Source organism: Acholeplasma equirhinis (assembly GCF_017052655.1).
Lineage (GTDB): Bacteria > Bacillota_I > Bacilli_A > Acholeplasmatales > Acholeplasmataceae > Acholeplasma > Acholeplasma equirhinis.
In genome coordinates this window covers 576,717-692,059 of the sequence record NZ_JAFIDC010000001.1, presented here as the reverse complement: position 1 = coordinate 692,059, position 115,343 = coordinate 576,717, and the positions used below count along the sequence as shown (strand labels likewise).

At 31.4% G+C, this 115,343-nt stretch carries 109 protein-coding genes, 2 other RNA genes, 1 pseudogene and 4 riboswitches (2 of these 116 cut by a window edge); of the genes and pseudogenes, 83 read left to right on the top strand and 29 right to left on the bottom strand.

Translation table 11 applies throughout. From position 1 onward, the window contains the following. The 12 genes from JV173_RS03195 to JV173_RS03140 all read left to right on the top strand — a co-directional run. Window positions 1-1,211: the 3' portion of an aminopeptidase P family protein gene (locus tag JV173_RS03195; RefSeq protein ID WP_205734848.1), read on the top strand. The gene continues 40 nt to the left of window position 1, outside the view; the window shows 1,211 of its 1,251 coding nt (coding positions 41-1,251); its start codon lies beyond the left edge, outside the window; its stop codon occupies window positions 1,209-1,211. 106 nt (window positions 1,212-1,317) lie between these two features. Next, entirely contained in the window at window positions 1,318-1,938 is a 621-nt protein-coding gene (locus JV173_RS03190; protein ID WP_205734847.1) for a hypothetical protein, read from the top strand. Then, entirely contained in the window at window positions 1,935-2,681 is a 747-nt protein-coding gene (locus JV173_RS03185) for a hypothetical protein (protein ID WP_205734846.1), read from the top strand. Before JV173_RS03190 ends, JV173_RS03185 begins: the two co-directional genes overlap by 4 nt. A gap of 33 nt (window positions 2,682-2,714) precedes the next feature. Beyond that, the gene (locus JV173_RS03180) at window positions 2,715-4,442 is read left to right on the top strand and encodes an ABC transporter ATP-binding protein (RefSeq protein ID WP_205734845.1); all 1,728 of its coding nucleotides are present in this window, start codon (window positions 2,715-2,717) and stop codon (window positions 4,440-4,442) included. Beyond that, complete coding sequence (locus JV173_RS03175) at window positions 4,439-6,232, top strand: ABC transporter ATP-binding protein (RefSeq protein WP_240453006.1); 1,794 nt, start codon at window positions 4,439-4,441, stop codon at window positions 6,230-6,232. Before JV173_RS03180 ends, JV173_RS03175 begins: the two co-directional genes overlap by 4 nt. 255 nt (window positions 6,233-6,487) lie before the next feature. Continuing rightward, on the top strand, window positions 6,488-7,027 hold the full coding sequence (gene infC, locus JV173_RS03170) for a translation initiation factor IF-3 (RefSeq protein ID WP_205735438.1): 540 nt from the start codon (window positions 6,488-6,490) through the stop codon (window positions 7,025-7,027). Window positions 7,028-7,043: 16 nt separating this feature from the next. Beyond that, complete coding sequence (gene rpmI, locus JV173_RS03165) at window positions 7,044-7,244, top strand: 50S ribosomal protein L35 (protein ID WP_205734844.1); 201 nt, start codon at window positions 7,044-7,046, stop codon at window positions 7,242-7,244. A gap of 14 nt (window positions 7,245-7,258) precedes the next feature. Continuing rightward, window positions 7,259-7,849, top strand: coding sequence for a 50S ribosomal protein L20 (rplT, locus tag JV173_RS07035; RefSeq protein ID WP_205734843.1), 591 nt, complete (start codon window positions 7,259-7,261; stop codon window positions 7,847-7,849). A 96-nt stretch (window positions 7,850-7,945) separates the two neighbouring features. Further along, the gene (locus JV173_RS03155) at window positions 7,946-9,427 is read left to right on the top strand and encodes a hypothetical protein (protein ID WP_205734842.1); all 1,482 of its coding nucleotides are present in this window, start codon (window positions 7,946-7,948) and stop codon (window positions 9,425-9,427) included. Next, complete coding sequence (locus tag JV173_RS03150) at window positions 9,420-10,286, top strand: UTP--glucose-1-phosphate uridylyltransferase (protein WP_205734841.1); 867 nt, start codon at window positions 9,420-9,422, stop codon at window positions 10,284-10,286. Before JV173_RS03155 ends, JV173_RS03150 begins: the two co-directional genes overlap by 8 nt. Before the next feature lie 234 nt (window positions 10,287-10,520). After that, on the top strand, window positions 10,521-11,129 hold the full coding sequence (locus JV173_RS03145) for a hypothetical protein (protein WP_205734840.1): 609 nt from the start codon (window positions 10,521-10,523) through the stop codon (window positions 11,127-11,129). Next, window positions 11,107-12,147 (top strand): M42 family metallopeptidase, encoded by a 1,041-nt coding sequence (locus JV173_RS03140; RefSeq protein ID WP_205734839.1) that lies wholly within the window; start codon window positions 11,107-11,109, stop codon window positions 12,145-12,147. The genes JV173_RS03145 and JV173_RS03140 overlap by 23 nt, the downstream gene beginning before the upstream one ends. Window positions 12,148-12,261: 114 nt before the next feature. Here the strand turns inward: JV173_RS03140 and JV173_RS03135 are convergent. From JV173_RS03135 to JV173_RS03120, 4 genes and pseudogenes are all read right to left on the bottom strand, one after another. Beyond that, window positions 12,262-13,068, bottom strand: a pseudogene (locus JV173_RS03135) (IS30 family transposase); the annotation flags it as partial. A 139-nt stretch (window positions 13,069-13,207) separates the two neighbouring features. Continuing rightward, on the bottom strand, window positions 13,208-14,134 hold the full coding sequence (locus JV173_RS03130; protein WP_205734837.1) for an SPFH domain-containing protein: 927 nt from the start codon (window positions 14,132-14,134) through the stop codon (window positions 13,208-13,210). A gap of 23 nt (window positions 14,135-14,157) precedes the next feature. Then, a complete protein-coding gene (locus tag JV173_RS03125; protein WP_205734836.1) occupies window positions 14,158-14,592 on the bottom strand; it encodes an NfeD family protein in 435 nt (144 codons plus the stop codon). 4 nt (window positions 14,593-14,596) lie between these two features. Next, the gene (locus JV173_RS03120) at window positions 14,597-14,971 is read right to left on the bottom strand and encodes a hypothetical protein (RefSeq protein ID WP_205734835.1); all 375 of its coding nucleotides are present in this window, start codon (window positions 14,969-14,971) and stop codon (window positions 14,597-14,599) included. A gap of 136 nt (window positions 14,972-15,107) precedes the next feature. Next, a riboswitch (TPP riboswitch) is annotated at window positions 15,108-15,214 on the top strand. A 49-nt stretch (window positions 15,215-15,263) separates the two neighbouring features. On the opposite strand from JV173_RS03120, the gene JV173_RS03115 reads away from it, so the two are divergent. Further along, the gene (locus tag JV173_RS03115) at window positions 15,264-15,824 is read left to right on the top strand and encodes an energy-coupled thiamine transporter ThiT (protein WP_205734834.1); all 561 of its coding nucleotides are present in this window, start codon (window positions 15,264-15,266) and stop codon (window positions 15,822-15,824) included. Here JV173_RS03115 and recU read toward each other — a convergent pair. Then, window positions 15,813-16,382 (bottom strand): Holliday junction resolvase RecU, encoded by a 570-nt coding sequence (gene recU / locus JV173_RS03110; protein WP_205734833.1) that lies wholly within the window; start codon window positions 16,380-16,382, stop codon window positions 15,813-15,815. The genes JV173_RS03115 and recU overlap by 12 nt on opposite strands. A 140-nt stretch (window positions 16,383-16,522) precedes the next feature. Here recU and JV173_RS03105 point away from each other — a divergent pair, with 140 nt between their 5' ends. Further along, window positions 16,523-18,205 carry a ribonuclease J gene (locus tag JV173_RS03105; RefSeq protein WP_205734832.1) on the top strand — a complete coding sequence of 561 codons (1,683 nt, stop codon included), beginning with the start codon at window positions 16,523-16,525 and terminating at the stop codon, window positions 18,203-18,205. Window positions 18,206-18,234: 29 nt separating this feature from the next. Here the strand turns inward: JV173_RS03105 and JV173_RS03100 are convergent, their stop codons facing one another. Together JV173_RS03100 and JV173_RS03095 are read right to left on the bottom strand one after the other, a co-directional pair. Then, window positions 18,235-18,759, bottom strand: coding sequence for a type 1 glutamine amidotransferase domain-containing protein (locus JV173_RS03100; RefSeq protein WP_205734831.1), 525 nt, complete (start codon window positions 18,757-18,759; stop codon window positions 18,235-18,237). 8 nt (window positions 18,760-18,767) lie between these two features. Then, window positions 18,768-19,994, bottom strand: a complete 1,227-nt coding sequence (locus JV173_RS03095; protein ID WP_205734830.1) for a replication-associated recombination protein A — start codon at window positions 19,992-19,994, stop codon at window positions 18,768-18,770. A 120-nt stretch (window positions 19,995-20,114) separates the two neighbouring features. Here JV173_RS03095 and JV173_RS03090 point away from each other — a divergent pair, with 120 nt between their 5' ends. The 13 genes from JV173_RS03090 (at window position 20,115) to JV173_RS03030 (ending at window position 31,793) form a co-directional block, all read left to right on the top strand. Continuing rightward, window positions 20,115-20,627 (top strand): adenine phosphoribosyltransferase, encoded by a 513-nt coding sequence (locus JV173_RS03090; RefSeq protein WP_205734829.1) that lies wholly within the window; start codon window positions 20,115-20,117, stop codon window positions 20,625-20,627. A 33-nt stretch (window positions 20,628-20,660) separates the two neighbouring features. Next, on the top strand, window positions 20,661-22,835 hold the full coding sequence (locus JV173_RS03085) for a RelA/SpoT family protein (RefSeq protein ID WP_240453004.1): 2,175 nt from the start codon (window positions 20,661-20,663) through the stop codon (window positions 22,833-22,835). Then, the gene (gene dtd, locus JV173_RS03080) at window positions 22,832-23,275 is read left to right on the top strand and encodes a D-aminoacyl-tRNA deacylase (RefSeq protein WP_205734828.1); all 444 of its coding nucleotides are present in this window, start codon (window positions 22,832-22,834) and stop codon (window positions 23,273-23,275) included. The genes JV173_RS03085 and dtd overlap by 4 nt, the downstream gene beginning before the upstream one ends. Before the next feature lies 1 nt (window position 23,276). Then, window positions 23,277-24,350 carry an AI-2E family transporter gene (locus tag JV173_RS03075; protein ID WP_205734827.1) on the top strand — a complete coding sequence of 358 codons (1,074 nt, stop codon included), beginning with the start codon at window positions 23,277-23,279 and terminating at the stop codon, window positions 24,348-24,350. A gap of 260 nt (window positions 24,351-24,610) precedes the next feature. Further along, window positions 24,611-25,156 carry a GNAT family N-acetyltransferase gene (locus JV173_RS03070; protein ID WP_205734826.1) on the top strand — a complete coding sequence of 182 codons (546 nt, stop codon included), beginning with the start codon at window positions 24,611-24,613 and terminating at the stop codon, window positions 25,154-25,156. Continuing rightward, entirely contained in the window at window positions 25,153-26,424 is a 1,272-nt protein-coding gene (gene hisS, locus JV173_RS03065; protein ID WP_205734825.1) for a histidine--tRNA ligase, read from the top strand. Before JV173_RS03070 ends, hisS begins: the two co-directional genes overlap by 4 nt. Continuing rightward, the gene (gene aspS, locus JV173_RS03060) at window positions 26,417-28,120 is read left to right on the top strand and encodes an aspartate--tRNA ligase (RefSeq protein ID WP_240453003.1); all 1,704 of its coding nucleotides are present in this window, start codon (window positions 26,417-26,419) and stop codon (window positions 28,118-28,120) included. Before hisS ends, aspS begins: the two co-directional genes overlap by 8 nt. Then, complete coding sequence (msrA, locus tag JV173_RS03055; RefSeq protein WP_205734824.1) at window positions 28,120-28,611, top strand: peptide-methionine (S)-S-oxide reductase MsrA; 492 nt, start codon at window positions 28,120-28,122, stop codon at window positions 28,609-28,611. Before aspS ends, msrA begins: the two co-directional genes overlap by 1 nt. Before the next feature lie 3 nt (window positions 28,612-28,614). Continuing rightward, on the top strand, window positions 28,615-29,094 hold the full coding sequence (locus JV173_RS03050) for a deoxycytidylate deaminase (RefSeq protein ID WP_205734823.1): 480 nt from the start codon (window positions 28,615-28,617) through the stop codon (window positions 29,092-29,094). Next, a complete protein-coding gene (locus JV173_RS03045; protein ID WP_205734822.1) occupies window positions 29,075-30,049 on the top strand; it encodes a S16 family serine protease in 975 nt (324 codons plus the stop codon). The genes JV173_RS03050 and JV173_RS03045 overlap by 20 nt, the downstream gene beginning before the upstream one ends. Further along, window positions 30,033-30,416 (top strand): hypothetical protein, encoded by a 384-nt coding sequence (locus tag JV173_RS03040; protein WP_205734821.1) that lies wholly within the window; start codon window positions 30,033-30,035, stop codon window positions 30,414-30,416. The genes JV173_RS03045 and JV173_RS03040 overlap by 17 nt, the downstream gene beginning before the upstream one ends. Window positions 30,417-30,418: 2 nt before the next feature. Beyond that, window positions 30,419-30,922, top strand: coding sequence for a signal peptidase II (lspA, locus tag JV173_RS03035; protein WP_205734820.1), 504 nt, complete (start codon window positions 30,419-30,421; stop codon window positions 30,920-30,922). After that, entirely contained in the window at window positions 30,903-31,793 is an 891-nt protein-coding gene (locus JV173_RS03030; RefSeq protein WP_205734819.1) for an RluA family pseudouridine synthase, read from the top strand. The genes lspA and JV173_RS03030 overlap by 20 nt, the downstream gene beginning before the upstream one ends. On the opposite strand, the gene rnhC is transcribed toward JV173_RS03030, so the two are convergent. Beyond that, window positions 31,785-32,642, bottom strand: coding sequence for a ribonuclease HIII (gene rnhC, locus JV173_RS03025; protein ID WP_205734818.1), 858 nt, complete (start codon window positions 32,640-32,642; stop codon window positions 31,785-31,787). The genes JV173_RS03030 and rnhC overlap by 9 nt on opposite strands. A gap of 89 nt (window positions 32,643-32,731) precedes the next feature. Between rnhC and JV173_RS03020 the strand changes: the two genes are divergently transcribed. The 8 genes from JV173_RS03020 to rnpB all read left to right on the top strand — a co-directional run bounded on the left by JV173_RS03020 (window position 32,732) and on the right by rnpB (window position 40,681). Next, window positions 32,732-35,008 (top strand): endonuclease MutS2, encoded by a 2,277-nt coding sequence (locus tag JV173_RS03020; protein WP_205734817.1) that lies wholly within the window; start codon window positions 32,732-32,734, stop codon window positions 35,006-35,008. A 74-nt stretch (window positions 35,009-35,082) separates the two neighbouring features. Continuing rightward, window positions 35,083-35,391: a thioredoxin gene (trxA, locus tag JV173_RS03015; RefSeq protein WP_205734816.1), complete on the top strand. Its 309-nt coding sequence runs from the start codon at window positions 35,083-35,085 to the stop codon at window positions 35,389-35,391. 67 nt (window positions 35,392-35,458) lie between these two features. Next, window positions 35,459-36,313 (top strand): tRNA pseudouridine(55) synthase TruB, encoded by an 855-nt coding sequence (gene truB / locus JV173_RS03010; protein ID WP_205734815.1) that lies wholly within the window; start codon window positions 35,459-35,461, stop codon window positions 36,311-36,313. Further along, window positions 36,310-37,206, top strand: a complete 897-nt coding sequence (locus tag JV173_RS03005) for a bifunctional riboflavin kinase/FAD synthetase (RefSeq protein WP_205734814.1) — start codon at window positions 36,310-36,312, stop codon at window positions 37,204-37,206. The genes truB and JV173_RS03005 overlap by 4 nt, the downstream gene beginning before the upstream one ends. Window positions 37,207-37,246: 40 nt before the next feature. After that, window positions 37,247-37,573, top strand: coding sequence for a cyclic-di-AMP receptor (locus JV173_RS03000; protein ID WP_205734813.1), 327 nt, complete (start codon window positions 37,247-37,249; stop codon window positions 37,571-37,573). Between the two features lie 153 nt (window positions 37,574-37,726). Next, window positions 37,727-37,996, top strand: coding sequence for a 30S ribosomal protein S15 (gene rpsO, locus JV173_RS02995; protein WP_205734812.1), 270 nt, complete (start codon window positions 37,727-37,729; stop codon window positions 37,994-37,996). Window positions 37,997-38,143: 147 nt separating this feature from the next. Further along, entirely contained in the window at window positions 38,144-40,294 is a 2,151-nt protein-coding gene (locus tag JV173_RS02990; protein WP_205734811.1) for a polyribonucleotide nucleotidyltransferase, read from the top strand. Window positions 40,295-40,338: 44 nt separating this feature from the next. Continuing rightward, window positions 40,339-40,681: RNase P RNA component class B (gene rnpB / locus JV173_RS02985), an RNA gene on the top strand. A gap of 63 nt (window positions 40,682-40,744) precedes the next feature. Here the strand turns inward: rnpB and JV173_RS02980 are convergent. The 8 genes from JV173_RS02980 to JV173_RS02945 form a co-directional block, all read right to left on the bottom strand. Continuing rightward, window positions 40,745-43,447 carry a cation-translocating P-type ATPase gene (locus JV173_RS02980; RefSeq protein WP_205734810.1) on the bottom strand — a complete coding sequence of 901 codons (2,703 nt, stop codon included), beginning with the start codon at window positions 43,445-43,447 and terminating at the stop codon, window positions 40,745-40,747. A gap of 188 nt (window positions 43,448-43,635) precedes the next feature. After that, window positions 43,636-44,220, bottom strand: a complete 585-nt coding sequence (locus tag JV173_RS02975) for a hypothetical protein (RefSeq protein ID WP_205734809.1) — start codon at window positions 44,218-44,220, stop codon at window positions 43,636-43,638. A gap of 21 nt (window positions 44,221-44,241) precedes the next feature. Next, window positions 44,242-44,769: a hypothetical protein gene (locus JV173_RS02970; RefSeq protein ID WP_205734808.1), complete on the bottom strand. Its 528-nt coding sequence runs from the start codon at window positions 44,767-44,769 to the stop codon at window positions 44,242-44,244. Between the two features lie 118 nt (window positions 44,770-44,887). After that, entirely contained in the window at window positions 44,888-45,487 is a 600-nt protein-coding gene (locus JV173_RS02965; RefSeq protein ID WP_205734807.1) for a hypothetical protein, read from the bottom strand. Between the two features lie 29 nt (window positions 45,488-45,516). Continuing rightward, window positions 45,517-46,032, bottom strand: a complete 516-nt coding sequence (locus JV173_RS02960) for a hypothetical protein (protein ID WP_205734806.1) — start codon at window positions 46,030-46,032, stop codon at window positions 45,517-45,519. A 58-nt stretch (window positions 46,033-46,090) separates the two neighbouring features. Continuing rightward, a riboswitch (cyclic di-GMP riboswitch) is annotated at window positions 46,091-46,171 on the bottom strand. Window positions 46,172-46,258: 87 nt separating this feature from the next. Beyond that, a complete protein-coding gene (locus tag JV173_RS02955) occupies window positions 46,259-47,173 on the bottom strand; it encodes a pseudouridine-5'-phosphate glycosidase (RefSeq protein ID WP_205734805.1) in 915 nt (304 codons plus the stop codon). 1 nt (window position 47,174) lies between these two features. Then, on the bottom strand, window positions 47,175-48,053 hold the full coding sequence (locus tag JV173_RS02950) for a PfkB family carbohydrate kinase (protein WP_205734804.1): 879 nt from the start codon (window positions 48,051-48,053) through the stop codon (window positions 47,175-47,177). Then, window positions 48,050-48,553 carry a peptidylprolyl isomerase gene (locus tag JV173_RS02945; RefSeq protein ID WP_205734803.1) on the bottom strand — a complete coding sequence of 168 codons (504 nt, stop codon included), beginning with the start codon at window positions 48,551-48,553 and terminating at the stop codon, window positions 48,050-48,052. Before JV173_RS02945 ends, JV173_RS02950 begins: the two co-directional genes overlap by 4 nt. A gap of 78 nt (window positions 48,554-48,631) precedes the next feature. Here JV173_RS02945 and mvk point away from each other — a divergent pair, with 78 nt between their 5' ends. Genes mvk through fni form a run of 4 tightly spaced genes read left to right on the top strand, consistent with a single transcriptional unit; the run spans window position 48,632 to window position 52,520 of the window. Beyond that, a complete protein-coding gene (gene mvk / locus JV173_RS02940; protein ID WP_205734802.1) occupies window positions 48,632-49,585 on the top strand; it encodes a mevalonate kinase in 954 nt (317 codons plus the stop codon). Then, window positions 49,569-50,516: a diphosphomevalonate decarboxylase gene (gene mvaD, locus JV173_RS02935; RefSeq protein ID WP_205734801.1), complete on the top strand. Its 948-nt coding sequence runs from the start codon at window positions 49,569-49,571 to the stop codon at window positions 50,514-50,516. Before mvk ends, mvaD begins: the two co-directional genes overlap by 17 nt. Continuing rightward, complete coding sequence (locus JV173_RS02930) at window positions 50,513-51,559, top strand: phosphomevalonate kinase (RefSeq protein WP_205734800.1); 1,047 nt, start codon at window positions 50,513-50,515, stop codon at window positions 51,557-51,559. Before mvaD ends, JV173_RS02930 begins: the two co-directional genes overlap by 4 nt. Beyond that, on the top strand, window positions 51,546-52,520 hold the full coding sequence (gene fni / locus JV173_RS02925) for a type 2 isopentenyl-diphosphate Delta-isomerase (protein ID WP_205734799.1): 975 nt from the start codon (window positions 51,546-51,548) through the stop codon (window positions 52,518-52,520). The genes JV173_RS02930 and fni overlap by 14 nt, the downstream gene beginning before the upstream one ends. A 44-nt stretch (window positions 52,521-52,564) precedes the next feature. Here fni and JV173_RS02920 read toward each other — a convergent pair whose 3' ends face one another. Beyond that, on the bottom strand, window positions 52,565-53,257 hold the full coding sequence (locus tag JV173_RS02920; protein WP_205734798.1) for a hypothetical protein: 693 nt from the start codon (window positions 53,255-53,257) through the stop codon (window positions 52,565-52,567). 125 nt (window positions 53,258-53,382) lie between these two features. Then, the gene (locus JV173_RS02915; protein WP_205734797.1) at window positions 53,383-53,754 is read right to left on the bottom strand and encodes a hypothetical protein; all 372 of its coding nucleotides are present in this window, start codon (window positions 53,752-53,754) and stop codon (window positions 53,383-53,385) included. 107 nt (window positions 53,755-53,861) lie between these two features. On the opposite strand from JV173_RS02915, the gene JV173_RS02910 reads away from it, so the two are divergent. After that, window positions 53,862-54,572, top strand: a complete 711-nt coding sequence (locus JV173_RS02910) for an acyl-[acyl-carrier-protein] thioesterase (protein WP_205734796.1) — start codon at window positions 53,862-53,864, stop codon at window positions 54,570-54,572. A 74-nt stretch (window positions 54,573-54,646) separates the two neighbouring features. Next, entirely contained in the window at window positions 54,647-55,624 is a 978-nt protein-coding gene (gene guaC / locus JV173_RS02905) for a GMP reductase (RefSeq protein ID WP_205734795.1), read from the top strand. A gap of 54 nt (window positions 55,625-55,678) precedes the next feature. On the opposite strand, the gene JV173_RS02900 is transcribed toward guaC, so the two are convergent. Both JV173_RS02900 and JV173_RS02895 read right to left on the bottom strand, forming a co-directional pair. Further along, window positions 55,679-57,571: a hypothetical protein gene (locus tag JV173_RS02900; protein ID WP_205734794.1), complete on the bottom strand. Its 1,893-nt coding sequence runs from the start codon at window positions 57,569-57,571 to the stop codon at window positions 55,679-55,681. A gap of 12 nt (window positions 57,572-57,583) precedes the next feature. After that, window positions 57,584-58,174, bottom strand: a complete 591-nt coding sequence (locus JV173_RS02895; RefSeq protein ID WP_205734793.1) for a hypothetical protein — start codon at window positions 58,172-58,174, stop codon at window positions 57,584-57,586. 43 nt (window positions 58,175-58,217) lie between these two features. Continuing rightward, a riboswitch (cyclic di-GMP riboswitch) is annotated at window positions 58,218-58,295 on the bottom strand. Window positions 58,296-58,468: 173 nt separating this feature from the next. Here JV173_RS02895 and JV173_RS02890 point away from each other — a divergent pair. Together JV173_RS02890 and JV173_RS02885 are read left to right on the top strand one after the other, a co-directional pair. Further along, complete coding sequence (locus tag JV173_RS02890) at window positions 58,469-59,986, top strand: sensor domain-containing diguanylate cyclase (protein ID WP_205734792.1); 1,518 nt, start codon at window positions 58,469-58,471, stop codon at window positions 59,984-59,986. 54 nt (window positions 59,987-60,040) lie between these two features. Then, on the top strand, window positions 60,041-61,777 hold the full coding sequence (locus tag JV173_RS02885; protein ID WP_205734791.1) for a bifunctional metallophosphatase/5'-nucleotidase: 1,737 nt from the start codon (window positions 60,041-60,043) through the stop codon (window positions 61,775-61,777). A 25-nt stretch (window positions 61,778-61,802) separates the two neighbouring features. Here JV173_RS02885 and JV173_RS02880 read toward each other — a convergent pair whose 3' ends face one another. Together JV173_RS02880 and JV173_RS02875 are read right to left on the bottom strand one after the other, a co-directional pair. Further along, window positions 61,803-62,627 carry a hypothetical protein gene (locus JV173_RS02880; protein WP_205734790.1) on the bottom strand — a complete coding sequence of 275 codons (825 nt, stop codon included), beginning with the start codon at window positions 62,625-62,627 and terminating at the stop codon, window positions 61,803-61,805. Between the two features lie 6 nt (window positions 62,628-62,633). Next, entirely contained in the window at window positions 62,634-63,206 is a 573-nt protein-coding gene (locus JV173_RS02875) for a LemA family protein (protein WP_205734789.1), read from the bottom strand. A 138-nt stretch (window positions 63,207-63,344) separates the two neighbouring features. After that, window positions 63,345-63,495, top strand: a riboswitch (Lysine riboswitch). Between the two features lie 68 nt (window positions 63,496-63,563). On the opposite strand from JV173_RS02875, the gene lysA reads away from it, so the two are divergent. Genes lysA through JV173_RS02835 form a run of 8 tightly spaced genes read left to right on the top strand, consistent with a single transcriptional unit; the run spans window position 63,564 to window position 71,245 of the window. Beyond that, window positions 63,564-64,826, top strand: coding sequence for a diaminopimelate decarboxylase (lysA, locus tag JV173_RS02870; RefSeq protein ID WP_205734788.1), 1,263 nt, complete (start codon window positions 63,564-63,566; stop codon window positions 64,824-64,826). Continuing rightward, window positions 64,823-66,028, top strand: coding sequence for an aspartate kinase (locus JV173_RS02865; protein ID WP_205734787.1), 1,206 nt, complete (start codon window positions 64,823-64,825; stop codon window positions 66,026-66,028). Before lysA ends, JV173_RS02865 begins: the two co-directional genes overlap by 4 nt. Before the next feature lie 9 nt (window positions 66,029-66,037). Further along, window positions 66,038-66,826 (top strand): diaminopimelate epimerase, encoded by a 789-nt coding sequence (gene dapF, locus JV173_RS02860; protein WP_205734786.1) that lies wholly within the window; start codon window positions 66,038-66,040, stop codon window positions 66,824-66,826. Beyond that, window positions 66,823-67,809 (top strand): aspartate-semialdehyde dehydrogenase, encoded by a 987-nt coding sequence (locus JV173_RS02855; RefSeq protein ID WP_205734785.1) that lies wholly within the window; start codon window positions 66,823-66,825, stop codon window positions 67,807-67,809. The genes dapF and JV173_RS02855 overlap by 4 nt, the downstream gene beginning before the upstream one ends. Continuing rightward, a complete protein-coding gene (gene dapA / locus JV173_RS02850; protein WP_205734784.1) occupies window positions 67,806-68,684 on the top strand; it encodes a 4-hydroxy-tetrahydrodipicolinate synthase in 879 nt (292 codons plus the stop codon). Before JV173_RS02855 ends, dapA begins: the two co-directional genes overlap by 4 nt. After that, complete coding sequence (gene dapB / locus JV173_RS02845; RefSeq protein ID WP_205734783.1) at window positions 68,677-69,402, top strand: 4-hydroxy-tetrahydrodipicolinate reductase; 726 nt, start codon at window positions 68,677-68,679, stop codon at window positions 69,400-69,402. Before dapA ends, dapB begins: the two co-directional genes overlap by 8 nt. Further along, window positions 69,402-70,112 (top strand): 2,3,4,5-tetrahydropyridine-2,6-dicarboxylate N-acetyltransferase, encoded by a 711-nt coding sequence (dapD, locus tag JV173_RS02840; protein ID WP_240453002.1) that lies wholly within the window; start codon window positions 69,402-69,404, stop codon window positions 70,110-70,112. The genes dapB and dapD overlap by 1 nt, the downstream gene beginning before the upstream one ends. Before the next feature lie 5 nt (window positions 70,113-70,117). Continuing rightward, a complete protein-coding gene (locus JV173_RS02835; protein ID WP_205734782.1) occupies window positions 70,118-71,245 on the top strand; it encodes a M20 metallopeptidase family protein in 1,128 nt (375 codons plus the stop codon). 19 nt (window positions 71,246-71,264) lie between these two features. Here JV173_RS02835 and JV173_RS02830 read toward each other — a convergent pair whose 3' ends face one another. Beyond that, entirely contained in the window at window positions 71,265-71,732 is a 468-nt protein-coding gene (locus JV173_RS02830) for a hypothetical protein (RefSeq protein ID WP_205734781.1), read from the bottom strand. Between the two features lie 135 nt (window positions 71,733-71,867). Between JV173_RS02830 and JV173_RS02825 the strand changes: the two genes are divergently transcribed. The 9 genes from JV173_RS02825 (at window position 71,868) to JV173_RS02785 (ending at window position 80,276) form a co-directional block, all read left to right on the top strand. Next, window positions 71,868-72,299 (top strand): hypothetical protein, encoded by a 432-nt coding sequence (locus JV173_RS02825; protein WP_205734780.1) that lies wholly within the window; start codon window positions 71,868-71,870, stop codon window positions 72,297-72,299. Window positions 72,300-72,365: 66 nt separating this feature from the next. After that, on the top strand, window positions 72,366-73,139 hold the full coding sequence (locus JV173_RS02820; protein WP_205734779.1) for a hypothetical protein: 774 nt from the start codon (window positions 72,366-72,368) through the stop codon (window positions 73,137-73,139). A 68-nt stretch (window positions 73,140-73,207) separates the two neighbouring features. Then, window positions 73,208-73,555: a transfer-messenger RNA gene (gene ssrA / locus JV173_RS02815) on the top strand. A gap of 144 nt (window positions 73,556-73,699) precedes the next feature. Then, a complete protein-coding gene (locus JV173_RS02810; RefSeq protein WP_205734778.1) occupies window positions 73,700-74,686 on the top strand; it encodes a ring-cleaving dioxygenase in 987 nt (328 codons plus the stop codon). Between the two features lie 92 nt (window positions 74,687-74,778). Continuing rightward, window positions 74,779-75,813 (top strand): M42 family metallopeptidase, encoded by a 1,035-nt coding sequence (locus tag JV173_RS02805; RefSeq protein ID WP_205734777.1) that lies wholly within the window; start codon window positions 74,779-74,781, stop codon window positions 75,811-75,813. A gap of 218 nt (window positions 75,814-76,031) precedes the next feature. Further along, entirely contained in the window at window positions 76,032-77,618 is a 1,587-nt protein-coding gene (locus tag JV173_RS02800; protein WP_205734776.1) for a GGDEF domain-containing protein, read from the top strand. 219 nt (window positions 77,619-77,837) lie between these two features. After that, on the top strand, window positions 77,838-78,314 hold the full coding sequence (locus JV173_RS02795) for a GyrI-like domain-containing protein (RefSeq protein WP_205734775.1): 477 nt from the start codon (window positions 77,838-77,840) through the stop codon (window positions 78,312-78,314). Between the two features lie 159 nt (window positions 78,315-78,473). Further along, entirely contained in the window at window positions 78,474-79,556 is a 1,083-nt protein-coding gene (locus tag JV173_RS02790; protein WP_205734774.1) for a GGDEF domain-containing protein, read from the top strand. 126 nt (window positions 79,557-79,682) lie between these two features. Next, on the top strand, window positions 79,683-80,276 hold the full coding sequence (locus JV173_RS02785; protein WP_205734773.1) for a hypothetical protein: 594 nt from the start codon (window positions 79,683-79,685) through the stop codon (window positions 80,274-80,276). Window positions 80,277-80,321: 45 nt separating this feature from the next. Here the strand turns inward: JV173_RS02785 and JV173_RS02780 are convergent, their stop codons facing one another. From JV173_RS02780 to JV173_RS02765, 4 genes are all read right to left on the bottom strand, one after another. After that, entirely contained in the window at window positions 80,322-82,925 is a 2,604-nt protein-coding gene (locus JV173_RS02780; RefSeq protein ID WP_205734772.1) for a glycoside hydrolase family 10-like protein, read from the bottom strand. Then, a complete protein-coding gene (locus JV173_RS02775) occupies window positions 82,922-84,025 on the bottom strand; it encodes a S26 family signal peptidase (protein WP_205734771.1) in 1,104 nt (367 codons plus the stop codon). The genes JV173_RS02780 and JV173_RS02775 overlap by 4 nt, the downstream gene beginning before the upstream one ends. 67 nt (window positions 84,026-84,092) lie before the next feature. Further along, on the bottom strand, window positions 84,093-86,102 hold the full coding sequence (locus JV173_RS02770) for an InlB B-repeat-containing protein (RefSeq protein WP_205734770.1): 2,010 nt from the start codon (window positions 86,100-86,102) through the stop codon (window positions 84,093-84,095). A gap of 306 nt (window positions 86,103-86,408) precedes the next feature. Continuing rightward, the gene (locus JV173_RS02765; protein WP_205734769.1) at window positions 86,409-87,191 is read right to left on the bottom strand and encodes a hypothetical protein; all 783 of its coding nucleotides are present in this window, start codon (window positions 87,189-87,191) and stop codon (window positions 86,409-86,411) included. Between the two features lie 139 nt (window positions 87,192-87,330). Here JV173_RS02765 and JV173_RS02760 point away from each other — a divergent pair, with 139 nt between their 5' ends. The 8 genes from JV173_RS02760 (at window position 87,331) to JV173_RS02725 (ending at window position 93,473) form a co-directional block, all read left to right on the top strand. Continuing rightward, window positions 87,331-88,014, top strand: a complete 684-nt coding sequence (locus JV173_RS02760; protein ID WP_205734768.1) for an MBL fold metallo-hydrolase — start codon at window positions 87,331-87,333, stop codon at window positions 88,012-88,014. An 81-nt stretch (window positions 88,015-88,095) separates the two neighbouring features. Next, on the top strand, window positions 88,096-88,740 hold the full coding sequence (locus JV173_RS02755) for an HAD family hydrolase (protein ID WP_205734767.1): 645 nt from the start codon (window positions 88,096-88,098) through the stop codon (window positions 88,738-88,740). A gap of 72 nt (window positions 88,741-88,812) precedes the next feature. Then, on the top strand, window positions 88,813-89,316 hold the full coding sequence (locus JV173_RS02750) for an LURP-one-related/scramblase family protein (RefSeq protein WP_205734766.1): 504 nt from the start codon (window positions 88,813-88,815) through the stop codon (window positions 89,314-89,316). A 224-nt stretch (window positions 89,317-89,540) separates the two neighbouring features. Continuing rightward, entirely contained in the window at window positions 89,541-90,542 is a 1,002-nt protein-coding gene (locus JV173_RS02745) for an ABC transporter ATP-binding protein (protein ID WP_205734765.1), read from the top strand. Beyond that, window positions 90,523-91,347: an ABC transporter permease gene (locus JV173_RS02740; RefSeq protein ID WP_205734764.1), complete on the top strand. Its 825-nt coding sequence runs from the start codon at window positions 90,523-90,525 to the stop codon at window positions 91,345-91,347. Before JV173_RS02745 ends, JV173_RS02740 begins: the two co-directional genes overlap by 20 nt. Before the next feature lies 1 nt (window position 91,348). After that, window positions 91,349-92,140, top strand: a complete 792-nt coding sequence (locus tag JV173_RS02735) for an ABC transporter permease (RefSeq protein WP_205734763.1) — start codon at window positions 91,349-91,351, stop codon at window positions 92,138-92,140. Window positions 92,141-92,268: 128 nt separating this feature from the next. After that, window positions 92,269-92,619: a transposase gene (locus tag JV173_RS02730; protein ID WP_205734762.1), complete on the top strand. Its 351-nt coding sequence runs from the start codon at window positions 92,269-92,271 to the stop codon at window positions 92,617-92,619. Then, the gene (locus tag JV173_RS02725; RefSeq protein ID WP_205735434.1) at window positions 92,616-93,473 is read left to right on the top strand and encodes an IS3 family transposase; all 858 of its coding nucleotides are present in this window, start codon (window positions 92,616-92,618) and stop codon (window positions 93,471-93,473) included. The genes JV173_RS02730 and JV173_RS02725 overlap by 4 nt, the downstream gene beginning before the upstream one ends. 44 nt (window positions 93,474-93,517) lie before the next feature. On the opposite strand, the gene JV173_RS02720 is transcribed toward JV173_RS02725, so the two are convergent. Further along, on the bottom strand, window positions 93,518-94,171 hold the full coding sequence (locus JV173_RS02720; protein ID WP_205734761.1) for a hypothetical protein: 654 nt from the start codon (window positions 94,169-94,171) through the stop codon (window positions 93,518-93,520). Window positions 94,172-94,294: 123 nt separating this feature from the next. After that, the gene (locus JV173_RS02715; protein WP_205734760.1) at window positions 94,295-95,476 is read right to left on the bottom strand and encodes a class I SAM-dependent rRNA methyltransferase; all 1,182 of its coding nucleotides are present in this window, start codon (window positions 95,474-95,476) and stop codon (window positions 94,295-94,297) included. Window positions 95,477-95,748: 272 nt separating this feature from the next. On the opposite strand from JV173_RS02715, the gene ribA reads away from it, so the two are divergent. From ribA to JV173_RS02640, 15 genes are all read left to right on the top strand, one after another. Further along, a complete protein-coding gene (gene ribA / locus JV173_RS02710; protein WP_205734759.1) occupies window positions 95,749-96,921 on the top strand; it encodes a GTP cyclohydrolase II in 1,173 nt (390 codons plus the stop codon). Window positions 96,922-97,042: 121 nt separating this feature from the next. After that, complete coding sequence (locus JV173_RS02705) at window positions 97,043-99,043, top strand: HD domain-containing phosphohydrolase (protein WP_205734758.1); 2,001 nt, start codon at window positions 97,043-97,045, stop codon at window positions 99,041-99,043. 68 nt (window positions 99,044-99,111) lie between these two features. Next, complete coding sequence (pepF, locus tag JV173_RS02700) at window positions 99,112-100,917, top strand: oligoendopeptidase F (protein ID WP_205734757.1); 1,806 nt, start codon at window positions 99,112-99,114, stop codon at window positions 100,915-100,917. Window positions 100,918-100,995: 78 nt separating this feature from the next. Next, on the top strand, window positions 100,996-101,466 hold the full coding sequence (locus JV173_RS02695) for a hypothetical protein (RefSeq protein WP_205734756.1): 471 nt from the start codon (window positions 100,996-100,998) through the stop codon (window positions 101,464-101,466). A gap of 67 nt (window positions 101,467-101,533) precedes the next feature. Beyond that, a complete protein-coding gene (locus JV173_RS02690; protein ID WP_205734755.1) occupies window positions 101,534-101,746 on the top strand; it encodes a hypothetical protein in 213 nt (70 codons plus the stop codon). A 106-nt stretch (window positions 101,747-101,852) separates the two neighbouring features. Continuing rightward, a complete protein-coding gene (locus tag JV173_RS02685) occupies window positions 101,853-103,346 on the top strand; it encodes a DUF1538 domain-containing protein (RefSeq protein WP_205734754.1) in 1,494 nt (497 codons plus the stop codon). After that, entirely contained in the window at window positions 103,343-103,672 is a 330-nt protein-coding gene (locus JV173_RS02680) for a hypothetical protein (RefSeq protein WP_205734753.1), read from the top strand. The genes JV173_RS02685 and JV173_RS02680 overlap by 4 nt, the downstream gene beginning before the upstream one ends. A gap of 2 nt (window positions 103,673-103,674) precedes the next feature. Beyond that, complete coding sequence (locus tag JV173_RS02675) at window positions 103,675-104,019, top strand: hypothetical protein (protein WP_205734752.1); 345 nt, start codon at window positions 103,675-103,677, stop codon at window positions 104,017-104,019. Window positions 104,020-104,072: 53 nt separating this feature from the next. Further along, entirely contained in the window at window positions 104,073-104,804 is a 732-nt protein-coding gene (locus JV173_RS02670; RefSeq protein ID WP_205734751.1) for a hypothetical protein, read from the top strand. Between the two features lie 110 nt (window positions 104,805-104,914). After that, on the top strand, window positions 104,915-107,989 hold the full coding sequence (locus tag JV173_RS02665; protein WP_205734750.1) for a glycoside hydrolase family 3 protein: 3,075 nt from the start codon (window positions 104,915-104,917) through the stop codon (window positions 107,987-107,989). Between the two features lie 7 nt (window positions 107,990-107,996). After that, the gene (locus JV173_RS02660; RefSeq protein ID WP_205734749.1) at window positions 107,997-110,483 is read left to right on the top strand and encodes a GH36-type glycosyl hydrolase domain-containing protein; all 2,487 of its coding nucleotides are present in this window, start codon (window positions 107,997-107,999) and stop codon (window positions 110,481-110,483) included. Beyond that, entirely contained in the window at window positions 110,473-110,886 is a 414-nt protein-coding gene (locus JV173_RS02655; RefSeq protein ID WP_205734748.1) for a cupin domain-containing protein, read from the top strand. The genes JV173_RS02660 and JV173_RS02655 overlap by 11 nt, the downstream gene beginning before the upstream one ends. After that, complete coding sequence (locus JV173_RS02650; protein ID WP_205734747.1) at window positions 110,867-111,580, top strand: glycoside hydrolase family 16 protein; 714 nt, start codon at window positions 110,867-110,869, stop codon at window positions 111,578-111,580. Before JV173_RS02655 ends, JV173_RS02650 begins: the two co-directional genes overlap by 20 nt. A 12-nt stretch (window positions 111,581-111,592) precedes the next feature. Next, window positions 111,593-112,612 (top strand): LacI family DNA-binding transcriptional regulator, encoded by a 1,020-nt coding sequence (locus JV173_RS02645; protein ID WP_205734746.1) that lies wholly within the window; start codon window positions 111,593-111,595, stop codon window positions 112,610-112,612. Window positions 112,613-112,786: 174 nt separating this feature from the next. Further along, window positions 112,787-115,343, top strand: the 5' portion of a protein-coding gene (locus JV173_RS02640; RefSeq protein ID WP_205734745.1) for a hypothetical protein. Its footprint extends 491 nt past the window's final position; the window shows 2,557 of its 3,048 coding nt (coding positions 1-2,557); the start codon lies at window positions 112,787-112,789; its stop codon lies beyond the right edge, outside the window.

Below are 115,343 nucleotides of genomic sequence, written 5' to 3'. Positions count from 1 at the left end.
AAGCACAAAGTATTTCTCTATTCTATTCTGGTCGTGCACCACATTTATCTGCTGATGCTTATTACACATTTACTGTCAATAAAAACTTTTGGTACTTATCAGGAATTGATCAAGAAAACGCGGTTTTAGTGATGGTTAAATCACAAAAAACAACAGACACTTATCTTTTTATTAAAGCAATCGACCCAGTTGAAGCATTATGGGTAGGCGAATCATTAAGTTTTGAAAAAGCAGCTCAAATGGCTGAACTTCCAGTTGAAAATGTTAAAGACATTCAAACTTTAAATACATTTTTATCAGGATTACTTTCAGCTACACGTCGTGCAATTTTTGGTACATTAACGACTGTTTATTTTGATATGGAACGTATGAGTATGGACGATGAACCATTAATGGGTGAACGTCAAGCAAAATTATTTATGGAAAAATATCCATTCATGAAATTACTTAACTCACATGGTTTCTTAACAGATTTACGTGGTTCAAAAGACAAATATGAATTAGAAGCAATTAAAGGTGCAATTGCTGTATCAGTAAAAGCACATAGTCATTTATTAGATTCACTTAAAAAAGTTGAAACTGAATATGAACTTGAAGCAGAATTTAACTACATTCTAAATAGAAATCACAGTAAACCAGCATTTGGTTCAATTGTAGCTGGTGGTAAGAATGCAACGATTCTTCACTATGAACACAACAACATGCCACTTCAAAAAGGTGACCTTGTCTTACTTGATTTAGGTGCAAGAAAAGATTACTATGCATCAGATATTACAAGAACATATCCAATCAATGGTAAATTTACAAAACGTCAAAGAGAAATCTATCAAGCTGTTTTAAATGTTAATAAAGCAATTATTTCATGGGCCAAAGCGGGAATCACACAAATGGAATACAACCAAAAAGGGAAAGAATTACTCGCACTTGAAGCTAAAAAAATTGGTTTAATTAAAGATGACAGTGAATTAGGTAAATATTATTACCACAGCTTAGGACATGCACTTGGTCTAGATGTTCATGATGTCACAGATCCTCAAGTCGCATTTAAAGTTGGTCAAGTCATTACGGTTGAACCAGGACTTTATGTTGCAGAAGAAGGTATTGGTGTCAGAATAGAAGACAATATCGTTTTAACTGAAACAGGAGCAATCAATTTATCAGCTGAAATCATTAAAGAAGTTGATGAAATTGAAAAATACATGGCTAAATAATATACAAATTAAATTCCAATTAAGAACTTAACGAAAGTTAGGTTCTTTTTTATTTGTATAAAAAGTAAAATGATTACTTTCAATCTACTATAGATTGGAGGTTAAAATGAGAAAAATATTATTTATAAATTTATTTATCTTGATGTTAGTTTGTATAAATCCAAAATCATATGCATATTCAACTTTTGAATATACAGAAAAAGTGAACTATGGAAAATATTTGTCAGAGTTTACAGATGCTGACTATGATCGATATTACGACAAAATAGCTGATAGAAGGTTTTATGGTTGGAACTATTATATTGTCAATGACGAATTAAAAATTAAGTTCATAGGTGAAACAATGTATCGTTACTACAATAATGGTAAATCACCAATCACATATAACTATAAATCAGCGAAGAAGACAATAGATGAGTACACATTAAAATCAACAGGTGGTATTAAAGTCCAAACTCAAAAAACAACAAAAATATTTGGTGATGGACTGCAAGCTTCACTCAACTATGAGTTTAAAACCGATCATAGTGTTGAAACGAATGAAACAGTTGAGGTTAAAGTATCTGTTGAACCAGGTACACAACTTAAGGTTTATATGTATGGTGAAGGATTTATTATGAATGGGGTTGCTAAAAGCTATCTATTCTATCATGAGGTTAAACGTGGTGGATTTGAAGTCTTTACTTTAACAACTTATTATCTTAATGTGGAGGTTACACCAATTTGAAAAAAGCAATCATAGGATTTATTAGCGTTACAATTATATTTGGAATATTTATGTATTTTATCAATACATATAAAAAGCAAGAAGATACTTATGTCTATGTAATTACAGAATCACATTTTGTTTTAACAGATTTAACAAGTAAGATGGCATTTACTTACTTTACAAATAATAAAAATTTCAGTTTCATTGATGAAAATACATATGGCATTATGATCAATGAGGATGATACAATTCGTTTTCCAATTGATAGTTTTGAAGTTGAAGATACCCATGATGAGTATTTAAATGGTGAATTGCTCTATGGATTTAAAATTTGGTTCCAATTACCAGAGATTACAACAAGTTATTACTTTAAAGAGTTTTATCTTAAATTCATAAGTATAGATAAAAAGGTACAAATTTATTTAGGGGATCTTTATGTCGAATATGAAGAAACTTCTAATCAATTTTTTAAATGGAATAAACTAAATGCAACAAAAAAAGATACACCACAAATTTCACAAATCTTAGTTGGTGTACCTTATGAACAAGCAATCGAAGAAATTTATATTGGACCACATAGTGTTGATTATTTTTATGCAGATAAACAATTAGTCATTAAAGTACCAGATGATGTTTTTGTCTTCCTAAATACATATGTTAAACTTGTTACAGAAGAAGGTATCACATATTTACCACAAATGCCTTACATTATTAATTATGAATTATTGAGTAAGGGCTTATACCATAAATATATGTACTAAAATATGATAGAATATCATATAGAGGTTTTTAATATGATATTTATCTTTAAAAAGATGGGGAAATACTTATATCAAGTTATTTTCTCATTATTTGTTAAATCACTTGGTACAGTAGCAGATTTAGTGCTACCGTTTTTACTTGCATATATGATTGATGAGGTGTTATTAGTCGTCACACCAGATGATCATTTAATGCTTTATTATGTCGGTATTTTAATGCTGATTGTTGCTCTTGCGGGGTGGATATTTAACATCGTAGCAAATAGAAGTGCTGAAAAAGTAGCAAGTCAGACAGTTGCTGATATTCGAAGTGAATTATTTTATAAAATTGAGCATTTAAATGCAAGTCAAGTCGATCAAATTACGACTACTTCTTTAATCTCAAGAATTACCACCGATACCTATAACATGTATTCTATGATTGGTAGTTTACAGCGTCTAGGTATCCGTGCACCACTTTTATTAATTGGTGGCATTATCATGGCTTTCTTTATGGATGTTCAACTTACTTTAGTTATGGTTGCACTCCTACCTTTTATTGTTGTCATTGTTTGGTTTTATACAAGAAAAGGGCAACCACTTTATGCGGATATTCAGGTTCAAGTCGATCATTTAATTCGTACACTGAGAGAAAATATTACTGGTGTTAGAGTGATTCGTGCACTCTCAATGACTGAACATGAAAATAACAGGTTCAGTGAAGAAAATGCTGCGACAGTTAAAAAGGAAGTTAAAGCTGTCATCACCATGAATAAAATTCGTCCATTAATTGATATTTTAATGAATGTTGGATTAGTTGCAGTTTTAGTGTTTGGTGCATTTAGAATTTCAAATGGTGAAACTAAAGTTGGTGAAATTCTAGCTTTAATTACGTACTTTACATTAATTCTGAATGCAATGACATCAATCACACGAATTTTTATTCAGATTTCACGTGCAAGTGCTTCAAGTGCTAGAATTCAAGAAGTACTTAATATGCAAGACGATATGCAAGATGGAAATCAAGAAATTGTACCAAATAATGATGTTCATATTGATTTTGATCATGTATATTTTTCATATCATAGTGGTAGTGATAACCATTTAGAGGATATTGATTTTAAAATCAAACAAGGACAAACTTTGGGTATTATTGGATCAACTGGTTCAGGTAAAACGACCATTATTAATTTACTCATGCGTTTTTATGATGTTACAGATGGTGAAATTAAACTATACGGTGAAAACATTAAAAACTTAAAACGTGATGAATTAAGACGACACATTGGTTTGGTCCTTCAAAATGATTTGGTATTTTCAGATACAATTGCAGAAAATATTGCTTTCTCTCGTCGTGAGGTTGATGAAGATAGCATTGAATTTGCAAAAGATATCGCACAAGCAAAATTTATTGACACAATGCCTGATCGACTTCATTATAAAGTTGCTCAAAGAGGTACCAATATTTCAGGTGGTCAACGTCAAAGAGTGTTAATTGCAAGAGCTGTTGCTGGAAAACCAAAACTACTTATTTTAGATGATGCATCCAGTGCACTTGACTATAGAACGGATAGAAATTTAAGAAGTGCTATTAAAAAGCACTTAAAAGATACAACTAAAATTATTGTTGCACAAAGAATTGCCTCGATTAAAGATGCAGATTTAATTCTTTTAGTAGAAGATGGAAAGATTGTTGCAAAAGGTAAACATGATACCTTGAAGAAAGAAAATCTCCATTATCAAACACTTGTGCGTCACCAGTTAGGAGATGATGCACTATGAACCAACCAAAACCTATGCATCAAAGAAATGATGGTTCTCAAGTTGCTAAAAATAAAAAAGCAACCTTAAAACGTCTTTGGTATTATCTATCTTTCTATAAATATCGATTAGTCATCGGTATGGTCTTAACGATTGTTGCCAACGCACTATCACTCATTGGACCTTATCTGACAGGTTTAATGATTAATGAAATGGTCATCAGTGATGAACATCCTTCCATTGATTTTAATCAAATCTTTTTACTTGCAGGATTAATGATTTCATTTTATTTAGTTTCTGCAATCATGAATTATTTCCTATCGATTGCACTTGTGAAGATGGCGCAAAGTGTAGTCTTTAAATTAAGAACAGACCTTTTTAATAAAATGACTAAAGTATCAGTCAAGTATTTTGATACAAATCAAACTGGTGATATCATCTCTCGTATGAGTTATGATATTGATACAATCTCAACATCTTTATCAGCTGATGTCTTAAATTTAATCACATCCGCTATTACACTTGTTGTATCGTTTGTTATGATGATAATTGTTTCGCCACTTTTACTTTTAATCTACTTTATAACAATTCCACTTTCATTCTTTATTACAACCAGTCTATCAAAAATCATTAAGAAAAAACTACGTGCTAGAAATACACAACTTGGACTTATGAATGGATATGCTGAAGAAATGATTTCAGCTCAGAAGACAATTCAATCGTATGTTCAAGAAGAAAACATTTATCAAAAATTTGAAGCACATAATAGAGATGCTGAGAAGAAGAGTTATGATTCAGGTTATTATTCAACGATGGTTGGTCCTTCAGTTAACTTTATTAATAATTTTGGGACAGCACTTGTTGCAACGGCCGGTGCGATACTGGTTGTCCTTGGAAAAATCTTAGTTGGTGATTTATCAAGTTTTATGTTATATTCAAAACGTTTTTCAGGTCCAATTAACCAAATGTCAAACTTGGTTGCAGATATTCAATCAGCACTTGCTGCTGCTGAAAGAATATTTTATGTCCTTGATCAAGATGATGAAAAAGCAGATATTCTTGATGCTAAAACTGAAGGTATTAATGAAGGTTTAATTGAGTTTAAAGATGTAAATTTTGGATATAATCCAAATGAACTCATTTTAAAGAATGTAAATTTCACTGCTAAACCAGGACAAACGGTTGCAATCGTTGGTGAAACTGGTGCGGGTAAAACGACACTTGTCAACTTACTCATGCGATATTATGAAATTAACAGTGGGTTAATTACATTAGATGATGTTCCGATTGATCAATATCAAAGAGCATACTATAGAAAAGCATATTCTATGGTCTTACAAGATACATGGATATTTAAAGGTACCGTCTATGAAAATATTAAATATGGTAATGGTGATGTTTCACTTGATGAAGTGATTGAAGCTGCTAAAAAAGCAAGAATTCATCACTATATTTCTCATTTACCTGAAGGTTATAACACAGTGCTTTCAGATGATGGTATCAATATTTCAAAAGGACAAAAACAATTGATTGTTATTGCAAGGGCAATCCTTTCTAAATCACAAATCTTAATTTTGGATGAAGCAACTTCAAATGTAGATACATACACTGAAATCAATATCCAAAGTGCTATGCAAGAATTGATGAAAGGAAAGACAAGTTTTGTTATTGCACATAGATTATCAACCATTCGTCATGCAGATTTAATTCTTTTAATGCATCAAGGTAATATTGTTGAACAAGGTACACACGAAGAACTGATGGCTAAAGAAGGTATGTATTATCAACTCTTTATGTCACAATTCTCTTAATAATTGTGTGAGTGATTTCAAATTTCATTATATTTATATAAATGTAACATAGTAGTTGACAAAGATAGGTAACTCCTATATAATAACTACGGTAATTGTGAAAAGAAGAGATACCTACTCTCACCTGATGGTACATCCTTGGGTAAACAGCACAGCATAAAATTCATTTTCTTTTGATATTAGTGCTAAGTGGGTATATTCAATACCCACTTTTTCTTTCTTTTACCAAAATAAAATTGAAAGGAGTGGTTACATATAAAACCACAAACTAAGGGACCAACTAGACCCGCTAATACTGATCTAGTAAACGAATTAATTCCAAATGGCCAATTCTTGGTCATTGATGAGAATGGTACTAAATTAGGTACATTTGATCGTAATCAAGCATTAGCAATTGCTAATGATAGAGGCGTTGATATCTTTGTCGTTTCTGCCGATGCAAAACCAATGGTAGCTAAACTGTTAGATTATTCGAAATATCGCTTTGATCAACAAAAGAAGCTTAAAGAAATGCGCAAGAATCAACATATCGTTAAGATTAAAGAAATCAAATTATCACCAACAATTGATAAACATGACTTTGATACTAAATTAAAGGCAGCTCAAAAGTTTATTAATGGTGGTGACAAGGTTAAGGTAACACTACGTTTTAGAGGACGTATGATTACACACTCAGACCTTGGCATGCAACAAGTTGTCAAGTTTATGAATGCTCTAGAAGGTGGCGTTGTCGAAGCACAACCAAAATTAGAAGGCAACACATTAATTGGTGTTGTCGCTCCAGCGAAAAACTAAGAAAGAGGTAAACAACATGCCAAAACAAAAAACACACAGTGGTTTAAAGAAACGCATCAAAGTTACTGGTACTGGTAAATTAATGCGTCATAAAGCATATTCAAACCACTTAGCAGCATCAAAAACAACAAAACAAAATAGACAAATAGCGGGTGAAACGTCAGTTCATGCATCAGATGCAAAAAGAATTAAACGTTTAATCGCTAACATGAAGTAAGGAGGGTACAGAACATGGCAAGAGTTAAAGGCGGCCCACAAACCCGTAGAAGAAGAAAAAAGATTTTAAAATTAGCTAAAGGTTATTTTGGTTCAAAACATACTTTATACAGAACAGCTCACGAACAAGTAATGCACTCATTACAATTCGCATTCCGCGATCGTCGTGCAACTAAGAGAAACTTTAGAAGACTTTGGATTGCTCGTATTAATGCAGCAGCTGCACAAAACGGATTCAAATATTCTAAGTTAATCCACGGTTTAAGCTTAGCAAACGTAGCATTAAATAGAAAAGTATTAGCTGATATCGCAATTACAGAACCAGCAGTATTCACATCATATGTTGAATTAGCTAAAGATGCAATTGCTAACCCAAGCAAATATGCTCAAAAAACTGCAGTTAAAGCTGAAGCTCCAAAAGCAGCTAAAGTAGAAGCTCCTAAAGCAGTTAAGGCAGAAGCTCCAAAAGCTGAAGTTAAAGCAGCAATCAACTATGCAGACTTAAAAGTTGCTGAATTAAGAGAAATCGCTAAAGAAAAAGGCGTTGAAGGATTCTCATCTTTAAAGAAAGCTGAATTAGTTGAAGCTTTAGAAAAATTAAACTAATTAGTTAAATACTATAGACATAAAAGTGGTGATTAAACCACTTTTTTTGTGCTATAATTATTATAATTAGAAGTCTTAAAAAGTAGGGTTTAAGAAATGAAAAGAAGGTTACTAATAAGTACAATTCTTACGAGTGTACTTTTAATTTCATTCAGCATCGTTATTCCGCTGATGGATCCAAATCACTCCATTATTTATGGTGTCTTTTCAGTGATCGTCATCGTACTTGCTATGATTTATTTGTTTTCAGGACTTCCTAAATTTTTAGTAACCTCAATATATTCTGCAGTGATTTGTGCATTACTCTTTTTACTGCCTGATTATCAAGTCGCGATTATCGCTATCGGAACATTAACAATTGTTTTAAATCCACTTGCAAATTTTGAAGAATTTTTAGATAAGAAATTCAATGATGAAGATACTTTACCGCTTCGTATATCATTCCGTGGTAATTACTGGCCATTTTATAGTTATCGTCAAGAAATGAAAAACTATGTTCGATTACCACAGACGAGAAAATTATATACAAAAGTTTGGTATCTAAGAATCAGACAAATTACTACACTAGTTTTACTGGCTTGTGGTATCTTTTTATTTATTAATGAATTAAAGAATATCTATATTGATTTAACACTCTATAATCCTATCCAAATCTTTACTTTCTATGGTGTAATCACTTTATTTTTACTTACCTTTGTATTATACAAAAATGGCTTTACTGCGATGTTTAGAGCGTCGATTATGTTCATTTTTGTTCCAATGATTTTCTTTTTATGGATTGTACAAGGTATACCACTTTCGCTCCAAATTACATTCACAATTTTAATTGTTTTACTCGCAACAGTTGATATTGTATATGAGAAAATTGCAAGTCTAAATCGAGTTGCCTATAGAGCGTATAAATATTATGATGCTGCAGATAATAGATTCGTTTACGCAAATGAATTTTATGAACCATTTGTATATAATGAAACATACAATCTAGTCGGTATGTATAAGTTTAAATCAACAGTAGAGCAATTTGAAAAGAATCTTCATGATATTTTAGTCTATGCAAATAGAAAACATTTTATGATTACAGCTTATACTTTTGATGGATCCAACATCATGGTTTATACAGAGTTTTATCATAAACATGCAAAACGCACAGAAAAGTTTAGTGTGTTTTTAGAATCCATCTTCCATACAAAAGTTTATAGTCAAATTATCTTTGATAAGCATAAACAAATTTATGAAACACAATTTTTCCATAAGACAGAATATATAGTTGCAAGAGCACTGTCTTTAGCAGAACTCTTAAATGAGCTTGAAATGGAAAATAAAGAGATTATTATTTCAGTCATTTTCTCATTTAGAAATTTAGAAGATATTGAAGCAATCTCGAAATTATATTATATATCTAGAATGGAAGATCTAGATGATGAAGATTATTATGCGGCAAGAGTGTCCGTTAAAACAACTAATTCAAAGTTTGCTATAGAGCAAAAGGTTAGAGATATCTTATTAAATGCGATGATCTATCGCGCAACTTATGTTAGAATACTTGTCTATTATGAAGGGGGCAATAAATATGATTAAAAAAGCAGTTATTCCTGCAGCTGGTTGGGGAACTAGATTTTTACCAATTACTAAAGCAGTACCTAAAGAAATGTTACCGATTATTGATAAACCTGCGTTATCTTACATTGTAGAAGAAGCAGTGAATTCTGGTATAGAAGAAATTTTAATAATTATTTCAACAAATAAAGGTGCGATCTCATCTTATTTTGAAAGAAATTCTGATTTAGAAGCATTTCTTGCTGAAAAAAATAAATTAAACGACATTGAACTGATTAAACATACATCATATGGAGCTAAGATTTTTTATACCATTCAGGAAGAACAATTAGGTCTTGGACACGCTGTTTTACAAGCTGAAAAGTTTGTAGGTAATGAGCCTTTTGCAGTTTTACTTGGTGATGATGTGTATGTTTCTAAAACTGAACCAGCATTAAAACAATTAATCAATGCATATAATGAAAAGAAATCTACAATTTTAGGTACTTTGGAAGTACCAGATAGTGATACTAAATTATATGGTATATGTATTCCAAAAGATAATACTTCAAAACCAATTGTTGAACTAAAAGGTGTTGTTGAGAAACCTCAAGGTAAGGCACCATCAAATTCAGCAATCTCTGGTCGTTATGTCTTAACACCACGAATTTTTGAACTTTTAAAGAATCAAACAAGAGGTGCTGGTGGTGAGATTCAACTCACAGATTCAATCTTAAGATTAATGGATTCAGAAAAAGTATATTCAATGGATATGCAAGGTAAACGTTATGATATTGGTTCTAAAATTGGTTACATTGAAGCTATCATTGATTTTGCATTAGAACGTGAAGATTTAAGCCAGGATTTAACCAATTTATTAATAAATAAATTGAAGGACTAAGACATTTAGATTGACAAAAAAAGTAATTAGATGTAAATTAAAGGTACCTAGGAAGCACCCGTGGAACCCAAATAGATCCGTTAGGGAATTTGAACCATACTGGAGTTGAACGCCATTTAATTGGAATCCCAAAGTATGAGACAAGGAAGTTCCCACTTAAACATAACAGATTCTCACCGCTTCTTAGGCTTTTTTATTGGAAAAAGGTTATAATTTAAGCGAGGTGTTATATTTATGAAAGAAAAACAAGTTATCGCTCCAAAAGCAATTTTATTATTTGTTGCTGCTTTTTTATTGCTTGGTGTTGGCGTATTATTCGCAACACCAATTACAGAAGATTTATTTGGTTTAAATTTTGATCAATTAATAATTGGATTTTTATTATTAATTGGTGGTTCAATCTTTTTACTTAAAGATTTTAAATCGATGAAAAAAGATTTAAAGTATTTAACAATCATTGAATTAGTATTTGTTGTAATTATCTCACTTTATGGATTTATACTTCCTGAATTTGTAGACGATCTTAAAGCACTTAACTTATCTGTTAATGTGTATCTAGGATTCCTTGTTATTTTCCATGGCATTTCTACTCTAGTTGTTGAAAGATTCAATGAAACTAAAATGCCTCTTTGGAAATTAGTTGCATTTGGTCTATTGGTTGCAGCTGGTGGATTGATTTTAGATTCAAGAACTCTACAAGTTGGTATCATCATTAAAGTGTTTGTTGTAGGTTTATGTTTATTACTTGCAACAATCGTTTTACTCAAAGCACTAAAACTACCTAAAGTTACTAAACAAGTTAAAGATAAAGCAGAAGAAAGTGAAGAATCAAAAAATGCATAAATTGTATCAAGACTTAAAAACATTAACTGAATTAAATGGTATTGTGTCAAATGAAAAAGAAGTTTCATCATTCCTTCAACAAACTATTCAACTTGAGGCTAAAAAAGATTATCTTGGTTCTTTAGTTTATAGTTATGGTAAAGGAATGAAGGTAATGTTATCAGCACATATTGATGAAGTTGGTATGATGGTAACGCAAATTACACCAGAGGGTTTCTTAAAGTTTCAAACTATTGGTAAACTTTCAGGTTTTAACCTCGTCAATCAAAAATTCTTAGTTACCACTAAAACAAACAAATTATTAGGTGTTTTAAATGCAAATCCAAATCATTTTAATGATAAGGATTTAAATCAAAAGAATTTATATTTAGACTTAGGATTTAAATCACTTAAGGATGCACAAGCGGCAGGTATTTCGGTTGGTGATATGATTACACCATTTGAACCACTCCAACCATTAGGTGAATCAAAAGTCTTTGGTAAGGCACTTGATAATCGTCTAGGTGTATTAGCATTAAAAGAAATTTTAAATAAAAAGTTAGATTTAAAAGTGAACTTGAATGTTGCATTTACTGTTCAAGGTGAAGTTGGCATTAAAGGTGCTAAAACAACTGCATACATGGTTGAACCTGATCTTGCGATTTCTCTAGAAGCAATCCCTGCTAATGATACACCAGGTGGCGATAAAACAGGTAATCAACTCGGAATGGGTCCACAAATTGTATTTTATGATTCAGGTTTAATTGCTCATCATGGTCTAAGAAACTATGTTATTGATATTGCAAAGAAACATCAAATTCCATATCAAGAAACATCTATTCAACATGAAGCATCTGATGCTGCGCAAATGTCACTATCTAAAAGTGGTGCAGCAAGTTTAGTGATTGGAATACCTGTACGTTATACACATTCACATACATCTGTTGCAGATCTTAATGACTTAGAAAATACGATGCTTTTACTTGAAAAAGTGCTAGAATCTTTAGATGATCAAAAAGTAACTGAAATTATATATTGATATAAGGACTATGATTAGTCCTTTTTTTTACAGATGATTTGTCAATTCAAGTGCCACACTTTATAAAAAATTAAAAATCATTCATCACTTCTAATGGTGTTTTAAAGCCTAAACATTTTCGTTGCTGCCTTTTTGCCAAGCACAGTACGGATCTGCGAAGTATACATCACATCCTAATTGATTCTCTATTTCCTTATAACCAGAAAATTCTTTGCCTCTGTCGCACGTTATCGTTTTAACGTAATCTTTTGGATACTGCGATAATATTTCGATAATAGCTCTTGTAACGTTCTCTTGTGTGCGATCAGGAAGTAACTTAGCTATATAAATACGCGATTTTCGTTCAATTAATGTAACGAAACAGTATTTACTCTTTCGTGTATGACCAACTCTTCCTGATTCTACTGTATCGGCTTCCCGGTGCCCTATCACTTTTCGTTTGTGGACATCTTTGGGTCTCTTTTTGATGGTTTTGCCAATATTAAATCTACCCCTAGTCTCTTGGGGACGCTTGAACTTACCCTTTCTTCGTAGCTTTGTCATATCGCCCTTTAAAATCATGCACTCATGAATCCATCTGTAAATAGTAGAAAACGATGGACATCCCTCGATACGATCTTTCTCTCGCTTTGATATTTGCTCAGGTGACCATCTTTCATTTAGTTTCGATTCTATATAGTTTTTGATTTCCTCTGTGATTATTTTTGGTCTATGACACTTTTTTCGTCTCAATTCGTATTTGTTTTGTGCCCCTACTGGATGATATCTTTTTTGGTTTTGATAGCTGTTTCTTTTAAGTTCCCTAGATATCGTCGATGGTTCTCTTTTTAATGCTCTTGCGATTTCACGTATTTTCATCCCCATTTGCTTGAATTGAAATATACACGCTCGCTCTTCTATGGTAAGATGTTGATAGTTCATAGTTTCTCCTTATTTTGTTTGTTTGGTCACTTACATTATAAGAGATTCTATGAACCTTTATTTTTTATTTGTGTGTTGCACTTGTTATACTAATCTATCTGCATAAAAAAAGGGTCAAGTTTATTGACCCTTTGAGAAATTATTCAGCTTTTTTCTTTGCTGCTTTTTCGTTTCCCGGTAATGCAGTATCTGCAAGTGCAGTTACAACACCAGCAAGTTCAGCAAGATTTGATGGAACAACAATCTTAGTTGATTGACCTTCAGCAAGTTTAGCAAGTGCTTCAAATGCTTTAATCTTAAGAACTGCTTCATCAGCTCCAGCCTCTTTAATTAATTGAATACCAAGTGCTTCAGCTCTCTTTAATTTTTCAATTTGTTCAGCTTCAGCTTCAGCTTGTAAGATAACTTGACGTTTTTCAGCTTCAGCTCTTAAAATTACTGATTCTGAATGACCTTCAGCTTCTAAGATCTTAGCGCGTTTTTCCCCTTCAGCGATAAGGATTGTTTGACGTTTTTCACGTTCTGCACGCATTTGCTTTTCCATTGATTCACGAATATCTTTAGGAGGCATAATGTTTTTAACTTCTACACGGTTAACTTTAATACCCCATTTATCAGTTGCTTCGTCTAAAGTATCACGCATTTTAGTGTTGATTATATCACGAGACGTTAATGTTGCATCTAAATCAAGTTCACCAATGATATTACGTAAAGTAGTAGCAGATAATGCTTCAATCGCGTTTACTGGATTATCAACTCCATAAGCGTAAAGTTTAGGGTCAGTTACTTGATAGAAGACGATTGTATCGATTTGCATTGTAACGTTATCTTTAGTGATCACGGCTTGTGGGTCAAAGTCTTTGACTTGTTCCTTTAAGTTAACGATTGCAACAACTCTATCAATGAATGGAATTAAGAAGTGAATACCTACACCCCAAGTTGCATGATACGCACCTAAACGTTGAACAATATACTTATTGGTTTGGTTAACCACTCTAAAACCCGATACTAGGATTAATGCAGCAATGACTAATAAGACTGCAAGAACAATTAATAATGTTTCCATTTAAAATCTCCTTTATATTATTTTTAATTATCGATTTTTGTAACGATCAATTTATTACCTTCGATAGCAAGTATTCTTACTTTCGCACCAGCTTCGATGGATTCATTTGACATTGCTGTCCATTCTGTGCCTTCAAATTTAACAGATCCATATTGTACATCAGAAATAGGTTTAACTACTATTGCAACTTTACCAATATAAGCATCAACATTCGTATCGACGACATTTCTTCTAAAGTATTTAACGACAAGCGGTCTAGTTAAAGCCATTAACACAAAGCCAACGGTGAAGAAGACGATCACCTCTAGCCAAAGACTACCTGGTGCAAAGATTGCAATAAGTAAAGATGGAATTGCAGCAATTGCAAACCAAATGCTTACAAATTCAGTTGTAGCAAATTCAAAACCAACAGCAATCACAAATACTGCAAGCCAGAACCAAATCATATATTCATTCATATGGCTATAGGACCTCCTTTAATGAAACTTCTAACATACTCATGTTGGCAATCCATTGGGCTTTAAATTTAGATCCTTTTTCAGTTAGATTCAAATTGAATAAATTTGAAATCCTATTGATAAAAGCTTTATTCGTAATACGTCCATAGGATGCGTTGATACTTATATTATACCTAGTATGCTCAGGGATATCACCCCTTAATACCTCACTCTTGCTGAGTGGCTTGATAAACAATAGTTGCTTTCCTTCATCATAACCCAGCATGACTTGGTTTGCAGTTTCAAAAAACTGTGTCCCTGGTTTGTTGATGGTTAGATGAATTGGAGTTAATGTGACGACGATTTCTTTCGGCTCACCATTAAACCATGTAATGTTCATGTTTCATCACCTCGTATGCTTTTATTATATATCTGATTACATGCGTTGTCAATAAAATTATAGAAAATTATTTTTAATATTTTTAAAGTGAAAAAGCATATAATTTTGGGGTATTTTTTTATGTGTTATAATACGTATGATCACTTCGGGGAGTCATTAGAATGACTGAGAGGATTAAATTCAAAATCGACCCGTGTACCTGATCTGGGTTATACCAGCGTAGGAAAAGTTATCTAGAAAACTTTTTCTTTGGTAATCCCGAAGAATTTTTTATTTTTCAGGAGGAAAAAGAATGAATAAAGAATTAAAGAAGTTAGTATTGACAGCAGTACTAGCTGCCCTTGCGATTGCGTTAGGGTTCGTGATTAAAATCACACCAGGATTAAATCTTGAGATGCCTCAAGGTGGTAATGTATTTGGTATCAATATGTTACCACTGATATTAATTGGTATTGTTATCGGTTGGCAATACGGATTACTTGGTGGTGCGGTATATGGTGTCATCTCACTCATTATGGATGGTTACACATTCCATTGGGGTAGTTTCTTACTTGATTACATCATTCCGTTTGCAGGTATTGCTGCAGTTGGTGGTTTCTTTGGTAAAGATGTATTAAAGGGATGGAAGAAGTTAGCATTAGTTTTCTTGTGTGCATTTATCTTACGATGGATTTCACATGGATTATCCGGAGTATTAATTTTTGCGGATTATGCACCTGTTGGAACAAATGCTTGGTTCTATTCGTTTATTCTTTATAATTTACCTTATTTAGCAACCACATTTACAATAAGTTTTGTGATTGCATTAGGTATAAAAAAACAGCTGATCTTACTAACGGAATCATTTCAGTAATTGATCAACTGCTTTTAAATAATCAAGTCTAGGTTGATAGGAGAAAGGGATTTTTATCCCTTTTTCTTTAAAAAAACTATAAGGAATAGATTTTCTGCCATCTTTTTTTGATGCTTCCCAAAGCGGTTCTAATTCTTTATAAGGTAATAAGTAATATTCATTATATACTTTCCAGCCTACGATAAAGAAAGCAATACCACCATGATGTTCAACATCTTTTAAATGTCTCATTTGGTGTTCATGGATGTTTGCAAGTGGCATCGATGTTTTAGAATTTGTTTCCTTAGCATCAAAATCAATATATTTACCCTTATATAAACCATTAAAATCTGTTGTGGATGGTGTTCTATAATAAGCCTCAGTAATTTTAGCTTTATTTCTAGCAGGATAAGATACATTTACAACTTGTATGGGTGTTGGTTTTTTATGTATGACAGCAATATTATGAGTTAAATAATATTGATTTGTTTCTTCAATGTCACTTTCAAGGGTCATCCCAAGATTTGCATAGTTATTAACTTTTTGAATTGGCTTTTTCTTATTAGGATAATTTAACATGTTAACCCTCACATATATACATTATAAGTTATTTTGTTAAAAATAAAAATATTAAGTGAGTATGTAATTTCAAGTTTTAATCACATTTTGTGTTATAATAGTAACAACCAAACAACCGTTTCAGAAAGGAAAGATGTTAATTGAGTGAAATACGCTTTTTCGCGTTAGGTGGACTAGGTGAAAATGGGAAAAATATGTATGTCGTTGATGTCGACAGACAATATTTTATATTGGATGCTGGTTTAAAGTATCCAACCCAAGAATTATACGGAGTTGATGAAATTATTCCAAATTACCGTATGTTAATCAATATCAAAGATAGAATTAAAGGGATTTTCTTAACACATGCCCATGAAGATCATATTGGTGCGCTTCCGCATATTTTACAAGACTTAAATGTACCTGTATATGCAACACCATTTACCATGGAAGTCATTAAAGATTCCTTAAAAGAAAAAAACTTTGACCTAGACAAACTAACCTTACATACAATTGATCGTAATACAATAATTCGAAGTGGTAATGTTAAACTTACCTTCTTTTCAACGACGCACTCAATTCCTGAATCAGTCGGTGTTGCAATCCACACTATTGACGGTGTAATTGTCTATACATCAGACTTTACTTTCGTACAAAACGGTGATCCAAAATATCAAACAGATTTTTCAAAAATTAATGAACTTGCACAAAAGAACGTCATTGCCTTATTAACGGAATCGCTTGGATCTACATTAGTTCAAGATGGAGGTATAGGTGATACTTTAACGCATAAGATAAATTCTGTATATGCAAATGCAGAAGGTAGAATTATTGTTTCACTATTCTCATCCGATCTTCAAAAAATTCAAAGAATTATCGATATCTCATTAATACATCATAAGAAGATTGCGATTATCGGAAGAAGAGCACAAAGAATTGTTGATATCGCAATCGAAAAAGGTTATTTAAATATTCCTAAAGATGCACTAACAAATCTTCGATTCATTGATGAAAAGAACCAAAATACTCAAAACAATCTTGTTTGTTTAGTAACTGGTAATCGTCATGAACCATTCTTTATGTTACAAAGAATGTGCAAAAAACAAGATAGATTAATCCATATCAATGAAAATGACACAATCTTATTAATGACAGCACCAGTGCCTGGTACTGAAAAGATGGCAGCAAGAACTTTAGACGTACTTTACAGGTCAGATGCACAAATTAAAGTTATGGATAAACGTTTATTATCATCAGCCCATGCAACAGCAGAAGAAATTAAAATGATGATCAATTTATTAAGACCAAAATATGTCATTCCGACAATCGGTGAATTCCGACATCAATACGGTGTTAAAAAGTTAGCACTTGAACTCGGTTATACAGATGATAATATTTTCTTACTTGATAATGGTGATTCAGTTAACTTTAATGATGGTAAAGATGCATATGTTGCTAAAGGTGAAATTAAAACTGGTGATATTTTAATCGATGGTACTGCAATTGGTGATGTCAATGACTATGTCATGAGAGATAGAGAACTTTTAGCTGCAGATGGTGTGATGTTAGTTATTGCAAATGTTGATCCAAAAGCTAAAAAAGTTTTAAGTGATGTTGAAGTGATCACTAAAGGATTTGTTCATTATGACGACTCTGAAAAATCAATTTTAGATGATGTTAAACTCATTTTCACGAAAGTTGCTGACAAACATTTACAAGGCAAATATGTTAACTGGAATGAATTTAAAATAGAAGCAAGAGATGAAGTTTCTAAGTTTATTTATAATGAAACTAAACGACGTCCAATTACAATTCCAGTAATCATATCAACAGAAAGAAATTAATGAAAAAATGGAGCCAATTGATGGCTCCATTATTTTTTAGCAATTGCTTTAATAAGTTCAGGTAAATATAGTGGTAAATCTGGTGGTCTTCTTGCAGTGATAATGTGACCTGAAATAACAACTGGTTCATCTACCCAAGTAGCGCCAGCATACATCATATCATCTTTAATTCCAGGCGTTGATGTCATTTTCACACCTTTTAAGATATGTGCAGAAGATAATACCCAACCTGCATGACAAATTGCACCAATCACCTTTTTGTTTTCGTGCATATAGCGAACAAAGTTTAATACTTCGTCAAAACGACGGAGTAAATCAGGTGCCCATCCACCAGGAATAACAATGGCATCAAATTTGGTAATATCAACATCACCAAATGCAACATCACTCACAGTAGATAAGCCATATTTGCCTTTATATGTTTCTTTTGCTTTAAGTGCTGCAACAACAACTTCAGCACCAGCCTCTTTTAGTCTGATCAATGGATAATGAAATTCCAAGTCATCATAATCGTTAGAAACGATTGTTATTACACGTTTACCTTTTAATTCCATGAGTCCTCCTAATATCCTTTAATTTTATCGATTAATTTTTTACGTTCTTTTAATGCTTTTTCATAAGGATTGTCATCCTTAGGTTCGTAGTATTTGACTTTAATAATTTTCTCAGGTAAATACTTTTCACTGTTTAAAGCATTCGGATCATTATGTGGATAATGATATGCCTCAGGATGAACCTTTAAATATTTATTATCAATGTGTTTTGGTATTTCACCTGTATTTCCACTTTGGAAATCTGCTAGTGCTTTATCGAGTGCTGAATAAGCTGTATTAGATTTAGGTGAAATTGCCATATCAACCACAACATTTGCAAGTGGTATTCTAGCCTCAGGGAATCCTAACATTTTTGCAGTTTGACAAGCTGTTAATACTTTTTGAGGTATGGTAGGATTCGCAAGACCAATATCTTCATAAGCAATTACGAGTAATCTTCTGATAATCACTTCTAAATCACCTAATGTAATGAGTCTAGCAAGATAATGAAGTGAAGCATCCACATCACTACCACGTATGGATTTTTGAAGTGCACTTAACATTTCGAAGTAGTGGTCTTCACCATCATCTAGTGATAGTTGTGGTTTACCAGCTAAACGTCTGACTGTATTTGATGATAATACTTCTCCATCCTTTAAGACTAAAGATGCACTTTCAAGTAAATTTAATGCAGAACGAATTTCATGATTTGAAAAACGAATAATTGCCTTTATCGCATCTTCACTTAATTTAATGTCAGCATCTAGCATAGGTAGTGCATTAAATAGTGCTTTTTTTATATCTTCATCTTCAAGTTGTTTAATTTCATAAAGATGACAACGTGATCTGATTGCGATATTGATGCTTTGATATGGATTTAAAGTTGTTAATCCAATCATAATCGCCTTACCTGTTTCTAGAAACGGAAGTAGATAATCTTGGATATCAGTTTTCATACGATGAATTTCATCAACAATGATTAAAACATCGTGGTAAGCAGTCATATCTAAAATATCTTTTAGTTTTTGTTTATTATCTGTTGAAGCATTGAAAAAATAGGTATCAAGTCCCGATTCCTTAGAAAATAAACCTGCAATGGTTGTTTTACCTGTTCCCGGAGGACCAAATAAAATGAAACTTAACCATTTTTTCTTATTCAACATTTGTGTTAATACACCTGAATCACCTAAAAGATGGTCTTGACCATAAACATCTTTGAGTGATTTTGGTCGCATTCTTGAAGCGAGTGGTTCCATGTCATCACATCCTAAAGTTATTATAACATTTTATTTTATTGTAAGTTTGAGGTAAATATTATAAAATATTTATATTAAGCCAAGACATGGCTATTTTTTTCCACGAAGAGAGGTAACATCATGGATCTTAAAAAATATATTGCTGCAGTACCAAACTTCCCAAAAGATGGGATTTTATTTAGAGATATCACACCACTTATGTTAGATGGTGAAGCATACAAATATGCTGCAGATAAGTTTACTGAATTTGCAAAACAAAAAGGTGCAACTGTAATTGTTGGACCTGAAGCAAGAGGTTTTATTTTTGGGTGCCCAGTTGCAGTAAATATGGGTATTGGTTTTGTTCCAGTAAGAAAACCAGGTAAATTACCAAGAGAAGCCGTCACAGTGACTTATGATTTAGAATATGGATCCAATGCATTATCCATTCATAGTGATGCAATTAAAAAAGGTGATAAAGTTCTTATCATTGATGATTTACTTGCAACTGGTGGAACTGTACAAGCAACTGTCCAACTTGTTGAAAAATTAGGTGGTGAAGTTGTTGGTGCAGCGTTCTTAATCGAACTTGATGATTTAAATGGCAGAAGTTTATTAAAAGATTATGATATATTATCTTTAATTCATTATTAATTTTATAACTTTTTTGAAAGGGAGGGGACTGGTTTGGAAAGCGATGCATTATATCAAGCACTGATGAATGATATAGCTCACTATATCACAAAACCTGAGAGCATCAATTTAATCACAAAAGCTTACCAACTTGCTAAAGAAAAGCATCTAGGGCAAATGCGTAAAAGTGGCGAACCATACATTACCCATCCTGTTGCTGTAACAAGAATATTAGCTGAACTTGAAGCCGGACCTAATACCTTAGTTGCGGCTCTTTTACATGATACTGTCGAAGATACTGATTTAACACTTGTAGATATTGAAAAAATATTTGGTAAAGACATCTCACAACTTGTAGATGCTGTTACAAAATTAAACAAATTAATTTTCCAAGATATTGTACAAGCAGATAACCAACAAAAAATGTTACTTGCTATGGCAAAAGATATTCGAGTTGTGTTAATTAAACTTGCGGATAGAATGCATAATATGCGTACACTAGATTCTATGGCACCTGAAAAGCAATTGCGTATTGCTAAAGAAACTTTAGATATCTATGCACCTATTGCACACAGACTCGGTCTTTTCCGTTGGAAAGCTGAACTTGAAGATCGATCACTTCGTTTTGTTGACCCAGCGATGTATTATAAAGTTTCTAACATGGTTAAAGCAAAAAAAGATGAACGTGAAAGTTCAATTTCTCATGTTATCAACTATATTAAAGAATTATTTGCAGAATCTGGAATTAAAGATTTTGATATAAAAGGTCGTATTAAAAATATTTACTCCATCTATAAAAAGATGGTAAATGGTGGACGTGCTTTTGAAGATATCTATGATTTATTAGCAGTTAGAATTATTGTTGATAAAGTTGAAACTTGTTATCAATCACTTGGTATCATCCATGCGCATTTTACTCCAATTCCAAAACGTTTTAAGGATTATATTGCAGTTCCAAAACCGAACATGTATCAGTCACTCCATACAACTGTGCTTCATAGTGATGGGACTTTATTCGAAGTTCAAATTAGAACGCATGAGATGGATAAGGTCGCAGAAGACGGGATTGCTGCTCATTGGGCATATAAAGAATCTAAAGTATACTCTAAAGAAAAAGAACAATTTGAAATTGCATCTAAACTTAAATGGTATGCAGATTTACTTAAATTAACAGAAGATACTGACGATAAACAAGAATCAAGTCAGGAATTCGTAGACACCATTAAAACGGATATCTTATCAGCAAATGTTTATGTCTTCACACCAAAAGGTGAAGTCATCGAACTTCCAGCAGGTTCGACACCGATTGACTTTGCATATAGAATCCATACCGATGTCGGACATCGTATGGTTGGAGCAATTGTAAATAATAGAATTGTTACACTTGATCACACTTTACAAACAGGCGATGTCATCTCAATTAAAACGAATAAAAATTCATCTGGTCCAAGTGAAGACTGGTTGAAAATTGCAAAATCACCACATGCAAGACATAAAATCAAGATTTTCTTGAATAAAGAAAATCAAGATTTAATAATTGCACAAGGTAAAGAAGCACTTGAAAAAGAATTTGTTCTCAATAAGAAAGATTTTGAATTATCTGATCAATGGGTAAAAGAAAATTTTGAAAAGAACAATGTAGAAACTGTTGAAGACCTTTATAAAGAAATAGGTAAAGGTATCATATCTGCTAAAGCAGTTATGAATAAATTAATGCCTGAAGCAACAAAGGAAACATTACTTCAAAGACAACTAGAAAGAACAAGTAGACAACTAGTTGCAACTTCTGATACAGGTGTGATTGTTGAAGGATTAACAACACCACAAATTAAGCTTGCTAACTGTTGTACACCAGTTCCTGGTGATGAGATCGTTGGATTTGTTACGAAAGGTTCAGGGATTGTTATTCATGGTATGCATTGTACAAATATCAAAGAATATGATCAAAATAGATTATTACCAGCACTTTGGGGTATCAATATTACTAGAAAATACCCTACATGGTTAAAAATTAAAGGAACAACACGTGCAACTCTATTAACTGATGTCATCCAAGCAGTTAACTCAAGCGGTGTAAATATTGCTGAAATTTCAGCAATTTCAAATAGCCAGTTTGAAAGTATTATTAAACTTAAAGTTTCACTTTCTAACGTAAATGAATTAAACAGTTTAATAACTAATATTAACAAAGTACCTCAGGTTTATTATGTAGAGCGTGATATCCGATGAGAATGCTAGTTACAAAAGTTAAATATGCAAAATTATTTGTTGATTCTAAATTAATATCAGAAATTGATGAAGGTTATGTTGTCTATCTTGGTGTTAAAACAACTGATAATGAGAGCATAGTTCAAAAATGTGTGGATAAGCTTTTAAAATTAAGAATATTTCACGATGAGAACGACAAACTAAATTTAAAAATTGATCCATCCAAACATCATATTTTAGTTGTTTCACAATTCACATTGTATGGTGATGCATCTAATAACAACAGACCAAGTTTTACACATGCTGCAAGACCTGAACTTGCAAAACCACTCTATCAGTTTTTTGTCGAATTAATTAGAAAACAAGGTTTTAAAGTAGAGACTGGAGTCTTTGGTGCACATATGGAAATTGAAGCCCTATACAATGGGCCGTTCAATTTAATGTACGAACTGGAGGATTAAGATGAAAATAAATTTTAGGCTGTTAAACATTCTAATATTGTTATTAATCGTAGGTGGATTAATTCTAATTTATCCCTTTATTGCAAGTGTTTTAGACACAGCTTTATATGCACTCCTACCTTTAATCATAGCATTTACGTTGGCATACATATTAAATCCATTAATCAATTTAATGCAGAAATATAAAATACCACGATGGTTAGGTATCTTCATTGTTTATTCACTGTCGGTATTGTTTATTTTCTACCTAATCTATGGTGTGATTAAACCAGCACTTGATGAAATTGGTAGTTTAACTGTCGGTGTTGAAAATATTCTTCATGAAATTGGTGTGATTTTAAATGTTGATACATCAGATGTAACAGCTTATGTGAACTCAATCGTTTCAGATACGATTGTTCAAATTACCAATTACTTTACAGCATCAGGTGGTACAGTAGATGCTGTATGGACCACAATTATTGGTGGTGCAGTTGTTGTAGTAGTCGGTATTATTTTCTTACTTAATTTCCCTAGAATGAGACTTGGTATAAGAAACTATTTAGCAGATACGCTTAAACCAAAGACATTTGATTTTGTTAAAACAATTGATAAGGAACTTACGAATTATCTTTGGGCAGAAGTGATTATTGCAGGTATTCAAGCTGTAGAATATGGTGGATTAATGCTCATTATGGCAATATTCTTCCCAGAGTTTTGGATTTTCGTACCATTGGTTGCATTTATTGCTGCAGTGCTATCATTAATTCCATATTTTGGTGGATATTTCTCAATTTTATTCACAGCAATTATCATAATGACAGTACCACATGCAGCTTATGGCATGATTGGTCTTGGTGTATTCACATTGATCTTTCCACAGCTTGACGCATACGTTATTAACCCTAAAATCTATCAAACACAACTTAAACTTAATCCAATCTCAACGATTGCATTTGTCCTCCTAGGACAAGCATTCTTCGGTATTATTGGAGCGATACTTTCTGTCCCTGTTCAAGTTGTATTTGAAATTACAATGAATTTCTATAAAGAAAATATTAAATCTGGGCTTAAAAAGTTTAATGATACACTCTAAGTCATTGACTTAACCCAGTATAAAATGTTATGATTAATTATAAATTAAATCGGTTGAAGATGAAGAAGAAACTATGATGTAATCTATAAAAAGCGAACAGTAGAATGGTGAAAGACTGGATAAATAGAAATAGTGGGACAACTTCGGAAACCTAAGTAACTTTGAGGGCCAGGTAACTGGAACTAAGGTGGCACCGCGAATTTTAATTTTCGTCCTTAGAATTTTTAAGGGCGAATTTTTATTTAGAAAGGAAGTTTTTCATGAAACAACCCGTACTTTATTTTGATCATTACATGTTAAGAGATATTGAATTATCAGATGCGAAAGATATGTTTGAGTATGGCTCAGACATGGAAGTCGTTAAATATTTAAGTTGGGGACCCTACTTAGATTTAACAGAAGCAGTTGGTTCAATTAGAAAAGTTTTTCAAAAACGACCAGAAAGAGGATTACCTGTTGGTTATGCAATTGTTGATTTACAAAATAATAAAATGATCGGAACCATCGACTTTCATACTAAATATGCAGACGGTTCAGTCGAGGTTGGTTATTGTTTAAACCGACATTATTGGAATAAAGGTGTTATGACTAAAGCTTTAAGAAAAATTCTTGAAGTTGGTTTCTGGTATTTTGGTTATGAGAAAATTATCATTGGACATTCAAATGAAAATATTGGATCAAAACGTGTCATTGAAAAGAATAACTTTATCTTTGACCGCATTGATCATGAAAAATACTACAACAGATTTACAGGGCAAAAAGAACCATCAAGTTGGTATTATCTTACAAAGGAGCAATTTAAATGAGTTTAGTAAAAGTTAAAGGTACATATGATGTTTTATCAAGTGAAGCACGTCGTTGGCAAGCACTTGAAACATATGTCAAAGCAGTTTTTAAAAAATTTAATTATCAAGAAATCAGAACACCAATTATGGAATATTCAAATGTCTTTCATAGAGAAGATGAAAATTCAGATATGGTGACTAAAGAAACATATAACTTTGAAGATAAAGGTGGTAGAATGTTAACTCTTCGTCCTGAAGGTACTGCCGGTATTATTAGAAGTTATATCGAAAATAAACTTTATGCAACAAATGATTTAGTCAAACTTTGGTACATGGGACCTAATTTTAGATATGAGCGTCCTCAAAAAGGTCGTTTCCGTCAATTCTCACAATTTGGTGTTGAAGTTGTCGGTGCGATGGATCCGTATTTAGATGCAGAAGTTATTCAACTTGCATATGAAATCATTAAAGGTCTGAGCTTAAAAGGTGTTTCAGTTAAGATTAACTCATTAGGTGATAAAGCATCTAAACAAAACTATATGAAAGTTCTAAAAGCATTCTTAGAACCTAAAAAAGATCAACTTTCACCAGATTCACAAGCAAGATTAGATAAGAATCCATTACGTATCCTAGATTCTAAAGATCCTGTGGATAAAGAATTATTAAAAGATGCACCTCTACCGCTTGATCATTTAAGCGATGAAGCTAAGCTTAACTTTGAAAAAATCCAAGAAGCATTAGCACTTGCAGGTGTTGAATATAAAATTGACAAACGTTTAGTACGTGGTCTTGATTATTATTCATTTGTAGTATTTGAAATCCAAGCAGATATTGAAGGGTTTGGGTCTCAAAATGCACTTGGTGGTGGTGGACGTTACAATGAACTTGTAGAGTCACTCGGTGGACCTTCAAAACCTGGTGTAGGGTTTGCATTTGGAATGGAACGTTTACTTGATGCTTTAGAGCTTGAAGGTATCAAAATGGTTGATGAACCAAAACTTGATGCATACTTTATTACATTTGATGAAACTTCTAAAAAAGAAGCAATGAAACTTCAAAGTTTATTAAGAAAAGAAAACATTTCAGTTGATTTAAACTACTCTGGTAAAGCTTTCAAAGGACAACTTAAAGAAGCTTTAGCTCAAAATGCGAAGTTCCTCTTAATCTTAGGAGAAAATGAACTAAACATGGGCAAAATCAACGTAAAAAATACAAAAACAGAATTTCAAGAATTAATTGATATTAAAGATTTAGTGATAAATCTTAAGGAGATGTTACATCATGTATAAATACACACATCATAATAATGAATTAACAATTAAAAATGTAAATGAAATTGTCAGTCTCAAAGGATGGGTAAATAAAAAAAGAAATCTTGGAGGTTTAATTTTTATTGACCTTAGAGACAGAAAAGGTATTACTCAACTTGTTGTTAGACCTGAATCCTCACAATATGAAATTGCAAACTCAGTTAAAAATGAATATGTGATTGAAGTTACTGGTAAAGTTTTAGAACGTGAGTCAAAAAATAAAGACTTAAAAACCGGTGAAATTGAAATTGAAGTTGAGGCATTAAATATTATTAATACAGCTGAAACAACACCAATTACAATTGCTGAATTTGATAATGTATCTGAAGAAGTTAGACTTAAATATCGTTATTTAGACTTAAGAAAGCCAAGTCAACAAAGATATTTAATGACACGTAATGAAATTACACAGTCAATAAGAAAAACATTACTTAATGAAGAATATACTGAACTTGAAACACCTTATCTTGTTAAATCAACACCAGAAGGTGCGAAAGAGTTTTTAGTGCCTTCACGTTTATATCATGGTGAAGCGTATGCACTTGCACAATCACCACAAATCTTTAAACAACTTTATATGATTGCAGGTTATGAAAAGTACTTCCAATTTGCAAGATGTTTTAGAGATGAAGATGGACGCGCTGACCGTCAACTTGAATTTACTCAAGTCGACATCGAAGCATCATTTGTTGATCAAGATGATGTCATGGAATTAACTGAAAAAGTTATGGCAAACATGTTTAAAGATGTTTTAAAGAAAGAATTACCTTTACCAATTCCAAGAATGACCTATGCTGAAGCATTTGATAAATATGGTTCAGACAAACCAGATACACGTTTTGAACTTTTAATTGAAAACTTTACCGAAAGTTTTAAAGATTATTCAATACCAATCTTTGCAGAAGGCGATGTTATTCGTGGTCTTCGTTTAAAAAATGATGCGATGTTTACCAGAAAATACTTTGATAAGTTAACAGAAATTGTTAAGAAGAATCATGGTAAGGCACTCGCATATCTTAAAAATGAAGCTGGTCTTTTAGCAGGTTCAATCGCGAAGTTTGTTGAAGGTTACCTGTTAAATGAAGGCGAACTTTTAATTTTAGTTCCTGGTGCTTACGAAGATTCAACAAATGCACTTGGTGCAATTCGTAAAGTGATTGCTAAAGATTTAAACATGATTGATGAGTCATTAGACAATGTATTATGGGTCTATGATTTCCCATTACTCGAATTCAATGCTGAAGAACAAAGATTCTATGCAAAACACCATCCATTCACATCACCTAAAGATGTTGAAGAATTAAGAAACAATCCAAAAGAAGCACTTGCTAAAGCATATGACATTGTTTGGAATGGTTATGAAGTTGGTGGTGGATCGATTAGAATTTACTTAAATGAAGTTCAAAACTTAATGTTTGAAACATTAGGATTCTCAGAAGCAGAAAAATTAAACAAATTCGGATTCTTCCTAGATGCATTAAAATACGGAACACCTCCACATGGTGGACTAGCACTTGGGCTAGACCGTCTTGTGATGCTTGCAACGAAGACAGATAATATTAAAGATGTTATTGCATTCCCTAAAACACAATCAGCAAAAGACTTAATGATGCAATCACCTTCACCTGCTGATTCAAAACAATGGGATGATTTAGGATTAAAGGTGATTAAATAATGAAAAAGATCGTCGTAGCTGGTGGATGTTTTTGGGGTGTTGAAGCCTATTTTAAACAAATTGAAGGGGTAGTGGATACTACCGTTGGTTATGCTAATGGTAATAAAGATAATCCGACTTACCAAGAAGTTTGCAATGGTATTGCTACACATGCAGAAGCAGTCTTAATTGAATACGATGAGACTAAAACAACAACAGAAAAAATATTGAAGCATTTTTTCCACATCATTGACCCGACATCTTTAAATCGTCAAGGTCATGATGTGGGCATCCAATATCGTTCTGGTATTTATTATGACGATTTAGATACTAAAGAAGTTTCTGAAAAAATAATTGATGCAATGAGACCAAATTATCATAAACCAATCGTTGTTTCAGTTGAACCATTAAAAAACTTCTATAATGCAGAAAACTATCATCAAGATTATCTAGATAAAAATCCTGGTGGTTATTGTCATGTCGATTTAACAGATATTCTAAAGGTGGACTAAATAATGAAAAGGGATAATTACATTTCTTGGGATACTTATTTTATGGGGGTAGCAAAGCTATCCGCATTACGTTCAAAAGATCCAGCAACACAAGTTGGTGCTTGTATCATCAATTCAGATAAAAGGATCATTGGTATTGGCTACAATGGACTTCCAAACGGAATTAAAGACGAAGAGTTTTCTTGGGAAAAAGAAGGGGACTTTCTTAAAACAAAATATCCATATGTTGTACATGCAGAAGCGAATGCTATTTTAAATGCAACAACAAATTTAAAAGGGTCATCGCTTTATGTGACACTTTTCCCGTGTAATGAATGTATGAAATTAATTGTACAATCAGGTATTAAAGAAATCGTTTATATGTCAAATAAAGATCACGGTAAAGACTTTAATCAAGCTTCAACCTATATGATGGAAAAAGCAGGTATTAAGGCACGTCAAATTACAATGGAGACGATTGTTCTTGAAAAAGACAACATTTAAAACACTTTTTCATTCACTCATATTTGCATATCTTTTACTCATGATTTCACTCGTAGTTCCAACAGAATACGCAGTGATTACACCTTATAAAACACGTCCAACAAATACTATGATAGAAATTGAAGGTCATTTAGAACCAAATAAATTACATAGTGTTTCTGTGATCAGTCTAGAGCGTATTACTGGTTTTCAAAGGATGATCTATGAAATGAGTGATATTTTTGATGTGTATAAAATGTCACCATATGAATCTCAAATTAATTTATTTGAAGATATCGAACGTAGTCAACTTCAAAAACGTGCATCTTTTGAACAGGCTATTGTTACTGCATACTCACTTTCATCTGCAACAAATCCAGAAGTTGAGATTGAGTATGAACTTACAGGTCTTGTTGTCGATTATAGAGAAGCTAAATTTAATCAATTAAATATTGGTGATATCATCCTTGAAATTAATAATCAAACATTTAATGATTATGAAACCATGGGTTTATTCTTTCTTGATTATCAAGGTGAAATTACACTAAAGGTAGACAGAAAAGGTGACATAAGAACAATCGCTTTAGTAAAAACTAAAGATGATATTTTTAGATTCTATCCAAAATATAATATCAAATCAGCATCACCTAAATATTATTTACCAGGTGAAAACATTTTATCTGGTGGACCATCTGCAGGCATGATGTATACTTTAACAATCTATTTTTCACTTGAAGGTTCACTGTTTATGAAGGAAAATATTGTTGGGACTGGAACCATTCGATACAATAATCAAATTGGAACAATTGGTGGACTTAGACAAAAAGTATATGCAGCAATTAATGAAGGTATGAAACATTTCATGTTACCTGCTTCTCAGTATCAAGAAGTCGCAGATCTTTCAAATCAAATTAATCTATATCCAGTTTCGAATATTTTAGAAGCTATTGAGGTGGTTTATGAAATTAATCAGTAATTTCTTTAAAAGCTATCTAAATGAGAAAAGAAAATTTGATGCTACATTTACCTTCAAAAAAGCACTTAAAGCACATGGTTTTTCATTTGGATTAGTACTTTTAGTTTTAATACCTATGATGTTAATTCTTTATACATTTTATGCTTATGTGCATATTCAATTATTTTTATCGTATTTAGCATTAATTTTATTAATTGTTAGTGTATTTTTATATTTAATTTTACTTTATAAAATTTATCAAACTTGGGAACCAAGTTTAAAAGAAGTTTCTTTGAAGAAACTTATCTTATTTGATGGCATATTAATTGGAGTTTTGATCCTAATCATAGGTTCAATTATTATTTCATCAATATTTGCGAGGTTATAACTATGCTTATTTCATACATCATCATTGGTCTCTTGATACTTGCTGACTATGGACTTAAAATGTTATTTTCAAGTCTATATCAACCAGGTCAAGTTGAAACAATCCTGCCAAACATATTAAAATTTGGTCACTACCAAAATACCGGAGCATCTTTTGGTATGCTTGAAGGTGAGCAATTCTTATTTTTCTTAATTACGATTTTTGCTCTTATATTTTTTGGTTATTTATTTAGTAAATCAGATTTTAAAACAAAAAAGGTTTATACGATAGCAACGATTTTTTTAATTGCAGGTACACTTGGTAATGCAATTGATCGCGTGATGTATGGTTATGTCATTGACTATATTCAAATTCCATTCTTACCATTTGTTGGTCATACATATTTTAATTTAGCAGATGCACTACTTAACTTTGGTGTTGCATTCCTAATTATTGATATTGTTATTTTAGATGAGATAAGAAAACGTAAAGAAAAGAGCATTCAAAATGAAACAAATCAAGATTGATACGGATTTAAACCAAAGACTAGATCATTATTTAGTTGACGAACTTGGTTTAAATCGTAGTTTTATTACCAAATTAATTAAAGAAGATAAAGTGCTGGTTAATGGGAAATCTGTTAAACCAGGTTTTAATCTTAAAAATGGCGACGTGATTGATGTCTTTGAAGCAGAAGTTAAAGAACTTGATTTAAAACCAGAAAATTTAAATTTAGATATTGTTTATGAAGACGAGGATTTGCTTGTTGTAAATAAGCCAAAAGGCTTAGTCGTACATCCTGCAAAGTCTCACAAGGATACCACACTTGTTCATGGTCTTTTATATCAAATGGATAGTCTATCCAATATTAATGGGGTTTTTAGACCAGGAATCATTCATCGAATTGATAAAGATACATCAGGTCTTTTAATGGTTGCAAAGACAAATCGTGCACATCAAGTACTTGCAAAAGATCTTGCAAATCATGATATCAAAAGAAGTTATATCGCACTCGTACATGGTACATTTGAAGAATCTAATGGGACGATTAATGCACCAATTGGCAGACATCCTAAATTAAGAATTAAAAATGCTGTTATTAAAGACGGCAAACATGCTGTCACACATTTTAAAGTATTAGAAACATTTAAACATATGAGTCTTTTACAATGTGACTTAGAAACCGGTAGAACACATCAAATTAGAGTGCATTTATCATTTATTAATCATCCGATTGTTGGTGACCCTTTATATGGATTAAAAAGTGACCCTTTAAAAGATGGTCAAATGTTACATGCATACAAATTAGAATTTGTTCATCCAATTACAAAAAAAGCAATGACCTTTGAAGTGCCATTGCCCGAATCATTTAGAGATTATCTAAAAAAATTATCTTAAGTTCATCTTAGTGATGTTCTTATAATTCATTTTTGCGATTTTTGGTAAGATTGCTGTACCTTTTTCTGAAACAATTTCTTTTAATTGTTCATCAACTTCTTTACCAGCACCAAGTTTTAATGAAATACCAAGTTCTTTAGATAATGTATGCATCTTTGCAAGGAATGCATATCTTGCAATAATGGATGCAGCTGCTACTGAAAGGTGAATAGATTCCGCTTTAGTGTGGAATTCAATATCACGATATACTAACTTTTCATCTTTAAGATAGTTAAAGTAGTGATTTGGTAAACAGAACTGGTCTAGGATTACTGGAACAGTTTCATTAACTTTAGAAGTGGTCTTAATGATCATATGGTTATGTAATAATGCTTTAATTTTATTTAAGTTATAACCATCTTTGAATGTTTCATTGTATTTCTCTGGTGAGAGAATAACTAATGAATGTGTTAATCGTTTAGCAATAATTGGTCCTAATCGAATAATGTCTTTGTTCTTAATTGTTTTAGAGTCTCTTACATTAAGACTTTCTAAAAAGTCTAAGTCGTCAACGGATGTATAAACTGTACATACAACGACTGGTCCAAAGACATCTCCGGTTCCGACTTCGTCACTTCCGATAGCAGAATAATTCTTAATGTTTAAGTAAGATTTAATGGTTACTAATTCCGAGTTGATTTCTTCACCTTGAAGTACAACTTTTCCTGAAGTAAAGGCATTGATTCTAACATCATTATGTACTGCAACGAAACTTAAATAAGGTTGATTAACCTTCTGTTGATAATTGTGATAAAATTGTTTGAGTTCTTCTAATTGTTCATTAGTTAAACTTAATGTATAGCTTTTCAAGATATTGAATCTCCCTTACTAATATAATTATAACATTAAACTCAATAAAGGCGGTGATTGTGTTGTCTTTCTCAAAATCAGTTTTAGAAATGCATATCATTTTACAAACAGTAAGCACCTACACTTTCTCAAAATCAGCGAGTGAAGCGATTATAGAACTTACACCACAAAAAGACTACAAAACTGTATATGATCAACTAAATACCACAGATGACTGTCTTCAGATGATTTACCAATATGGTAAATTACCTTTTTTTGAACATTATGATATTCATAACGTTTTACAAAAATTAAGAGTATCAAGTCAATTATCTATTGATGAATTTTTGGGTATTAGAAAATTAATTTCAATGGAAATTGCATTTGATCGATATCAACAACAATTTGAATCAAAGCTCATGAAAATTAAAGAGCTTATTTTAAGTTTAGAAAATCATAAAGAAGTATTGACTAAAATTAACCAAATCATTGATCATGAAGGTTTAGTTTATGATCATGCATCGACTAAGTTATCAGAAATTAGAAGACAAATTAAAATAAAAAGAACTCTTCTTGATAAACTGTTAGGTCAAGTTTTAACCAAATATGCAGATTATTTAAATGAAAGTTTAATTGTCAAAAGAAATGATCGTTATGTTATTCCAGTTAAAGACACATACAAAAACAAAATTAAAGGTGTCATTCATGATATCTCTGCATCTGGTCAAACAATTTATATTGAACCAGATGATATAAGACAAGTGACACAAGATTTAGAGTTTTTAAATCGTGGTGAACTAGCAGAAATTGAAATCATATTAAGAGATTTAACAAATCGTATTTCTCCATATCAAGAAACATTAGTCAAAAATTTAAATATTTTTATTGAACTTGATATGGTACATGCTAAAGCCTGTTATGCACAAACAGTTCAAGCAATTAAACCAAGAATCAATAAAGAAGGTAAAATTTCTTTGAAAGACGCGAGACATCCACTCCTAGATAAAGAGAAAGTCGTTCCTATTGATGTTAAATTGAGTCCAGAACAGCCGATTATGTTGATAACTGGTCCAAATACGGGTGGTAAGACTGTAGCCCTTAAAACGATTGGTTTATTCACTTTAATGATGCAAGTTGGTTTACTAATTCCTGCCAATGAGCAAAGCGAACTTGCAATCTTTGACCACATATTTGCAGATATTGGTGATGAACAATCAATTCAACAATCGTTATCAACATTCTCATCACATTTGACAAAAATTAAAAACATGTTTGATCAAATGAGTGGTCAATCCTTAATTCTTTTAGATGAATTAGGTTCAGGTACTGACCCAGTTGAAGGTGTATCACTTGCGATTGCAATCATTGATGAAATTAGAAAAAACAAACAAAATCGATTGATTGTGACCACACATTATAGTGAATTAAAACTTTATGCATTTGAACAAGATGATATTTTAAATGCGTCTGTCGCATTTGATCAAGAAAGTTTAAAGCCACTCTATAAATTACAACTAGGTATTGCCGGTAGTTCACATGCACTAAAAATCGCTAAAAGATTAGGACTTAAAAAGGATGTCATCCTACATGCAGAAAATCTTTTAGAAGGTAGAAAATCAAATCTTGCTAAATCAATTGAAAAATTAAACTTCGAACAACAAGCAGTTGAAAACTTAAGAGAAGAATTAAAGAAAAAAGAATTAGAGTTACAAAAACAAATTCAATCATACAAAGATAAGACTGCTTATTTAGAAAAAGAAAAAAATCAACTTCTTGATCAAATTAAACAAAAGGAACTCAAACGTTATGAAAAATTAAAACAAGAAGCAATTGATTTAATTGAAGAATTATCAAACAAACAATCACTTTCTAAACCTGAACAAGCAGATTTAAAAGGTAAACTCAATAAACAAGAATCCGTGAACACTAAACTTACTAAAGAAAAGTTAAATGTTGGTGATTATGTCTATATTGAAACATACCAACAAGAAGGTGAAATCATTGGTATTAAAAAGGATAAGTTTATCGTAGCATTTGGTCAATTTGAACTTGAATTTTCTGAATCACAATTAAGAAAGACAGATAAACCAAAAACGACAGTAAATAAACCGAAGAAGGTTGCTGTAGTGAATACACCATCTAAAAAAGGTTCATATGAACTCGATTTACGTGGTGTGAGATTTGAAGATGTGAAACATCTTATGGATAAAGCAATCGATGATGCATTGCTATCAAATATTCCTTCAATCCGTGTTATTCACGGGTTTGGAACTGGTGCTGTGAGAAAAGCAGTTTACGATTATATTAAACAATCAAGTTACATAAAATCCCATAGATACGGAGGCGAAGGTGAAGGTTTAAATGGTGTAACCATTATTAGCCTTTAGTAACAGCCATTTCCTTTGCTTAAAGTTGCTTCAAGGGTTATAATAGGAATAAAGATATATAGTGGAGGCAGATTATGCAACAATATAAAGGTGAAGACTTTAACTCAGTGGTCGACAAACCAGGACTCGTATTATTAGATTTCTTCGCTACTTGGTGTGGACCATGTAATATGTTAATGCCAGTTTTAGAACAAATCAGTTCAGAAACTCCTGATACAAAATTCGTAAAAATTGACATTGATGAATACAGAAAAGAAGCTATCGAAAATGGTATCAGAGCAGTTCCTACACTCGTTTTATTCAAAAACGGTAAGGAAGTAGCAAGAGCTTCAGGTTATCAACCTAAAGAAAAGCTATTAAGCTGGTTAGAAGAACATAAATAATAATGAAAAAGGCTTTCGCTAAAGCCTTTTTTATTGTGATATAATTGACTTACAGAAGGTGCGCAAGATGGACGGAATTTTATTAATTCATAAAGAGGCTGGGTTAACTAGCCATGATGTTGTTTACAGAGTGAAAAGAAAGTTAAAATTAGATAAAGTGGGGCATACAGGGACACTTGATCCTTTTGCTACGGGTCTTTTAATTTTACTGATTGGTAAAGCAACTAAACTTGCGTTTTTATTTGATGATTTAAGTAAAACTTATGAAGGTAGTATTGTTTTTGGTAAAGCATATGATACAGATGATGTGACTGGTGAGGTTTTAGAAACCTCAAATGTTATACCGAGTTTAAATCAAATTGAAAGCGAAATTAAAAACTTTCTACCAAGGTATGAACAAATACCACCTCAGTATTCTGCAATTAAGAAAAACGGAAGAAAAGCCTACGATATTGCAAGAAGTGGTGAGAAAGTTGAATTTGATACAAGAAAAGTTGAAATCTATAGTTTTGATATCATAAACTATGGTGAAGCATTAGAGTTTAAAACGCATGTTTCAAAAGGAACTTATATTCGAAGTATTGCAAGAGATTTAGGATTGAAATTAAATACTTTTGGTGCTTTATCAAGACTCAAACGCATGATGATTGGTGCTTATGATTTAAGTCAAGCTAAGACAATTGATGAAGTTGAGTTAACAGATTTAATTCCTGATACAAAATTGTTCGAAAGCGAAAGATATATAGTATTGAATGATTTTGTGGTTAAATTAGTAAAAAATGGGCAGTACTTAGATTCTCGTCATATTAAAGGTGATGAACCAGTTGTGATATTGGATCAAAATAAGACGCCGATTGCATTTTATGTGAAAGAAAATGAAGTATTTGTTCCAAAATATTTCTTTAGAGGTAGTGAACTATGATTGTATTTGACACAACATATGATAAAGTAGAAAACCATGAACCGTTAACTTTAGCGATTGGTAATTTTGATGGTTTCCATATTGGTCATCAAAACATTGTTAGTAAGACAAAATCTTACAAAGATACCAAAAGTGCAGTAATGACTTTTTCACCGCATCCTGTATCTGTGATTACTAAAACAACTTTACCGACTTTAATGGATAATCATGATAAAACGGAATTTTTATCTAAGACAGGATTAGATTTCTTTTTCATTATTCATTTCACTCCAGATTTCTCTAAACTTTCAGCATATGATTTTATTCACTTTTTAAAAAGGATTAATGTAAAAAGAATAGTTATCGGTCGTGACTTTAAGTTTGGTTATAGAGGACTTGGTACAGTTCATGATTTAGAAAAGTATTTTGAGGTCGAACTTGTTCAGGATTTACTATATAAAAACGTTAGAGTCTCATCAACTTATGTGAAATCATTACTTGATCAAGGTAATATTCGTCTTGTTAAATCACTACTTGGAAGAAGTTATCAAATTCATGGTGAGGTTGTGCACGGTGATAAAGTTGGTTCACTGATTGGTTATCCTACAGCAAACATTAACTATAAGAATTACTATATGCCGAAGGTTGGTATCTATGTTGTTAACGTTAGAATCGGTGATAAGAATTATTTAGGGTGTGCTAACTTAGGTCATAATCCGACTTTAAATTATTCAACAACGAAGCGTCTTGAAGTATTTATTATTGATTATAACGGTGATTTATACGATCAAGAAATTACAGTTTCATTTGAATATTATTTAAGAGATGAAATTAAATTCAATACCGTAGAAGAACTCTTAAAACAAATTGATAAAGATGTCAAAGAGACAATTAAATTAACGAGAAAAGTATAACAAATATGTTAAAATAGAGGTATAGTTGGAGGTAGCAAATATGAAACTTATAATCGCAGTTATTTCAAATGAAGATGCAAACAAAGTACAAAAAGGTTTAATCAACGAGAACTTCTTCGCTACTAGATTATCTACAAAAGGTGGATTCTTAAGAGAAGGTAATGCGACATTCTTAATTGGGGTTAATGATGAAAAAGTACCTGAAGCTTTAGATATTATTGAAAAGTATTCTAAACGCAGAAATAAGATCGTTCCAAATGCGATTGTTAATGAATTCGGTGCATTTTCTGCGCATCTTCCAATTGAAGTATCTGTTGGTGGAGCCACCGTATTTATTGTGAATGTTGACCAATTTGTTAAGGTTTAATGTATATTTTTCGACAATTCACAACAATTTAATGAAAATTTTCAGTAACATGTTGCATTTTGTTCTTAATTATGGTATTATTTCTACGGTCGGTAGCGAGGACAGCGTTAGCCAAGCACTTTCTTCAGCTATTAGAGACATTAGGAGGACAAAATGGCACTATCAAAAGATAACAAAAAAGCATTAGTAGAAAAATTTGCAAGATTTGCTGGAGACACTGGTTCACCAGAAGTACAAATCGCAATTTTAACTGCTGAAATCAATGAACTTAACGAACACCTTCAAGTTCACACACATGATTTCCACTCAAAACGTGGTTTATTCATGAAGATTGGACGCAGAAGAAACTTACTTAAGTATCTAAAAAATACAGATGCTTCTCGTTATGCTGCATTGATCAACGAACTCGGATTAAGACGATAATAAAAAAACTCTTCGGAGTTTTTTTTATGTTTTTTTCTACTTTTTTTGTTTCACTGACTGAATATTCAACACATTTATTTAAATAAATGTTATAATAGACAAGGCTATAAAAGTATAGAAATAAATATAAAATGAAGGAGATTTTATATGTCAAAACAAGTGTTTGAGACCGTATTAGCTGGCAAGCCTTTACGTGTCGAAATCGGAGAAGTAGCTAAACAAGCTCACGGCTCTGTTATGGTTTATTATGGAGATACAGTTGTTTTATCAACAGTTGTTGGTAAAGAAACATCTGCAGAAACAGACTTTTTCCCATTGATGGTTATCTATCAAGAAAAATTATATGCAGCAGGTAAGATTCCTGGTGGATTCTTAAGAAGAGAAGGACGACCTTCTGAACATGAAACACTCGTTTCAAGATTAATCGATAGACCGATTAGACCTTTATTTGATGAAGGTTATAGAAATGAAGTTCAAATCGTAAATACTGTATTATCAAGCGATCCAGAAGTTCCAAGTGAAGTTGCAGCTATGTTAGGCTCATCAATCGCACTTGAAATTTCACCGATCCCATTCCTTGGACCTATTGCAGGTGTGAATGTTGGTCGTGTAAATGGTGAATATGTATTAAACCCAACACCAGCTCAAATGGAACAATCAGATATTGATTTAACTCTTGCTGGTACAAAGGTAGCAATTAACATGGTTGAAGCTGGTGCTAAACAAGTATCTGAAGAAGCAATGTTAGGTGCTTTAATGTTTGGTCATGAAGCAATTAAAACTTTATGTGATTTTCAATTAGAAATTAAAGCAGCTGTCGGTCAAGAAAAATTAATTCCTGAACTTAACAAGATTGATGAAGCAATTGATAAGATGGTTAGAGCTTATGCTGAAGCTGATCTTATTAAGGCTGTATCAATTGTTGAAAAAGCTGAACGATATGCAAAAATTGATGAGATTAAAGAAAATACTTTAGAACATTTTTCAGCAAACTACTTCTGGAAAGAAGTTGAAGGCGTTAAAGTGTTAGATGAAAAAGAACAAGCTAAATTCTTAAAACAAGTTGGCAGAGTTGTCGATGAAATCGTAAGAATGGAAGTTCGTAGATTAATTACTGTTGATAAAGTACGTCCTGATGGACGTAAAGTGGATGAAATTCGTCCATTATCATCAAGAGTAGACATTTTACCTAGAACTCACGGTTCAGCATTATTTACACGTGGTCAAACACAAGCGTTAGGTGTTGTAACTTTAGGTTCATTAGGTGAAAACCAAATTATTGATGGTCTTGAAGAAGCCGAAGTATCTAAACGCTTTATGTTACATTATAACTTCCCTCCATTCTCAGTAGGGGAAACAGGACGTTATGGTGCACCAGGTCGTCGTGAAGTTGGTCATGGTGCTTTAGGAGAAAGAGCATTATTACAAGTTTTACCTTCAGAAGATGAATTCCCTTATTCAATTCGTGTTGTATCAGAAATTTTAGAATCAAATGGTTCTTCATCACAAGCAACAATTTGTGTCGGTTCAATGGCATTAATGGCTGCTGGTGTGCCTATTAAAGCTCCAGTTGCAGGTATTGCAATGGGTTTAATTAAAGAAGGTGATCACTATACCATTCTTTCAGACATTCAAGGTATGGAAGACCATGAAGGTGATATGGACTTTAAAGTAGCTGGTACTAAAGATGGTATTACAGCACTTCAAATGGATATCAAAATATCAGGTATTACAAGAGAAATCTTTGAAGAAGCACTTGCTCAAGCAAAACTTGGAAGACTTCATATCCTAGAACATATGTCTGCAACAATTAATGATGTTAGACCAGAACTTTCTGCGTATGCTCCAAAAGTTAAGATGATTCGTATCAACCCTGAAAAGATTCGTGATGTGATTGGTTCAGGTGGTAAAATCATTACTCAAATCATTGAAGATCATAACAATGTTAAGATTGATATTGAACAAGATGGTAGAGTATTTATTATGCATACTGATTCATCATGGATTAACAAAGCAGCTGAGTATATTGCAAACTTAGTGAGAGAAGCTAAAGTTGGCGAATTATACGAAGCTAAAGTAACTCGCCTTCTGATGGATAAAGAAGGTAAGAAAATTCAAGGTGTATTTGCCGAAATCTTCCCAGGAACTGAAGGTTTAGTTCATATCTCTAAATGGAGCAAAGAACGTACTGAAAGTCTAGAAGGACTAGTTAAAGTTGGCGATCAAATCTTAGTTAAAGTTATTAAGATTGATGAAAAAGGTCGCGTAGACTTATCACGCAAAGACGCTTTACAATAATTGACATTTTAAAGTATTACATATAAAATGAATACGATTTAGAATTGGGAAGGTGACTGAGCAAGGCTACATGTAGTCCTTGTTAGGAAAGTCCATGCTAGCACAGACCCTAGTGGTCTGTAGTGTTTGTGCCAAAGAAAAAAATAACTTTGGGTATGAGAAATCATAACGGCGAACCAAAAATCTAAGGGAAACTATGATCAAGGTTCAGAACGTGCCACAGAAACGAGTTTATTGGGAAACCAGTAAAATGAAACGCGGTAAACCCCTCAAGCTAGCAACCCAAATTTGGTAGGGGCATGAGAATCTCAGCAATGGGAAACTTACGAGTCTATCTCGAGATAAATAGTCACAAGAATTGAATTCTACAGAACATGGCTTATGCACCAATTCTTAAATCAAAAGAAAACCACCTAACAACAGGTGGTTTTTTTTAATGGTTCTAATGATTTATTTTGATGATTTTTTAAATATTTTTGTTATTTCAACAATGATAACAGGAATAATTGATAATCCTAGAACAATTAACCAATCGGTTAAATCCCAATGATAAACTGAATCAATATCAAATACATTTTCTGCAATAAATGGCACAAATACCGTTAATAATTGAAGTAAGAAACAACCAATAAAGGCAAATATCAAGAATTTATTTTTACCTAGATTAAATGCTGATTTCATTTCTGATCTTACATTAAATGCATGGAATAACTGTGTAATCGCGAGTACCATAAAGGTAAGTGTTTGAGCGTGTCTAATACCATTCATTTGATAACCAATATAGAATGCGAGGAAAGTTATTGAACCGATTAAAATGCCTTGCCATGCAATTTTGAAACCTAAACCACCAGAGAAGATGCTCTTTTTAGAATCTCTTGGAGATTCATCCATGATGTTATCTTCTTTAGGTTCAAGACCTAAACCGATTGCCATTAATGAGTCAGTGACTAAGTTTACCCATAAGATTTGTGAAGCTGAAAGAATTTGTAGAAATGGTTCGTTAGGGAATAAAACAAGTCCTAATGTGACACCTAAGAATATTGTAATGATTTCACCGATATTACATGAAAGTAAGAAGTGAATTGCTTTTTTAATGTTAGCAAAGATGGCACGACCTTCACCAACTGCCGTAACAATCGTAGCAAAGTTATCATCAGTTAAAATCATATCAGATGCACCTTTAGCAACTTCAGTTCCTGTAATACCCATTGCAATACCAATATCAGCCTTTTTAATTGAAGGTGCATCATTGACACCATCACCGGTCATTGCAACAACAAGACCGGTTTGTTTCCAAGCTTCAACAATTCTGACCTTATTTTCTGGTGATACTCTTGCATAAACTCTAATGTCTTTAAGTTTTGCAAAGTATTCTTCATCACTCATTTTATCTAATTCTTTGCCAGTGATTGCAAGGTTATCATCTATTAAAATACCAAGTTCTTTTGCGATCGCAACAGCAGTATTTTTATGGTCACCTGTAATCATGATTGTTGTAATACCTGCACGTTTAGTTTCTTTAATGGCATCTTTAACCTCAGGTCTTGCTGGATCAATCATACCAACAAGTCCAAGTAATGTTAAATTGTTTTCTAAAGTTGCAGCAACATTTTTATCAAATACGGTTTCTTCTGGATAGAGTTTAAATGCTATTGCAAGTACTCTTAATGCTTGGTCTGTAAAGAATGTATTTTGTTGGTTGAACATAAGATAGGTAGATTCATCAAATGGTTTAACTGTTTCATCATGATAGTAACTTGATGATTTACCAAAGATGACATCTGGTGCACCTTTTGTGATAGAAACATATTGATCATCTATTTTATGCACGGTTGTCATCATTTTACGGTCAGAGTCAAAAGGTAATTCAAAGACTCTTGGATATTTTTCTAATATAGCAATTGGATTAATTTCACATTGAATTGATAAATCAGTCAATGCAATTTCAGTAGGGTCTCCAATTTTTAAGTATTGATTATCTTGATATTTAACAATCGTGTCATTACAAAGTACACTATAATCAATAAGCATTTCAAGCTCTGAGGTTGGTTTTTTAATTTCAGAAACTTTGAGTGTTTGACCATTTACATATAAATCTGTAACAGTCATAATATTTTGAGTTAATGTTCCAGTTTTATCTGAACAGATAATAGATGTAGATCCAAGGGTTTCAACTGCAGGTAGTGTACGCATGATTGCTTTTTTCTTAACTAAGTTTTGCATACCTATCGATAAAACAATCGTAATAATTGCAGGTAACCCCTCTGGAATTGCAGCAACAGCTAAAGCAATTGCTGACATAAATGATTCTAGAATATGAAGTTCACCATTAATTAATCCTCTTGTTATTTGAATGGCAAAGATAATACCTACAATAATTAACGCAAGAAGTGCTAAAGTTTTACCTAGTTGAGCAATGCTCTTTTGAAGTGGTGTTTCTGATTTTTCACTCTGATTTAACATAGATGCAATTTTACCAATTTCGGTTTGCATACCACTCGAAATTACAACACCAGCACCACGACCATAAGTTACAACTGTACCCATATATGCAAGATTAATTCGATCACCAAGTGGAACATCGTTATTTTGAATAACGATATTATCTTTTTCAACTGGGACTGCTTCACCAGTTAAAGGTGATTCATCACATTTTAGATTGACTACCTCAATAAGTCTTAAATCAGCCGGAACAAAATCACCTGCTTGAAGAATGACAATATCACCAGGCACTAAATCCTTAACATCAATTTTAATTTCTACACCATCTCTTAGAACTGTTGCATGTGGACTTGACATTTTCTTTATGGATTCTAAAGCTTCATCCGCTTTAGCTTCTTGAACAACCCCAATAATCGCATTAATCAAAACAATACCGACAATGAGTAAACCTTCAGTTAATTCTTCAGGCTTTTGTTCAAGTATTGCAGCGACAAAAGCTATACCTGCAGCAATCAGCAAAACGATGACCATAAAGTCTTTAAATTGATCTAAAAACTTTAAAAATATAGGTCTTTTCTTTTCAGCGATAAGTTCATTCTTACCAAATCTTTCGATCCTTAGTTGAACTTCATTACTAGATAATCCATTTTTTGTTGTTTGCAGTGTTGCAAATGTTTCATCAACTGTTTGTTGATATGTATTTTTTTCCATTTCTTTTCCTCCGGTAAAAAATAAATAAAGACCTTCAAAACCATTTTTTCAGGTCTTGAAGGTCTCGTTACAAGTTGCATACTTGAATATTAACCGGGTTAACGTAACCGACTTGACGATTAATACTTGGGAAACTACTCCCCTTCTAAAAGTATTTTATCATATTTTTTAATTTAAATATAAAAATATTAAAGTTTCACAAAATCTTCCAATTTGTAATTTTTTGTTGCCGAATTATTTTGGTCATCATGACCAGAGTCTCTAAATTTACGATAACCATGGATTGTCCATAAACTTAAAAAGATTGTAAGTGATATAGCAGCACCGACATTTAAAAAGAATATCCAAGGATCTGTAGAAATAAAGAGAAGTTGTTCAAGTAGATTAGAATCTCCAATATAGTTACCACTTATTTCATCATACCTCATCTCATATGTGCCAAGGAGATCATTAACTGAAAGTGTGATTGTTTCATTATTAGTATCAATAGATATCACACGATGAACCCACATGTAGTCTAAATTGATATTATTATGTGCAACAACATAATCTCCAGGTTCTAAATCATCAACATTAAAAGGTACCATTTTACCGATACCGACTTGAACTGTATTATTAACGATGGGTTGGTTGAATGGAACTGCTTGAATATGATTATACGAGTAGAAGAGATATTCATTCTGTGGTCCTAATAAAATCATAACAACCAAGAATATTTCAACCATAAAAAATAGCACAGAAAATACTAAAAGTAGTGCTCTAATGGATTTCATTCTTAGCCCCTATTAAAAAAATTATTTTGATTGTGGTTTTAATTTTTTAACCAAGATGACAGCTGTTGTTATTAATATGACATTAATAAGAATCACAGTTACACCAATTGGACTTCTTAAGAATCCAATAATATAACCTAATGCAGGTAATTTAGATTTAACAGTACCTAAATACATATCTTCAGTAATATCCCATTGATAGGATATTGCAGAACCTGAACTATGTACACGATAAGTTTTTTCTGTAGCTACAACTTCAGTCATGATCTTATAGACTTTAAGACCATCTGCACTACCGTAACCATCGAGTTCAAAAACAATTAGTTTAGTATTATCTAAAGTTTCAAAATCATCGAGTGTAACAATTAATGCATCACCTCTATCTAAAGAAGCATCTACACCACTGAATCCACCATATATTGCAAATCCGAATAAATTCATTGTTACAAATGGGAAATATAAGACGAAGACAATGAATAAACCTAAAAGACCTATAATGCTGTATAGGATGATACTTATTAATTTATTTGAATCTAACTTTTCCGCCATGTAAATACCCCTATTTATAATGGTAAAGTATATCTTTATCATTATTTTAGCATAATTTTATATTTTTATATGAATTGAAAAAGTGGTCTAGAGACCACTTTATTCAAATTCTCTTTAATTAGTCTTCAATAACTGTAAATAATACTGTGAATGTAATTTCTGAACCGAATAATGCTTTAGCATAATCTTCAGCATTTTCTTTAGTAACTCCTGGTAAATTTTCCATAGGTTCTAATAGAACAACTTTAACCCAAACAGTAACTGCACCACCGTTTCCTTCGATAGCATAATCACCATCACCGTTAAATGTACCATCATCATGTGTACCACCAATTTGGTAAGAAAGTGATACGTAATCAACTAAGATTGAACTGAGAGGATGATCAATTTCAAGATCGTCAAAAGCAACAGTTACAACACCAGTTTTTTCTGAATCTGCATCATTTGATTCCCAAACAACTTGGAATTTAAACATTACATATTCAACAGCATCATCTTCTAATGAATTAGCTGCTTGACCAGCAGGTACTAATACACCGTCAGTTTGACCAAGAGCAGAAGCACTAACTTCTGAAATACGACCAGTACCGATTGTAACAACATTACCATCAACATCTGCTTCTAATTCAATTGAAGCCCAATATGCATAAGAAATCCCTAAGGATACAACTGCTAGTAAGAATAAGACTGCTAGCATTAATTTTTGATTCTTTTTCATTATATACTCTCCCTTTTTTATTCTTAAAATTAAGAAACAACCCTAAAGTGCAAATCAAAGGTGATATTTTTACCCATGATTGCAGTAGCAATCTCACTTGTCGCTGGTTCAAGAAGTCTAACCTTGACAACTACTACGAGAACTTCATTCGAGATTAAGAGATTGCCGTTATTTGGAAGTTCAATAACAACTAAGTAGTTATATTGATCAGTTCCATCTAACAAAACATTTATGGCTGTGATGGTTAATCCAAGCTCAACACCTGGTAGTAATTCATCACCGGTTAAGTCAAGTTCGAAGATGAAGTGTATTTCATCAACTTCATCTGAATTTTTTACAAAACCTTGAGGGACAAGTTTTTTATTAAAATTTGATTCATCTTCTTTAAGATTTACAGATAATTCTGCTTCATGTAATGTATCAATTGATATATATACATTTGCATAATGGTCTAGCGCAGCCCAATATGAAAATGAAACAGATACTGTATATATGATTGCGATAACAAGTACAATGAGTAATGTTATACTCAATCTTTTATTCATACCTATGCCCCCATAGCCGTTACGAAAGAAAAAGCAGCCCTTGAAATCAAAAGTTTTGATTTGCAACTGGCTGCCACTGTAAAATCAGGACCCTATAGCTTTGCGTCCTTAGGTTACCCTAAGTTTGCCGATAAGATATGCTTAAATTCATAATTGCTAATATTATAATAAAAAATACTTTGATATGCAAACAAAATGCTAAATGCTGTTTATAAAATGATTCTAATTAGTATAATTTAGAAAGTTCAATTGCAATATCTGCAGCAAGTTTGGCATTGTTATAGACAAGTTGTATATTTGAATCTAAGGAAATACCTTTGGTTGATTGTTCAATTTTACTTAGTAGATAAGGTGTAATTTGTTTACCCTTTATATCATCACGTTCTGCTGAGAGAAGTGCTTTTTCAATTTCATTATTTATGAATTCTGGATCGAGTGAGTAGATATCTGGAATTGGGTTTGCAATTAAGACACCACCTGGTAGTGGAAGTGACCATTTAGTTTTTAATAGTGTTGCAATTTCATCTGCTGAATCTAATTGATATTCAAGTCTAAATCCACTTTTTTTTGTATAAAATGCTGGGAACTCATCTGATTTATAACCTACTACAGGAACACCTTTGGTTTCTAAATATTCTAATGTTAATCCGATGTCTAAAATAGATTTACACCCAGCGGAAACAACACAAACATTTTCATTTGCAAGTTCCTCTAAATCGCGTGAAATATCAAATGTTTCTTGACCTTTTCTATGAACACCACCAATACCACCTGTTGCAAACACTTTGATACCTGCCATAGCTGCAACTAAAATGGTAGCAGATACCGTAGTTGCGCCATTATAACCCTTTGCAATACAATAAGGAATGTCTCTTTTTGAAACCTTCATTACATTTTTAAGTTGACTTAATTTAGTGAGTTCAGTTGGTGTTAATCCAACTTTAATTCTGCCATCTAAAATAGCGATTGTTGCAGGTGTAGCACCTTGGTTTTTAATGATTTTTTCAAGCGTCATTCCGACTTCAACATTTCTTGGATATGGCATACCATGCGAAATTATTGTTGATTCTAATGCGACAACTGGTTTACCAAGTTTAAGTGCATCTAATACCTCAGGTGCAAAATCTATATATTGATTCATTTTATTTCTCCTTTACAAGTGAAATCACTTGATTTGGTTTAAGTTTTTTATAGACTGAATCTCTAGATTGTAGCGTAAAATGTGACATAATTGTTCCAGTTTTTAGTGGATCTAATTTATTGATCTCTGCATAGATTACTCCAGAAAAAAATGCATCACCACATCCTGTATCATTAATCATTCTACCCTCGTATGATTTATGATAGAAGTTTGTTACTTCATCACTAAAATGGTAAGCACCGAGTTTGCCCATTGTTAAATAAACATTCTTTATACCTTTATTGATTAAAATTTGACCAATTTGAATAGGATCTTCAAACATCGTTATTTTTTTTCCTTCAATGATATTTATTTTAATTGTATGAATTTTATTTAAATAAGGGATAAACTTGTGTGCTTTAGCACTACTTACTAAATCTACATAAAATGGTTTTTGATAAGCAGTCATAATATAGTCTAAAGTTTTTTCTGGAATATTTGCATCAAGAACTACAATGTCAGCTGCGTATATAATGTCATGATGCTTTTTGATCAGTTGTGGGGTCAATTTTGAGAGTTGTTCCATAGAAGAAACAGCAGTGACTAAACTTCCAGTTTCATCATGTATCGCAATATAACTTGCAGTTTGAGGTACATTTTGATATAAAACTTTTAAATTTATGTCACGTGACATATTTAAAAAATCTCTTGAATCTTCACCTAATACAGTAATCAATGTAGGATTTAAGTCAAGTCTTGCTAGATTTTCTGCAATATTTCTTGCAACACCACCCCAAGACTTATAAATAAATCCAGGATTAGAATCATACATCGTATGCGATTGATGCATATTGGCAAGAAAATCAATCGTGGTTGCACCGATAACTACAATTTGCTTCATACGTATTGAACAGGTTGAAGTGTATATGTATTTTCTAAAATTTCAAATTTTTCGATGACAACAGGTGAAATTGGTGAATCAAAATGATTCGTTTGTACTGTAGCAATCTTATCAATGACATCTAAGCCTTCAATAACTTTTCCGAATCCAGCATAACTACCATCTAAGTGTGGTGCAGATTTATGCATGATAAAGAATTGTGAAGTTGCAGAATTTGGATCTTGTGTTCTTGCCATAGAGATGACACCTTTTTCATGCTTTAATTCATTTTTAAATCCATTTCTAGAAAATTCACCTTTAATTGGTTGTTTTTCATCCATTGAACCTCCACCTTGGATCATAAATCCTTTAATGATGCGATGGAAGATTTTTCCGTCATAAAAACCTTGTTTAACATATGAAACAAAATTAGAAACTGTATTTGGAGCAATTTCTGGATACAGTTCAATTTTCATTGTTCCAAAGTCTTTGACAGATAGTTGTAATAATAGTTTTGACATGATAAATACCTTTCCTTTATTGGATATTTTCATTGTATCATATTATGATATAATGATTATAGAAAGCGAGCGAAATTTATGGTGGATTTTGGACAAGGGGTTGCAAGCGGGAAGATCATTTTGATGGGAGAACATTCAGTTGTTTATGGTAAACCGGCAATCGCTTTACCATTTACGCAAGTACAAATCACTTCTAAAATTTATAAAACTGATAAACCTATCACCATTGATTGTATTTATTTTCAAGGTTTTTTAGAAGATGCACCAGACAATTTATTCGGTATTAAAGAACTTATTAAACTTGTACTCGATTATTTAAAACAACCACTAAATGGATTTCATATTAAAATAGATTCAAATTTGCCTTCTCAAAGGGGATTAGGTTCTTCAGCAGCTGTTTCGATTGCAGTTGTAAGAAGTTTATTTGATGCATTTGAGGTTGATTTGACAATAGATCAATTAAATCATTTTGTTGATTTAGCAGAACAAATTTATCATGTGAATCCAAGCGGATTAGATGCTTCAACAATTACAACAGGTAAAGCTGTTTTTTACCAAAAGGATTTAGGTAAAAGTATTATTCCTTTACAAATGGATGCTGTTATTGTTGTAGCAGATACAGGTAAAGAGGGTTTAACAAAAGAAGCTGTGACAGAGGTTAGAAAACTTTGGAATGAAAATCCTACCGTTGTTAACCCAATAATTGATCGATTAGAAGAATTAACAAAAGAAGTTAAAACTTATTTAGAGAATAACGAAGTGATACGTTTAGGTTTAGCTATGACCGAAGCACATCAACTTTTAAGAAGTATCCATGTCTCAGATGAAAAGTTAGAAGAATTAGTTGATGTTGCAATTAAATCTGGTGCATTAGGAGCTAAACTAACTGGTGGTGGAAAGGGGGGTTGTATGATTGCTCTTGCCAAAAATACAGAACAAGCTGTTATCATTTCAGAAGCGTTAAAAGCAAGTGGTGCAGTGACAACTTGGTTCTATGATTTAAAGGAAATTATTCATGAAGAAAACAGCTAAAGCACATGTAAATATTGCTTTAATTAAATATTGGGGAAAAAAAGATAAAAAATGGAACTTACCATTAACTTCATCTTTAAGTTTTACTGTGGATAAATTTTATACAAAAACTTCAGTTGAATATAAACCTTTATTAACAGAAGATCATCTTTATATTGATGATAAATTTATTACTGGTCCTGAACTTGAGCGTGTAAAAACTTTTATGGATATGGTAAGACATCTATACAATATCCCTTATTTTGCTGAAATTATTTCTTACAATTATGTACCTAAAAAAGCTGGTATTGCATCAAGCTCATCAGCTTTTGCAGCACTTGCGCTTGCTGCAACGGAAAGTTATGACATTCACTTAGAACCTAAAGCACTATCTGCACTTGCAAGATTTGGTTCAGGTTCAGCTGCTCGTTCCATTTATGATGGATTTTCAATTTGGCATGAAGGTTATGATCATATAACAAGTTTTGCTGAACCTATCAAAGGTTTTTCAGATATGGCTATGTTAATTTGTATGGTCGATCAAAGAGAGAAAAAGATTGATTCACGATCTGCAATGAATGTATTAGAAGAATTTCCTGAATTAAAATCAGATTGGATTTCAAAAACTAATATGTTACTAAATGACATGGTATTTGCAATTAATCAAGTTGATTTTGAAGCAATGGGGAAAACTGCTGAACTTCATGCAACTTTGATGCATGAACTGATTTCTAAAACTGGTGTGAAGTATTTAAATGAAACAAGTCATGAAATTTTAGATTTGACTAAATGGTTACGTAGTCAAGGACACAAAGTTTATGCTACCATGGATGCAGGTCCAAATGTGAAAATTATCGTTAAAAAAGAAAATATCAAAGACGTTATAAGTTATTATGAAAAGATTTGCCATGTCGTTGTTTGTTATGAAGGTAAAGGAGTGCATCTTTTATGATTTCTCTTAAAGTACCGGGAAAACTATATATTATTGGTGAATATTCTGTACTTAAACCTGGTAATGAAGCGGTTTTAGTTGCAGTTGATAAGTTTATTAATGTCACAGTTGATGCATCAAAAACTTATGAATTTTCTTCTGAACTAGGTCATTTTAAATGGATGTTATCAGATAAACTTCCAGTATTTGTATATGATACATTAACACATGCAAAAGCTGCAGTTTATGTTGCTCATTTATATTTAAATTATAAACAAGTGGAACCTAAAGTCTATTCAATTAATTTATCATCTGAATTAACAACAGAAGAAAATCAAAAATATGGTTTGGGTTCATCAGGTGCAGTTGTTGTATCTGTAATTAAAGGTATTTTAGATTATCACAACGTTAAAATAAAAAAATTAGACTTATTTAAATTAGCAGTACTTGCTCAAATTGAAATTAATGATATTTCATCAGGTGGAGAACTTGCAGCATCAATCTTTGGTGGGTGGGTACACTATACACGTTATGATTTGATTTGGGTGATGAATCATAAGGGGAAATTAGATGAGGTTATGACTTTAACTTGGCCATTCTTAAAAATTACTCGATTACCTAAACCACCGTTTGAACTCGCAATTTGTTACAGTGGAATATCTCAATCAACTTCACAGATGGTTGGCAAGATGCAAACAATTAATCAATCACCTTGGTATGCAACATTCTTAAACAAAACTAAACTCATTGTTACACAGTTTAAAGAAGCACTAGTAAGAAATGATTATTTCACGACTAAATATATGCTTGAAATGTATCGAGACCAATTACTTGATTTACAATCTAAAAGTGGTATTATCATAGAATCAAGCCCATTTAAAAAGATGATGCAAATTGCATCAGATTATGGTTTACCTGCAAAAACATCTGGAGCAGGATTTGGTGATTGTGGATTCGCGATTGCACAAAATAAAAATCAAAGAATATTAGTTCAAGATGCTTGGTTTAAAGCTGGTTTAACACCACTTGAATTAAATGTTTGGGAGTATAATGAGCAAAAATAGAAAAGACGAACATATTGAACTTGCTTTAAAACAGGAAGTTAAGAAAAATGCATTCGATAAAATAAGATTAGAAGCATTAGACCTTCCTGATTTATCCATGGATCAAATTGAATTAAATACCGAGTTCCTTGGATATAAAGTGCCTTATCCAATTTATATTAATGCAATGACAGGTGGTTCAGCAAATGGACATCGTATTAATGAATTTTTATCACGTCTAGCAAATCACTTTAATTTACCAATGGTAACTGGTAGTCAATCAATCATTTTCAAAGATGAAGCATCTAAACCTTCATTTGAAATTATTAGAAAAAATCATCAAGGTATTGTTGTTTCAAATTTAAATGCAAATGCTTCAGTTTCACAAGCACTTGAAGCAATCAACTTAATTTCTGCAAATGCACTTTCTATACACTTAAATGTGATTCAAGAACTTGTGATGCCAGAAGGTGATAGAGATTTTTCTGATTGGACTGAGAATATTAAAAAAATTAAAGATGTTATTGATGTACCTTTAATTGTTAAAGAAGTTGGTATGGGTTTATCTTTATCAACTATTTCAAAACTTAAGAGATTAGGCATTAAACACATTGATGTTGCTGGCAGTGGTGGCACATCTTTTCTTAAGATTGAAGAAGCAAGAAGTGGTAAATCATATGATTATCTAAATGAATTTAATTTAGATACTGCAGAAATTCTTATGAAACTAGAAAAAGATGATGATGTATCAATTTATGCATCAGGTGGTGTAAGAAATCCACTCGATGTCATTAAGGCATTGATACTTGGTGCGAAAGCTGTTGGACTTTCTAGATGCTTTTTAGATTTAACGTTCTTAGAATTTGATGAAGCTATCAAACGCGTAGAAGAATTCGTTAACGATTTAAAGAAGATTATGATCATAATTGGAGCAAAATCTATCAAAGACTTACCAAAAGTTAAATATGAACTTATCGATTAAAAAAACCACCTTTTGACAGGTGGTTTCTTTTTATTTTGAAATAATTAAGCTTCTTGGTTTTGAATAGCTTTCATTAAAGGCATCACTAAGAATATCAGTGCTACAATAAATAAAGCTAATAATAAGTAATTTGAAAGCATAGTAGCATCTACCATGATTGCATTTACATAACCTAAGGTTGAACCAAGTGCAGTAGCTGCTGCAAATAAGAATGCAACAACTCTTGAACCAAGTAGAAGTGCAATGACAACAGGAATTAATGAAAGTAAGACTAATGACCAACCTGCACTAAAGTAAACTGCTGCAGCGAAAATCGCAAGAGGTAATAAATCTTCCTTTTGAATTTTAGCAGCTGTTGTTTTACCGAGCATTAATTCAGCAAGTACGACTAAACCTGTATATAAGAATGATACAAGTGATAGTAATAGTTGTAAATCAAATGCCGCACCAAAGTTCAAACCAATTAATGCAACTACAAAATTTCTTAAAGCATCAGCAAATAATAATGCTAAAAGTAAATGCGATAGAAGTACTTTACCCTTCCATTGTGCCCAAATAATTGCAAATCCAACGACAAGTGTTGATAACCAACCACCTAATACCGAGACATTAAATGTGAAATTCATTGTAAGTAATGCGTTAAACAATGAAAGTTGGATCACAGCCATCACGATAACAACTACAAGCCCTAATTGGGATTCTGCGAAACTTTTAAGCGTAGACAAAAGACTTTTCAAAATAATAAACCTCCCCTTTTTGATTTATTTGAAAGTTATTGCTCTTTAACTTAATTATAAACCATTTGAATATCAAAATAAATTAAAGTGCTTTAATAAAGAAAAACTGAACACGTTATGTTCAGTTATTTTTTCTTCTTTTTATCTTTGGGTTTATCCGATTTTGTAAACCATTTCCATGGGATAATATTCGCAAGTGCAAGTGCTAATCCATAGTAGTACCATGCAACCATTGTTGGATTTTCTATTGTTGTACCATCTGGTAAATTATCCGTTGGAACTAAGTGAATATTAGAACCATCATAAGAAATGTATACATATATTTTAGCTGCTCCAAGTTCAACTTCATAATATTCAGTTGCTGCAACTTCTGGTTGATTTAAAGAATAATATCTTAAAGGACTGATTGTTAAGAACTTAAAATCAAGTGCAAATAAAAAGATAATTAATATCGATAGTATAAAACGATTTAAAATTAACTTAAGTAAAAAATTCATTATATTCACCTTGCCTATAAATATCGTATCATAAAATGATAAAACTTAAATACCCTTTATTTGAGAAAATCAAATATTTTAACTATAATGAAAACATAGGTGATATTATGACAATAGAAAAAAGAACGATTCAAACATCTGAAATTGGATATAACTTTAAAATCAGACCAAGCGATTTAATTAATCTTATTCAAGATGTTGAAGGGAAAGATATTGAAAAAGTAACTAAAACAGATTTTGCTACTGAAAAAGCAGATTATTCAATTGTACTTAATTTTAGATATGTTGAAATTAAAAGATGGCCAAAATATAAAGACCAATTAGAGATTCATTCGTTTCCAACGGAAACTAATGCATTTTATGGTTACAGAAATACAATTATATATGATGAATATGGTAAGCCATTGATCGAATCGTATAGTTTAGGATCTTTTATAAATCTTGATACATTAAAACCTTATAGAATGTCAGAAGAACAATTAAAAGGTATTGGTGAACATCACAAATACGAAATGAATTTTGTTGGAAGAAAAATTGATTTGAATCGTGAGTTTGAATTTGTAAAAGAAGTAAAAATTACAGTTCAACCATCTCATATAGATTATTTTCAACATTTAAACAATGCTTTTTATATAGAGTTTGCAGTAAATCAACTTCCACTTGAGTTTGAATTTAATAGACTTTTTGCAGAACACAAACTTCCTTTTGTCATGTTTGATGAGATGACATTAGTGACACAAAAAACTCCTGATTCATATGTTGTTTTATTTTTAAATAAAGAACGAAAAATTTATGCAGTTTTTGAATTCAAAAAATAAGCATTACTTTTTCTTTGTAATCTCTTCTTACATAAGATATAATGATTTTGTTGTTAGGTAAAGGAGAGGTTGATATGCAAGTATTTGATTATGAAGATATACAGTTAATTCCTTCTAAATGTATCGTGAAATCAAGAAGTGAATGTGACACATCGATTCAGTTTGGAAAGGTTACTTTTAAATTACCCGTAGTACCTGCCAATATGGGAACCATTATTGATGAAAATCTCGCAAAATGGTTAGCTCGTAACGGATATTTTTACATCATGCATCGTTTTGAAGAGGAGAAACGTATTCCATTCATGCAAGAGATGATTAAAGAAGGATTATATACTTCAATCTCTGTAGGTGTTAAACCAAAAGAGTATGATTTTGTTTTAGAACTTAAACGTTTAAACCTAATACCTGATTATATTACTATTGATGTTGCGCATGGGCATGCGGAAACTGTCATTGAAATGATTCATTTTATAAAAGAACATTTACCAGAAAGTTTCTTAATTGCTGGTAATGTTGCAACACCAGAAGCAGTACGTGAGCTTGAAAATGCTGGTGCAGATGCGACTAAAATCGGTGTTGGACCTGGTAAAGTATGTATTACAAAAGTTAAAACAGGTTTTGGTACAGGTGGTTGGCAATTAGCTGCACTATCAAGATGTTCAAAAGCTGCTAGAAAACCATTAATTGCTGATGGTGGTATTAGAACCCATGGTGATATTGCAAAATCCATTCGATTTGGTGCATCGATGATCATGATTGGATTCTTATTTGCAGGTCATGAAGAATCACCAGGAAGAACCCTTGAAATTAATGGTGAAAAGATGAAAGAATACTTTGGTTCTGCATCTGAGTATCAAAAGGGTGAAAGAATCAATGTTGAAGGTAAAAAGATTTTAATACCATATAAAGGTAAGATTGAAGATACCCTAAAGGAAATGAGAGAAGATTTACAATCATCGATATCTTATGCCGGTGGTAAAGATATCGAAGCAATCAGAAAAGTTGATTATGTCGTTGTTAAGAATTCAATTTTTAATGGTGATTGGATCTAATTAAAGTTAACTTAAATAAAAGAACCCTAGTTCGACTTGAACTAGGGTTTTATATTATTGTTGGTTTGCAGGAATATAGTGTTTCCAATAAGTTGCACCATTTAGTGCATCTGGCTCAATACCTTGAGAACCTAAGATTGCTTCATAGGCAATATTTTTATAAACAATAATATTACCAGGCGAATACACATTGAATGTCTTATAAGCATAAGTACCAACTTCATTCCAAGCATTTGGAATAGAACCAGGTATCGTTTGTTGCGCGTTTGCTACATTTTGTACTCTAAATACACGAGCATTATAAACAACATGGTCATTCGCAACATAAACATTAAACCAACGCCATTCATTGGTATTGATTTGATTCCATGCGTTATATGCTGTGCCAGGTACGAACTGATTAGCTCTTGCTGCATCTTGTACTCTGTAAAGATTATTTTCATAATAAACAAAGTCACCTGCTAGATAAACATTTGTTGGATTATATTCATAAGTACCAACTTCATTCCAAGCATTATACATTTCACCTGGTGCTGACATATTGGCATTTGTTTCATTTACGACTTTATAGTATCTACCTTCGTAGATTGCATAGTTACCAACTTGATATGTTTTGAATGGATCATATTGATCTGAACCAACCATAACCCATGAATCAGGTTGTGTACCCGGTTCATACTGATTAGCTCTAGCTACATTTTGAGGTTTATAGTATGTGCCATTATGGTAAACAATATTTGTTGAAGTATATACATTTGTAGGTGAATAATCATTCGTATCGATTAAGTTCCAAGCATTGTACATTTCACCCGGAGCTGATATGTTTGCATTATCAGCGTTAACAACTTGGTAATATTTACCATTATATGTTACAAATTGATTTAGAGTGTATGTTGTATTTGGATTATAAGGTTGAATATTAACAACTTCCCAAGCAGCATTCGATGGATTTTGATTATTATTCCACTTTGCACGGTAAACTTGCCCATTGTATTTAACATATGAATTGATATCGTATTGAGAGCCTGCTTGATATTCAGGGAAATATACATTTTTACGTTGCCAGTTAATATTTCCAGCAGGACTTGCAGATTTATAATAAAAATCCATTACTTCATATATATAACCTTGATAATTAACTAGTGTACCCTCCGGATAGTTCTTATTTAAAACGTATTCAGAAATTGGTTTATTAAATGTATCCCAACCATTGAGTGTTGCTGGATTGTTTGCACTTGCATTTGTTGCATTTGTTACATAATAAAGACTTCCATTATAAACAACAACATCATTAACTGTGTATTTAATTGAGTTATCATAAGATCTTATACCAAAGTTATAACGTTCCCAACCCTTTAATGTTGTAGGGTTTGCTGCATCTTTTGCATCACCAACGTTGACAACTTTGTAGATAATATCATCATAAAATACATAATGATTTAATGAGTATTCAAAAGTTGGATTATATTCTAGAATGGCAAAGTTAAAAATTGTCCACCCTTTGCCGATAATTGGTGCTCTATCGTTTGCGATACCACCATTTGTCACTTGATAGAAGTTACCTTGATATGCAACAACTTCACCAGAATCATATGTATTTGTAGGTAAGTAAAACATTGAAATATCTTTAAATGCACCATAAGGTTGACCAGGAGGTGTCGTTTGATGATAACCACCATGTCTAATAACATAAATGACACCAGTATACCAAACAAGGTCACCTTCTTGATACACACCATTTGGGTTATATTCTGGTACACCTTCAGGTGGAACATCAATTAAATAGTTCCAAGAAGGAATTGAAATGTTATTATTGGTTGCAACATTTTGATCACCATTAATGACATTAACCCAATAAGCAAAAGAAACAGACGTCGTTAAAATACATGCCGATATGACAAGTGCTGTTACAAGAGATTTTAATTTATCAAATCTCAATTTATCCATCAAACTCTCCCCTTAAGATGGTTCTGAAACTGTAAAGATAACATCAAAAATAATAATTTCACCAACAATTTGATCGTAATCACTAATTGATTCTGGATTAGTTAGAGTAACTAAAACATAGACCATTACTGCATCACCATTGATAACTATTGTCCCCTGTAAGTTATCAAGAACAGACTCACCGGTTAAACCGATCGGTTCTGATCCCCCAACCTGATAACTTATATTCAACAGTGATGCAAGTAACTGATTGTTCGGTGTGACATTGTCAATTTGAACAATTAAATCAAACGAGGTTCCTTCAGGAATGATGGCTGAATCTTCATCATTCGTCCAATTAATTTCATAAGATAATAAAACATATTCAACTGCTCCAGGTTCTGCATCTTGTGCACGACCAAAAGGGACTAATTTATAATTAGCAGAACCTAAATATGAAAAATCTACAGTTGTTGTTGCATCTTTAGCTGTACCTACAGTTACACGGTTATTCTCAATTGAATAACCTTCATTTAAGTTTGTATACGTCCAAAATGCAAATGAAGTTCCCCCAACTAATATACAAAGCAAGATTAAAATAATGATTGGTAATCTAACTCTCATGTCACTTTTCCCCAAAAAAAGACAGCAGTTTTAACTTACTAGAAGTTGCAACTGGCTGTCTTAAATTAAAGACCCTATAGCTTTGCGTCCTTAGGTTGCCCTAAGTTTGCCGATTGATGTTTTTATTAAATAATTTTATCATAAACTATTAAAAGTAAAGCAAAATACACATTATAGCAATCATATACCCTATAAACAAGAACAGAGTTCTTTTTTTATAGTATCTAAATCATTGAAATTAGAAATATTTTGCTATAATCAATTTAACACATTTAAATCATGTAAGGGAGATATATGATTTTTACATCAATCATTGCAACCTGTCTGTTAATAGCAATAGCGACTTGTTTATTGTTAGTTCAATCGTATATTAAAGTCGGTAAAAAATACTCAGGGATAAAAAGTTGGATCACAGGTGTATTTTTACATACACTTGGTATCATTATTTCAATATTTTCAGATGCTAATTTAAAAGACTTCACTGTACCTATCAGTGGGATTTTAGTCTTAGGTGGTTTATTCTCAATATTAGTTGGAATTAATCGATTCTTTGATAAATTTACAAACTACTATGAAGAATCAATTTTAATGTTACTAGCAGCTATTTCTATTATTTATTTCAATTCGTTTAATATAAATATTACATTCTCGTTAATTGCATTAAATGTAGCATATTTAGCAATCTCATTAAAAGGTGCATTTTTCTTGTTAAAAAGTCGTAAGAAAGAAACTAATCATAGCATTATTATGACAGCTTCATTTATGTTTGCACTTGCATTTATTGCGTTAAGTAGAATTATTAATGCATTTTTTGCAGATAGTAACTCGACATATCATTTGGCAAATAGTACCGATTATAACATTATCCTTATTTATTACATTATCTTTACAATCATGATTATTAATTTAAATTTACTTATTAACGATAAATCATTCCAACAAATGGCTTATGAACAAAATAAATTTAAAACGATTTTCAGTCAATCACCACTTTCAATGATGATGATGGATTTAGAAACTGATATTGTACTTGATGTAAATGAAACACTTATCAGAGAGTTAGGATATTCGAAAAAAGATTTAATTGGAAAGCATTATTCACAAATTCGAATGTTTGATTTGGTGAAAGATCGACCGAATACTCGACAATTTGATGCAAATCCTCATGATGTTTTTAATAAAGAAGTTCCAGTGCTTAGATACGATGGAGAAATACTACATTCATTATTATCCATATCCATCGTTCAACAATTAGAAGAGACACTTAAAATCATTTCACTTACAGATATAACAGAGATTTATGAGTTAAAAGAAAAACTTGATAGATATGCATATTATGACTCATTAACTGAACTACCAAACAGAAGATTATTTATTAAACACTTTAATTCTAAAGTGGAAAATAGAGAAAGTTTTGCAATTGTTACGATTGATTTAGATGACTTTAAACAATTTAATGATCTATACGGTCATGATACTGGGGATGAAATCTTAAAAGAAATAGGAACAAGATTAAATACACTTGTTTCTGGAAGTAATTTTGCAGCCAGGTATGGTGGAGATGAATTTGTATTATTACTGCACTATCGAGGATATCAAGAAGAATTGACCTCTGAAATTCAAAAAGTTGCAAGCGTTTTAAGAAAAGAATTAAAAATTCAAAAACAAAGCATTCAAATTACAGCATCGATTGGTACTGCAATATTCCCACTTCACGGTCAAAATTTACGAGATTTAATGCATAAAGCAGATATTGCAATGTATCAAGTAAAGCACTTAACTAAAGATGATATGAAGATTTTTGAAGAATAGAGAAGTAATTCTCTATTTTTTTATAGTATAATAGTGGAGGAAAGTTGGTACATAATGAAAAAAATCATACTTATTTTATGTGCACTCATTATTGGTATTACAATAACTGCATGTAATGAAGAAATTACACCTGGTGTATATTTTGAACATCCAGATGAGATTATTCACTATATTGGTGATAATAAACCGATTTATAAAGATCTTGTATCTGTAACATATCAACCTGGTGATATCAATTTAAAATCACTTTTAATGTATAGTGATGCAAAAGTTCAATATACAACTGTTGGAAGTTATGAAATTACATTTACTGTCACTTATCAATCAGTTAAATACGAATCTACTGCAAGTGTTAAAGTTGAATTAAAAGATTCTGGCGAAGATGAAGAAGTCATTGATTTTGAATTTTATTATATTAATGACTTGCATGGTGCGATTTTAGAAGATGGTGATTCCATTGGATTATCTAAAATTAGTAACGTCGTTTTAGAAGCTAAAACATTAAGACCAAATAAAACAATCTTTTTATCTGGTGGTGATATTGTTCAAGGACAAATTTTATCTAACTGGTATGATGGTGCAAGCACAATTGACATTCTAAATCATATGCAACTTGATGCGTATGTTGTTGGTAATCATGAATTTGACTGGGGTTTTAATGTTGTTACACAATATTTCAATGGTGAAAATGTACTACAAGCAAACTTCCCACTTTTAGGTGCCAATGTCTATGAAAAAACTACAAATGAGCGTCATGTTGATGTTGAACCGTATACAATTATTGAAAAAGCTGGTGTTAAAATTGCAGTAATTGGTACGATTGGTTATGGACTAGAAAGTTCAATTTCATATCCAAGAATACAAGATTATTATTTTACTGATCCAGTTGAATTAACTGGTTACTGGGCTGAATATGTAAGATTAGAAGAAGGTGCTGATATTGTAGTTGCAATTAATCACCAAGACGCATCTTTTTATAACAATCAAGTCGCAGCTTTTACAGGTAATAAACGTATTGATGCAATCTTCAATGGACATACACATTATGCTTATGTAAGGGATACAAATACTTCACATGGTGTTGTTCATACCATTCAATCTGGAGCCAATGGTACAAATTTGGGTAAAGTTACATTAACTTATGATAGAAATTTAGGTGTAATTAATTCTGATGCAGTTAATCTAAATCGATATAATGAACCTAAACTCAATCAAGAAAATCAATCAATTAAAAATTTAGTGAATTCATATGTAGAAGAAATTGAAGATTTATATGTTCCAATTTTAAATTCAGGAGATTATTATTCTCAAAATGATTTAACATATTATTTAGCTAAAATGATGCAAATTTATACAAATAGTGATATTGGTATTCATAACTTTGGTGGTACAAGAACAAGCATTTCATATGGCGAGGGACTAAGTTATGCTAAACTATTCCAAATTTCACCTTTTGATAATACAATTGTGACCGTTAAAGTTAAAGGTAGTGTAATTAACCAATTAAGTGGTGTTGGTGTCGTTTATAGATCGGGTTTAGGATCGATTAATCCTAATACATACTATAAAGTTGCAACAAATGACTACATATTTGGTAATAATGAGTCATTTAAAAATGGTGAGGAGATTGTCTTTACAGGTGAAACACTTTTAGATGTTATGGCAGAAGTCATAAGAAATCAAAAGGATAATGGAGCAACTGTTTGGACCACAAATCTTGAAATAATTTTTGATAGTAATTTAAAAACATTTAGTTCAGTTTATTTGCCAAGAAAAGAGTATTTTATATAATAAAAAAGGAGCAAGTTTGCTCCTTTTACTTTCTAAACCAATAACCTCTTGATTGACCTCCACCACCTCTATTATTAGAGCCAAAGCCTAACATAGAAAAGACAATTGGGAAAAAGAATCTACCACCAACACCTAGTATGACAACTAATCCAATCATAATTAATATGACTTGCCATAAATCTAATTGGAATCCCCAAATTGAATCTTCACTTGGAAGTGGTTTTGTGAAAGAATATTTTTCTTCAAAATAGTCATAAATGTGATAGTAATTATATGAAACATAACTATAACTCCAACCATATAGTTTATTTGAAGTAACATAAATCAGTTCGAAGTATAAATTTATGATTGCCTCATCAACATCTTCAATAATTGGATCGTTATAAAAATAGTCATCAATAATTGATGAAGCTTCAAATGCAGATAGATATTCCATCATTTTAATACCAATTTCAAAAACAAGTTCTTTAAAGACCAGATTACCATCAACTTCATCATAAAATAGGAATATCATAATTCCTAAATTATTTTTACCTACACCAAAATCATTAAAGATTTTTGTTGTATTAATTGAACCTACTTCACCAATATGTGTAGCAACTACAATTTGAACACCTTCTAGATCATTAGTTATCGTAGAATCATTCAATGTACTTTCGTAGTATGTTTCACCATTCACATAGATATACCATTTGGTAGATTGAAGTAGTGCATCCGCAGCATCGTTTATATAAAATTCTTGTGTCGGTTGATCAAGCGATCGATATGGAGTTGCACATGCAACTAAGGTTAAAAGCATGCTAAATAGCATACTTGAAAATAAAACCTTAGTTAATTTAGCTATTATCATTTAATTTTATGAAGGAATAACTGTTGAAAGGCTTGGAATTTGATAAAATTCAACATGTGTATAAGATCCTAAAAACCATCTATTAGGAATAACTTCTATATGATTATGATAATCAGTGACTGCTTCATTATATGTTTCAATTGCATTGGTAATCATATTTGTAGATGCAGAGAATTCTTGAATGAAATCTTCAGTTATACCAAGAGTCGTCCAGTTAGATGGATTTTGTTCCATATAAGAAACGAGTGAAATAAAAGTATTTTCTATTACTTCAATTTGATCGTCTGCTTGTTCAAAGTTTAAATTATTATTTGCTTGTGCAAATGCAACTCTTGCTTCAGTTAATAATGTAATTTGTGAAAGAATTTGTTGGTCTGCTGAATTAATTGCATCAGTATAAAATTGAACTTTATCATAGCGACCTAAATAAGCTGTATAAATTGATTGCTTTCGTAACAAGACTTCATTACGTTTAGTAACTGCTCCTGTATCTGCACCAATCCAGACACCTGCGAATATAACTACAAAAATCAGTAAAACTGCTCCTACGATGAGTAAAATACGGTTATTATTATTCAATTCAAATCTCCCCCTTTTGATTAATAAATGTACCTTTGTTACTAAAATTATAAATCAAATCTGTGAAATTTAAGATTTATTGCTTATTTATAGTTGTAAATATCATTTACATGTTATAATGTTTTTAAATTAAATCATCTCATTTAATGAGGCTGCGGTTAACAAATAGTAAGTGATGAAAGGTGTAACCGCCGAAGCAAATATTTTTATTTGCTGGGGATGCATTGAACAAATGCATCACTGTTTCATATAACAAGCCTAATGTTATATGAAGTGCGCATTCTATGGGGCTAGGCAAGAGTTTAGTTGTTCGATCACTGGCTTTTGCCGTGATTTTTCTTTTTTAAAGGAGATATTATGACAAAAATTGGTGGCGTCACGCTAGAACAACTTAAAAATACTTATCAAACACCGCTTTATATTTTTGATGAAGATAAAATCAGAGAACAATGCCAAACATTTAAAAAACATTTCAAACATCCTGAGTTAAAGACGGATGTTATTTATGCATCTAAAGCTTTTTTAACAATTGGAATGGCAGAATTAATTCATTCAGAAGGGCTTTGGTTAGATTGTGTATCTCAAGGTGAAGTATATACTGCATTAAAAGCTGGTTTTCCAAGTGAACATATTGCCTTACATGGAAACAATAAAACAAAAGAAGAATTAGATGTAGCACTTCAATTCAAAATAGGTGTTATTGTACTGGATAATCCATATGAAGCTGATATGTTAATGGAATTAGTGAATGAAAAACATATTCCAAAGGTAATGTTAAGAATTAATCCGGGTATTGATGCACATACCCATGATTACATTAAAACATCTTTACTTGATTCTAAATTTGGTTTATCTATTCAAGATCCAAGTGTAATTTCAATGATTGAGAAATTAGTTAAACATCCATTTGTTAATTTTTTAGGAACACATTCACATATCGGTTCACAAATTTTAGAAGAAAATTCATTTTATGATCATGTGCGAACAGTGTTAGAATTTTACGCATCTATTAAAGAAAAAACTGGAATCAATTTAACAGAAGTAAATTTTGGTGGTGGATTTGGAATTAAGTATTTAGAATCTGATGCAAGATTAGATTTGAAGAATGTGCTTCCAAAAATGCTTGAAGAAGTTTATCAAATAAAGACAAGATTAAATTTAGCAGTTGAAAAAGTATATATTGAACCTGGTAGATCAATTGTTGGTGAAGCAGGGTATACACTTTATACAATTAATCAAGTAAAAACAACAATTAATGGTAAAAACTATATGTTTATTGATGGTTCTATGAATGATCATATTAGAACAGCACTTTATCAAGCTAAATATGACGCTTTAGTTTTTGGCAAAGAAGATTTAAAAAAGAACAGATTATATACAGTAGCAGGTAAAGCATGTGAAAGTGGGGATATCATCATTCATGATATTTTACTGCCCGAAGTTAAACCTAATGATTTATTACTTGTTAAATCTACTGGAGCGTATCATTATTCAATGGCATCGCATTACAACCGTTTAACGATACCTGCAGTGGTATTTGTTAAAGATGGTAAATCAAAAGTGATTGTTAAAAGAGAAAGTTTCATGGATTTATTAAGCCATGATGAGCATTTAGTATGAGTAGAGCGGTTTTGAAATTTGGTGGTTCAAGTTTAGCAACGATTGAACTGATGGAAAAAGTTGCACAAAGGGTCATTAGAAAAAAAGAACAATATGATGAATTAGTTGTTGTCGTTTCCGCAATGGGCAAAACAACTAATTCACTTCTATCACTTGCAAAATCTGTTTCTAAATATCCGAATAAACGTGAAGTTGATTTATTAATTTCAACAGGTGAAATGGTTTCTGCAGCATTGCTAGCTATGATGTTGCAAGAAAAAGGACATCATGCAATCGCATTAACTGGTTTCCAAGCGGGTATTTCAACTAAAGGTGTACATACAAAAAATAAAATAGCAGATATTAATGTATCAAATATTGAATCAAAACTTAAAGAAGGTAACATTATCATCGTAGCTGGTTTTCAAGGGCTTAATCAAGATGGTGAAATTACAACACTTGGTCGTGGTGGGTCTGATACAACTGCAGTTGCAATTGGTGCTAAATTAAAATGTATTGCAGAAATATATACAGATGTAACAGGTATTTATGGGGTTGATCCACGTATTTATCCAAATGCAAAACAACTTCTTGAAATTGATTATGAAGAAATGAAAGAAATGGCTTTCTTAGGTGCTAAAGTCATGGAACCTAGATCAATTGATATCGCACAAAATTTTGGTGTAACAGTATATGTTGCATCTGCACATACCGATGAAATCGGTACTTATATTAAGGAGAAAGATTCAAAGATGGAAGAGAAAAAAGTTACTGGTATTGCAGTTTCAGACAAAGTTGTGATGGTAACAATTAGAAAAATACCTTATCAATCAAAAACTACTGCAGATTTATTTAGAGAACTTGCTAAAAATGAAATCAACGTTGATATTATTAACCAAAACCCTTCAGTGAATGGCACAATGAATATTGCATTTACAGCACACGTTGATGACTTAGATGCAATTAATGAAGTACTTGATAACTTTAAAAAATTATATCCGAAAGCAACGATTGAACAAGCAAGTGGCTTAGTGAAAATTTCACTGATTGGTTCTGCAATGCGTACACAATCAGGGATTGCTGCTGAAGCATTCGAACTTTTAGCGGAACACGGATTAGAATTTAGATTGGTTACAACATCTGAAATTTCAATTTCATATACTTTTGATAAAACATACAAAACCAAAGTTGTTCAATTATTTGCCGAACACTTTAATGTGTAGGAGGTAGCAATGTATATTGAAAAATATCAAGCAACTGGTAATGACTTCATAATGTTTAAAGAAGAACTCAAAAACCCGAGTGAGATTGCAGCGAAAGTATGTGATCGTCATTTTGGCATTGGCGCAGATGGTATTCTATATCCTTCTAAATCACAAATAGCTGATATCAAAATGAACTATTACAATTCAGATGGAAGCATTGCTAAAATGTGTGGGAATGGTATTCGTGCATTTGCTAGGTTTGTTTTTGATCATGGCTTTATTAAAAATACAAGTTTTTCAGTTGAAACATTAGCCGGTATAAAATACGTAGAAATTAAAGATGGTTTAGTAAGAGTAGATATAGGTCCAGCAGAACTAAACTTAGGACTCGATGATTTGACAAAAATTAACAATGCTTTAGAACCGTATAACTTTCAAAAAGTTAATGGATATGTTCTAAAAGTTGGAACAATGCATACTGTTGTATATCTCGATGAAGAAAGTATGACAAGCGAAGATCTTGGATTAATGATACAAAGAGATCCACTCTTTAGAGATGAAACAAATGTTAATTTTGTTGAAGTGATTGATGAATCTACATTAAAAATAACAACTTTTGAACGTGGTGCAGGATGGACTTTAAGTTGTGGAACTGGTGTTTCAGCATCTGCATTTCATGCATATATCACAAAGCGAGTGTCATCAAATCAGTTAGATATCGTTGTACCTGGTGGTTTGTTAAAGGTGGAAATTCAAGATGAAAAACTTTATTTAATTGGACCAGCAGAAAAAATAGTTAAAGGAGAATGGCAATGAAAAAATATAATGTTGCAATTCTAGGTGCTACTGGACTTGTTGGTCAAACAATGATTAAAGTATTAGAAGAATCTTCAATTGATGTAGAAAATCTTTATGTTTTTGCATCAAGTCGTTCAGTTGGACTAAATGTAACTTTTAGAGACAAAACATATCCTATTATTGAACTTAAAGAAGAAGCATTTAATATGGAATTAGATTTTGCATTCTTTGCAATTGATAGTGAATTATCTAAACAATATGGACCATTTTTAGCAAGTAAAGGTGTTTATGTTATTGATAACTCTAGTCAATGGCGAATGGATCCTACCGTACCATTAATTGTTCCAGAAATCAATGGACATATCTTAAACAAGGACAATCACTTAATCGCAAATCCAAACTGTTCAACAATTCAAAGTGTTGTTCCACTTAAAGTGATTGATAAATTATTTAATGTGAAGGCAGTATCCTATAGTTCATATCAAGCAGTTTCAGGTTCTGGAACGCCTGGTTTGAATGATTTAAAACGTGGGGAACAAGGATTTCCACCAGAATTTTATCCAAAACAAATTTATAGTAATGTCATTCCTCAAATTGATTCATTTTTAGAGAGTGGTTACACTAAAGAAGAAATGAAGATGGTTAATGAATCTCAAAAGATTTTGAATAAACAAATGGAAATAAATGCAACTTGTGTGAGAGTCCCAGTTTTTAATGGTCACAGTGTTTCAATGGTTGTTGAAACGGAAAAAGAAGTTGACTTGGAAAGATTAAAATCTGTATTTATGAAACATGATACAATCATTTATTTTAATCATTCAGTATATCCGACACCACTGGATGCATCAGGTCAAGATAAGGTGATGGTTGGGCGATTAAGACTTGATTTAAATCATAAAAACAAAGTACTACTTTGGTCGGTTGCTGATAATATTAGAAAAGGTGCAGCATCCAATGCAATTCAAATTGCAGAATATTTAATTAAGGAGGGTATCGTATGAATTTCACAGGTGTTGGTGTCGCACTTGTTACACCGTTTATTAAAAATAAAGTTAACTATGATGTATTGAAAGAACTCCTTGATTTCCATATGCAAAATGGTACAGATTATGTTGTTTTACTTGGTTCTACTGCAGAAGCTGCCACAATGAGTTTAAAAGAAAAGAAAGCTTTAATTGAATTTGCAGTAAGTTATGTAAATAAAAGAATTCCACTTGTGGTTGGAACTGGTACGAATGATACGAAAGCATCCATTTCATTTTCTAAACTTACACAAAAATTAGGTGCTGATGGCTTACTTGTTGTTACACCTTATTACAATAAACCAAGTCAAAAGGGATTAGTTGCACACTTTAAGAAAATAGCACAATCTGTTTCAATACCAGTCATTTTATATAATGTACCTTCAAGAACTGGTATCAATATGGAAGCAAAAACTGTTTTCGAACTTTCAAAAGTTTCTAACATTATTGGTATCAAAGAAGCAAGTGGCAATTTGAATCAAGTAGCAGAAATTATTAAACTATGTGGCCCTAATTTTGTTGTACTTTCAGGTAATGATGATCAAACACTTGATGTCTTAAAAATGGGTGGACATGGAACGATATCTGTTACTGCAAACATCATTCCTGCGATTTTATCATCACTTGTTAGACTTTATAAAGTTGGTAACAATGTAGATAAAGAATTTTTAGAACTTAACGACTTAAATCAAATATTATTTATTGAAACAAATCCAGTTCCAGTCAAAGCCGCATTAAATCATATGGGCTTTAACTGTGGAAAACCAAGATTACCACTCTTACCGATTGAAAAGAAAAATGATAAGATGTTAGTAGAAGTACTAAAAAAATATCAGTTGGTGAACCATGGTTAAAATAATTATTTCAGGTATTCTAGGTAAGATGGGTCAAAATGTTTATGAAGCAGTTATGGCAGATGAAACATTAGAATTTGTAGGTGGACTTGATTTACAAGAAACTAAAATCAGTAAATCAAGCATCCAAGAACTTGAAAAAGCAGATGTTTTAGTTGATTTTTCTCATCCATCTAATTTAGATCAAATATTAAAGTATGCTAAACAAACAAAATTAGCACTTGTTCTTGCAACAACTGGTTACTCTAAAAGTGATTATAAGAAAATTGTTGAAGCAAGTTTAGAAATTCCTATTTTTTATTCAACAAATTATTCAGTAGGTGTTTATTTAGTTAACCAAGCATTAAAAATGATTGCATCTAAAATCGATGATAACTATGACATCGAACTTGTTGAAAAACACCATCGTTTTAAAAAGGATGCACCAAGTGGCACAGCTTTAACAATGGCAGAAAATATTTCTAAAAATTTATCTTATGAAACACCAATTATTCATGGTGATAGTAGTGAAAAGGGTATTCATATGCATGCATTGCGTTTAGGAAATTATGTAGGTGAACACGAAGTCATTTTTTCAAACCTTTCTGAAACAATTGAAATAAAGCATATTGCACACGACAAAAGAGTGTTTGCAATTGGTGCATTAAAAGCAGCTAAGTTTATACAAAATAAAGAAAAGGGATTATTCGGTATGGATGATCTATTAGGAGATATATAATGAGTGATTTTATGAAAGATCCTTATGAACTTGCGAAGTTTATTAAGGAGTCAACTAAAAAAACACCAGTAAAAGTTTATATTAAAGGTGATTTATCAAAACTTGATTTAAGTTCATTAAGATATTTTGGTGACAAGCATTCAGGTGTAATTTTTGGTGAAGCAAAAGATGTTTTACCGTTTATAGAAAATAATAAATCAGAAATTGTTGATTATGTTATTGAAAATGACCGTAGAAATTCAGCAATTCCAATGATTGATCTGACAAAGATAAATGCAAGAATTGAACCAGGTGTTTGGATTCGTGAACATGCAGTTATCAAAGATGAAGCAGTGATTATGATGGGTTCTGTCATTAACATTGGTGCAGTTGTTGGTAAAAGAACAATGATTGATATGAATGTTGTCTTAGGAGCTAGAGTTGAAGTTGGCGATAACTGTCATATCGGTGCTGGTTCTGTTTTAGCTGGTGTATTAGAACCACCAAGTGCAACTCCAGTCATTATTGAAGATAATGTACTAATTGGTGCGAATGCTGTCGTATTAGAAGGTGTTAGAATTGGCCGCGGTGCAGTTGTTGCAGCTGGAGCAGTTGTTACACAAGATGTCCCTGAAAATGCCGTTGTTGCTGGTACACCTGCAAGAATTATTAAATATAAAGACGAAAAAACGATTGATAAAACTAAAATCCTAGATGATTTAAGGAAGTGATTTTCATGTTAGAAAAATTAACACAATACAGACGTGAATTACATCAGATACCAGAACTAGAATTCGATTTATTTGAAACTTTTAATTATGTAAAAACTAAACTTGAATCTTGGGGGTATGAACCTAAAGTATACGCAAAAACTGGTTTAGTTGCTGTTAAAAAAGGTAAATCAAAAAAAGCGATTGCTTTTCGTTCAGACATGGATGCACTACCTGTATTTGAAGCAACAAATGTTGACTTTAAATCTAAATACGATGGTAAAATGCATGCTTGTGGTCATGATGGTCACATGTCAGTGTTATTAGGTCTAGCAGAATTCCTATCAACTCAAAGCGAACCTGAAAAGAGTATTGTATTACTCTTCCAGCCTGCAGAAGAAGGTCCAGGTGGTGCTAAGGTTATGATTGAAGAAGGTGCATTATCTGATTTTAATGTTGAAATGATATTTGGTATCCATCTTTTCCCAGGACTACCTGAAGGTAAAGTCGGAATTAAAGCAGGACCACTATTAGCACGTAATGCTGAATTTGATTTTGAAGTTTTAGGAACATCTGCGCATGGTGCGATGCCTCAAGAAGGTAAAGATGCTATTATTGCTGCTAGTCAACTTGTAACATCTTTAAATGAAATCATTTCAAGATACACAGATCCACTTGAATCCGGTGTCATTACAATTGGTACCATTCATGGTGGAGAAGCTAGAAATATTATTGCGAATAAAGTTACCTTATCTGGTACAATGCGTGGATTTGATGATCATACTTTTGAAACAATGAAAGCACGTATGGTTTCTATGGCAGAAGGTATATCTAATATGTATGGTGTTGAAATTAAAACAAATATTGTAGATTATTATCCAGCGGTTAATAATGCACCAGAACTTTATGAGATTGTAAAAAAATCATTGTCAAAAGATGAAATTGTCGAAACTAAACCTTATATGTTCTCAGAAGACTTTGCATATTACCAAAAAGCAGTACCAGGGTTCTTTGCATTAATAGGTTCAAGAAATGAAAAAAGAGGATATATTCATCCTCTGCATTCAAATTTCTTTAATTTTGATGAAATTGTTTTATTGAATGGTCTAAATTACTACAAAGGTATTTTGAAAACTTTAAATCTAATTAAATAAAAAAGGCTTTCGCCTTTTTTTATTCAACAACTAAAGCAGTCATTACAGAAGTTAATGCTGTAAGAATTGAAAAGACACCTGATAAGATTGCTCCAAATCCATAATTTGCAGTATAAAGATTAGCTGCATTATCAATGAAAACTTGACCAGTTAATGCTTGGAATAAAGCAGGTGATGAGAAGAATAAGATACCACCAACTACGAATAAAGTAACTGAAATGTATTGGAATAATAATTTCTTAGGATGATTCTTTGTGAAAAAATGAATTAAACCTGCGATAATAGGTAATAAGAATGCAAGTAATAATACAAAATTCATTTGAAACTTAAATTCAGTTGAGTTAGATCCAAAAGCCACGAACATCCCTAAGAATTCGTAATCACCAGTTGTAGTTCTAATTGATATTGTCGGCAAAAAGAGACATAATAGAACTAAGATCCCGGCACCAAGGGAGATTTGAGGCATATATTTTTTAAACATTTCCATTTCTTGCAATTCACCTCGTTTTTTACATTATATAATAATTCCTTTATCATTGTAACATTTTTAACATAATTTATCAATTAATTGTATAAGTAAATGCGTATATATAGCGACTTTAGAGGGTTTAGGAGAGTAAAATTGAAGATTAATCCATTTAATAAACAACTAAATATTGGTAATGAGATTAAAAATATCTTATTAAAAGTTACAGATCATGAATTATTTCAGTGGCAACTTCAATGTCTTTATTCATTAGGGTTAGATATAAATTATCCAGAAATTGAAATGACTAAGGGTAAAATTGATGCATATCTTAGTAATCAAATCTCCATTAATGATTTAACGATTATTTTTGAAAAAACAAATAAGAGAGCTTATCAAATCATTCAAAATGCACTTGAACAAATGATGTTATGTTTTAAAGATCGATCACATGTCATAAAGTATTTAGATTTTTTATCGAATTTTGTTTTTTATTCCACTAAATCTAATGATCAAATGATTGCATTAAGACTGAAACATTATCAACTTTTATTTGATATTTTTGAAGCAAATTCCAAAACCTCATAATATTCATTATGGTATAATTATTTCATACTTATGGGACCCAAAGTGGCCTAAAAAGGAGAATAAGAAGTGAAAAGAAACGAAACTTTTGAACTAGTGCTGACATCATTTTTTGTCGCACTTATATTTTTAATGGGGTTCATACCGGGGCTTGGATTCATCACTTTAATGCCAGGTAATGAAACTACAATACTTCATATACCAGTATTAATTGCAGCTGTATTATTTAGAAGAAAATATGCCTTTATACCTGCACTAGCATTTGGTGTTGTAAGTTTAATTCAAGGATCATTGAATCAAGTGGGATTCACTGGTGCATTTATAAATCCAATGATTTCAATCATTCCTAGACTTTTATTTGCAGTAGCAGTACATTATTTATTTAAACATACAAGAAAATTAGTCGATAATTCTAGAGCTTATGCAATCTTACTCGTTGTTATTGGGCTTGTAACATCAGTTACAATTTTCTTTGGTGCAAATTTCATCTTTAGTTCACTCGATCAAATTTGGAGATATTTAATTGCAGTTGTAATTATACTTGCAATTGGTGCTTTATATTATCATTTGTATAGAAAACATAGTTATAAAGCTTTATTAATTCCTTCAATCTTTATCTTAGGAACTTTAATTCATACGATCTTAGTATTATCATTTGCTGCAGTATTTGCATACGATATTTTAGAAGCATTAATACCAGATGCAAATGTCATTGAAACAATCTTTATGATTACTTATTTCAATGGTATTTTAGAAGCAGTGGCAGCAGCATTTATTGGTACACCAATTTACTTAGTTTTATCTAAACTTCCAATTGTTGAACTAAGACTTTTAAATGATTAATAATTAATGACCGCAAGGTCATTTTTTATTTGCATAAATTATATATATGTTATATAATGACTACGCCTGGGACCGTTTATGGATTCGCCGGGGTTACGAAGTTATCATATGCATGTACTGGTAGCGCAGTTTAAAACGCGAGGTTAAAATAACCGGAAATCAAACTCAAACTTTAGCTTTCGCATAATAGTCGATTAAGCTGGCAACCTTAAGTATACTTGCGACTTAAGCTAGCCTTAGATAGCAAGTTAGTTCATTCCTATATGCCTAGGTAGGATGAATGAAATAACACTCGGCTCGTACTTGCTAATTTTGTCAGTTTACTAAGCGGTATTAAATCATCAAATTGACTAAACATGTAGACTATGATAGTGGACCAATCTCGTACACGGGTTCAAATCCCGTCGGTTCCACCAAAATGATAACGATTAAGTTTGGTACTTTTGTATCAAACTTTTTTATTACTAATTCACATAATTCAAGTTATAAAGCAAATTCTAATTAATTATTTCGAATTCGAAATATAATGAAAGTAAGATACAAGAAAGGATGTAATCCATATGACAACAATACACGGTATTCATCATATCACTGCAATAACTTCATCTGCAGAAAAGATTTATGATTTCTTCACCTTTATATTAGGTATGAGACTTGTTAAAAAAACTGTAAACCAAGATGACATTCAAACATATCACTTGTTTTTTGCTGATGATGAAGGCAATGCAGGAACTGATATGACCTTCTTTGATTTCAAAGGTATTTCGAAAGCAGTTCATGGAACTAATGAAATTTCTAGAAGTGGATTTAGAGTTTCAAACAATAAAGCTTTAGAATATTGGATTAAGCGTTTTGACAAATATCAAGTTAAACATACTGATATCAAAGAAATGTTCGGTAGAAAGTATATTTTCTTTTATGATTTTGATGATCAACCATATGCACTTTTTTCTGATGAGAATTTAAATGGTGTTAAACCAGGTAAACCATGGAAAAAAGGTCCAGTTCCAGATGAATATTCAATTATCGGATTAGGTCCTGTATTTTTAACAGTAAATCGTCTTGATTATATGCAAAAAGTATTAGTTGATGTTATGGGATTTGAAAAAGTTTCTAAAGAAGGGCAATATCATTTATTTGAAGTTGGATTAGGAGGTAATGGTGGTTCTATTATTGTTGAAGAAAATATCATACTACCACCACATAGACAAGGCTTTGGTGGTGTTCATCACCTAGCATTTAGAGTAACTTCAACTGAAGATATTCATGAATGGGAAAATTATTTATTCAATTTAGGATTCCAAACATCAGGTTATGTCGATCGATATTATTTTGAGTCACTATATTCAAGACTCTATCCTGGTATCTTGTTTGAATTTGCAACTGATGGTCCAGGATTTATCGATCATGAAGAAACTTATGAAACGCTTGGAGAAACATTAGCACTACCTCCAAAATATATGAATAATAGAGCTTATGTCGAAAGTGTCGTTAGACAATTTGATACAAAGCGAAGCGATAAAACTTTTAAAAAAGAATATTTATAATTTAATTTATCAATTTTTAAAAAAGGTCTGAAATATCAGACTTTTTTCTTTTTAAATTGATATAATATTTAAGTATATAAGGAGAAATGATTATGATTGAATTTAATAAAACATATTTCAAGAAAACAGCAGAGGATATATTTACGTGCGATTCTCCAACTGGATACACAGAAAACATTATTAACAAAGTTAAAGCATACATCGATTCATTTGGTTATGAATCTAAAATTTTAAACACTGGTGCTTTAGAAGTATCAATCAAAGGTTTAGACTCATCTAAAGTTGTTGCAACATCTGCACACACAGATACACTTGGTTTAATGGTTAGATCAATTAAACCAAATGGTAAATTAGCATTAACTTTACTTGGAGGTCCTTCAACACCGACACTTGATGGTGAATATTGTACAATTTACACCAGAGATGGTAGAAAATATACAGGTACCATATTATCTACATCACCTGCAGTTCATGTCTTTAAAGATGCAAACACTAAGTCAAGAGATATTGATGAATTAGAAGTTAGATTAGATGAAGAAGTATTCACTAAAGCTGATGTTGAAAAACTTGGTATTCAAAATGGTGATATTGTTGCTTATGATACAAAGTTTACAATTACAGATTCAGGATTCTTAAAGACACGATTTGTTGATGACAAAGCATCTGTTGTCATCCTATTAAATCTATTAAAATATACATCTGAAAACAATATTCAATTTAAATATGATACAAAAATTTATTTTGTAACATATGAAGAAGTTGGACATGGTGCAGCAGTTATTGATTCTAGTATTAGTGAATTTGTCACACTTGATATGGGATGTATTGGACTTGATTTAGCAGGCTCTGAATATGCAGTGTCAATTTGTGCGAAAGATTCTGGTGGTCCATATGATTATGAACTCACAACCAGATTAATCAATATGGCTAAGGAAAATAATTTAACATTTACAGTTGATATCTTCCCATATTATGGTAGTGATGTTGGTGCTGCAAGACGTTCAGGCCGTGATATTAAAGGTGCATTAATTGGAAGTGGTGTTTCTGCTTCACATGGTATGGAACGTACCCATTTAAAAGGTATTGAAAATACTTTAAAATTAATTTATACATACTTAATTAAGTAAATTTTTAACCAGAGCATTCAAGTTCTGGTTTTATTTTCATTTTAAACGTAGAATAATGAAAACTCACGCATTTACTTTCATAAATAAATGGTATAATTTTATTATAAGAAATGTAAACGATACATCTATCCATTCTTGGGAGAGAAGACTTAGATAGTATAATGTTTAGCATAGGAGAGGGGGGGAATCCTATCAAAGCATATAAACCGTATTTTATCTTGCTAGCAGTTATAGCAGTTTTTTTAAGTTTATTTTTTATTGGATTCGATCAATTGAAAATTAACATTGATACCCCAAATGGAATGGATGAAGGTTGGGTTTATAATAATCAGCCAATCACGCTTCCTATCAATCTAAACGTAGAAAAACATACACCATATGAAATTACACATGAACTCAGTGTGGATTTTAATGATCAACAATTTATTTTATTTAGAACATCCCTTCAAGATATAAAAGTATATTTAGAAGATGTATTAATCTATGAAAAAACTTATGGTCATAATCAATTAGAACCTTACGCTTCAACATGGCATACAATACCTGTATCAAATCAATCTGAAGGTAAGATATTAAAAATTATATTAGTGTCACCTTATAGCTCAATGTCTGGAACAGTTAATGAAATGTTTTATGGCAGTGAGATTATGATTTATAAGTATTTAATGAATACATATATGCCTAGATTAGCTCTAGGTGTCATAGTGCTTACAATTGGTTTAATTGTCATGATCTCTAATTTCTTCATGAGTTATGCAAGAGATAAAGGTTATGTCTACATGGGACTATTTGCAGTCACTTTATCTTTTTGGATTATCGCTGAATCTAAAATGTTGCAGTTTTTTACCGGTAGTCAATTACTCATTGGTACGCTAGCATATATTTCTATTCCAATTTTCCCAATACCTATGATTATCTATCTAACTGAGTATGTACTTAAAGATTATAAGAAAATGTTGATTTGGTTAAAGTATCTATTTGTTGCACATTTTATTGCAATTACAGTACTTCATTTTACTGGCATTCAAGATTATTTTGAGACTGTGATTTATTCACAACTTTGGATTGTAGTAGGTATTATTCTTGCAACTGTTTCACTCATCTTAGATTATAAAAATCATAAGAATCTGGAATCGATTAAAATCTTTAAATCCTTAATTATTATTATCATATTTGGTGTATTTGAATTTATTAACTTCATTCTTGGTGGATTTGAATATACATCACTGTATTTATCGATTGGTATCGTGGTTATTATGGCGTATATTTTAATTAATTACATTAATTATATTGTTTCAAGATTAAAGAAGAGCTATGAAACTGAAGTTTATCAAAAGTTAGCTTATATGGATCACGTTATACAAGGTAAGAATAGACTTGCGTTTGAAATAGACTTAGATCTTATCTATGCAGATGATAAGAAACTTAAAGATTTAAGACTGATTTTGTTTGATTTAGATAATTTAAAGAAAATTAATGATACATTTGGTCATGTTGCAGGTGATGAAGCGATTAAGAAAGCTTATGATATCATGCAAGAAGTATTTAAAGATTATGGTGTGTGCTACCGTATTGGTGGAGATGAATTTGCATGTATCTATTTAAACCCAAATCCATCAATATATGAAGAAAAATTAGTGATATTGGAAGGTTTAGTCAAAGCAGTTAATAAGACTACACCTTATGAATTTGGTATATCAGTTGGTTCAGCCATTCATAGAGAAGTTACAGTTGATCAAACTGAACTCTTTAATCTTGCTGATACCATGATGTATCAATATCGTAAAATTAAACAACAACAATAAGGTTTGATAATTTATTATCAGACCTTTTTATTTTGGTAGATTAAGTTAAATTGTTTGAGAGTGTGTAAAATTATCTAAAGTATACGTTATACCTCGAATCATAAAAGCTATTATGATACACTAAAGTTATAAAGTTCAAGTTATTTTTTAAGATGATATGAAAGATAAAAATACTTATTTATAAAATAAGTGATTTTCTATCTAGAAAGAGAGTATGATATGGAAATCAATGCCATAAAGTTACCTGAGATTGCGATTATTGGAAAAGCAGGTTTATGTACGAAAGAACGTAATATTGTGATGGAACTTTGGGAAGAAGCTAATTCACACTTTGAAGAGGTTGCAGCACTTGCAATGAAGGAAGTAGATGGTTCATTTATAGGCTTTTGGGGTGCTATGAGTGACGAATCCATGTCATTTATGCCTTGGTCAGATAATTTTTCTCGAGGATATTATTTAGCAGGTATTGAAGTTTCTAAAGATGTTGAAGCACCGATGGGTTGGACTAAATGGATTTTACCCGAAAGAACATATTTGAAAGTGTTGGTTGAGTCTGGTGAATACACAGAATTATTTGATGAGATCATAAATAAAATTATTCCAGATAGAAATTTGAGACTTAGTGGTGCTATTTGTGACTATACTGAACCAAAAACGTCAAAGAATTATTTGCTTTGTCCTGTTGAAAATATATAGAAAATAAAAGGTTTGAATAAATTTCAAACCTTTTTTGTTTAAATCATGTAGTTTTTAACTATAAATTTAGTTAAAATGTATCTAATTATAAAATCTCAACGATTTGTATAAATAAATGCTATAATTTGATTAGTAGAACAATAAATTTAGAGGTGTTGCATGACTTTGAAAGCTTTCTTTCAAACTGCATTTACCAATTCAAATGATTTATTTGAAAATAATAAAGAAGCGATTCATAATTATAATAAGCAAATTGTACCAAAAATGTTTGTTGTATCGATCATCGCTTTAATTATTCCGCTTTTATTTTCAATATTTAAACAAAGCATGTTGGAAACTTTACCAGCTTATTTAATTACTTTTGGATTGGTATGTTTAATTTTCATTATATTCAAAGTGAGGAAGAGTCAACAATTCCCACTTGTTTTTGCTTACCTTTTCGGATTTGTTTATTATGGGTTATTTTTCTATTTAAGCATTATTAGATTTAGTGATCGACCTGCAGGTACACTTTTAACTTTCTTTGTTATTGTACCGTTGATTGTCATCGATAAATCTAGTCGAGTTAATTTATTTACAATTTTACTATTTGTGATTCATCTTATTCATGCATATGTGTTTAAAGGAATTGATCTTGGCACCACAGATTTTGTGAATACAGTAACGAGTTTAATGTTAGGTATTTTATTTGGGCGTATTTTCTTAATAACCAGATTAAAGACATTTGAAATTCAGCGTCAACTGAATATTGAAAAAGAAATGGATTTTTTAACCAAACTATATAATAGAAGAAAACTATATCAAGATTTAAAAACTCTCAATGAATCAAATATACATGATGTAGCAATTATGATGTTTGATGTTGACTATTTTAAAGAATACAATGATACACATGGTCATTTGATTGGAGATAAATGCTTAGAAGAACTGGGTCGAACATTATTAAGCCTACAAGTTAAATACGATACGACTTTTTATCGATTTGGTGGAGAAGAATTTGTTGGTATCGGACCGAACATGACTAAATATGGTCTTTTAAAACTAGCAGAAGAATTAAGAACATCGTTAAAAACATTTAATGTACCAAATAATAAAATATCGATTAGTGTTGGTATATCTATTGTTAAAATCAATCCAAATAATACAATTGATGATTATTTAACTGAAGCAGACCAAGCGCTATATCAAGCTAAAGCCAAAGGTAGAGATCGTGTGGAAGTATTTATTCCACCGATTAACTAGAAATAATCGTAAGATTTGATTTGAAGAATTTAAGTATCATATATATAAAAAAATTTAATGTATAATAGAAAAAATAAATATTATTTAAAAACATTTATAACGATACTTATTGAATTGGAGAAATGAATGAAAAAGTTAACCATCATTTCATTGTTGATTATTACCATATTTTTAACAAGTTGTACTAATGATAACACGTATCGAGTTGGTTTTGGATATGAACTTGCACCAATGAACACAGTAACTGTCGCAGTATCAAGTGATACTAAATACTTTTATTTTGAAAATTTCAAACTAGAATTTCATTATGGAACATTTAATCATGTTCCTACTTATTCGGATGTTGATTATGAAATACATTCAATGGCTTTATATTTTTCTGATGAAATATTCACCATTGATAACTTCTTAGGTTCAAATAATGGATTAATAGATTATAAAAATTTGGAAGATGCATATTTTATTAAAGAAATTAGTTTGGAAGAATTTAATACTGATCAATATAAAGTAATCAATGAATCATATAAAGATAAAGTGTTTAATCATTCAGAAACCATTGTCATTCCAGAATCAATTTCAGCTTATACATTTAGTTTTTACTTTACAATTATTGATATTGTGTATAATCGCAAAGATAATCTATATTATTTTGGACAAAATGGTTATTATCGAGAGATTAGTTATCAATTAGTAGATATCGATTATCTTAAACTCAATTAAATTTGTCTATAAATAAAACAGAGCTATAAATGCTCTGTTTTTTCGTTATTTTAAAGTTACTTGATAATCATCGATATCAATTAAAATTGAATTACTAAATAATGCAACTTTTTGATAATTTAAGTTAGATGTTGAACTTGGAGAGAAGTTAATTGCAGTATAGTTTAGTGTTTCATGTTCTCGATTAAAGAAATTATATAGTGTTGCTGAGAAATGGATGAAATTCCATAATTGATAATCAGCATAAGTTCCATCACCTTTAAGTGCCATTGACTGTCTTTCAACATGTAATGTACCATCAATACTTATGAAATAATCTAATATCCAACCCCATTTAGCTTGATATATTGGATCATTAAAGAATTTGTATAAATTTGAATTTGATACATTCTTTGTTATATTATCTGCTTCAGTTAATCCAGTTGAAAATTGATTTTTGTATTGCAATGGTGTAGATGATGCTGTTAATGCATTACCAAATTTATTATTGTAATCCGTTAAGAATTCAGATTTAAGTTTTAATCGATCAACTTCATAAATACTACCCGTAACAGCAATGCCATCAATAGTTGTATGTAGCACATTAAAGTTTTGTTTAACTGATTCAATGATTGCTAAAGAAGCAGTAGTTGATTCATTAGTTTTAGCCATATTAATAGCAACTTGTGCAATTGATCTTGTTGATACTGTAATTGTTATTGTTTCTTTACTATTTTGGATGTAGTAGGCGAAAACTGAGATTTTAGTTGCATATCCAATTTCAGGTATACCCGTTAATACAACTGAGAATCTGTTATCTTCATCTAGTCCTTCTACAGACGCTTTAAAGACTTCTTTACCATTTAATATGGTTTTACCACCAATTGGATTATTGATTGCTGTTTGAAGTTGTGCTTTGGATGCAACACCATAAACAACGTAGAATCCTTTTTCTTCAGGAATAAATCCATCAACAAGTTCAGCATAGAATCTTAGACCTTGTTGTAAGTTTGCATCTTGATTTCTAATTGAAGCACCAGGAATCATTATTGCATTTTCAGATAAATTAGGTTCATCAGATAAATGATTTGTTGGTGATAAGACTCTTATAGAATAATTGTAAGTATTATTTAAATCATTTGTTTGATAGGTTAATATTGGTAAATCTTGATGTCTTACAACACCAATGATTTCTGATGCATCATAAGTTATTTCTTCAGTAGAACGATAAATGTAGTAGAATTTTGCATTTTCAACTGAGTTAAATGATAATGTACCACCTTGATGTTCCATACTTGTAATTGGATCTACTAATACTGGTTCCATACTCTTAAGTTCAGGGAAGATTGCTATTTTAGACCAGTGTGATTTCGCATTGTTGACATGTCTTGCGACAATATTTGAAGGATTATTTCTTTCTTGATATCCAATTTTTAAGTTTGGATAATTGTATACTGAAAATCCTTCTACATATTCAAGTCCGTGTAAGATATTCATTTGAAGATTAAGTTCAGTATCGTTTGCTTTCCAATTATAAGTTTCATTTGCAGATGCGGCCATATAAAGACCAAGTCCAGAATAAAGATTCACATTTAAATTTTTAAAAACTTTATCCCACCAACCCATAACTTTTGTATAACTTGCAGCTGGATGATTGTCTGCCCAATAAGATTGAGGCATAAAATAATCTAACCATCCATTTTTTAACCAATGCAGACTATCTGCAAATAAATATGAGTTATAGTGTTCTTGACCATTAGTTTGTGAACCAGTTGTTACTGGTAATCCATTTGCATCATATGTAACGACACCATTACCATTTTTATAAACACCAGTTGGTGCAATACCAAATTGAATATGTTTACCGTTTGTCTCATTGTAAGATTTAATAACGTAATGTACACCTTCGACAAAAATATTTACTTGTTCACGACGCCAGTTTGCTTTTGAAACGGCATTTGTATGATTATAACCAACACCATATGTTTCAAAAGTTGATTGGTCTGGTTCGGAAATAATTGTTGGTGCTGTTGAGAGTGATCCATTTGCACCTAAGTTTGTATAGAAGTAATCATCAAAGTGAATAGCATCAACATCATAATTTTGAATAATCTCTTCCACAGTATCATAAAGAAACTCTCTAACATTTGGAAGACCAGGATTTAAAATTGTAGAACTATTATAAGTTAAAAGATTTGATGAATTTGAAGCTGGGTTAGCTTGTGGAAATGCTTGTCCTAGTGTTACACGATAAGGATTTAACCAAGCGTGTACTTCAATACCACGATTATGTGCTTCCTCAATTAACCAAGCCATTGGGTCAAATACATTAAAGTTTATATTAGCAAATTGAGTTGCTTTTGGATTGAGTGTTGAATTATAATAAGCATTATTATGTGTTCTAAAATGAATAATGATTGTATTGTAGTTATAGTACGCAAGCATTGGGAAGGTTTCATTTAAGAATAAATTCTTCCAAGATTGTTCAGTGACGTTATTTGGTATCTCACCTGTAATAGGTGACATCCACACTGCTCTTAACTCTTGACCGTAGTCATTAACTGAAGTAGTTGTAATAAAGTCATCAGCACTATAGGTCTCATTAAATGAAACAACGAAACTTAAAATGATTAAGAAGATGATTGCTGTGAATCTTTTGATGATTGTCATATTTGATGATTTCCTTTCTTCTTTGATAGTTTTCGGATGATTGCACGAAGAAGTCTTGTACGTGTGATTCTTTTGACGTATTTTAAATATTCTGTATCGTTAACAGGGATTTCTTTACCTTCTTTATAAAAAGCTTTCATTTTCCCTTTTATTTGGTTTTTATAGACATGTTCTAATTTATACTGATTGTCACCGGTGATATAGTATGTATCACCTTTTATTTTTATGATTCTATGTAAAACTAGTTTATCATTAGATTTAAATAAAACAACATCGTATATATGATATGTGTCTGTTTTTTTTATTAAGACTTGATCAATATTTTCTCTTAAGAGAGGTAACATGCTTCTTCCATAAACATTTGTAACAACAAATCCTTTGGTTAGTAATGTTTTTTCTATACTGCTTATTAGATTAAGTCCATGCAAAGCTGTATATAAAGCATCAATACTTACGTTACAACCAAGAAGGTAAAATGGATGTTTAGTTGCTAGTTTTTGATAAAGATTTAAGACGAGTTCCATGTTTTCCTCTTTAAATGGACGAATTGTTTCTCGTAAGAAAAATTTTAAAGATTGTTCATTTGAAATTTGATGTATATAATTTTCTAAGCTGCGTTCTAAGAAAATTATATTTCCAAGTTCGACTTTCTTGTTTACACCAGTATTTGTTTTACCTGTGAATGGTGTGCCATATACGATAAACTTATCATTAATTAATCTGATTGCAGGTTTATCATCATTTAAAATATAAGCATTTAAATTTGTAGCCCATAAAGCCGCGTGTGTTGATTTACCTGTACCACTTGGTGCTGAAAACAAATATGCCTTATCTTGGTATACAACTGCAGAAGAATGTAGGAAAAAGCCATTAAATTTAATTAACTTAGTATAAAAGTAGGAACCATAAATCATATACTCGGCTTCACCTAGTGTTAAGTGATTATTTTCATGTTGATATTTTTGAACATGTTCAGATAAATCTGGAATATCAATATCAACATCAAAATCACCACTTACCAAATACTGTGTGGCTTGAAACGTTAATGGATCATATTGAGGATTCATTTTAACAATTAAATCTGCAATTTTATATAGCATATAAATCCTTTATAAGTTAATAGAAAGGCACCATAGGGTTTCTACAGTGCCTTTTATTGTTAATTAGTTAGTTCCACTTAGCATAAAGTGTAACAGTTGAAGGTAAACCTATGAATGTTTCTACTGCTGAACCAGAGAAATCTGGAGTAGTATACCAACCTCCAAAAGTTGAACCATCTTTTATTGGTGTAATGAATGGTCGCTCATCGTTTAGATAATTATAAGTGACATTTTGATAAATTACGGATGTATTTGTAATTAAACCAATTCCGAGTGAGATTGCATTAGCTGAAGTTGATGCTGGAATTGTTCCACTAATAACGACATGTTTACCTACGCTTGCATTATTATAAAATGCTTGCATAGCAGCTTTATTTGTTGCTAAACTATCGTGGAATGCTAGGACATATGGTGAATCTGCTGGTTTTGTCCAATCAGATCCTGTACCTTTTGATGTAACTTCATATACACCGGCGATTGCAGTTGGTTTTAATGCTATATGATACCAATAAATTCCAATTTTAGCTGTAGCCAAATGTAATTGACTACCATTACCACTATTTGCAAATAATGTAACTGTATGATTATGAGTTGATTTGAAGAAAATTGTATCAGCATTATTCAATGATCCACCATTTAATTGATATGTAATAGTTACTGGTGAGAAACCAGTGGCTTCAAATTTTGCGTGATAAACTTTATTTCCTGTTGATCCAGTAGAAATTTTTGTAATTGGTGAACCATCAAATGACGGATTGTCATACCAACCTTCAAATGAATAGCCATCTTTGACAGGAATTGGTAATGTAATTTCAGATGAAGCGATTGTATAAGACGTTGGAGAGAGTGATAATGCATCATCACCATCAAAATATTGAATTGAATAATTGATTGCAGTTCTATTAACACGTAAACTTACAATATTGTTGAGTGTATAATTGGCTGCAAATGTTACAGTTGAACCTGAAATTGTAAAATTAGAATTTGTATAACCTGTAAATAATTCCGCTGAAGAAGGTAAAGTGACTTGTGTACCTTTTGGTAATAATTCAACAGTTGACAAATCTTTCATAATTGAATTGTTGTAATTTGCAATTTGATACAATCTGTCAATACTTGTATTATCAACCTTAGTAAATGTCAATGTTGAAACACTCCAGCCAGTTTTGTTGTCAACTTTTAGTAAATTATATACTGCATAAACAAAGTGGTCTCCCCAGAAGACAGTTGCAAGAGTTGAATTCACTCCACCATTCATGAGAGCTTGAGCTTGTCTTTGAGGATGAATTGTTCCTCCACCATATGCATTCATATATTCAAGTAGCCACCACCATTTTGGACCAAAAGTTTCATCTTGGAAAAACTTGAGTAGATTAGTACCTACAAGTGTAGTGCTTGAACCTTGTGAACCTTGCCCACCAACTCTTGCGCTTGCTGCAAAAGTAGATGCATCTAAATCAACCCAACTTGTTCCAAATCTTGTGTTCCAATCTTTAACTAATTCTGCACGAATTACATCAATATCAGCAGTGTATAAGCCTGAAACTACATATTGACCATATGATAATGATTCAATTGAAAGATAATTATTATGGACATAGTTAAGAATTGCTTGTGTACCTGCATCACCATCACCTGCTAAAGTCATTTTTTGAGCAACTTCAGCAACTGATCTAGTGACGGGTTCACCATAAACTTCTTCATCATCAACAACTGCATAAGGAATTGCAGTTATTTTTTGCATATATCCTCTATCAGGAATACCAGTTAAGACAACACTAAATTGTCCATCTTGATCTGCACCCTCAACCGGTGCTTTGAAAACTGTTTTACCATTATGTAACATTTCTGGTAAAGCAGCTTCTAAATCAGCTACATCAGCATCACCATATAATAGATAGAAACCGTGAACTGATTCTAAATCTTCTACATTTGCATAGAAGCGTAAACCTTGAACACCAGTTGTACGAATTGATGCACCATCAACTGATGTTACAGGACCTGCTGCATAAGCAAGTGATAAACTGGCTGTTACTGCAGCCATTAGTAGAAATATTAATCCCCATACCTTTTTCATGTTTTAAGTCTCCCTTTAATCCGCAAACCATGAATCGACCGGTACTGATGTCGAATTGGCATGTACCTTCTCATCGAATTCAGTAATTTCGATAGAAGGAGTTTCGTAACAACGCTTAATAAGATTTTCCATAAGATCCCCCGTTCTTTTTTTATTTTGGAATTCAAAGCGTTAGCTTGTTGTTTAAGATTAGTATATCTAAAAACGCTTTCATATAAAAATCAAAAGTTTCGAATTTGTAATATTTTCATTTTTAGAAAGATATTTTCATCTAAAAACAAAAAAAACACCTTTTTTGTCGGTGTTTTAGTAAATTCCAGACCAATTTGGATCATTAAACTTAATAGTTAGAATATTATTTTCAATTGTTTTAAACTTGATATTTTGGTTTTTGTTATTAATTATTAATGAAATGTTTTCGTTAAAGCGATATTTTGATTCTGTTGGTGTAATTGTAAGGGTGACTTCTTTGAAGTCATACGCAATTTGAATATTAAGATATTCAGGTTTAGATGTGATTGTATAATTTGTATAATTTATAATTAACTCAATGGAGGTGATTGTGATATTACCTTCAACGAAATCCTTGATTTTGATTGCGAATGTATCTGTATCATTTTTCTTTTGTTCATAAAGGTTAAAGGTAGAAATATTTGAATAGAAGGCATATCCGTCAGTTACATAGTAAAGTCTTACTTTAAGATTAATGTTGTAATTAACTGAGTCAATATCATGAATTGTATAAGTTAAGTTCGAACTAAACGTATACTTTGTATATTTGTTTGTTGGTCCATAATTTTCATGTAAGTTAATTTCTTCGTTTGTAAATAAATATAATATTCCAAACTCAATAGTTTCATGAAGTGCCAAATCATCATCAAAATGAGCAATTATTTTTATGGTTTCATTTTCAGTATTAACCTCAAATTCAATTTGCCAATCGAATGGGTATCCGATTGGGTCTTCAATTTGTGGTTCATCATCTGGATCTTTGTCATCTGGCAAATCATTATCTGAATTACTTGGTACACAACCCATAAGTAATAAAGTTAACAATATAACAATCCAAATTTTTTTAATATTTTTCATTATGTATCCCCGATTGTATTGTATTTTATGCTTTAAATTTAGTATAACAGCAAATTGTAGATTTAAAAATCATAAAATGAAATAAAATAAGTATACAAAGATAAGTAGAATTTATCTATCTAAAATAGAGGTTTAAGTAATGAATAAAATTATTGATTTACCTATTCCATTTGGTCAAGGCATGGTTCATCTAATGTTATTGCAAGACGATACTAATGTCATACTTGTAGATTCAGGACCAATTGGTAGTATAGATTTAATTTCAGATGCACTTAATAAACATCAATTAAGTATCGATAAACTAACAGGGTTAGTGCTAACACATCATGATCATGACCATGTGGGAAGTGCAGCAAAAATTAAGCTTGCAAATCCGAAAATCAAAGTTTACGCATCAGAAATAGAATCGATTTGGATTACTAAAAAAGAAAAACCACTTCGTCAGCAACAAGCAGAATCAACCTTACATTTAGTACCTGATAGTGAAAAAGAGTTTGCACATAGATTTATTTCGATTCTAGAAAGTTTAGAACCAGTAAATGTTGATTATTATTTAAATGATGGTGAAATATTACCTTGGTGTGGTGGTGTTAAAGTAATTTCTACTCCCGGACACACACCTGGTCATATATCAATTGAAATAATTAATGAAAATGTAGTAATATCTGGTGATGCTATAGTTTTAGAAAATCATTTACCAGCAATTGCAAACCCAAGTTTCACATTTAACATGGAAGATGCAGTTAAATCATTTGATAAGTTAATGAAAATGGATGTTAAAACGTATTATTGTTATCATGGTGGAATGTATAAAAAATCATAATGATTAGGTTCATTTAATCGAACCTTTTTATTTTAATAAAAACTTGCTATAATGTTTCTAGTTTAGAAAAGAGATGAACACATGAAATATAAATTATATTTATTCGATTTAGATGGTACAGTTCTAGATACATTAGATGATTTAACTGATAGTATGAATTATACCTTACAACAATTTAATGCACCATTTAGATCTAAGTCAGATATAAGAAGATTTTTAGGACACGGTATTAGAAATTTAACTGAAAAAGCATTTGAAGGCTACAATGTTGATATTGAAAAAGCATTTGAATCATTTAAAAGTTATTATGAATCCCATTCAAATATTAAAACGAAAGCTTATGATGGCATCATTGATTTATTGAAGGTATTAAAATCAAAGGGAAATAAATTAGCACTTGTATCAAATAAAGCAGATAATGTTGTAAAAGAACTTGCAGATTCAATCTTTAATGGTTTATTTGATTATGTTCTTGGCCAAAGAGAAGATATTAAGAAAAAACCAGCTCCAGATATGGTGGAACTTGCAATTAATTCACTCAATATGACAAAAGTAGAATCAGTTTATATTGGAGATAGTGAAGTTGATTTAGAAACTGCAAAAAACACAGGAATTGATTGCATTGCTGTCTCATATGGCTTTAGAGATTATGATGAACTTATTAAACTGAATCCTAAATATTTAGTACAATCAGTAAAAGAACTTCATGAGCTCATTTTTGCATAAAAAATTTAAACTTTTTTAATGCAATTTCTTCTGATATTTATTACAATGAGTATGTAAAGGATAGGTACTTAAATGAAACTATATATTAAACAAAAAATATTCGCAATTGCTGATACTTATAATGTTTATGATGCAAATCAAAATTTACAATATAAAATAGATGGAAAAATCTTCTCTTGGCGTGGAAAAATGTCATTAGTTGATCGTAATGGGAAAGTTCTTTATAATTTTTCTCATCGAATCCTTCATTTCTTTAATCGTTATTTAGACATTCAAGATGCAAACGAACAACCAATTGGCGTTATTAAAAAACATTTCACTTTCTTTATTCCAAAATATTCAGCAGATATTAAAGGTGAACATTTTGAAATTTCAGGACAAATCTTAGCATATAATTTCGCAATTATCAAAAATGGACGTGTTGTAGCTGCTGTTAATAAGAAATGGTTATCATGGGGCGATACCTATGAAATTGATATTTTAGATGGTGAAAATATTCCACTCATGGTATCACTTGTCATCGGTATTGATTCATTAACGCATAATGATCGCTATGGTGACAATCATCACGGTTAAAATGAAATAAATTAAATCTATTTTTAAGAGACCAGAATGCTAAAATGTTCTGGTCTTTGCTTATATGCGTGTAATGATGGCATTGTGAGCAAGTTTATTAGAAATGATAGGTTTGATGCCTTTCTCTTGATAAAAAATATGTAAACGATACCGCATTATAGAATAACGAGAAGTTTGAATTAGATTTCTTTATAATTATATTAAGAAGCGAGGATAAGATAAATATGGCAGTCATTGAAGTAAAGAGTGCCAAGAAGAACTTTAAAAGACCAGTCAGAAAACCTGGAATTCTTGGCATGTTAAAGACTTTATTTAGTATGAAATATGACACTGTTGAAGCTGTAAAAGACATTTCATTCAGTGTAGAAAAAGGGGAAATTGTTGGTTATATTGGTGCAAATGGTGCCGGTAAATCAACAACCATTAAAATGATGTGTGGTATTTTAACCCCAACATCAGGAGAAATAACTGTTGATGGTTATAAGCCATACGACTCTAAACAAAGAAAACATGTGTTAAATAATATCGGTGTTGTCTTTGGGCAAAGAACACAACTTTGGTGGGATCTACCATTGATTGAGTCACTTGTTATTTTAAAAGAGATTTATGATGTTTCTGAAGCTGATTATAAGGAACGATATCAGTTCTTAAAAGAAGTTCTTGGTTTAGATGAGTTTATCAATCAACAGGTAAGAACATTATCATTAGGTCAAAGAATGCGTGCAGATTTGGCTGCAAGTCTTATTCATAATCCTAAAATCTTGTTCTTAGATGAACCGACAATCGGGCTTGATGTGCTTGTTAAAGATAAAATGATCGAAGCAATTAAACAAATTCATTCTCAATATCAAACAACAATAATCTTAACAACTCATAACATGGATGATATTACAGATTTATGTAATAGAGTCATCATCCTTGATGAAGGTCAAATTCTATATGATGGATCACTTAAAACGATTAAAAATAAATTTGGTGATATGAGGAATATTTCATTCACATCCAAAGATTTAACCAAACTAGAAGATCTACAATCTAAACTTAAAGATAAAGCAGATGTATGTGAAGATGGTGGATATATCCATCTATCTTTTAATCATGCAAAAACACCTGTTAATTCAGTTTTAAAAACTATCTTTGAAATATTCCAAATAGAAGATATTAAGATTGAAGAAAATTCTTTAGAAAATATCGTGAAGAAAATTTATGAAACTAAGAAGGCTTAGAAAATATTGGGCATTCTCTAAAGGTGGCATACTTTCAGGGTTTGCATATAAGTTTAGTGCGTTTGGTTGGTTGCTTGGTGATATTGTTTCTCTCCTGATTTTATATTTTCTATGGTCAGCAATTTATGCTAATTCACCTGTTGATGTCATTAATGGTATGACATTTAATGAAATGGTGACTTATTTAATCTATGCAAGAATTGCATCAACATTAGTCTTTTCATCAATTTCATTTTGGATAGTTGGTGAAGATATTTATGAAGGGGGTATCGCGCTTTCATTAATTAGACCAATGAGTTATCGTTATCGTATTTTAGCAAGTAGTTTTGGTAATTTCTTATCAACTATTATTCTTTTATTTATTCCACTATTTTTCGTTGCAAACGGATTACTTTATTTTGTACTAGGTGTAGATTTACCAAATATTTTAAATTTACTTTTATTTGTAGTAAGTGCAATTCTTTCATTTATTATTTCTGACCATTTAGGTTTCTTAATTGGGGAGATTGCAATATTTACAAATGCTTTATTCGGTCTAATGTTAATTAGAAACATCATGTTATCATTTTTATCTGGTAGTTTACTACCAAGTGCATTCTTTCCAGAATGGTTACAAATTACATTAAAGTTTTTACCTTTCCAAAGTATGATTGAAAATCCGATTCTTATTTTAATGGGAAGAATACAAGATATTGATATTTTATATACAATTTTAATTCAGTTTGTATGGGTACTCGTCTTAGGTTTCTTATGTAACCTAAGCTTTAATAAACTTAAAAAACATATTGTGAGCGTAGGTGGTTAAGATGAAAAAATATTTAAAACTTTATCCTATCTATGTATCACGTTCAATTAAAGCAAGATTATCTTATAGATTTGATGCATTTGTAGGTATATTTGGGTTCTTAATCGAAAATGCATTACTATTCTTCACACTATATTTAACCGTTGGTGCGATTCCGTCATTAAATGGATGGGATGTCAATATGATGGGATTCTTATATGGATTCTATTTAATTCCTAAAGCACTCGATCATATTTTATCTGACCAAGTATGGCAATTATCAAATGGTGGTATTGCAAGAGGAATTTTAGATAAATACTTAATTAAACCATTAAATCCATTATTTCAACTTGTTGTTGAAATGATTCAATTAGAAGGATTTGGTGAACTCATTTTAGGTATTTTCTTCTTAATTTTCTTTACACCATATGTCACAATTACATGGACCGTTTCAAATATATTTGCTTTAATCGTTTGTGTCATCTTTTCAATGTTGTTCTTTTTTGCAACTAAACTTACGTTTGCATCGATCTCTTTTTGGACAAAGCGAAGTATTGAAGTTATGACAACAATCTATGATTTTTCAAATTTTGCAAAATATCCTATTCAAATTTTCCATCAAGCGATTCGTTTCGTACTTACATATATTCTCCCTTTCTCTGTTGTTATATTTTTCCCGGTAGAAGCACTTTTATTTGGTGGAAATGTTTGGGAGCAAGTACTCTATGTTGTTATTGCATCTACATGCATGATAGGTGTTTCTTTACTTGTTTGGAGTCAAGGTATCAAACGATATGAATCTGCAGGAAGTTAAAAATAAAACCACCTAAACGAAACTATTTAATTAAAACGGACAATAATAAAAAAAACCTAGAGTTATATGCAAACTAATGCATGTAGCTCTATTTTTTGTTTAAGATAGTTTTTAAAGGAGGAAAGAAAATGAGAGAAAGAAAAACAATCAAACATAGACAATATACAATTGAAGAAAAAAATGAAATAGTAATTAATTATCTAACTGGTAAATCAAGTGGTTATACTACTTTAGCAAAACAATTGGATGTAGATTCATCTGTGGTTCGAAGATGGGTTAAACAATATCAAACATTTGGAACAACAGTAGATAGACGTGGTATAGCAACCAAAGAAACAACACCAAACAAAGGTAGACCTAAACAACCAATCAAGTATGAAGATATGAGTAAAGAACAATTAATTGAAGAGTTAAAGGTATATGAAGATATAAAAAAACAGATAGCTTACTTAAGGAATCAAAAGAAAAGTGTCAAATAATTGATAAATTAAAGTGTAGGTATTCAATCAAGAATTTATGCCAAAGGTTAAAGTGTTCACGAAGCGGTTATTATGATTGGATCGCCCTAGGTAAGCCAAAATATAAATCCTACAATGAAGCAATAAACAAAATTATATTAGACCAATATTTTAAGGATAAAAGACAAGGAATCGAGCGGCTCCAAATGAATATAAAAAAAGTACACGGCCTCATCCTGACAAGATATTCCGTGTACCGTTATATGAGACTGAATCAAGTTCAGTCAATCATTAGGAAGAAAAAGTTTAGATGGGGCGCTAGACCACACATCAAGATACCTAATCTCCTCAAGAGAGATTTTACCACAGAACGCCCAAATGAAAAATGGAGTATAGATATTAGTTATCTTTTCTGTAAAGAGCGCATACTCTATCTATGTGCAATAAAAGATATGTATGACAAAAGTATAGTAAGTTATAAAATATCTAGATTTATGAGCCATGATTTCGTGTTAAATACAGTAAAAATGGCGATTAGTGATGTCCCGCAGCATCAAAGATTAGGATTAATTATTCACTCTGATCAAGGGGCACAATTCACATCACAAGTGTATTCAAATTTATTAAAAGAAAATAACATTAAACAGAGTGCATCATTTAAAGGAAGCTGTGTGGATAATAGTCCAATAGAAACTTGGTTTAGTTCATTAAAGAGTGAATGTGTGTATTTGAACGATAAAATGAGCGAATCTGAAATGATTTTAAAAGTTGAGGATTATATTAAGTATTACAATGAAGAAAGATTACAAAAGAAAATAAAAGAGCTCGCTCCGATTCAATATCGAAAACAAGCTCTCTCTAGGTTTTTTATTTAATTGTCCGTTTTAAGGGAACTAACTCAACCGGTGGTTTTTCTTTATTACTCTAAATCTGATTCAACAGATTCAAATGCAACATAACTTGTAAGGTTTATATCTGATAATTTGAATTCATCTACAGACCAACCAAATTTACCTAAGTTCGTTTCATATTCGAACTTTAACGCGATTTTAGTTAGATTGTCGATTGTATAACTTGCTTTGATAAATGTACCAGCGTAACCGAAGTTGTATTCATAAATGGATACTGTGCGATTTAGATAAGTTTCTGACTTTATGAAATTAGCTGCATAACCTAAGTCTTCAGCCCATTCAACCATAAATGTTAATGTAATTTCTTGAGATAATCTTAAGATTTCAAACATGTATTCTGGTAATTCAGTCTTAGTTTCGGCTTCTAAATCGAGTTCATAGACTTTATCACCTTCAAATAAATAAGTAGCCTCTGTAGAAGTGTAAAGTTCAATATTACCTGATTTTGCAATCACATATTCAACTGTTTCATCATCCTCATCAATTAAATTGAATCGAATGAAATAAGTTTCCCCTAATTTACTTAAAATACTTTCTGGTTGATATTCGCCTCCAAGTACAACTGTGTTATCTTGATCTTCATCAATAAGATCATCAATTTGGCAACCAATCAGACCAAATGATAAGTATGTAACAATTAAAAAAAGCACGATTCTTTTCATATAATTCCCCTCCTTTCCTTACTTCACAGGGTAAATTATACTTAATTATTTTTAATTACAAAGAATAATGCTTTATTTTAATATATTTTTAAACTTTTGAAAATAGTTTTCAGAAATGTTTCATTAAATGTAATCATTCACTCTTAAAACGACATATTTTAAATATAATGATTGATCTGCAGTGAAGATGACAGGATGATCCATATCTTGGATTTTAAAGTCAATCATTTGAACTTTTCTTTTTGAATCACTAGATGCTTCACCAATCATTTGTAGGAATAAATCTGGATACATATAATGTGAACAACTACATGTGATTAAATAACCACCTGAATTAAGGATCTTCATTGCTTGTAGGTTGATTTCTTTATAACCTTGATATGCTTTGCTAATATCTTCCTTTTTCTTAGTAAAAGCTGGTGGATCTAGAATAATGACATCAAATTTCTTACCTAATCTAACAAATTCTCTTAATTTATCAAAGACATCACAAACTTCAGTATTAACATTATTAAGCTGATTTAATTCTGCATTTCTCTTAATCTGATTTACAGCATCTTTTGATATATCAAGTGCTAGTACACTTTTCGCACCAAAGCTTGCTGCATGTAATGCGAACCCACCAATATGAGAAAAGCAGTCTAACACTTCTTTATTTTTAACATAAGGTTTAATTGCTGCATGATTTTGTTTCTGGTCTAAGAATGTTCCAGTTTTTTGTCCGTTTTTAACGTCTACATATAATTTAATATGGTTTTCATAGATTTCTAGTTCATCTGGTACAGAACCGTAAAGTTCACCTTTAAAGAGTTCTAATCCTTCTTTAGTTCTAGAAGGCATATCAGATCGTTCATAAATACCTTTTGGATTAAAGAGTTCTTTAAGGATCTCTACAAACATATCTTTTCTTTGATCAATACCGTAAGATGAAATCTGAATGACTAAATATGCTCCATATTTATCAATAATTAAACCTGGAATACCGTCTGCTTCGCTGAAGAATAGTCGATATGTATTTTTGTAACCTAGGTCAAGTCTTGCATCATTTGCTAGTTTGATTAATTGTTTAAAGTAATCTTTGTCTAATGTAATATCTTTTCTAGAAATGATTCTTACAAAGATTTTAGAATTTGTATTTAAAAACCCTGTACCTAAAAATTCATTTCGTGAGCTGAAAACATTGATTTGACTACCACTTTTGATATCACCTTCAAAACGATCAATTTCGTTTGAATAAACAAAGTTTTCACCGTTTTTAATTCTTATTTCTTCTTTTGGTTTTAAAAATAATTTTAAGCTTGTCATATAAATTACCTCACGGACAATTATATCATGAGAAGATGAGCCTTAAATGATAATTATCATTTGATATGAGTGATATAATAGAGATATAAGACCCAGAATCTAAACTAAATAGATTAAATTAAGGTATAAATAATTTATTTCAAATTCGAAATGTATATTTCACCTTAAAATAATCTATATGTAATAAAATATAGTAACAATAAAAGACTTAAAAAGTTAACACGTTTAAACGTATACATACCTGTATATTTTTAAGTAGACTAGGAGGAAATATGACATTCAATGAAATACTAGATATTATGCCATTAGTTAAAGAAGGTAGACCTGTAGTTATTGTTGATGATTACGATCTAGATAATACGGGCACTATTGTTTATCCGATAGAAAAAATAACATTAGATGATTTAAAATTCATTACATCACTTAATCCTGCATATATGAAATTAAATGCACCAAGAGATTACTTTAAAGACTTAAATATTGATGCAACGTATGAATCTGCATTAAATCCATTAAAAGTTAATTTGAAAGAAAACCTAGATAGTTTTGGATTGCTTCAAATATTAAAGTCATTACTTGATCAAAAAATGGAAGACAATTTTAAATTACCTTCCAAATTAGTGCCTATAATGACACATGATGGTGGTGTATTAAAACGTGCAGGTCATAGTGAAGCATCTGTTGATCTTTCAAAACTTGGTGGTTATAAAGCATTAGCGTTATCTATTTTAGTTACGAATTCAAAAGGTGAACCACTCAAATTAGAAGCAGTTGAAAAGTTTTCAAAAGAAAATAAAATGCCACTAATCACGATTGCTTCACTGATTAGATATCGTCATTCAAAAGAAAGTTTGATTAAGAAAGCAGCGGAAGCAATTTTACCAACATATCATGGAACATTTAGAATGGTTGGATTTGAAAATGCAATTTCAGGTGAACACCATGTTGCACTTGTTAAAGGTGAAATTGATTCAAATGAACCCGTTTTATTAAGAGTGCATTCTGAATGTTTAACGGGAGATGCATTTGGTTCATTGAAGTGTGATTGTGGTGAACAACTTCAAGCAGCACTAGATGCAATTGAAAAAGAAGGTCGTGGCATTTTACTTTACATGCGTCAAGAGGGTCGTGGCATTGGTTTAATTAATAAAATTAAAGCTTATGCACTTCAAGATCAAGGCTTAGATACAGTGGAAGCAAATCTTGCACTTGGATTTGAAGAAGACTTAAGAGATTATGGAATTGGTGCTCAAATCTTAAAAGATTTAGGAGTTAGAAAGATTAGATTAATGACAAATAACCCACTTAAAATTTCAGGTCTTTTAGGATATGGTTTAGAAATTGTTGAACGTGTGCCAATCCAACTCAATCACAATGAAAGAAATGAAATGTATTTAAAGATTAAAAAAGAAAAAATGGGACACCTATTAAAATTTGATAAATAGTGTTAAAACCTCGAAAATTGTGTTATATTTCGAGGTTTTTTTGTTTTAAAGGTTATAACATTAATTTATTGTTATAATAAAAACATGGGGAGTATACACCTAATTCTAATAAGAGGTATCTATGGATTGGAATAAAATTTTTGGTATCATAATTGATTTATCAAATAACATTCTTATTTTGTTAGTTTTGGTACTTTTATATGCAACCTCAAACTTTGAAATAAAAAACACCAAAATAAGTAAACAAATATTTGCAGGACTCGTCATCGGTGCTGCGACTCTTTTCATCATGTCCAATCCTTTTAATTTTCAAGATGGTATTATTTTCGACACTCGAACTTTAGTATTTACAATTTCTGGATTATTTTTTGGACCTATTGCAACCATCATATCAGCTGTTATCGCAATTTCATATCGTATATTTTTAGGTGGTAGTGGTACGTTAGTTGGAGTAGCAACTGTCATCTTTTCTGGTGCAATTGGTATTTATTGGAAATATTTAACACACAATATTAAATTTAAGAATAAATATTTAGAATATTTCATTATTGGTCTTGTTGTACATATCATTACAATTTCAATGTTCCTTACACTACCTAATAATATGATGGTTATTCAAGTCATGTTAATTCCATTTATCGTATTATTCCCAATTATTACGATGTATTTAGGTGTGATCATGGATCAGCAGAAAAATCGTATTGCACTATCAAAATTAGAACAAGCACAACAACTCTTAATGAAGTATACTGCTGAATATAATCGTACCATTGAAATTTATGCACTTGATAAAAATTTTAATTATTTAACCTTTAATCAATTCCATTTTCATGAGATGAAACGATACTATGACATTGATATCCAAGTGGGTGATAATTTCTTAAAATTATTAAACAGTGATTCAATGAAAACACGCTATCTACAAACTTTTGAAAAGGTTTTAAAAGGTAATCCCCTTTCAACAACATCTGAAGTCGAGGATGTAAGAGGTAAATATTTAGAAGAAATATTCTCACCAATTATTAAAGACGGTGAAATTACTGGTATTACCGTATTTGTTAGAAACGTTACTGAACAAAAAACATATGAGGAATTAATTATTAAACTCTCATATCATGATGCATTAACAGGTGTTTATAATCGTCGATACTTTGAAGAAAAGATAGGTAAACTACAAGAATCAAATATTGAACTAATTGCAGTTATTTCATGTGATATTAATGGTTTAAAACTTGTCAATGATACATTTGGACATAGAATGGGTGACCAAGTACTTATTCGAGCAAGCAAAATTTTAGAAGAATACTTTAGTGAAACTGGTTTTGTATGTCGAATGGGCGGTGATGAGTTTGTCATCATTCAACCCAATATGGATCAAAAAACTGCAACCTCAATTATGGAAAAAGTGTTATTCAGTCTTGATCAAGAAAAATTAAGTGGTATTACACTATCACTGTCATACGGTATTGCAGTAAAGACTAAAGAGATTAAATTTAGAGATGTTATTAAACTTTCGGAAGAGCTTATGTATCGACATAAGTTATTCGAATCTGATTCACACAGAAGTGAATTTATTAAAACGATTCTTCAATCATTACACGAAAAAAACCCAAGAGAAGAGATGCATTCAAAACGTGTAGCAGCAATTTGTGTTGGTATTGGTAAACACCTTCAAATGAAAAAAGATGAGTTGAATCTATTACGTGCGATTTCAAGTTTGCATGATATTGGTAAAATTGCTATTGATGAAGCCATTTTAAATAAACCTGGTAAGCTAACAGATGAGGAGTGGGAAACCATTAAACGACATCCTGAAATTGGATTTAGAATCATCTCAACTGCACCAGAATACTCAGAAATTGCCCGAGACATTTTATCGCACCATGAACGTTTTGATGGTAAGGGATATCCTCGTGGATTAAAAGGTGAAGAAATACCTATTCGTGCAAGAATTGTTTCAATTGCAGATGCATATGATGCAATGATTAGTAAGAGAACTTATCGTGACCCACTTTCTAAAGAAGATGCAGTAAACGAAATTAAGCGATGCAGTGGTACGCAATTTGACCCTGAACTCGTTAAAATCTTTGTGAATATTATTGAAGAAGTAGAAAATGATTAAAAAAAAGCACATGGCGACATGTGCTTTTAATTAAAAGTGCTAAAATATCAAAAAGGATGGATTATAACATGAAGAAACAATTACCTAAAAGAAGTGAAGTAGAAGTTAAATACACATGGGATCTTTATCAATTATTTAATGATGAATCATCATACGAAAATGCATTTTCTAACCTAGAAAAGTCTATTGCTGACTTTCAAGCAAAATTTGAAGGTAAACTTCAAGATGCAAAAACCATTAATGCATGTTTAACTGAAGTAAGAAAAAATCAAGAAGTAATGGTTAGACTTTCAGCATATGCATCACTTCACCAATCTGGAGATTCTATCTCAGAAGAGAATCAAATGAGAAGTGGTAGAGGGATGATGCGATTCCAAAAACTATCAAAAATGATGTCATTTGTTTCAACTGAACTTAAAGAAGTACCAGAAGAAGTTATCAGAGAAGCAATATCTCAAAATAAGGATCATGCTCTTTATTTAGAAGAAACTTTAGAAGATCGTAAATATGCTTTATCAAAAGAAGCTGAAAAAGTATTAATCAACTTATCACCAGTTTTAAATGCTCCATATGGAAATTATAATCGTTTTAAATTAGCAGATATGAAATTTAACGATTTTGAAATTGATGGTGTTACATATCCTAATTCATTTACTTTATTTGAAAATGAATATGAATATGAACCAAATACTAAAGTTAGACGCACTGCATATGAAACTTTCTATGCAAAATTAAAAGAATACCAAAACGGTCTTGCAAGCAACTATCAAACGCAACTTTTAAAAGAAAAAGCAATGGCTGATATTAGAGGTTTTAAGTCTGTATTTGATTATCTTTTACATGGTCAAAAAGTACCTCGTGCATTCATGGATCGTCAAATTGATTTAATCATGGAAAACTTAGCACCATACATGAGAAAGTATGCTAAGTTACTTCAAAAGGTGAATGGTTTAGATAAAATAACTTATGCAGATTTAAAGATTGCAGTAGATCATGATTTTGAGCCTAAAGTAACAATAGAAGAATCAAAAGATTTATTAATGGATGGTCTATCTATCATGGGACCGGAGTATTTAGAAATTGTACGACGTTCATTTGATGAAAGATGGATTGATTTCCCTCAAAATCAAGGTAAATCAACAGGTGGATTTTGTTCATCACCTTATGGTGCTAATTCTTACATTTTAATTAATTGGAATGGTCAAATGGATGAGGTTATGGTACTTGCACATGAAATTGGACACGCTGGTCATTTCCAATACGCTAACAAATACCAAAACATATTCAATACAAGACCTTCACTTTATTTTATTGAAGCACCTTCAACGACAAATGAACTAATTATGAGTCGTCACTTAGCAAATAAAGCAAAAGATTTAAGGACGAAACGTTGGATTAAATCCGTGATGATTTCTAGAACTTATTATCATAACTTTGTTACACATTTATTAGAAGCTGCATTCCAAAGAGAAGTTTATGAAAAAATGGATAAAGGTGAACCATTATCAGCGAATGTATTAAACAACATCAAACTCACTCAACTTCGCAAGTTCTGGGGAGATGCTGTTGAAATTCCAGATTGGGCTGGTTTAACTTGGATGCGTCAACCACATTATTTCATGGGGTTATATCCTTATACTTATTCAGCAGGTCTTACATTAGGTACTTTAGTTTCTAAAAAGATTTTTGAAGGTGTGATTAAACCTGAAAGTTGGATCGAAGTTTTAAAGGCTGGTGGAACAAAGAAACCTTTAGAGCTTGCAATGATGGTAGGCATTGACTTAACAACGGATAAACCGCTTAATGAAACAATTGAGTTTATTGGAAGTACGATTGAAGAAATCATTGAAATGTCTGAAAATAACAATTTTTAAACTCAAAATATAGAGTTCGACTTTAATTTTTATAAAAAATCATTATAATAGAAAGTAATCTTATTAGGGGAGGAAACGATGAGAGGTCTATTTACATTTATCTCAGTGTTAGGCTTACTTGCACTGATTGGTTCAGGTTTATATTATGCTTATGGATTTGGATTACAAAGTTTAAACGGAATGCTTCAAGAGGCAAGTGAAAGCATTGCAGAAGAGATTGAAGAGGAAAACTCAATTGAAGGTGTAGAAGTGTCATTTAGTCATTTCTATCTTACTCAAAACTTCCAATTTGTAGTAATCCAAATTGATTTAGCACATGATTCACTACCTGATGGTGAAATACGTTTTGCAACATTATCTATACCTGCATTCCAATTCAATGAAGTTAGCGCGATTAACCCTGCATCATTTAAAGAATTAACTCCTTACTTAGCTATGGATCCTGTTGAAGTTCAATCTTCAGCTATCGCTTATGCAGCAATTTCAGCTGCAGTATGGATTGGGTTCTGGGTATTGAAAGTATTCTTAAAACCTGTCGAAGAAGAATGAGCCATTTTGGTTCATTTTTTTTATATTTTTGTGTATGATTAGTATAAATAGAGGGAGGAAGTAAAAAATGAGAAGACTTATTGGTTTAGCAGGTGTAATTGTTGCAGGTGTTGTATTTGCATCATTATTCTTGAATTCATTCCAACTGTACGTTGATGCGTGGGAATCTTCAAGTGATTTATGGACACAAGTTCAAGCAGTTGTTGCGATTGTTTGGTCAACAGTTTATCAACCACTTTTATTACTACTTGTCAGCTTAATTGCATTAGAAGGAAAATAGAAATAATGGAATGTCAAAAGCATTCCATTTTTTATACTTTATTTTATAAAGGACTGAGAAAGTAAGTTTATTTATGTTACAATAAATTAGAAAGGAAGGACTTGCTATGCGTAAATTATTATTTGCTAAAATTATAGAATCAGCAACTGCAGTCATTCCAATGACAATTAGTGTTGCTTTACTCAGCTTATTAATTGGTTTAGATGGTACTTTAATTATGAATTTCTTAATTGGTGCAGTCTTACTTACATTAGGATTAGCAATTTTCTCGATGGGGGCAGAAGCGTCCATGATGACAATTGCATCAGAAATTGGAAATTATTTAGTTCAAAGAAAAAATCTTTGGCTATTAGTTGGAGTAATCTTTACTGTCGGCTTATTAATTACACTTGCAGAACCAGCACTATGGGTCTTGGGAGACCAATTCCAAGCTGTTGTTAATCCGTTTGTATTAATCAGTACTGTATCAATTGGTACAGGGATTTTTGTTGTCATCGCACTTTTGCGTATTATTTTTCAATTTGATTTAAGAACATTAACAATTATTGGTTATGGGTTAGTATTTGGTGTTGCAGGAATCGTTGCTATTTTTAATCCATCATTTATTCCAGTTGCTTTTGACTCAGGTGGAGTTACAACAGGACCAATGGCCGTACCATTTATTATGTCTCTTGGTTATGGTCTTGCTAAAGCCCGTGGGGATAAAGATGCTGATATCGATTCATTCGGTCTAATAGGTATTGCAAGTATTGGACCTATTATTTCAGTATTAGTTTTAGGATTTTTCTTTAGTCCTGTAACTCCAGATCTTGATTTACAAAGTACTTTTATTGATTATTTAAAGTCTAATGCAGTTTCAATGTTAGTTGCAATATTACCATTTATTTTATTCTTTGGAATTTTCCAAGTTACAGTATTTAAATTCCAGACACAAAAAGTAATTAAAGTATTAATTGCATTTTTATATGTATATATTGGTTTAGTATTATTCTTAACTGGAGCAAATGCAGGACTTGTTAATCTTGCTCATGACATGGGTAAATTTTTTGCTGAAAGTACATTTAAGTGGGCATTAATTCCTTTAGGTATGTTGTTTGGTTACATTTCAATTGCTGCAGAACCTTCGGTTATGGTTTTAAATAAACTTGTAGAAGATGTATCTGCTGGTGTTGTAACTAAACGAATGATGCTCGTTTCATTATCCGTTGGGGTAGCAATTTCTGTTGGACTTGCAATGGTCAGAGTCTTGACAGGATTGAATATTTGGTGGATAATCTTACCAGCTTATATTATTATTATTTTCATGATGTTCTTTACACCAAAGATTTTCTATGCGATTGCACTTGACTCCGGTGGAGCTGTCTCTGGTGCATTAACATCTGCATTCCTGATGCCATTTGTATTTGGAGCAGGTGTTGGTATAGATCCAACAAAAGCAAACATCCTAACAGATGCATTTGGACTTGTTGCGTTTGTTGCAATGACACCACTAATTACAATTCAAATTCTTGGTTTATTATCAAAACTACAAGCTCATCGAGCAAAAGACTTATCAACAAAAGAAGAAGTCATTTCTCTTGAAAGTGAGGAAAATGTATGAAGTTATTATTAATCATTACAGATAAAGGACGCACATCAAGTATGCTAAAAAGCTGTCAAGAATTAAACCTCTTGACTGCAGTAACCTTTATCGGCAAAGGTACTGCACCAACAGAAATTCTAGATGCATTATCTTTAGCTGAAAACGATAAAGATGTTGTCTTTGCTTTAGCAAATAATGAAGATGTGTCACCAATCTTAAATCATTTAGAAGAAGAATTCGAATTTACTAAGCGTGGTATGGGTGTCGCCTGTGCTATGAGTCTAAACAGCATCTCCAGTGCCGCATTAAAGATGCTAAATGATCAATTAAAAGGAGAAAATTAGTAATGAATGCTCAAACTGGACAAACATTAATTGTATATATTGCCAATCATGGCTTTGCTTATGATGCAATGAAAGCAGCTAGAAAAGCTGGTGCACGTGGTGGTACGATTCTACATGGCCGAAGCTCATTATCTACTGAAAAAGCAAAATTCTTTGGAATTACATTACATCCAGAAAAAGACGTCTTACTTGTTGTATGTAAAGATGAACAAAGAGATACATTGATGCAAGCAATCACAGATCAATATGGTATTAACAGCGAAGCACAAGGATTATGTTTTTCACTCAAGGTAACTGATTCAATTGGTTTCTCATTTGATCCATTACCAGAAGATTCTGAACAATAAAAAATAAAAACGCGTGAAATATCGCGTTTTTTCTAAACTTAGAAGGTGAAATTATGAGCAAATTAGCAGCAATTATTATCGCAGTCATCGGATTACTGGTTGTATTTTTCTTAGGAATGAGTTCAATCGTTTATGGAGAAACTGCAAAACTACAGGAAAGACTTCATAATGAAGTAAAAAACGACTTAGATTTTGATAACTTTGTCGCATATCAAGTTAAATATTTTAAGTCATTAGAAAGAACGGAAAATAATGGCTTCGTTTCAGAAACATATTGGATTGTAACAGAATATGAAGGAGAATTAACTCACCAATTAATAACTTTTACTGTTCCAAATGGTGCAATTTTAAGAGCATCCTCAAATGAAGATCCAAATGATTTAACTCAATTTATATTTAAAAACAGTTCAAATGAAATCTTATTAGATACTAAAGTTCATGAGTCATATAAATATTTAGCTTTATCATTTAACTATAATCAAGATCAACTTGGATTCATTTATCAATTCATTGTTTTAGAAGAAAGTGATTTAATTTCAATTGAAGTTAAAGATTATGAAGGTGATACTTTTGTTAGTCTAGTACTTGATATTGATTTAGATGCTTTTGATGAATCCGATTTTGAATTAGGTTGGACCACAGAAGATTTAGAACGTGAAATGAATATTAAACCTATCCTAACTGAAGGTTTAATGTTTTACATTGGTATTTATTTAGGTGTGGTTGCATTATTATTTGGTGGTTATTACACCTATAAAGCTATCCAAAGAAGCAAGATTAAGTAAGCGATTTCAAAAAAGTTAACAGAAAGTAGTTAAAAGACTTGAATTTTATTTTTATTTCTCTATAATGAAATTAGGAAACCGATTTCTTCATACTTATAGGGAATAAGCATATGTTACATAAAAAAGAACAAATTAAGATTAATCAAATGAACCCCTTAAGCGAACTTGCTAGTTTTTCTTACTATGCATCCACTGAAGGGGTTGTTTTATTAAAAAATAACGGTAAATTATTACCTCTTTTAGAAAAGAGAATCGCAGTTTTTGGAAGAATTCAATTTGATTATTACAAATCTGGAACTGGTTCCGGTGGATTAGTCAATGTGAATTATGTACCTTCTATCATTGAATCACTTAAACGTAATCCGCGTGTTTCTGTAGATGATCAAATCTTTGAGACATACCAAAAATGGATAGAAGAACATCCATTTGATCAAGGATCTGGTCAATGGGCATCAGAACCATGGGCACAAGTTGAAATGGAACTTGATGACAAACTAATTTTAGCTGCAAGTAAAAGAAATGATGTAGCAATCATTGTTTTTGGACGAACTGCAGGTGAAGACAGAGATCATTCACAACAAAAGGGAAGTTATTATTTAACAGATAACGAAGAAAAACTTCTTAAACAAGTCACATCAAAATTTAAACATACTGTTGTTATTTTAAATGTTGGTAGTGTAATCGATTTATCATTTATGGATCAATATAAAATTGATAGTTTGGTACTTGCTTGGCATGGTGGAATGTATGGCGCATTAGGTTTAGTGGATGTTTTAACAGGCTATGTCACACCATCAGGTAAATTACCAATGACAATTTCTAGAAAGTTGGAAGACTATCCATCTAATAAGACATTTGGAAAACCTACTAGAATTTTTTATGAAGAAGATATTTATGTTGGGTATAGATATTTTGAAACATTTAAAAAGGATAGAGTGAGATTCCCATTTGGATTCGGTCTAACATATACAGATTTTCTTGTGACACCAGTATCGTTTGATGTTGAAGATAAAACTATTAAATTCACAGTAAATGTTAAGAATATTGGTGAATTTGATGGTAAAGAAGTCATTCAAATTTATTATGAGGCACCTCAAGGTTTACTTGGTAAACCAAAAAAAGTACTGACAGCTTTCTCAAAAACTAAACTTTTAAAACCTAATGAAGATACAAATATTTCATTTGAAATTGATTTGTTTAAATTAGCCTCATATGATGATGAAGGTTTAATTTATAAATCCAGTTATGTTTTAGAAAAAGGATTATATCAATTTTATATTGGTAATTCAGTTAGAAATATATCTAAATATGGACAAATTCAAATTAAGGATGATCTTATTACTGCAATTTCTACTGAAATCAATGCACCAAATATTCAATTTAAACGTCTAAAACCAGATTTGAACTTAAATGAAACATTTGTTGATGTTCCATTAAGAACAGTTGACTACAATCAACGTATTCAATCTGAACTTAAAAAACCAATTGAAAAAGTAGAAAAAGAAATCAACTTAAAAGATGTATTTTTGAAAAAAGAAAGTTTAGATTCATTTATCAGTTCACTTGAGATAAATCAACTTATAGAATTAACACGTGGTGAAGGTATGTCATCACCAAAAGTAACTCCCGGAACTGCAGCGGCATTTGGTGGTGTGACTGAAGAACTTAAACAAAGAGGTGTACCAATTCTTTGTGCAGCAGATGGACCATCAGGTATTAGAATGGATTCAGGTTTCTTAGCATCATCCACACCAATTGGTACACATCTTGCATCGACTTTTAATTTAGATTTAGTAGAATCACTTTATTATTTAGTTGGTCTTGAAATGCGCGGTTATAATATCGATGTTTTATTAGGACCTGGTATGAATATCATGCGTCACCCATTAAATGGCAGAAACTTTGAATACTTTAGTGAAGATCCATTACTCACAGGTTTAATGGCATCAAGTTTTATCAAAGGATTACATAAAGCGGGTGTTTCAGGTAGTTTAAAACATTTATTTGGAAATAATCAAGAAACCGATCGATTTAATGTTGATGCAGTCATTTCAGAACGTGCACAAAGAGAAATCTATTTAAAAGGATTTGAGATTGCAATCAAAGATGGTGGAGCAGATGTCATCATGACATCGTACAACCCTGTAAATGGCATTTGGACTGCATCAAATTATGAAGTTAATAAGAAACTCGTCCGTGATGAATGGGGCTTTAAAGGCTTTATTATGACTGACTGGTGGGCTAAAATGAATGATTTTGGTGGTGAAGGTACTAAAACCAACACAAAAGCTATGATCATTTCAACAAATGATATCTACATGGTTATTAGTGATGCCAAATCAAATTCTAATCAAGACAATACGAAAAATTCAATAGAAGAAGGATCACTACATCTTTCACAGCTACAAGAAACAGCTAAACATATATTAGGTTATGTGATGAAATCACCTGCATTTGCAAGTCTTCACAACATTGAATTTAAACCATATAAATATCATCATAGAAGCTGGTTAAAGGTCATAAAAGATAAAACTTACATACCGACAATTTCAATGCTTAATTTAAATAAAAAAACTTACAAACTTAACAATTTAGAATTTATACATGTGTTTGAAAATGAAGATACATTCGAAAGTTTAAGTGCTTATGTTGATTTAATTGAATTAAATGAAAAGTTCAATCATGCAACACTGGTTAAAACGAATCAAGGTGAACAATCTATTTATCATTTTTATACTAAAGATTACCTTGATCAATCTAAACCACTGGTTGACTTAAATAAATTAAAAGATGAACCAAGAATCCAACTCAAGGGTGGTGCATGGGAAAGTGCATTACTATCATTTGATTCAATTGTTCAAAAAACAGAAGGTATTTTGATTGATGAAAATCTTGAAGTAACAAATAAAAATGATTTAATCAGTTATCAGGTAGATGTTGAATCTAAAGGAAAATATATACTTGAGTTCCAACTTTCAGCTAAAGACAACAATCTTGCTCAAATACCTTTCTCTATTTTTGTTGACAATCATCATAAGTCAACTTTAACAATTCATGGAACAAACGGTGAAATGATAGAAACAAGAACATTTGTCTTAATGGATAAAGGACATCATACACTGACATTTAAGTTTAATAAATCGGGGATTACATTTAAACAAATAAAAGCGGTCAAACACGGATAGGAGACCTATGGAAAAAATCATCAAATTAGATAAAAATTATGGTCATTACTTACCACTTTTTAATTTAAAGGGATTAAAAGCTTCAATTACCCCTTATTTTGGTGGTGATTTAAAACTTGATCATCATCATTTTGTCTTAGAACCAGTTTCAGAATTATCTTTATTTAAACATCAACTCTCAAGAAATGTTATTTTTACTGTCAATGGACAAAGATACTTTTTAAATGGTGACACTGAAATTCAACAAAATGATGAAGTTTATCTAACGATTGGTGGTTTATATCAAAAAGTTTTGAGAAAAAACGCATTATTTGATCTTTCAACAACATCATTTATACCTGTTGATGATTTAGTTGAAGTCCATAAAATTGAAATAAAAAATAATTCATTAAAAGTGCTTGAAGTTGATACGATTACAGCAATTCCTTTGTATGGAAGAAGTGCAGATAATTTAAGAGATCATAGACATGTAACATCACTATTAAATCGTACAATGCATAAATCAAATGGTATTTTGATGAAACCAACATTATCATTTGATGAAAGAGGACATTTAGAAAATCATTATACCTACTCAGTATTTGCAGATATTAAAGACATTAAAGTCAATAGAATCATAAGTAATCTAGATGATTTTATCAATGGTGGTTCGTTGAATTTCCCAAGAGGATTGAATCTAAAAGATACGAAACCAGCAAATGGCTATGAAGTAATTGGGGCAATTGGCTTTGAAAAGTTTATTTTAAAACCAAATGAATCTAAAGTTTTAACTGTAGTCATAGGTGTTTCAAAAGAAGATGATCTAGAAAAAGTATCAGAGAAATATTTTGATTCAAAGACTTTTGAAGATGAACTTAAAAAAGTTGAAGCGCATTTTAAATCATATACTGATAAATTAAATTTTGAAATTGAAAATAAAGAAACTTCTGAATTGTTAGAATGGGTAACACTTCAACCGGTATTAAGAAGATATTTTGGAAATTCTTATTTACCGCATCATGATTATGGTCGTGGTGGTAGAGGTTGGCGAGATTTATGGCAAGATTTACTTTCCTTAATTATGTTCAATGATTCGTCAGTAAATGAATTATTATTCAATAATTTTGCAGGTATTAGAATCGATGGTTCGAATGCGACAATCATCGGTGATAAACCAGGTGAATTTGTAGCAGATAGAAATAAAATTGTGAGAGTTTGGTCAGACCATGGTGCATGGCCACTTTTAACAACTAAAATGTATATCGATGAAACTGGTAATTTGGAGTTTCTATTAAAGAAACAAAGTTATTTTGATGACCAATTTACACATTATACTCATCAAATAAAAGAAAATATTTCTGAAGACCATAAATTAAAGCTATCGAATACAACGTATCATGGTACAGTTTTAGAACACTTACTTCTACAAAATATGGTTGCACATTTGAATACTGGAAAACATGGATTTGTCAAACTAGAAGATGCTGACTGGAACGATGGACTTGATATGGCACATGATTTAGGTGAAACAATAGCATTTACGCATTTTTATGCAAATAATTTAAAAGTATTAGCAGATTTAATTACCGAACTTGATGGTCCAATTGAAATGTTTGAAAGCTTATATCTTTTAATTAATGAAAAAATTGATTTACATTCATTTTTCAACAGAGTTAAACATTTTAATGACAGAATCATTTTAGTCGATAAAAATGAACTCATTCAAAAACTTGAAATTCATTACTTTAGAAGATTAAGACATATTGAGCAATTTGCATGGATTAAGCAAAGTCATTTGCAAAGTTATGTCAACAATTTTGGTGATTTAGTCGATAATGAAGAGACAATGAATTTAACTGGTCAAGCAATGGCATTACTTTCAGAAACGCTTGATCAAGAAGATGCAGAAGCAGTTGCAGATACCACTAAAAAACTACTCTTTAGACCTGAGTTTGGTGGATATTTACTCAATACAAACTACGACAAAGTTATGATGGAATTAGGCAGAGCATATGGATTCCAATATGGTCATAAAGAAAACGGTGCAATGTTCTCTCATATGGCAATCATGTACATTTATGGACTCTATCGATACAACTTAGTTTCATTAGGAAAAGAAGGTTTCCAAACATTAATCAACAAAGCACTTGATAAAGACGCACAAGTACTTGCCGGTATTCCTGAATATTTTAATGATCAAGCAGTAGGGAAATATCTATACTTAACAGGTTCAGCAAGTTGGTTATTAAAACTGTTACGCGATGAAGTTTTTGGTATCAAATTAGTGCTCGGTAAATTAATGCTTGAGCCTAAACTTACTCAAACTGACTTCATCAATGGTAAAGCCTCAATTACAACAATTATTAAAGGTAACAAAGTTAAAGTTACATATCACAATGAAAAACATCTAGATTATGGCAATTACAAAATTGTGAAAATGATATCACAGGGACAAGTTATTGAAAACTTGAGTGATTTAAAAGACAATCTGGAGGTTTACTTAGATGAACTATGAAATTCACAGTTTTGAAGGTGTTGGATATAAAAAGTTGTTCTCATATAGTTCATGGCGTTTGGCAATTTTAAATTATACAGATGAACTCTTAATTCAAAATATAAATTACGTCGAAGCACATAATGAAACTGATGAAGCATTTGTCTTACTTCGTGGAAATGCAACACTTTACTTTGCAGAAGTTATTGACGGTAAAGTTATTGGTTTTGATTCTGTTAATTTAGAACCAAATAAAGTTTATAATGTTAAAAAAGGTGTTTTCCATACACATACTTTTAGTACCGATTGCCAATTACTTATTATTGAAGAAGAAAATACATCCTATGAAAATTCACCACGAATTTATCTTGATCAAGAAGCACATGGGTTGTTGGAGAAAGCATATGAAAAAGCTCATATTTGAAGAACATTTTTTAGGTGAGGGTTTACCTAATCAAGACGTTTGGAATATTGAAGTTGGTGGTTCTGGTTTTGGTAACCAAGAAGATCAATTTTATACAAATAGATTAGATAATGTTTATGTAAAGGATAGCATTTTACATATCGTTGCAAAAAAAGAACAATTTGAACACAGAAACTATACTTCAGCAAAACTTACCTCCTACCAAAAAGTTGGATTTAAATACGGTACATTTGAAGTTCGAATGAAAATTCCAAAAGGTTTAGGTACATGGCCTGCATTTTGGTTTTTAGGTGAAAAAAGAAATGAAGGTATTAGATGGCCTGAATGTGGTGAAATTGATTTAATGGAACATGTTGGTAAAGATCAAGAAAAAGTCCATTTCTCATTACATTCAAAAAATTATAACCATGTTAAAGGTAATAATTTTCATTTTAGTCAAAAAATAGAAGGTATTACGGATGATTTCCATGTATTTAGATTGGAGTGGACTGAAACTGGATTTAAATACTATGTAGATGATATATTCTTAACTGAGGTTAAAAAAGAGGATAAGAAAGACTATGCTGATTGGCCATTTGATGATCAATTTTATATGATTATCAATTTAGCAATCGGAGGTACTTGGGGTGGATCGATTGATGATTCAATCTTCCCGGTTGAGTTTTTAGTCGATTATATAAAAGTATTTCAATAGAAGAGGCACAAAATGAAAAAACAAAATATTTATACTTTAGCAAAAGAACTGGATGTATCACCAGGAACGATTTCAAAAGTTTTGAATAATACAGGAAAAGTTAGTGAAGCAACAAGAACACGCATTCTTGAGTACATTGAAAAGGTTGGTTATGTACCAACCATGTCTGCAAGAATGCTTAAGAGTAAGTCTTCAAAAACAATTGGTGTTATTTTTAGTGAAGAATTAAACATTGGATTAGAACATCCATTCTTTTCAAGTGTTCTTCAACACTTTAAAACATATGTTGAAAATGAAGGTTATGAACTGTCATTTATTGTTACTAAATTAGGCAAGAATCGACTTTCATATTTAAAATGGTGTATGAATAAAAAAGTTGATGGCGTATATATCGTTGTTGGCAACTACAATGATAAAGGTATCGAAGAATTAATCGGTTCTGAAATTCCTGTTGTTTCAACTGATATGGTTTTAAAGGGCTTAAAAGCTGTTGTTTCAGATAATGATCATGCAGTTAAATCAATATTAGAATACTCAGTTCAAAAATTAAATAAAAAGAAAATTGGTATGGTTGTTGGTCCACAACAATCAAAAGCCTTTGAACAACGTTTCAATGCATATAAGAAATATATGAATGCCTTTAATTTACCGATTAATGAGAAACATATCGTATATGCACAAGGATTTGGATTTACATCAGGTTATCAAGCAACTCTAAATTTACTTGGTAATGAAGACTTACCTGAAGTTTTATTTGTTTCATCAGATGAAATTTCATTAGGTGTATTAAAAGCATTTCAAGATCATAAAATTGATGTACCAAATCAAATTCAAGTCATTGGATTTGATGACATCCCAGTTGCAAGATATGTCACACCAAGTTTAACAACCATGATGCAAGATCGTAAAATCTTAGGTGAAACAGCAGCTAAAACATTACTATCTATGATAGAAAATCCTGACACAGAAGTACCAGACGTTACATTAATCGATACAAAATTAATTAAAAGGGAGTCTACAAAAGAAGCATAAATATGCAACTTGTAGTCACTAATAGGAAAATCAAATTAAATTTATTGAAAACGCATTCATTTCATGATAAGATAAAAGTGAACTTTAAGGAAACCGATTTCATAAAAGATATTACATAGTAACTAAATTAATTTGTATGTATGGGGAAACCGATTTCTCAAATAAGGAGAGTTTATGGGGTATTTACAAAATCAAAGTTACATCATTGAAGATTATCAAAAAGATAAACCTTTCGCATCATTTCTCTCAGGTATAGCAGGTAAGCTTGGCAAACCACTTTGGAGTTTTTACATCAATCGTGGTCAAGCTATTTCGTCTTTTGGACTAAGAGATAAAAACGGTGCGATTTTAGAATTTTATCCAGGTAATCTTGCATATATGTACACAAGAACTATTGGCTTTAGAACATTTGTAAAAGTCAATGATAGGATTCATGAGTTTTTCAAAGAAGATAATAAAAATCAAAAAATGATCATCGATCGTCATCAACTAATGATCGAAGAAACAAATGAACAATTAGGAATCAAAGTAGAAGTAACATATTATACACTGCCTAACATGACATTTGCAGGACTTGCAAGAAAAGTCGTGTTAAAGAATTTAAAAAAAGAACCCCAATCATTACTTCTTGTAGATGGACTAGCACAGATTTTACCTGCTGGTATTGATTACGGTGGATATAAGGCAGTGTCTAATCTACTTCAATCTTGGATGTTAGCACTTGATTATAAAGATTATTTATTCTACAAATTATCTGCGTCAACTGAAGACACAGCAGAAGTTAAAAAAGTAGATTTCGGTAATTATTACTTTACAAAACAAGATAAAGTTAAACAATCTAAATATGTATATGATTATCGATTAATCTTTAAAAATGACTCAAGTCTTCAATTACCGCATGGTTTAGATGAAAAAAATTTATTTAATGGTCATCAAACACATATAAATCAAGTTCCTTCTGGTTTTACAATGAGTGAATTTGATTTAACTGAATCATATACGCAAGTTTCAGTTATTGGACACGCTGAAAATAGAAATGATTTAGAAACAATTGTTAAAACATTAACACTAAAAGATTTACTTTCTAAACAAGAAGAAAACAAAAAATTGCATGATGAACTCTTAGATGACATTAAGACTGAAACTGCACATCCAATATTTGATGCATACTTGAAACAATGTTATCTAGATAATTTAATGCGTGGTGGAGTACCACTTCCAATTGAAACAAAAGATGGTTTTGGTGCATATCATTTATTCTCAAGAAAACACGGTGATTTAGAAAGAGATTATAATTTCTTTTCACTAGAACCGAGATTTTATTCTCAAGGTAATGGTAACTTTAGAGACGTTTTACAAAACAGAAGAAATGATTTATTGTTCTATCCTGAAATTGATGACTTTAATATCTATCAATTTGGTTCTCTGATTCAAGCAGATGGTTATAATCCACTTTCAATTGAAGGTATCAAGTTTAGATACGAAGGTAAACCTTTTGGAATCAAAGAACTTGATGAAGTTTTAAAAGATTTATTTAGCTTAGGCATGATTGCTGAGGTCCTTGTTAAAACACCACTTAATTTAGAAGAATCAATGCATCAAATTCTAAAAGATTCTAAAGTAGAATTCATTGCACATTTTGGTGAAGGTTACTGGCAAGATCACTTTACGTATCTTTATGACTTAATTGAACTATATTTAGCAATATATCCAGATAAAGAAAAGAAATTACTTTTCGATGATATGAAGTATCCATTCTTTAAATCACCGGTTGATGTTAAACCAAGAGATCAAAAATATGTTCTAACGAAACAAGGCAAAGTTAGACAATACGATGCAATTAAACATCATCATGGACAACCAGATACATGGTTAAAAGGGCGTGATGCGACCTTAAGGGTCAACTTAATAGGCAAGTTAATCACATTAATACTTTCCAAATTCGGAGCACTCGATCCACTGGGTATTGGTATTATGTATGAAGCAGGAAAACCTGGTTGGAATGATGCGATGAATGGTTTACCTGGACTCTTTGGTTCAGGTGTTGGGGAAACAATCGAGTTAAGAAAACTAACTAAATTTGTTAAAAAATTATTACTTAAATATCAAACAGAACCTGTATACATTTTAAAATCTACTGCTGAACTAGGTTCAAATCTCAAAATTGCAAAAGATTTTGAAACTAGAATTGATGCACTTGAACACTATCGAGAAGTCTTAAAAGCAGATCAAGAAGTTTATGAATACACAGCAAGTTCATTTATTAACCTCATAGATCATCTAGATGAAATTCTTAAAGAAGGAATTAAAAAAGCAAAAGATCTTGCACCAGTTATACCAACATATCTTACGTATGAGGCAAAAGAATTTGAAAAGATTCAAAAAGATGGTCAAGATATCATTGGTGATTATGGATTACCACTTGTTAGAGTGAAATCATTTGAACTTAATCCAATCGTTCCATTCTTAGAAGCTCCAGCTAGATATCTTGCAAAACTTGCAAAAACTGAAGAAGCTAAAGAAATCTATAATGCCGTTAAACAATCTAAATTATATGATCAGAAGATGAAGTTCTATCAAACATCTGTCCCACTTGATGAAATGCCTGATGAAATAGGCAGAATTAAAGCATTCCAAAAAGGTTGGTTAGAACGTGAATCAAACTTCCTTCACATGACATATAAATATGTGTTATCACTCATTAAAGCTGGGTTATATGACACATTCTATG

Coding starts and splice junctions, on each gene's coding strand:
- JV173_RS03190 (WP_205734847.1), top strand. CDS start 1,318: ATGAGAAAAATATTATTTATAAATTTATTTATCTTGATGTTAGTTTGT.
- JV173_RS03180 (WP_205734845.1), top strand. CDS start 2,715: ATGATATTTATCTTTAAAAAGATGGGGAAATACTTATATCAAGTTATT.
- JV173_RS03175 (WP_240453006.1), top strand. CDS start 4,439: ATGAACCAACCAAAACCTATGCATCAAAGAAATGATGGTTCTCAAGTT.
- rpmI (WP_205734844.1), top strand. CDS start 7,044: ATGCCAAAACAAAAAACACACAGTGGTTTAAAGAAACGCATCAAAGTT.
- rplT (WP_205734843.1), top strand. CDS start 7,259: ATGGCAAGAGTTAAAGGCGGCCCACAAACCCGTAGAAGAAGAAAAAAG.
- JV173_RS03155 (WP_205734842.1), top strand. CDS start 7,946: ATGAAAAGAAGGTTACTAATAAGTACAATTCTTACGAGTGTACTTTTA.
- JV173_RS03150 (WP_205734841.1), top strand. CDS start 9,420: ATGATTAAAAAAGCAGTTATTCCTGCAGCTGGTTGGGGAACTAGATTT.
- JV173_RS03145 (WP_205734840.1), top strand. CDS start 10,521: ATGAAAGAAAAACAAGTTATCGCTCCAAAAGCAATTTTATTATTTGTT.
- JV173_RS03130 (WP_205734837.1), bottom strand. CDS start 14,134: ATGGAAACATTATTAATTGTTCTTGCAGTCTTATTAGTCATTGCTGCA.
- JV173_RS03125 (WP_205734836.1), bottom strand. CDS start 14,592: ATGAATGAATATATGATTTGGTTCTGGCTTGCAGTATTTGTGATTGCT.
- JV173_RS03120 (WP_205734835.1), bottom strand. CDS start 14,971: ATGAACATTACATGGTTTAATGGTGAGCCGAAAGAAATCGTCGTCACA.
- JV173_RS03115 (WP_205734834.1), top strand. CDS start 15,264: ATGAATAAAGAATTAAAGAAGTTAGTATTGACAGCAGTACTAGCTGCC.
- recU (WP_205734833.1), bottom strand. CDS start 16,382: ATGTTAAATTATCCTAATAAGAAAAAGCCAATTCAAAAAGTTAATAAC.
- JV173_RS03100 (WP_205734831.1), bottom strand. CDS start 18,759: ATGGAATTAAAAGGTAAACGTGTAATAACAATCGTTTCTAACGATTAT.
- JV173_RS03095 (WP_205734830.1), bottom strand. CDS start 19,994: ATGGAACCACTCGCTTCAAGAATGCGACCAAAATCACTCAAAGATGTT.
- JV173_RS03090 (WP_205734829.1), top strand. CDS start 20,115: ATGGATCTTAAAAAATATATTGCTGCAGTACCAAACTTCCCAAAAGAT.
- dtd (WP_205734828.1), top strand. CDS start 22,832: ATGAGAATGCTAGTTACAAAAGTTAAATATGCAAAATTATTTGTTGAT.
- JV173_RS03075 (WP_205734827.1), top strand. CDS start 23,277: ATGAAAATAAATTTTAGGCTGTTAAACATTCTAATATTGTTATTAATC.
- JV173_RS03070 (WP_205734826.1), top strand. CDS start 24,611: ATGAAACAACCCGTACTTTATTTTGATCATTACATGTTAAGAGATATT.
- hisS (WP_205734825.1), top strand. CDS start 25,153: ATGAGTTTAGTAAAAGTTAAAGGTACATATGATGTTTTATCAAGTGAA.
- aspS (WP_240453003.1), top strand. CDS start 26,417: ATGTATAAATACACACATCATAATAATGAATTAACAATTAAAAATGTA.
- msrA (WP_205734824.1), top strand. CDS start 28,120: ATGAAAAAGATCGTCGTAGCTGGTGGATGTTTTTGGGGTGTTGAAGCC.
- JV173_RS03050 (WP_205734823.1), top strand. CDS start 28,615: ATGAAAAGGGATAATTACATTTCTTGGGATACTTATTTTATGGGGGTA.
- JV173_RS03040 (WP_205734821.1), top strand. CDS start 30,033: ATGAAATTAATCAGTAATTTCTTTAAAAGCTATCTAAATGAGAAAAGA.
- lspA (WP_205734820.1), top strand. CDS start 30,419: ATGCTTATTTCATACATCATCATTGGTCTCTTGATACTTGCTGACTAT.
- JV173_RS03030 (WP_205734819.1), top strand. CDS start 30,903: ATGAAACAAATCAAGATTGATACGGATTTAAACCAAAGACTAGATCAT.
- JV173_RS03020 (WP_205734817.1), top strand. CDS start 32,732: ATGCATATCATTTTACAAACAGTAAGCACCTACACTTTCTCAAAATCA.
- trxA (WP_205734816.1), top strand. CDS start 35,083: ATGCAACAATATAAAGGTGAAGACTTTAACTCAGTGGTCGACAAACCA.
- truB (WP_205734815.1), top strand. CDS start 35,459: ATGGACGGAATTTTATTAATTCATAAAGAGGCTGGGTTAACTAGCCAT.
- JV173_RS03005 (WP_205734814.1), top strand. CDS start 36,310: ATGATTGTATTTGACACAACATATGATAAAGTAGAAAACCATGAACCG.
- JV173_RS03000 (WP_205734813.1), top strand. CDS start 37,247: ATGAAACTTATAATCGCAGTTATTTCAAATGAAGATGCAAACAAAGTA.
- rpsO (WP_205734812.1), top strand. CDS start 37,727: ATGGCACTATCAAAAGATAACAAAAAAGCATTAGTAGAAAAATTTGCA.
- JV173_RS02990 (WP_205734811.1), top strand. CDS start 38,144: ATGTCAAAACAAGTGTTTGAGACCGTATTAGCTGGCAAGCCTTTACGT.
- JV173_RS02980 (WP_205734810.1), bottom strand. CDS start 43,447: ATGGAAAAAAATACATATCAACAAACAGTTGATGAAACATTTGCAACA.
- JV173_RS02975 (WP_205734809.1), bottom strand. CDS start 44,220: ATGAAATCCATTAGAGCACTACTTTTAGTATTTTCTGTGCTATTTTTT.
- JV173_RS02970 (WP_205734808.1), bottom strand. CDS start 44,769: ATGGCGGAAAAGTTAGATTCAAATAAATTAATAAGTATCATCCTATAC.
- JV173_RS02965 (WP_205734807.1), bottom strand. CDS start 45,487: ATGAAAAAGAATCAAAAATTAATGCTAGCAGTCTTATTCTTACTAGCA.
- JV173_RS02960 (WP_205734806.1), bottom strand. CDS start 46,032: ATGAATAAAAGATTGAGTATAACATTACTCATTGTACTTGTTATCGCA.
- JV173_RS02955 (WP_205734805.1), bottom strand. CDS start 47,173: ATGAATCAATATATAGATTTTGCACCTGAGGTATTAGATGCACTTAAA.
- JV173_RS02950 (WP_205734804.1), bottom strand. CDS start 48,053: ATGAAGCAAATTGTAGTTATCGGTGCAACCACGATTGATTTTCTTGCC.
- JV173_RS02945 (WP_205734803.1), bottom strand. CDS start 48,553: ATGTCAAAACTATTATTACAACTATCTGTCAAAGACTTTGGAACAATG.
- mvk (WP_205734802.1), top strand. CDS start 48,632: ATGGTGGATTTTGGACAAGGGGTTGCAAGCGGGAAGATCATTTTGATG.
- mvaD (WP_205734801.1), top strand. CDS start 49,569: ATGAAGAAAACAGCTAAAGCACATGTAAATATTGCTTTAATTAAATAT.
- JV173_RS02930 (WP_205734800.1), top strand. CDS start 50,513: ATGATTTCTCTTAAAGTACCGGGAAAACTATATATTATTGGTGAATAT.
- fni (WP_205734799.1), top strand. CDS start 51,546: ATGAGCAAAAATAGAAAAGACGAACATATTGAACTTGCTTTAAAACAG.
- JV173_RS02915 (WP_205734797.1), bottom strand. CDS start 53,754: ATGAATTTTTTACTTAAGTTAATTTTAAATCGTTTTATACTATCGATA.
- JV173_RS02910 (WP_205734796.1), top strand. CDS start 53,862: ATGACAATAGAAAAAAGAACGATTCAAACATCTGAAATTGGATATAAC.
- guaC (WP_205734795.1), top strand. CDS start 54,647: ATGCAAGTATTTGATTATGAAGATATACAGTTAATTCCTTCTAAATGT.
- JV173_RS02900 (WP_205734794.1), bottom strand. CDS start 57,571: ATGGATAAATTGAGATTTGATAAATTAAAATCTCTTGTAACAGCACTT.
- JV173_RS02895 (WP_205734793.1), bottom strand. CDS start 58,174: ATGAGAGTTAGATTACCAATCATTATTTTAATCTTGCTTTGTATATTA.
- JV173_RS02890 (WP_205734792.1), top strand. CDS start 58,469: ATGATTTTTACATCAATCATTGCAACCTGTCTGTTAATAGCAATAGCG.
- JV173_RS02885 (WP_205734791.1), top strand. CDS start 60,041: ATGAAAAAAATCATACTTATTTTATGTGCACTCATTATTGGTATTACA.
- JV173_RS02880 (WP_205734790.1), bottom strand. CDS start 62,627: ATGATAATAGCTAAATTAACTAAGGTTTTATTTTCAAGTATGCTATTT.
- lysA (WP_205734788.1), top strand. CDS start 63,564: ATGACAAAAATTGGTGGCGTCACGCTAGAACAACTTAAAAATACTTAT.
- JV173_RS02865 (WP_205734787.1), top strand. CDS start 64,823: ATGAGTAGAGCGGTTTTGAAATTTGGTGGTTCAAGTTTAGCAACGATT.
- dapF (WP_205734786.1), top strand. CDS start 66,038: ATGTATATTGAAAAATATCAAGCAACTGGTAATGACTTCATAATGTTT.
- JV173_RS02855 (WP_205734785.1), top strand. CDS start 66,823: ATGAAAAAATATAATGTTGCAATTCTAGGTGCTACTGGACTTGTTGGT.
- dapA (WP_205734784.1), top strand. CDS start 67,806: ATGAATTTCACAGGTGTTGGTGTCGCACTTGTTACACCGTTTATTAAA.
- dapB (WP_205734783.1), top strand. CDS start 68,677: ATGGTTAAAATAATTATTTCAGGTATTCTAGGTAAGATGGGTCAAAAT.
- dapD (WP_240453002.1), top strand. CDS start 69,402: ATGAGTGATTTTATGAAAGATCCTTATGAACTTGCGAAGTTTATTAAG.
- JV173_RS02835 (WP_205734782.1), top strand. CDS start 70,118: ATGTTAGAAAAATTAACACAATACAGACGTGAATTACATCAGATACCA.
- JV173_RS02830 (WP_205734781.1), bottom strand. CDS start 71,732: ATGGAAATGTTTAAAAAATATATGCCTCAAATCTCCCTTGGTGCCGGG.
- JV173_RS02810 (WP_205734778.1), top strand. CDS start 73,700: ATGACAACAATACACGGTATTCATCATATCACTGCAATAACTTCATCT.
- JV173_RS02805 (WP_205734777.1), top strand. CDS start 74,779: ATGATTGAATTTAATAAAACATATTTCAAGAAAACAGCAGAGGATATA.
- JV173_RS02795 (WP_205734775.1), top strand. CDS start 77,838: ATGGAAATCAATGCCATAAAGTTACCTGAGATTGCGATTATTGGAAAA.
- JV173_RS02790 (WP_205734774.1), top strand. CDS start 78,474: ATGACTTTGAAAGCTTTCTTTCAAACTGCATTTACCAATTCAAATGAT.
- JV173_RS02785 (WP_205734773.1), top strand. CDS start 79,683: ATGAAAAAGTTAACCATCATTTCATTGTTGATTATTACCATATTTTTA.
- JV173_RS02780 (WP_205734772.1), bottom strand. CDS start 82,925: ATGACAATCATCAAAAGATTCACAGCAATCATCTTCTTAATCATTTTA.
- JV173_RS02775 (WP_205734771.1), bottom strand. CDS start 84,025: ATGCTATATAAAATTGCAGATTTAATTGTTAAAATGAATCCTCAATAT.
- JV173_RS02770 (WP_205734770.1), bottom strand. CDS start 86,102: ATGAAAAAGGTATGGGGATTAATATTTCTACTAATGGCTGCAGTAACA.
- JV173_RS02765 (WP_205734769.1), bottom strand. CDS start 87,191: ATGAAAAATATTAAAAAAATTTGGATTGTTATATTGTTAACTTTATTA.
- JV173_RS02760 (WP_205734768.1), top strand. CDS start 87,331: ATGAATAAAATTATTGATTTACCTATTCCATTTGGTCAAGGCATGGTT.
- JV173_RS02755 (WP_205734767.1), top strand. CDS start 88,096: ATGAAATATAAATTATATTTATTCGATTTAGATGGTACAGTTCTAGAT.
- JV173_RS02750 (WP_205734766.1), top strand. CDS start 88,813: ATGAAACTATATATTAAACAAAAAATATTCGCAATTGCTGATACTTAT.
- JV173_RS02745 (WP_205734765.1), top strand. CDS start 89,541: ATGGCAGTCATTGAAGTAAAGAGTGCCAAGAAGAACTTTAAAAGACCA.
- JV173_RS02740 (WP_205734764.1), top strand. CDS start 90,523: ATGAAACTAAGAAGGCTTAGAAAATATTGGGCATTCTCTAAAGGTGGC.
- JV173_RS02735 (WP_205734763.1), top strand. CDS start 91,349: ATGAAAAAATATTTAAAACTTTATCCTATCTATGTATCACGTTCAATT.
- JV173_RS02730 (WP_205734762.1), top strand. CDS start 92,269: ATGAGAGAAAGAAAAACAATCAAACATAGACAATATACAATTGAAGAA.
- JV173_RS02720 (WP_205734761.1), bottom strand. CDS start 94,171: ATGAAAAGAATCGTGCTTTTTTTAATTGTTACATACTTATCATTTGGT.
- JV173_RS02715 (WP_205734760.1), bottom strand. CDS start 95,476: ATGACAAGCTTAAAATTATTTTTAAAACCAAAAGAAGAAATAAGAATT.
- ribA (WP_205734759.1), top strand. CDS start 95,749: ATGACATTCAATGAAATACTAGATATTATGCCATTAGTTAAAGAAGGT.
- JV173_RS02705 (WP_205734758.1), top strand. CDS start 97,043: ATGGATTGGAATAAAATTTTTGGTATCATAATTGATTTATCAAATAAC.
- pepF (WP_205734757.1), top strand. CDS start 99,112: ATGAAGAAACAATTACCTAAAAGAAGTGAAGTAGAAGTTAAATACACA.
- JV173_RS02695 (WP_205734756.1), top strand. CDS start 100,996: ATGAGAGGTCTATTTACATTTATCTCAGTGTTAGGCTTACTTGCACTG.
- JV173_RS02690 (WP_205734755.1), top strand. CDS start 101,534: ATGAGAAGACTTATTGGTTTAGCAGGTGTAATTGTTGCAGGTGTTGTA.
- JV173_RS02685 (WP_205734754.1), top strand. CDS start 101,853: ATGCGTAAATTATTATTTGCTAAAATTATAGAATCAGCAACTGCAGTC.
- JV173_RS02680 (WP_205734753.1), top strand. CDS start 103,343: ATGAAGTTATTATTAATCATTACAGATAAAGGACGCACATCAAGTATG.
- JV173_RS02675 (WP_205734752.1), top strand. CDS start 103,675: ATGAATGCTCAAACTGGACAAACATTAATTGTATATATTGCCAATCAT.
- JV173_RS02670 (WP_205734751.1), top strand. CDS start 104,073: ATGAGCAAATTAGCAGCAATTATTATCGCAGTCATCGGATTACTGGTT.
- JV173_RS02665 (WP_205734750.1), top strand. CDS start 104,915: ATGTTACATAAAAAAGAACAAATTAAGATTAATCAAATGAACCCCTTA.
- JV173_RS02660 (WP_205734749.1), top strand. CDS start 107,997: ATGGAAAAAATCATCAAATTAGATAAAAATTATGGTCATTACTTACCA.
- JV173_RS02655 (WP_205734748.1), top strand. CDS start 110,473: ATGAACTATGAAATTCACAGTTTTGAAGGTGTTGGATATAAAAAGTTG.
- JV173_RS02650 (WP_205734747.1), top strand. CDS start 110,867: ATGAAAAAGCTCATATTTGAAGAACATTTTTTAGGTGAGGGTTTACCT.
- JV173_RS02645 (WP_205734746.1), top strand. CDS start 111,593: ATGAAAAAACAAAATATTTATACTTTAGCAAAAGAACTGGATGTATCA.